Origin of the sequence: Edwardsiella sp. EA181011 (assembly GCF_000800725.1) — a bacterium.
Classification (GTDB): Bacteria; Pseudomonadota; Gammaproteobacteria; order Enterobacterales; family Enterobacteriaceae; genus Edwardsiella; species Edwardsiella anguillarum.
In genome coordinates, this window is record NZ_CP011364.1 from 2,354,028 (window position 1) to 2,469,370 (window position 115,343).

The 115,343-nt window shown below is 60.0% G+C and carries 96 protein-coding genes, 1 tRNA gene and 7 pseudogenes (1 of these 104 only partly in view); 49 read left to right on the forward strand and 55 right to left on the reverse strand.

Annotated features, from left to right (window positions below):
- The 11 genes from QY76_RS10380 to QY76_RS10425 all read right to left on the reverse strand — a co-directional run.
- Positions 1-1,431 carry the 5' portion of a TonB-dependent siderophore receptor gene (locus tag QY76_RS10380; RefSeq protein WP_034164907.1) on the reverse strand. It extends 651 nt beyond the left edge of the window, so the window shows 1,431 of its 2,082 coding nt (coding positions 1-1,431); the start codon lies at positions 1,429-1,431; the stop codon falls past the left edge of the window.
- Between the two features lie 93 nt (positions 1,432-1,524).
- The gene (locus tag QY76_RS10385; RefSeq protein ID WP_049648806.1) at positions 1,525-2,652 is read right to left on the reverse strand and encodes an ABC transporter substrate-binding protein; all 1,128 of its coding nucleotides are present in this window, start codon (positions 2,650-2,652) and stop codon (positions 1,525-1,527) included.
- 50 nt (positions 2,653-2,702) lie between these two features.
- Positions 2,703-3,875, reverse strand: coding sequence for a type III PLP-dependent enzyme (locus QY76_RS10390; protein WP_045427367.1), 1,173 nt, complete (start codon positions 3,873-3,875; stop codon positions 2,703-2,705).
- Positions 3,872-4,546, reverse strand: a complete 675-nt coding sequence (locus QY76_RS19295; RefSeq protein WP_235439483.1) for a ferric iron reductase — start codon at positions 4,544-4,546, stop codon at positions 3,872-3,874. The genes QY76_RS10390 and QY76_RS19295 overlap by 4 nt, the downstream gene beginning before the upstream one ends.
- Entirely contained in the window at positions 4,435-5,613 is a 1,179-nt protein-coding gene (locus QY76_RS10395; RefSeq protein ID WP_235439378.1) for an IucA/IucC family protein, read from the reverse strand. Before QY76_RS10395 ends, QY76_RS19295 begins: the two co-directional genes overlap by 112 nt.
- A complete protein-coding gene (locus QY76_RS10400) occupies positions 5,588-6,766 on the reverse strand; it encodes an MFS transporter (protein ID WP_045427369.1) in 1,179 nt (392 codons plus the stop codon). The genes QY76_RS10395 and QY76_RS10400 overlap by 26 nt, the downstream gene beginning before the upstream one ends.
- A gap of 1 nt (position 6,767) precedes the next feature.
- Positions 6,768-8,480 carry an IucA/IucC family protein gene (locus QY76_RS10405; protein WP_045427373.1) on the reverse strand — a complete coding sequence of 571 codons (1,713 nt, stop codon included), beginning with the start codon at positions 8,478-8,480 and terminating at the stop codon, positions 6,768-6,770.
- Entirely contained in the window at positions 8,477-9,646 is a 1,170-nt protein-coding gene (locus QY76_RS10410) for an acetyl-CoA carboxylase biotin carboxylase subunit family protein (protein ID WP_045427386.1), read from the reverse strand. Before QY76_RS10410 ends, QY76_RS10405 begins: the two co-directional genes overlap by 4 nt.
- A 14-nt stretch (positions 9,647-9,660) precedes the next feature.
- The gene (locus QY76_RS10415) at positions 9,661-10,458 is read right to left on the reverse strand and encodes an HpcH/HpaI aldolase/citrate lyase family protein (protein ID WP_045427389.1); all 798 of its coding nucleotides are present in this window, start codon (positions 10,456-10,458) and stop codon (positions 9,661-9,663) included.
- Between the two features lie 227 nt (positions 10,459-10,685).
- A complete protein-coding gene (locus QY76_RS10420) occupies positions 10,686-11,465 on the reverse strand; it encodes an ABC transporter ATP-binding protein (RefSeq protein ID WP_045427392.1) in 780 nt (259 codons plus the stop codon).
- Entirely contained in the window at positions 11,465-12,574 is a 1,110-nt protein-coding gene (locus tag QY76_RS10425; RefSeq protein WP_034164917.1) for an iron ABC transporter permease, read from the reverse strand. The genes QY76_RS10420 and QY76_RS10425 overlap by 1 nt, the downstream gene beginning before the upstream one ends.
- 459 nt (positions 12,575-13,033) lie before the next feature.
- On the opposite strand from QY76_RS10425, the gene ykgO reads away from it, so the two are divergent.
- Positions 13,034-13,159 (forward strand): type B 50S ribosomal protein L36, encoded by a 126-nt coding sequence (gene ykgO, locus QY76_RS10430; protein ID WP_034164918.1) that lies wholly within the window; start codon positions 13,034-13,036, stop codon positions 13,157-13,159.
- 95 nt (positions 13,160-13,254) lie between these two features.
- On the opposite strand, the gene QY76_RS10435 is transcribed toward ykgO, so the two are convergent.
- The 15 genes and pseudogenes from QY76_RS10435 to QY76_RS10505 all read right to left on the reverse strand — a co-directional run bounded on the left by QY76_RS10435 (position 13,255) and on the right by QY76_RS10505 (position 29,388).
- Positions 13,255-13,677, reverse strand: coding sequence for an Exc2 family lipoprotein (locus tag QY76_RS10435; RefSeq protein ID WP_045427396.1), 423 nt, complete (start codon positions 13,675-13,677; stop codon positions 13,255-13,257).
- Between the two features lie 206 nt (positions 13,678-13,883).
- Entirely contained in the window at positions 13,884-14,768 is an 885-nt protein-coding gene (locus tag QY76_RS10440) for a GNAT family N-acetyltransferase (RefSeq protein ID WP_034172557.1), read from the reverse strand.
- A gap of 169 nt (positions 14,769-14,937) precedes the next feature.
- Positions 14,938-15,510 carry a serine O-acetyltransferase gene (locus QY76_RS10445; protein ID WP_045427399.1) on the reverse strand — a complete coding sequence of 191 codons (573 nt, stop codon included), beginning with the start codon at positions 15,508-15,510 and terminating at the stop codon, positions 14,938-14,940.
- Positions 15,511-15,539: 29 nt separating this feature from the next.
- On the reverse strand, positions 15,540-16,949 hold the full coding sequence (locus tag QY76_RS10450; RefSeq protein ID WP_045427401.1) for a DUF4832 domain-containing protein: 1,410 nt from the start codon (positions 16,947-16,949) through the stop codon (positions 15,540-15,542).
- A gap of 10 nt (positions 16,950-16,959) precedes the next feature.
- Positions 16,960-17,379 carry a hypothetical protein gene (locus QY76_RS10455; RefSeq protein WP_045427404.1) on the reverse strand — a complete coding sequence of 140 codons (420 nt, stop codon included), beginning with the start codon at positions 17,377-17,379 and terminating at the stop codon, positions 16,960-16,962.
- 2 nt (positions 17,380-17,381) lie between these two features.
- Complete coding sequence (locus QY76_RS10460; protein WP_045427407.1) at positions 17,382-18,494, reverse strand: glycosyltransferase family 4 protein; 1,113 nt, start codon at positions 18,492-18,494, stop codon at positions 17,382-17,384.
- Entirely contained in the window at positions 18,484-19,707 is a 1,224-nt protein-coding gene (locus QY76_RS10465; RefSeq protein ID WP_045427410.1) for a glycosyltransferase family 4 protein, read from the reverse strand. Before QY76_RS10465 ends, QY76_RS10460 begins: the two co-directional genes overlap by 11 nt.
- Complete coding sequence (locus QY76_RS10470; RefSeq protein WP_045427413.1) at positions 19,704-20,711, reverse strand: glycosyltransferase; 1,008 nt, start codon at positions 20,709-20,711, stop codon at positions 19,704-19,706. Before QY76_RS10470 ends, QY76_RS10465 begins: the two co-directional genes overlap by 4 nt.
- Positions 20,704-22,085, reverse strand: a pseudogene (locus QY76_RS10475) (capsular biosynthesis protein). The gene QY76_RS10470 and the pseudogene QY76_RS10475 overlap by 8 nt, the downstream one beginning before the upstream one ends.
- Entirely contained in the window at positions 22,076-23,293 is a 1,218-nt protein-coding gene (locus tag QY76_RS10480) for a lipopolysaccharide biosynthesis protein (protein ID WP_034172565.1), read from the reverse strand. Before QY76_RS10480 ends, QY76_RS10475 begins: the two are co-directional and overlap by 10 nt.
- Positions 23,290-25,392 carry an exopolysaccharide transport family protein gene (locus QY76_RS10485; RefSeq protein ID WP_049648807.1) on the reverse strand — a complete coding sequence of 701 codons (2,103 nt, stop codon included), beginning with the start codon at positions 25,390-25,392 and terminating at the stop codon, positions 23,290-23,292. Before QY76_RS10485 ends, QY76_RS10480 begins: the two co-directional genes overlap by 4 nt.
- A 15-nt stretch (positions 25,393-25,407) precedes the next feature.
- The gene (locus QY76_RS10490; RefSeq protein WP_034172567.1) at positions 25,408-25,959 is read right to left on the reverse strand and encodes a polysaccharide biosynthesis/export family protein; all 552 of its coding nucleotides are present in this window, start codon (positions 25,957-25,959) and stop codon (positions 25,408-25,410) included.
- Position 25,960: 1 nt separating this feature from the next.
- On the reverse strand, positions 25,961-27,250 hold the full coding sequence (locus QY76_RS10495) for an outer membrane beta-barrel protein (protein WP_034172568.1): 1,290 nt from the start codon (positions 27,248-27,250) through the stop codon (positions 25,961-25,963).
- Positions 27,234-28,640, reverse strand: coding sequence for an undecaprenyl-phosphate glucose phosphotransferase (locus tag QY76_RS10500; protein ID WP_034172569.1), 1,407 nt, complete (start codon positions 28,638-28,640; stop codon positions 27,234-27,236). The genes QY76_RS10495 and QY76_RS10500 overlap by 17 nt, the downstream gene beginning before the upstream one ends.
- A 304-nt stretch (positions 28,641-28,944) precedes the next feature.
- On the reverse strand, positions 28,945-29,388 hold the full coding sequence (locus QY76_RS10505; protein ID WP_034172570.1) for a GNAT family N-acetyltransferase: 444 nt from the start codon (positions 29,386-29,388) through the stop codon (positions 28,945-28,947).
- 406 nt (positions 29,389-29,794) lie between these two features.
- Between QY76_RS10505 and QY76_RS10510 the strand changes: the two genes are divergently transcribed.
- Entirely contained in the window at positions 29,795-30,058 is a 264-nt protein-coding gene (locus QY76_RS10510; RefSeq protein WP_034165681.1) for a hypothetical protein, read from the forward strand.
- A gap of 135 nt (positions 30,059-30,193) precedes the next feature.
- Here QY76_RS10510 and QY76_RS10515 read toward each other — a convergent pair whose 3' ends face one another.
- From QY76_RS10515 to QY76_RS10525, 3 genes are read right to left on the reverse strand one after another with little or no spacing between them, the layout of a single operon-like run.
- The gene (locus tag QY76_RS10515; RefSeq protein ID WP_034165678.1) at positions 30,194-31,702 is read right to left on the reverse strand and encodes a glucosyltransferase domain-containing protein; all 1,509 of its coding nucleotides are present in this window, start codon (positions 31,700-31,702) and stop codon (positions 30,194-30,196) included.
- On the reverse strand, positions 31,699-32,625 hold the full coding sequence (locus tag QY76_RS10520) for a glycosyltransferase family 2 protein (RefSeq protein WP_034165677.1): 927 nt from the start codon (positions 32,623-32,625) through the stop codon (positions 31,699-31,701). The genes QY76_RS10515 and QY76_RS10520 overlap by 4 nt, the downstream gene beginning before the upstream one ends.
- Positions 32,625-32,978, reverse strand: coding sequence for a GtrA family protein (locus QY76_RS10525; RefSeq protein WP_034165676.1), 354 nt, complete (start codon positions 32,976-32,978; stop codon positions 32,625-32,627). Before QY76_RS10525 ends, QY76_RS10520 begins: the two co-directional genes overlap by 1 nt.
- 240 nt (positions 32,979-33,218) lie before the next feature.
- Between QY76_RS10525 and QY76_RS10530 the strand changes: the two genes are divergently transcribed.
- The gene (locus tag QY76_RS10530) at positions 33,219-34,109 is read left to right on the forward strand and encodes a hypothetical protein (protein WP_034165675.1); all 891 of its coding nucleotides are present in this window, start codon (positions 33,219-33,221) and stop codon (positions 34,107-34,109) included.
- 13 nt (positions 34,110-34,122) lie between these two features.
- Here the strand turns inward: QY76_RS10530 and QY76_RS10535 are convergent, their stop codons facing one another.
- Genes QY76_RS10535 through QY76_RS10555 form a run of 6 tightly spaced genes read right to left on the reverse strand, consistent with a single transcriptional unit; the run spans position 34,123 to position 42,427 of the window.
- Positions 34,123-36,156: a glycoside hydrolase family 2 TIM barrel-domain containing protein gene (locus QY76_RS10535; RefSeq protein WP_235439484.1), complete on the reverse strand. Its 2,034-nt coding sequence runs from the start codon at positions 36,154-36,156 to the stop codon at positions 34,123-34,125.
- Complete coding sequence (locus tag QY76_RS19300; protein WP_235439379.1) at positions 36,045-36,317, reverse strand: hypothetical protein; 273 nt, start codon at positions 36,315-36,317, stop codon at positions 36,045-36,047. The genes QY76_RS10535 and QY76_RS19300 overlap by 112 nt, the downstream gene beginning before the upstream one ends.
- Positions 36,318-36,340: 23 nt before the next feature.
- A complete protein-coding gene (locus QY76_RS10540) occupies positions 36,341-37,720 on the reverse strand; it encodes a DUF3131 domain-containing protein (protein ID WP_045427422.1) in 1,380 nt (459 codons plus the stop codon).
- Complete coding sequence (locus QY76_RS10545) at positions 37,705-39,270, reverse strand: DUF3131 domain-containing protein (RefSeq protein WP_045427425.1); 1,566 nt, start codon at positions 39,268-39,270, stop codon at positions 37,705-37,707. The genes QY76_RS10540 and QY76_RS10545 overlap by 16 nt, the downstream gene beginning before the upstream one ends.
- Before the next feature lie 9 nt (positions 39,271-39,279).
- Positions 39,280-40,602, reverse strand: a complete 1,323-nt coding sequence (locus tag QY76_RS10550; protein WP_034165671.1) for a DUF3131 domain-containing protein — start codon at positions 40,600-40,602, stop codon at positions 39,280-39,282.
- A gap of 1 nt (position 40,603) precedes the next feature.
- Positions 40,604-42,427: a glycosyltransferase gene (locus QY76_RS10555; protein WP_045427428.1), complete on the reverse strand. Its 1,824-nt coding sequence runs from the start codon at positions 42,425-42,427 to the stop codon at positions 40,604-40,606.
- A gap of 689 nt (positions 42,428-43,116) precedes the next feature.
- Here QY76_RS10555 and opgC point away from each other — a divergent pair.
- Together opgC and QY76_RS10565 are read left to right on the forward strand one after the other, a co-directional pair.
- Positions 43,117-44,337: an OpgC domain-containing protein gene (opgC, locus tag QY76_RS10560; protein ID WP_045427506.1), complete on the forward strand. Its 1,221-nt coding sequence runs from the start codon at positions 43,117-43,119 to the stop codon at positions 44,335-44,337.
- 413 nt (positions 44,338-44,750) lie between these two features.
- Complete coding sequence (locus QY76_RS10565) at positions 44,751-46,397, forward strand: alpha-keto acid decarboxylase family protein (protein ID WP_045427431.1); 1,647 nt, start codon at positions 44,751-44,753, stop codon at positions 46,395-46,397.
- 58 nt (positions 46,398-46,455) lie between these two features.
- Here the strand turns inward: QY76_RS10565 and QY76_RS10570 are convergent, their stop codons facing one another.
- Positions 46,456-47,598: a PLP-dependent aspartate aminotransferase family protein gene (locus QY76_RS10570; RefSeq protein WP_045427434.1), complete on the reverse strand. Its 1,143-nt coding sequence runs from the start codon at positions 47,596-47,598 to the stop codon at positions 46,456-46,458.
- Positions 47,599-47,624: 26 nt separating this feature from the next.
- Positions 47,625-48,590: pseudogene (locus QY76_RS10575) on the reverse strand (PLP-dependent cysteine synthase family protein); the annotation flags it as partial.
- Positions 48,591-48,809: 219 nt separating this feature from the next.
- Between QY76_RS10575 and QY76_RS10580 the strand changes: the two are divergent.
- Complete coding sequence (locus QY76_RS10580) at positions 48,810-49,193, forward strand: DUF305 domain-containing protein (protein ID WP_034165664.1); 384 nt, start codon at positions 48,810-48,812, stop codon at positions 49,191-49,193.
- A gap of 100 nt (positions 49,194-49,293) precedes the next feature.
- On the opposite strand, the gene rcnR is transcribed toward QY76_RS10580, so the two are convergent.
- Complete coding sequence (gene rcnR, locus QY76_RS10585; protein ID WP_034165663.1) at positions 49,294-49,566, reverse strand: Ni(II)/Co(II)-binding transcriptional repressor RcnR; 273 nt, start codon at positions 49,564-49,566, stop codon at positions 49,294-49,296.
- A 118-nt stretch (positions 49,567-49,684) separates the two neighbouring features.
- Here rcnR and QY76_RS10590 point away from each other — a divergent pair, with 118 nt between their 5' ends.
- Complete coding sequence (locus QY76_RS10590) at positions 49,685-50,776, forward strand: nickel/cobalt efflux transporter (RefSeq protein WP_034165662.1); 1,092 nt, start codon at positions 49,685-49,687, stop codon at positions 50,774-50,776.
- Positions 50,777-51,264: 488 nt separating this feature from the next.
- On the opposite strand, the gene QY76_RS10595 is transcribed toward QY76_RS10590, so the two are convergent.
- From QY76_RS10595 to melR, 3 genes are all read right to left on the reverse strand, one after another.
- The gene (locus QY76_RS10595) at positions 51,265-52,206 is read right to left on the reverse strand and encodes a membrane protein (RefSeq protein WP_045427438.1); all 942 of its coding nucleotides are present in this window, start codon (positions 52,204-52,206) and stop codon (positions 51,265-51,267) included.
- Positions 52,207-52,220: 14 nt separating this feature from the next.
- The gene (locus QY76_RS10600; RefSeq protein ID WP_045427441.1) at positions 52,221-53,591 is read right to left on the reverse strand and encodes a surface lipoprotein assembly modifier; all 1,371 of its coding nucleotides are present in this window, start codon (positions 53,589-53,591) and stop codon (positions 52,221-52,223) included.
- Positions 53,592-53,842: 251 nt separating this feature from the next.
- Positions 53,843-54,784: a transcriptional regulator MelR gene (melR, locus tag QY76_RS10605; RefSeq protein WP_034165659.1), complete on the reverse strand. Its 942-nt coding sequence runs from the start codon at positions 54,782-54,784 to the stop codon at positions 53,843-53,845.
- 269 nt (positions 54,785-55,053) lie between these two features.
- On the opposite strand from melR, the pseudogene QY76_RS10610 reads away from it, so the two are divergent.
- Positions 55,054-56,405, forward strand: a pseudogene (locus QY76_RS10610) (alpha-glucosidase/alpha-galactosidase).
- 162 nt (positions 56,406-56,567) lie between these two features.
- Positions 56,568-57,113 carry a beta/gamma crystallin-related protein gene (locus QY76_RS10615; RefSeq protein ID WP_235439381.1) on the forward strand — a complete coding sequence of 182 codons (546 nt, stop codon included), beginning with the start codon at positions 56,568-56,570 and terminating at the stop codon, positions 57,111-57,113.
- 50 nt (positions 57,114-57,163) lie between these two features.
- Here the strand turns inward: QY76_RS10615 and QY76_RS10620 are convergent, their stop codons facing one another.
- The 6 genes from QY76_RS10620 to QY76_RS10640 form a co-directional block, all read right to left on the reverse strand.
- A complete protein-coding gene (locus QY76_RS10620) occupies positions 57,164-58,453 on the reverse strand; it encodes an MFS transporter (protein WP_045427444.1) in 1,290 nt (429 codons plus the stop codon).
- Positions 58,454-58,797: 344 nt separating this feature from the next.
- Positions 58,798-58,929, reverse strand: a complete 132-nt coding sequence (locus tag QY76_RS19590) for a hypothetical protein (protein ID WP_255640274.1) — start codon at positions 58,927-58,929, stop codon at positions 58,798-58,800.
- A 114-nt stretch (positions 58,930-59,043) separates the two neighbouring features.
- The gene (locus QY76_RS10625; protein WP_034165655.1) at positions 59,044-60,003 is read right to left on the reverse strand and encodes a diguanylate cyclase domain-containing protein; all 960 of its coding nucleotides are present in this window, start codon (positions 60,001-60,003) and stop codon (positions 59,044-59,046) included.
- Position 60,004: 1 nt separating this feature from the next.
- Positions 60,005-64,567 carry a CHASE domain-containing protein gene (locus QY76_RS10630; RefSeq protein WP_045427447.1) on the reverse strand — a complete coding sequence of 1,521 codons (4,563 nt, stop codon included), beginning with the start codon at positions 64,565-64,567 and terminating at the stop codon, positions 60,005-60,007.
- 488 nt (positions 64,568-65,055) lie between these two features.
- Entirely contained in the window at positions 65,056-65,283 is a 228-nt protein-coding gene (locus QY76_RS18970; RefSeq protein WP_049648808.1) for a hypothetical protein, read from the reverse strand.
- A 385-nt stretch (positions 65,284-65,668) separates the two neighbouring features.
- Positions 65,669-65,869: a hypothetical protein gene (locus tag QY76_RS10640; RefSeq protein ID WP_034165651.1), complete on the reverse strand. Its 201-nt coding sequence runs from the start codon at positions 65,867-65,869 to the stop codon at positions 65,669-65,671.
- Positions 65,870-66,174: 305 nt separating this feature from the next.
- On the opposite strand from QY76_RS10640, the gene QY76_RS10645 reads away from it, so the two are divergent.
- Both QY76_RS10645 and QY76_RS10650 read left to right on the forward strand, forming a co-directional pair.
- Positions 66,175-66,570: an acyl-CoA thioesterase gene (locus tag QY76_RS10645; protein WP_015461580.1), complete on the forward strand. Its 396-nt coding sequence runs from the start codon at positions 66,175-66,177 to the stop codon at positions 66,568-66,570.
- A gap of 126 nt (positions 66,571-66,696) precedes the next feature.
- Positions 66,697-67,128 carry a universal stress protein gene (locus QY76_RS10650; RefSeq protein ID WP_045427450.1) on the forward strand — a complete coding sequence of 144 codons (432 nt, stop codon included), beginning with the start codon at positions 66,697-66,699 and terminating at the stop codon, positions 67,126-67,128.
- Positions 67,129-67,156: 28 nt separating this feature from the next.
- On the opposite strand, the gene QY76_RS10655 is transcribed toward QY76_RS10650, so the two are convergent.
- The gene (locus QY76_RS10655; protein ID WP_034165649.1) at positions 67,157-67,507 is read right to left on the reverse strand and encodes a nitrous oxide-stimulated promoter family protein; all 351 of its coding nucleotides are present in this window, start codon (positions 67,505-67,507) and stop codon (positions 67,157-67,159) included.
- 465 nt (positions 67,508-67,972) lie between these two features.
- Between QY76_RS10655 and QY76_RS10660 the strand changes: the two genes are divergently transcribed.
- The 5 genes from QY76_RS10660 to QY76_RS10675 all read left to right on the forward strand — a co-directional run bounded on the left by QY76_RS10660 (position 67,973) and on the right by QY76_RS10675 (position 70,712).
- On the forward strand, positions 67,973-68,524 hold the full coding sequence (locus tag QY76_RS10660) for a YfiR family protein (RefSeq protein WP_045427453.1): 552 nt from the start codon (positions 67,973-67,975) through the stop codon (positions 68,522-68,524).
- Between the two features lie 4 nt (positions 68,525-68,528).
- Complete coding sequence (locus QY76_RS10665) at positions 68,529-69,755, forward strand: diguanylate cyclase domain-containing protein (RefSeq protein ID WP_225865069.1); 1,227 nt, start codon at positions 68,529-68,531, stop codon at positions 69,753-69,755.
- A 21-nt stretch (positions 69,756-69,776) separates the two neighbouring features.
- Complete coding sequence (locus QY76_RS10670) at positions 69,777-70,265, forward strand: OmpA family protein (RefSeq protein WP_045427457.1); 489 nt, start codon at positions 69,777-69,779, stop codon at positions 70,263-70,265.
- 125 nt (positions 70,266-70,390) lie between these two features.
- Positions 70,391-70,531, forward strand: coding sequence for a hypothetical protein (locus tag QY76_RS19065; RefSeq protein ID WP_167549812.1), 141 nt, complete (start codon positions 70,391-70,393; stop codon positions 70,529-70,531).
- 93 nt (positions 70,532-70,624) lie between these two features.
- Positions 70,625-70,712, forward strand: a tRNA-Ser gene (locus tag QY76_RS10675).
- A 100-nt stretch (positions 70,713-70,812) separates the two neighbouring features.
- Here QY76_RS10675 and QY76_RS19305 read toward each other — a convergent pair.
- Both QY76_RS19305 and QY76_RS19310 read right to left on the reverse strand, forming a co-directional pair.
- Positions 70,813-71,343 (reverse strand): annotated as a pseudogene (locus QY76_RS19305) (DUF4942 domain-containing protein).
- Positions 71,301-71,474 carry a hypothetical protein gene (locus tag QY76_RS19310; RefSeq protein ID WP_225865068.1) on the reverse strand — a complete coding sequence of 58 codons (174 nt, stop codon included), beginning with the start codon at positions 71,472-71,474 and terminating at the stop codon, positions 71,301-71,303. Before QY76_RS19310 ends, QY76_RS19305 begins: the two are co-directional and overlap by 43 nt.
- A gap of 1,142 nt (positions 71,475-72,616) precedes the next feature.
- Between QY76_RS19310 and tssB the strand changes: the two genes are divergently transcribed.
- The 25 genes and pseudogenes from tssB to QY76_RS10795 all read left to right on the forward strand — a co-directional run bounded on the left by tssB (position 72,617) and on the right by QY76_RS10795 (position 102,186).
- Positions 72,617-73,114 carry a type VI secretion system contractile sheath small subunit gene (gene tssB / locus QY76_RS10690; RefSeq protein WP_049648811.1) on the forward strand — a complete coding sequence of 166 codons (498 nt, stop codon included), beginning with the start codon at positions 72,617-72,619 and terminating at the stop codon, positions 73,112-73,114.
- 33 nt (positions 73,115-73,147) lie between these two features.
- Positions 73,148-74,695, forward strand: coding sequence for a type VI secretion system contractile sheath large subunit (gene tssC, locus QY76_RS10695; protein WP_045428377.1), 1,548 nt, complete (start codon positions 73,148-73,150; stop codon positions 74,693-74,695).
- 17 nt (positions 74,696-74,712) lie between these two features.
- Positions 74,713-76,053: a type VI secretion system baseplate subunit TssK gene (gene tssK / locus QY76_RS10700; RefSeq protein ID WP_045428376.1), complete on the forward strand. Its 1,341-nt coding sequence runs from the start codon at positions 74,713-74,715 to the stop codon at positions 76,051-76,053.
- The gene (gene tssL, locus QY76_RS10705) at positions 76,050-76,739 is read left to right on the forward strand and encodes a type VI secretion system protein TssL, short form (protein ID WP_049648812.1); all 690 of its coding nucleotides are present in this window, start codon (positions 76,050-76,052) and stop codon (positions 76,737-76,739) included. Before tssK ends, tssL begins: the two co-directional genes overlap by 4 nt.
- Positions 76,736-78,466 (forward strand): OmpA family protein, encoded by a 1,731-nt coding sequence (locus tag QY76_RS10710; protein ID WP_045428374.1) that lies wholly within the window; start codon positions 76,736-76,738, stop codon positions 78,464-78,466. Before tssL ends, QY76_RS10710 begins: the two co-directional genes overlap by 4 nt.
- Positions 78,467-78,471: 5 nt before the next feature.
- The gene (gene hcp / locus QY76_RS10715; protein WP_045428371.1) at positions 78,472-78,963 is read left to right on the forward strand and encodes a type VI secretion system effector Hcp; all 492 of its coding nucleotides are present in this window, start codon (positions 78,472-78,474) and stop codon (positions 78,961-78,963) included.
- 177 nt (positions 78,964-79,140) lie between these two features.
- Positions 79,141-81,804, forward strand: coding sequence for a type VI secretion system ATPase TssH (gene tssH, locus QY76_RS10720; protein ID WP_049648813.1), 2,664 nt, complete (start codon positions 79,141-79,143; stop codon positions 81,802-81,804).
- On the forward strand, positions 81,801-84,173 hold the full coding sequence (locus QY76_RS10725; RefSeq protein WP_045428156.1) for a type VI secretion system Vgr family protein: 2,373 nt from the start codon (positions 81,801-81,803) through the stop codon (positions 84,171-84,173). Before tssH ends, QY76_RS10725 begins: the two co-directional genes overlap by 4 nt.
- Positions 84,174-84,182: 9 nt before the next feature.
- A complete protein-coding gene (locus QY76_RS10730; RefSeq protein WP_045428153.1) occupies positions 84,183-85,019 on the forward strand; it encodes a DUF4123 domain-containing protein in 837 nt (278 codons plus the stop codon).
- Positions 85,020-85,043: 24 nt separating this feature from the next.
- Positions 85,044-87,635: a T6SS effector BTH_I2691 family protein gene (locus tag QY76_RS10735; protein ID WP_045428150.1), complete on the forward strand. Its 2,592-nt coding sequence runs from the start codon at positions 85,044-85,046 to the stop codon at positions 87,633-87,635.
- Positions 87,636-87,995, forward strand: coding sequence for a hypothetical protein (locus tag QY76_RS10740; protein ID WP_049648814.1), 360 nt, complete (start codon positions 87,636-87,638; stop codon positions 87,993-87,995). It abuts the gene before it with no gap.
- The gene (locus QY76_RS10745; protein ID WP_049648815.1) at positions 87,992-88,678 is read left to right on the forward strand and encodes a DUF6708 domain-containing protein; all 687 of its coding nucleotides are present in this window, start codon (positions 87,992-87,994) and stop codon (positions 88,676-88,678) included. Before QY76_RS10740 ends, QY76_RS10745 begins: the two co-directional genes overlap by 4 nt.
- Before the next feature lie 26 nt (positions 88,679-88,704).
- The gene (locus tag QY76_RS18750) at positions 88,705-89,157 is read left to right on the forward strand and encodes a hypothetical protein (RefSeq protein ID WP_144418106.1); all 453 of its coding nucleotides are present in this window, start codon (positions 88,705-88,707) and stop codon (positions 89,155-89,157) included.
- Positions 89,132-89,743 (forward strand): DUF6708 domain-containing protein, encoded by a 612-nt coding sequence (locus QY76_RS18755; RefSeq protein WP_144418107.1) that lies wholly within the window; start codon positions 89,132-89,134, stop codon positions 89,741-89,743. Before QY76_RS18750 ends, QY76_RS18755 begins: the two co-directional genes overlap by 26 nt.
- Positions 89,744-89,746: 3 nt before the next feature.
- Positions 89,747-90,013 (forward strand): PAAR domain-containing protein, encoded by a 267-nt coding sequence (locus QY76_RS17970; RefSeq protein ID WP_071844160.1) that lies wholly within the window; start codon positions 89,747-89,749, stop codon positions 90,011-90,013.
- A complete protein-coding gene (locus tag QY76_RS17975; protein WP_144418108.1) occupies positions 90,010-90,513 on the forward strand; it encodes a hypothetical protein in 504 nt (167 codons plus the stop codon). The genes QY76_RS17970 and QY76_RS17975 overlap by 4 nt, the downstream gene beginning before the upstream one ends.
- 68 nt (positions 90,514-90,581) lie before the next feature.
- Positions 90,582-91,238 (forward strand): hypothetical protein, encoded by a 657-nt coding sequence (locus QY76_RS10755; RefSeq protein ID WP_144418109.1) that lies wholly within the window; start codon positions 90,582-90,584, stop codon positions 91,236-91,238.
- Between the two features lie 76 nt (positions 91,239-91,314).
- Positions 91,315-94,794, forward strand: a complete 3,480-nt coding sequence (locus QY76_RS10760; protein WP_235439382.1) for an ImcF-related family protein — start codon at positions 91,315-91,317, stop codon at positions 94,792-94,794.
- Positions 94,794-96,395, forward strand: coding sequence for a type VI secretion system protein TssA (tssA, locus tag QY76_RS10765; protein ID WP_045428128.1), 1,602 nt, complete (start codon positions 94,794-94,796; stop codon positions 96,393-96,395). Before QY76_RS10760 ends, tssA begins: the two co-directional genes overlap by 1 nt.
- 43 nt (positions 96,396-96,438) lie before the next feature.
- The gene (gene tssF, locus QY76_RS10770; RefSeq protein ID WP_045428125.1) at positions 96,439-98,193 is read left to right on the forward strand and encodes a type VI secretion system baseplate subunit TssF; all 1,755 of its coding nucleotides are present in this window, start codon (positions 96,439-96,441) and stop codon (positions 98,191-98,193) included.
- Positions 98,157-99,241: pseudogene (gene tssG / locus QY76_RS10775) on the forward strand (type VI secretion system baseplate subunit TssG). Before tssF ends, tssG begins: the two are co-directional and overlap by 37 nt.
- A complete protein-coding gene (gene tssJ / locus QY76_RS10780) occupies positions 99,219-99,764 on the forward strand; it encodes a type VI secretion system lipoprotein TssJ (RefSeq protein WP_045428119.1) in 546 nt (181 codons plus the stop codon). Before tssG ends, tssJ begins: the two are co-directional and overlap by 23 nt.
- Positions 99,764-100,219 (forward strand): type VI secretion system baseplate subunit TssE, encoded by a 456-nt coding sequence (gene tssE, locus QY76_RS10785; protein WP_045428116.1) that lies wholly within the window; start codon positions 99,764-99,766, stop codon positions 100,217-100,219. Before tssJ ends, tssE begins: the two co-directional genes overlap by 1 nt.
- A gap of 14 nt (positions 100,220-100,233) precedes the next feature.
- Positions 100,234-100,704: a hypothetical protein gene (locus QY76_RS10790; RefSeq protein ID WP_045428114.1), complete on the forward strand. Its 471-nt coding sequence runs from the start codon at positions 100,234-100,236 to the stop codon at positions 100,702-100,704.
- A 102-nt stretch (positions 100,705-100,806) separates the two neighbouring features.
- Complete coding sequence (locus tag QY76_RS10795) at positions 100,807-102,186, forward strand: VasL domain-containing protein (RefSeq protein ID WP_045428111.1); 1,380 nt, start codon at positions 100,807-100,809, stop codon at positions 102,184-102,186.
- A gap of 825 nt (positions 102,187-103,011) precedes the next feature.
- Here QY76_RS10795 and QY76_RS10805 read toward each other — a convergent pair.
- From QY76_RS10805 to kduI, 4 genes and pseudogenes are all read right to left on the reverse strand, one after another.
- Positions 103,012-104,214 (reverse strand): YadA C-terminal domain-containing protein, encoded by a 1,203-nt coding sequence (locus tag QY76_RS10805; RefSeq protein WP_045428108.1) that lies wholly within the window; start codon positions 104,212-104,214, stop codon positions 103,012-103,014.
- A 699-nt stretch (positions 104,215-104,913) separates the two neighbouring features.
- A complete protein-coding gene (locus QY76_RS10810) occupies positions 104,914-105,165 on the reverse strand; it encodes a hypothetical protein (protein ID WP_034163301.1) in 252 nt (83 codons plus the stop codon).
- Positions 105,166-105,490: 325 nt separating this feature from the next.
- A pseudogene (kduD, locus tag QY76_RS10815) lies at positions 105,491-106,251 on the reverse strand (2-dehydro-3-deoxy-D-gluconate 5-dehydrogenase KduD).
- Positions 106,252-106,316: 65 nt separating this feature from the next.
- Positions 106,317-107,153: a 5-dehydro-4-deoxy-D-glucuronate isomerase gene (gene kduI / locus QY76_RS10820; RefSeq protein ID WP_034163303.1), complete on the reverse strand. Its 837-nt coding sequence runs from the start codon at positions 107,151-107,153 to the stop codon at positions 106,317-106,319.
- 408 nt (positions 107,154-107,561) lie between these two features.
- Between kduI and QY76_RS10825 the strand changes: the two genes are divergently transcribed.
- From QY76_RS10825 to ycfP, 8 genes and pseudogenes are all read left to right on the forward strand, one after another.
- On the forward strand, positions 107,562-108,077 hold the full coding sequence (locus QY76_RS10825) for a Spy/CpxP family protein refolding chaperone (protein WP_045428105.1): 516 nt from the start codon (positions 107,562-107,564) through the stop codon (positions 108,075-108,077).
- A gap of 389 nt (positions 108,078-108,466) precedes the next feature.
- Positions 108,467-109,021, forward strand: a complete 555-nt coding sequence (locus QY76_RS10830; protein ID WP_034163305.1) for a Spy/CpxP family protein refolding chaperone — start codon at positions 108,467-108,469, stop codon at positions 109,019-109,021.
- Between the two features lie 1,176 nt (positions 109,022-110,197).
- Positions 110,198-110,548, forward strand: a complete 351-nt coding sequence (gene hinT / locus QY76_RS10835; RefSeq protein WP_034163307.1) for a purine nucleoside phosphoramidase — start codon at positions 110,198-110,200, stop codon at positions 110,546-110,548.
- A gap of 29 nt (positions 110,549-110,577) precedes the next feature.
- A complete protein-coding gene (locus QY76_RS10840; RefSeq protein WP_034163308.1) occupies positions 110,578-110,970 on the forward strand; it encodes a YcfL family protein in 393 nt (130 codons plus the stop codon).
- Between the two features lie 25 nt (positions 110,971-110,995).
- Positions 110,996-111,592 carry a penicillin-binding protein activator LpoB gene (lpoB, locus tag QY76_RS10845; protein WP_034163456.1) on the forward strand — a complete coding sequence of 199 codons (597 nt, stop codon included), beginning with the start codon at positions 110,996-110,998 and terminating at the stop codon, positions 111,590-111,592.
- Positions 111,582-112,424 (forward strand): phosphotransferase, encoded by an 843-nt coding sequence (locus QY76_RS10850; RefSeq protein ID WP_034163309.1) that lies wholly within the window; start codon positions 111,582-111,584, stop codon positions 112,422-112,424. Before lpoB ends, QY76_RS10850 begins: the two co-directional genes overlap by 11 nt.
- A gap of 39 nt (positions 112,425-112,463) precedes the next feature.
- Positions 112,464-113,485, forward strand: a pseudogene (gene nagZ / locus QY76_RS10855) (beta-N-acetylhexosaminidase).
- Between the two features lie 98 nt (positions 113,486-113,583).
- Positions 113,584-114,126, forward strand: a complete 543-nt coding sequence (ycfP, locus tag QY76_RS10860; RefSeq protein WP_034163311.1) for an alpha/beta hydrolase YcfP — start codon at positions 113,584-113,586, stop codon at positions 114,124-114,126.
- A gap of 43 nt (positions 114,127-114,169) precedes the next feature.
- Here the strand turns inward: ycfP and potD are convergent, their stop codons facing one another.
- Positions 114,170-115,228 carry a spermidine/putrescine ABC transporter substrate-binding protein PotD gene (potD, locus tag QY76_RS10865; RefSeq protein WP_034163312.1) on the reverse strand — a complete coding sequence of 353 codons (1,059 nt, stop codon included), beginning with the start codon at positions 115,226-115,228 and terminating at the stop codon, positions 114,170-114,172.
- Positions 115,229-115,343 lie beyond the last annotated feature (115 nt).

Genomic DNA, 115,343 nt, shown 5'->3' on the forward strand with positions numbered 1-115,343 from the left:
CACCTGCGGGGCACGCAGGCTCTTTTGCGCGTTGGCATACAGGAACCAGGCGGGGGTCGCCTGATAGCCCAGGGTCAGCCCCGGCAGCCACTGCTGATCCCGGTTCTCTACTGTCTGGCCGCTGCGGTTATCGCGATAGCGCTCGTCAACTCGCTCAAAGCGTATCCCGGGGGTGATGGTCAGGCTGTCGTCAAACAGCATCACGGCGTCGCTGAGGTAGCCGGCCCAGCCCTGGTTGTGGAACTTCCAGTCGCGCGTCACCTCGTCCGGGCGAGACTGGGTCACATAGCGGCGTTTGACCAGATAGTCGATGTTTTCATCGATCAGCCGGGCGCCCAGGGTGAACTTCTGATTGAGGTACTCCCCGGCGTGATACAGCGTCAGGCGCGGTTCGGTGCCCCACACCTTAAAGTCACGCGGCGAGCTCTGCTTGATATCCGCCGGGCGATCCGGCGCCCAGGTCATCCCCGGGGCTTGGCTCAGGCCGACGTCGAAGCTGCGGTGCGACAGGTGGCCGAACAGCGTCCAGTTGAGCTCGCCGGAGTCGAAGGGGCCGACCCTGTCCAGCAGGGTGTTGTAGACCGCGCTTAGGCGCTGGGTGCGCCCCTGATAGCCGTCCTGCAGCCGGGTGCTCTGGGTGCGATCCTGCTGATAGTCGGCGGCGGAGAGCGCGCCGGGGAGCTGGGCGTCGGCATCATAGTACTGATAGGTCAGGTTCAGGCTGCTGTCGTCGTTGATATTCCACAGCCCTTTGATCCGGTAGTTTTGCACCCGTTGCCGGCTGTGCTCACGAAACGCGCTGCCGTTGACCAGATTGCCCTCAAGCTGCAGGCCGAACTGCGCATTCAGCATGCCGCCGCTGCTGATATAAGTGTCAGACAGATTACGCCCATGACCGGCCAGCGTGGTGCGCTGCGATATCCGGTTTTGCCAGCGATAGGGAATCGGTTTGCTGATGAGGTTGATCACCCCGCCCACGTTGTTGGGGCCATACTGCACCGCCGCGCCGCCGCGCACCACGTCGATCCTGTCGAGGGTCTGGAAGGTGACCGGAAAGAGGGAGAGGCCGGTCTGGCCGTAGGGCGCCAGCGCCAGCGGTATGCCGTCGAGCAGCATCTGTACGTAGCCGCTGCGGCTATCCTGCAGACCGCGCACGGCGACCTGCGCCAGTATCCCGGTGCCGGTTTCATCCTGTACTTTCACGTTGGGAACGCGCTGCAGGGCGTCATCGATAGAGCGGTTGGCATCCTGGGTCAGCTGCTGGTTGCTGATGACGCTGCGGCTGCCGGGGTAGGTTTTTACCGCGTCGGCCCGGGCGTCGCCCAGCAGGTTGCCGCTGACGACGACGCGTTCTTCCGCATGGGCGAAACCGGCTCCGGAGAGCAGCAGGGCCGCGGCGATGGGGCTGAGAGAGAGGCAGGCTGTTTTCATTAAGATCCCTTATTGAGTCTGGTGATAAAAATGGCGGTGCTATGGCGTGTCATGCCGTCCGGGCGCACAGGCTGCGCGGCGCCCGGACGGCGGTTACGGCGTCGTGTCGGCCCGCAGGAAAAACAGGCCATGCTCCTCCATGCCGGCGAACTGCCGGTACAGGGTTTGCAGGTCAGCGTGCGGATCGACATCGCCAAAGCGCGCCGGGTGCAGAAACGCGGCGATGGCCTCCAGCGCGATGACGTTGAACGGGCTGTCGTAGAACTGGTGATAGATAGCCATGACCTGTCCGTCGCGGATAGCCGGTAGGGTCGCGAAGCCGCGGCGCGTCAGCAGGCGCCGCAGGCGCGGCCGGGCGCTGGCCTCGGTCGCCTGATAGCCCAGGGGCACCGCCAGGGAGAGGCCGCCGCGCTGGCTCCAGTCGGCGCCGCTGAGCAGATAGCGCGCGGGGCGGGCGGCGATCAGCTGCTCCAGATTGACGTCGCCGCCGCCGTCGGGAACGCGGTCGGCCAGCAGATTGCGCCCGCCGGCGGCCTCGATAAACTGGCCGAAGCCGCTGCGGCCAAAGACGGTGCAGCAGGTATCGCCGGTCATGCCGGCGTGGTTTTCGAATACCACACCGGGGCGTTCGGCGTCCGGGATGGCGGCCACTCGCCGCTGCACGCGCTGCAGCAGCTGTTGATAGCGGGCGATAAAGCGCTCGGCGTTGGCGGGTTCGCCCAGCGCCTGCCCCAGCAGACGCAGGGAGGGCACGGTGTTGTGCAGCGGCCGGCGGCGGAAGTCGATAAACAGCGCCGCGACGCCGCTTTTTTCCAACAGCGCCAGGGTGCCGCTCTCCCGCAGGCGCGGCAGCAGGCCGAGATCGAAGATCGCTAAATCGGGGCGCAGCGGCAGCAAAAACTCCACGCTGAGGTCGCTGCGGTAGGGGTTGGCGAAGACGGGGATCCGCGTCAGGCGCGGGTAGGCCTGGGCGTAGCGGCGCGCCATGTCCGGCGCGCGCCGCCGCAGGGAGTCATCCCAGGCGACGATGCCGCGCAGTGGATCATCGGGGTGCAGGAGGCTGAGCGCCAGCAGCAGACGGCTATCGCCCAGCACGATCCGCTGCGCAGGGGCGTTGAGGGTGACCTGACGCCCCGCCAGATCGGTCAGCGTCAGGGGGGCGGCGCGCAGCGGCGCGGCGACGCACAGCATCAACGCGAGGGAGAGGAACATAAGCTTCATAATGGATCTCATTCAAGGGGTGAATGGGGCTCGACGCCGGGCCGTTCGCATCACTCGAGCCAGACGGTGTGCGGCTCGGCGTGCATCAGAAAGTGGCGATGAGAGATGTTCCAGGCGTAGGCCCCCGCCAGCGGAAAGACCAGCCAGTCGCCCGTCGCCAGCGCGGCGATAGGCTGGCGGCGCGCCAGGACATCCTTGGGGGTACACAGCTGGCCGACCAGCGTGACGCGTCGATCGCGGATCTCCGGCGGCGTGTCGCGGCGCACCACCTGGAACGGATGGTCATGGCCCTGCGCCGCCGGGGTGCGAAAGTGATGGGTGCCGCCGTGGCCGACGGCGAACCACTCGCCCAGATTGCGCTTGATGTCCAGCACCTCCATGACGTAATAGCCGCAGGGGGCGCTGATGTAGCGCCCGCACTCAAAGCGCAGCAGCCAGGGGTCGGCCCGACAGGCGCGGCGAACGGCGGGCAGCCGCTGGCAAAAGTCGGCCCAGTCGAAGTGGCGGGCGGGATCGCGGTAGTTAATGCCGAAGCCGCCGCCGAGATTGACCATCTCTATCTGCAGGTGAAACTGCTGGCACCAGCGCTGGACCTGGGTCAGGCAGTGCTGGATCAGCGCCAGGTGGCTGTCCACGCTGAGCTGGTGGGAGAGCAGGTGAAAGTGAAAGCCGCGCAGCCGCAGCCAGCGGGCGTCGCCGATGAGCCGCAGCGCCGGCGCCAGATCGGCGGGGTCCAGGCCGAAGGGGGTCGGTTTGCCGCCCATCATCAGCGGCGTCTCCGCGCCGCCGGGCAGCGGAATGTTCATGCGCAGCAGCAGGGGCAGCGTCTGGCGCCGGCGCTCGGCCAGCGCCGCCAGGCGTCGCAGCTCGCCCAGGCTTTCGACGTGCAGGGCATCGACGCGCAGATCGCAGGCCTGTTCCAGTTCGTCCGGCAGCTTGCCGGGACCGCCGAACAGGAGCCGGCTGTCCAGCGACTGCTGCGCCAGCCAGGCCAGCTCGCCGCCGGAGGCCGCCTCAAAGCCATCGACCCACGGCGCCAGGGTGTGCAGGATCGGCGCTTCGGCGTTGGCCTTCGCGGCGTAAAACAGCTCACAGTGCTCGGGCAGGAGGCGCTTCATCGTCGCGATGCGTTCGCGCAGGGCGGAGAGATCGTAAAGGTAGCCGCAAAACGGGGTATGGCGCTGCTGCAGCCGCTGTATTTCACGTGTTACCAAGGGCGTCATGGGCGGCTCCTCATCGGGTGGGGCAAGGGGGTGTAGTCGGCGTGGCGATCGCGGCGCTGCAGCAGGCGCGTCCGCAGGTTGTTTTTGCTGGGCAGCGGTGCGCCCTCCAGCAGGGCGGCGATCTCCGGCTGGTGACGCCAGCGCTGCAGGTGGTGCGCCAGCCGATCCCATAGCCGCTGCTCCAGCGTGCGATCGCCGTCGGCCAGGCGGAACAGGGCCTCGGCGAGATGGTTGACGAACAGGCAGTAGGCGGTGCGCTGCCAGCCCTGGTGGCGGGTGTAGCTGACCGAGCGCCGCGCCGCGTCGGAGAGGGTGGCCAGGCGGGCGGCGTCCCAGCGGGCGCTGTCGAGCTTGGTTCCCTCCAGATCGCGCAGCCACAGGCGGCAGGGCAGATGATCCTGTAGCCCGATAAGCACATTCTGCAGATGGGGTTCAAAGACGATCCCGCGATCGAAGAAGGCCGTGAGGACGCTGGGCAGCAGCAGCGTCAGGTAGTGATCCAGCCACAGCAGCGCGGTCTCTCGGTAGTCGAGCGCGCGGGTGGCCGCCAGCTCGCGAATCAGGCGCTGCAGCGGGCTGGCGCCGTCGCGATCGAGGCCGAACAGCGTCCCCGCCAGCGCGGTCTGTCCCTCCTCGCGGACGCTGAGCGGCAGGGCCTGGCGATACAGTATGCCAAAGCACTCCTGCAGATGGCGCACCGCCTCCTGCTCATCCGCCCGGGCGAGGGGCTAAAGTCCAGCGTGGTGGCGTTGGGCTCGCGCAGAATGGTCAGGCCGGGAACGGCGTGCTCCAGCTGACGAAAGTCCTCATTGAGCAGGGCGCTCAGGGTGACCGCGCTCTCTAGCTCATACCAGGCGTTTTTGCGGATGCAGTTGGTCAGCCGCACGTGGATAGAGCACTTGAGGAACCACGGCAGCGCGGGGTGATACAGCGTGCGCACCGAGGAGGTCGGCGCCAGCGCCGCCCCGCGCGGCCCCAGCGGGGTAATCAGCCCCTGACGCGCGGCGCGCAGATAAAGCGGGGAGCGCATGATGTGCGCCGTCTCCCAGGGATGACAGGGGTACAGGTGGGGCTCGCCGCCCAGCTCGCTCAGTACGCCGCCGATATCATCGATGCCCCGCTGGCTGAGCAGACGCGGATCGATGCGAAACCAGAACAGCGGAAAGCGGGCGCCGACCTCTGGCGAGCAGGCCAGCAGCGCCTTAGGGTCGACCCCGCTGCGGCTTTTCGGGCTGGGGTGGAGCGGATGTCCCCAGATCAGCCCCTGCTCGCTGCCGATAAAGTCCGCGCCGGGGCGAAAGTCATGGGAGAGAAACGCCGCCGTCACGGCGCTGCTGTTGGCGATTTGCGCCGCTAGCGCCTCGTTGTGCGCCACGTCCAGGCGCGCGGCCATCTCCGACAGCAGCAGGTCGATGGCCTGCGCCGACGAGAGCGGACGCCAAGGGCGGCCAAAGGATTTGACAAAGGGGACCGTGTCGAAGTCGCCGCGCCCTAAGAGGCTCCAGCGCCGCGCCGTGATGGCCAGCAGACAGTCGCTGGCGGGCAGGGTCAGGCGCAGGGGCTCGCCCGCCACCTGCGCGCTGGTCAGCGCCTGAGGAATATCGCCGTGGGGGCAGAGACGCACGCCGTCATCCGCCAGAGCAAACTCGCGAATATAGCAATTCAGCAGCGCGGTAAAGGTCGCGTGACAGGCGACGGCGGTGACCTCGGGATTAGGCGTCAGGGCATCGGTGGTCATGGCAGGGCTCCTTAAAGGGAAAAACGAGACAGAGTGCCAGTGCGGCAAGCGCCGCGACGGCAGACGCGATAAAGGGGGCCGACGGCGAAGCCTGTGCGCTCAGCAGCGCGGCGCACAGGCCGGCGCCGACGCCGGCCCATTTGCCGGCGGCATCCAGCTGCGCCAGGCGGTAGGCGGCGTCATGGGCGCGAAGGCGTTCGGCGATGCGTCGGTTAAGCCCGGCGTAGGCCAGCAGAATGCCCACGCCGAACAGGGTTCTGGCGGCCAGCAGCGCCGCCGCGCCCGAGAGGGCGTATTGCCACAGGGCGGCGATCGCCAGCAGCGCCAGCCCCAGCGGGAGATGATGACGGGACGCGGCCGTGCGGTGCAGCGGCGGCAGCAGCAGCAAATAGAGCAGGTGGGGCCAGCTGTAGAGCGCCCCGACCATCGCCGAACCGGCGACCCACGGCTGGGCGTAGGGCAAAAAGTAGGGAAAGGTGACGACCATGGCGAAGCTGAACAGGATCTGCTGCACCCTGAGCAGCGTATAGCCCGCCGGCGCCGCCGTTGACGCCGCCGCGCCGCGCCGGGGGCGCTCATCGCCGCTTTCCCACGCCGGGCCGCGATCGTCCGGCAGCCAGCGGGTGATCAGCAGCGCGAGCAGCGGCAGCAGGGCCAGCCCGAGCCACAGACGCTGCGCCTGCAGCGGCGCGTACTCCAGCGCCGCGCCGATCAGCGGCGGGGCCGTCAGCAGCGCCAGTCGGGCGGAGAACTGGGTCCAGTTGAGCGCGTTGGCCAGCCTCTCTCTCGGGCAGGCGCGGTAAAGATAGCCGTTGGCGGCCGCCAGCGTGCCGCCGGCCAGCCCCTGCAGCGCCAGGGCTGCGATCAGCCAGGGCAGCGAGGGGGCGGCACCGGCCCAGGCAAAGGCCAGCGTCAGTCCCAGCAGCGCCCGCTGCAGCGAGCGGCGGCGGCCGTAGCGGTCGGCGAAGCGCCCCCAGTAGGGGGTGCTCAGGGCCATCAGGACCGTCGGCAGCGTCGCGATCAGGCCGATCCAGGGGCTGTCCGGCGCCACCGAAAACCCGCGCAGCAGCGTCGGTAGAAACAGCGGCACGCCAAGGACGGTAAAGGCGGCCAAAAAGTGACAGGCCAGCACGATGGGCAGCAGCGGCGCCATATCAGGTCGTCTCGGCGCGCAGGAAGTTAGGGCCGCTGTGGCCGTAAAACTTGTTGATGTCCGCCGCGCCGGAGGCCCGCTTGCTGAGCAGGCTGCCGCTTTGCAGCAGGTATTTCACCGGCTGATGGGGATCCTCGAACAGGCAGCGCCGGGCGAAGGCGGTATCGACGCCGCGCTGCGCCAGGGTGGTGAGGGTGTTCGCCAGCGCCTGGCGCAGTATGTGGTAGGCCGCGGCGCGGTTAAGCTCGCCGGCGGCGGCCAGGCTCTCCAGCACCGCGGCCAGATCCAGCTGCAGGGTGATGGTGATGAACATCTGCGCCAGCGCCCGTTCGTCATCTACGCAGATGCGCGGATCGCGCAGCTGCGCCAGCCGTGGGGCCAGGTCGGGGCAGGCGGCGCAGAAGCGCGCGGGCCAGAGGCGGGCGGCGTCGTTGTCCTTCAGCACCAGCGTCAGCGGTTGGCCGGGAGCCAGGCTGAGCATGGCGTTCTGCTGGTTAGACTCCAGCGCGATGCCGTAGCGCAGCCACAGGGTCAGGTGCACCTCGGCCATCAGCGTGCAGTATGACTGCCACCATTGGTAGAGCGTGGGCATGTTGGGCTGGCGCAGGATAAAGGCGAGATAGCTACCGCCGCCGGGCATCGGGCTGCCGAGTGCGGCCACCGGCGCCAGGGTCTCGTCGGCGCGGGGGGCCGGATAGCGGCGCAGCAGGAAGGCCAGCAGCATCTCATCGCCTACGTGGCCGCCGTCGCTTTCATCGACGTGGCGCAGGCGCCCGCGCAGCAGCGGATCGCGCTGCGCCAGCCGCGGCAGAACGTCGGCGAACCACTGCCCGTCATACAGCGTGGAGGGCTTGATTAAGCGCAGATTTTTTTGTCCCAGGGTGCGCATCGCCAGGGGGACCTTAAGGTGGCAATCGGGGTGCTCGGCCAGCTGCAGGGTGCGGACCGACAGCGTGGGGTAGACCTCCAGATACGGGGTGGGCGCGGGCAGAAAATCGGGCGGCAGCGCGTTGAGCTGGGGCCTGGTCAGCGGGTGCACCGGCAGCAGAAAGTGGCCGTCGGCGATCTGCGGCGGCAGTCCGACCTGCGCGGGGTGGGGCCACCAGGCCGGCCGCGGCTGCTCGCTGCACAGGGTGACGGCGTCGCGCGGCACGGCGAGCCAGCGCAGCGCGAAGGGCTGGGCGAACTCCGGGGCGTAGCGGCGCAGCTGTGCGGCGTCGAAGCCAAATTTGGCGCGCGCCGTGGGGTAGTAGGGATGGTCGAGGAAGCTGGCCATGCGATCGGCGTGGCGCAGGCGTTCGCCCCAGCTGCAGCGCGCCAGATCGGGGGTCAGCGCGGCGGCCTGCTCGGTGAAAATGGCGCGGCAGAGCTCGCCCTGCGCGCAGGCGGCGTCGGCTTCGGCGCGGTAGGCGAGGTACAGCCGCTGCGCCTCGGGATCGTCCGGCGGCGTCAGGCGTGCCAGCCAGGCATCGTAGCCCTCGCAGTCGTGCCATCCGTCGTCGTGATGCTCCTGCCAGCGCGGCGCGGCGGCGCGCCAGGACTGCATGTAGTCGTGGGGGCATACCGCCAGGCGCAGCGGAACGGCGAAGTGCGAGGCGTACAGCCAGTAGGCGTCGCCCTCCCTGCGCAGCGTCGAGCGGCTCAGCACCCCGGCGACATCCTCGCGAAGGCAGGCATCGATAATGCGCTGCGTAATGTAGCGGCGTTGATTCATGGCGCGATCTCCCAGGTCAGTGATGGCAGGACGCGCTCCTCCAGGGCCTGCAGCCGCATCGGGTCCGCCGCCTGCAGGTAAAGCACGCCCAGGTAGTCTTTGTTGGAGTGGGTTTGCGTAATGCGGTCGCCGCGTTGGTGCAGCGCCCGGTAGCTGACGCCGGGCGGGCAGTGGGGCTGCGGCGGACGGTGCAGGGTGCCGCTGTTTTCCGCGATCAGATAGTGGATCAGCGCGGCGGCGTCGGGCAGGGTGACGTCGGGCAGCGGCTGTCCCAGATGCAGGCGCAGAATCGGAGAAAACCAGCCGCCGGGCAGCAGTCTGTCCAGCAGGAACTCGCGCCCATCGCCGATGCTGCGGTAGTTGATCTCGACCAGCCGCGGTCCCTGCGCGTCGGCGATAAACTCGCTGTGGCACACACCCAGGCCGACACCGAAGCGTTGCAGCTGCGCCAGCGCCTGAGCCTGCCAGCGCTGGCTCAGGGCCCCCGGCCAGCGCGCCTGGGCTTCGATGAAGTGAGGCGCGGCGCCGAGTGTGACGTCGAAGCCGCCGATCGCGATCAGCCGCTCGCCGTCGCCCAGGGTCTCCAGGGTGAACAGCGCCCCGTCGAGGTATTGCTCCAGCAGCAGCGTGCAGCCGGGAGGGAAGGCGGCGCGCGCCCGGGCCAGCTGCGCGGGATCCTCTACCCGCGTGACATTCATCGATGCCACCCCCTGGCTGGGCTTGAGTACCAGCGGCCAGGGCCAGTCGGGATCGATGGGGGTCTTCGGCAGCAGCAGGCGCGACCAGAGGGAGGGCAGTCCCAGCTGGGCCAGGCGCTGGCGCATACGCCACTTCTCCTTGGCCGCATAGCAGATGGGCCAGGGTTTTCCCGGCAGATTCAGCGCGGCGGCGGCGATGGCGCAGGCGCTCTGCAGGTGGTCGCTGTTGGTGAAGAGGGCGCGGGGCGTGACGCCCAGCGCCGTCAGCGTCTCCAGGATGGCGAGCGGATTAAAGACATCGCATTCGACCACCGTCACCGGCCCGGCGAGGCAGGCGCGGTGTTCGGCGGCGCGATCGGTCAGCAGCAGCACGGGGAGATCCAGGCGCTGGGCGGCGGGGATAAAGCCCTGGGTGGTGGCGGCATTGACCACGTGACTGACGATGACCAGCGGTGCGGAGCGAGACATAGGCGGTATCCGTTTTACAGGGAAAGATCGGTGGCGCGCGGGCCACGGGAGGCCGCGGTGCGAAGGTCGTCGCGCCGCTGGCGTAATGCGCGGAACAGCAGGCCGCGATCTTCGCCGCACAGCCAGGCGTCGATCCCGCTGCGCAGCCAGTAGTCCCGCTGCCGTTCGCTGCGGGGGTTGGCGCAGAAGGGGACGCCGGCGGCGCGGCAGCGGCGGGCGATGCGGCGCAGCTGACGGGTCACCTGTGGGTGCGTAGGCTGTGCGCCGAGCCCCAGGCTGAGTGCCATGTCCAGCGCCCCCTCCAGGATCATGGCGACCCCGTCGAGCGCCAGCAGGTCGTCGAGGATGGCCAGCCCGGCGGCCGATTCGATCATCGGGATCAGCATCAGCCCCTGATTGGCCTGTCGGCAGTAGGCGTCCAGCGGCCGGGTACCGAAGCCGGTGACGCCGCCGCCGGTGATACCGCGTCGCCCGAGGGGCGGGAAGCGCATGGCGTCGCGCGCCGCGGTGACCTCTGCGATGGACTCGACCTGCGGCAGGACGATGCCGTGGGCGCCGAGATCCAGCACGCGGCCAATGCGCTTGGCCGCGGCGTCGGGAACGCGCACCAGCGGTGCACAGCCGTGGCTCTGGGCCAGATGAATACAGTGCTGCAGGCGCTCCTCATCGTGGGGCAGATGCTCCATATCCAGGATGATAAAGTCATACCCGGCGCAGGCGATCATCTCCACCAGCAGGGGGTGGAGCAGCGAATTGAGGATGCCGAAAACCGGCTGTTTACCCAGCTTGGTGGGGAGCGATAATTCCAACATAATTATTAATGATAATAGTAATGATTTTCATTCAAATTAATCTAACGGGGATGATCGTGGCGAGATAGTGAATAATTGTTGCAAATTATTTCTGAATGCGTCAGTGCGGGAGGGCGGTCGGCAACGGTGGCCGTGTTTTATAACACTATGTTTATTATGGTTATTGTGACTATCCCGCGCCCTGTCGCCGCGGCGGGGCGCGACGGCGACGAGGAGGGGCGCCCGGGTCAGGGGGCCGGCGGGGCGCTGAGCCCATCCACCATCAGCTGGGGCCATCCGCGGGAGCAGGACTCCACTCGGCCGCGGACGCCGTAGACGCCGGCCAGGTGGGCTGGGGTGATCACCGCCTGCGGAGGGCCATCGGCGATACATCGCCCCTGCGCGAGCAGCAGGGTATGATCGGCGTGGCGCAGGGCGATATTCAGATCGTGCAGCACCACAATGGTGACAATGTCACGTTTTTGCGTCTCCTCACGCAGTAGCGTCATGACGTGAAACTGGTAGTTGAGATCCAGCGCGCTGAGGGGCTCATCCAGCAGCAGCAGCGCGGGACGGCGGATCAGGGATTGCGCCAGCCCAACCAGCTGCTTTTGTCCGCCGGAAAGGGTTGTCAGGCTGTGCAGCGCCAGGTGGGCGATCCCTAGCCGCGCCAGCAGCGCCAGCGCCTCGCGCGGGTCGGCGTCGCCTTCCGCGGTGGCGTGACGGGCGACCATGACCGACTCCAGTACGCTCAGTCGCACTCCTTCCGGCAGCGTTTGCGGCAGATAGACCACCTGACGGCTGCGGCGGGCCGGAGGGCATCCCACCAGCTGATATCCGTTGAGCAGCAGGCTGCCGCGTGCCGGGTGTAGGCCGGCCATCGCCCGCAGCAGGGTCGACTTCCCGCAGCCGTTGGGGCCCAGCAGCGCGCAGACCTGACCGCGCGCCAGCAGCTCGACGCTGAGGCCGTCAATAACGCGGCGTGCGCCGTAGCCTGTGCTCAGCGCGTTTATCTGTAGACCCGACATTATAGGAGCCCCCGCTGGCGGAAGAGGATGCTGAGGAAAAACGGCACGCCGACCAGCGCGGTGACGATGCCGACGGGAATGACGACGCCGGAAAAGAGGTTCTTGGCGGCGACGGAGGCAAGCGACAGCACCAGCGCGCCGCTAAGGGCGCTGCCGGGCAGGTAAAAGCGGTGATCTTCGCCAAACAGCAGACGGGCGATATGGGGCGCGACCAGGCCGATAAACCCGATCGGCCCGACGAACGCGACCGCCAGCGCGGACAGGATACTGATGCGCAGCAGGGTGCCCAGGCGCAGCCGACGGACGTCGATACCGAAGCTGCTCGCCCGATCCTCGCCCAGGCGTAGGGCGGTGAGCTGCCAGGCGCTGCGCAGGGAGAGGGGCAGCAGCACGATCAGGGCGGCGCCCAGGATCCCCAGCGTCGTCCAGGAGGCGCGGGCCAGGCTGCCCATGGTCCAGAACACCAGCCCCTGCAGGGTATCCTCGCTGGCGATAAATTGCATCAGGGCGACCAGCGCGTTGAAGGTGAACACCAGCGCGATCCCAAACAGCACGACGCCGGCGGCGGCGACGCGGCTCCAGCGGGTGAGGCCATACAGCAGCAGGGTGGCGAGCAGGGCGAACAGCAGCGCATTGGCGGAGATCGCCCACTGCGCCGGGAGTCCCGGAACGCTGAGCCCCAGCACGATGGCCAGGGCGGCGCCGAAGGCGGCGGCGGAGGAGACGCCCAGGGTGAAGGGGCTGGCCAGCGGATTATTGAGGATGGTCTGCATTTCAGCGCCGGCCAGCCCTAGGATCATGCCGACGATGACGGCCATAAGGGCATAGGGCAGGCGGATATCCCAGACGATGACCTGCGCCGATGCCTCGGCGGCGGCGGGGTGCCACAGCGTCTGCCACAGGCGGGAAGGCGGCAGATCCGACGGCCCCAGGGTGAAGTCGAGCAGCAGCGAGGCGGCGATGGCGGTCAGCATCGCGGCGATGAGCCATAGGCGCCGTCGCAGGATATGGCGATAGGCGCGCTGGACGGCGGCGGTATCGACGCCCGGCCTGAGCGGTGCGTCGGCTGCGCGGGGGGCTGCGCCCCGGATGGCGTTGGGTGTTTTCATGGCTGGAATACCGTGGAAAGAGTAAAGTGATAACGCTAATCAATATCAATATTGATGTAAATGAAAATTATTAGCATGTACTACCCGATGCCCGATGCCCGATGCCCGATGCCCGATGCCTAATGCCTAATGCCTAATGCCTAATGCCTAATGCCTAATGCCCGATGCCCGCTGTCTGATGACCGCAGCCTGATGCCCGATGCCTGGTGCGGGGGGCTGAGGGGCGTTGTGGAGGATGGGGCGCCATTCGTATCCGGTCGGTAAGGGGGCGGCGGCGATGGCGACATGGGGCTTGCGAATGCGATCCGATCTCAACTACAATGATGCTGTTATAACATAACATATTCCAGGAGCCGAAATGAAAACACCTATTTACCTGGCGTGTCGCCGGATGACGGCGGCGGATGTACGCCCTCTGCGGGGCATTTGCGCTGTCGCGTTGGACGGGGGAGCGAGCCGATGAAGATCCTCTCTTCCCTAAAAACGGCCAAGCGCCGCCACCCCGACTGCCGTATCGTACGCCGCCGCGGCAAGCTGTATGTCATCTGCAAAAGCGATCCCCGCTTTAAGGCGCGCCAGCGCTGACGGGGCGCGTTGGCGCGATCTTACGCGGTGATCCGCCCCCGGGAACGCGCGATGCCCCGCTCCGGCGGGGCATTATTTATTGCAGAGGAGACGGCTTACTTAATACCGTGATAACCGTCGAGATAGGTTTGTATGATGGCGTCGGACATCGCCTGACGCCATTTCTGTTCCCGGTGGCTATAGCTGTTATACGATTTTCCCGCGAAATGTTCTTTGCCATTTATTCTGGTGAGAAACGCCTGGCTTTTAAATTCGTCGATGCGCTGCTGCTGCTGAGCCTGAGTGATCGCGGCGGCGCGATCTTTTTTCCCCAGCTCCCAGAACTGCTGCAAAAAGGGGATGGAGGATTGGTATGAGTCATAGAGTTTAGTGCGGTAGTGAGGGTCGAAATTATCATCGGAGGCGTAGCTGAGGTGTTTAGCATGGCGCGCGGCGCTGCTCTCTGGCTGGGCGCAGGCGGAGAGCAATAGGGGGGCGCTAGATAGAATGCAGAGGAAAAATAAATGTTGTCTATTCACGGTATTATCTCGCTGAGTAATACTATTTTAATGGTATTACAAATGCTATCATAATTATTCCGGTGAACGTGAGTCGATATTATTGTCGGCCGTTGATGGCACCGTCGGGGGGCCAGCCGGGGCGTATGCCCACGGTATGCTGGCACAGTGGGCATGGGCGCCGCCGCCCGGGGCCGGGCGGCGTGAGTGATGCCACCGTCGGGCGGCTATATCAGGGTTCTGCCGACGCCGACCGGGTTGCACCACCGCTGCTTGTATTTTCCTGACATAAAGCCGAAGGAGAAATGCAGCGGTAGCGCGAGGGCGTGGGCTCTCTCGGTCGCTTTTTCCAGGTTGTTCCACATCAGGATCGTGCCTATCGAGTGCGCCTTTATCTCCATATCATAGCCGATATTGATAAAGTCGACGAAGAAGCCCAGCGTCGACGTTGAGGTAATTAGCAGCTGGATCCCGACTGGTTTATCATTTAGGTAGAGTACCTCACCGAGAAAGTCATTTTTAAACTTAACAAAGAATTTGATATTCATTTCTCTGTCGTGAATGCTGGCGCCTCTACGCATAAAAAATAGATTTTCATATATTGAAAATAATTCTTCCCCGCTAAACTGGCTGACGTCGACAAAGCGTCCGCCGGCGGCGATAAATTTTTTAATTTCACGTCGGCGGGTGGCGATGGTCTTTTTGGAAAAGTCCTCCTCCACGCTTTTCGCAAAGGCGGCGGTCCGCTTGGTAAAAAGATTAAATGAGGAGTTGATGATATTTTTCTTGAGTGGGCTCAGGCACTTTGTCTTAAATGGCGCAATGCATTTGACGTCCGATGAGAACGGCAGAACGATAGAGGAGTTGGGGATTGGCAGACTGCCCATCGACTTATTCGGATTTTTAAAGTCATTCACCAGCCATTTTCCATCAAGACAGGCGGCGCCCAGCAATTTCTTTTTTCGGTAGGCGACAAACCGCAGATCCGCGCCATGGTGTAACATAAATTTAATATAGTGAGGCGATGACTCTGAGTTGTAGCCATATTTTGCGCAGCACTCAATATACTCATCGATACCACACTCATCCCAGCCTGAAAATTTGAATAACATAGCAATGCCTTTATATTTCGTTTTTTCTTATAATACATTACAAAATGTTACAATTCTATATTTATAGGGTGAGCGTTGAGATTTTATTAAGTTTGTTTAATATCAATACGATGAGGTCTATTTTTTCAGCGGCGCGCCGGCGGGCTGTGTTCCCCGTCACGGTCAGGTTTCAGCGATCTTCCGTCGGTGCAGGCTCTTCGCAGGGCCAGGGCCACTGGATATAGTCATTGCCTGCGCAGGCGCCGATCGGGCGGGCGGGAACCCCGGCGGCGACGCTGTGCGCCGGAATGTCGTGGGTGACGACGGCGCCGGCGCCGATTTTGACATCGTGGCCAATGGTAACGGCGCCGACGATACAGGCGCTGGGGCCTACGTAGACCCGGTCGCCGATGACGGCCGCCGGTGTGTGTACGGCGCCGACGGTGGAGAAGTGGGACAGGTTGACGTTATTGCCGATGATCGCCGTTGGGCTGACCACGATACAGCCCGCGTGCCCCAGATAAAGCCCGTAGCCGATGCGGGTCTGGTAGGGGATCTCCAGAAAGTACTTTCGTTTAAAGCGGAAATGCTGCAGCCGCGCCAGCGCCCGCAGCGGTCGGCAGCGGCTATGGCACAGGCGTAGCCATACGCTGAACTTGAACCCGGGATTTTTCACGTATTCGACAATAAATGTCCTGACGCCGAGCCGTTCAGGGCCGACGTAGCGGTGCAGATCGCTGTGGATGTAGCGGAGGATGGTCACGGTGCGTTCTCCTCTGCGGCTGACCGGCGTCAGCGCAGCGTTAGGGTGGTCAGGCGATACCAGCCGTCGGGCTGACGGCCGTCGTTGGCCAGGCTGATCTGTGCTTTGCCCCGGTTGTCGAGCAGGGCGGTCTCCAGTGCATAGCGTCCGGCGGGCAGGTCGGCGGGCAGCGGCAGGGCATAGTCGCTGACGCGCTCGCCCGGCTGCCAGCGGCGGATATCGTCCGGCGCGCTGCCCTGGGCAACAGTGCGCTGCTGCATGTCACGCAGGCGGTAGGCCAGGGTATAGCGCAGGTAGATGGGCGCGACGCCGTCGTTGCGCCAGCGCGCCTCCAGCCGCAGCGGCTGCCCGATCTGCGGGGCCTTTGGATAGCGCAGCTGCGCCAGGCGGAAGCGGTAGCCCAGGCGGAGCAGCGCCCTGTCGACGATGTCGCGGTACGCCGGCGGAACCGGACGCGACTTCAGATTAATGGTGCTGGCATGGTGGGCCAGCGCCCAGTCGAAGGTCGCCTGTACCTGTGCGCGGGTGTAGTTAAGCGGCGTCTGCCACTGGGTCATATAGCCGCAGATCTCCAGGCTGACCGGGGCATGGCGCCAGGCCTCGCTGAAGCGGGGGTCACGCCGGCTCGCGGCCTGCAGCGCCGCGGGGTAGGCGTCCCTCATATGGCTCCAGGTGGCGGAGAAGTTATGCCAGTCGCCCCAGCAGTCGGCCCGCCATCCGGCACCGCGCCGTACGGCGTAGGGCAGCGAGGCACCGCCGGTTATCTGCATCACTTTCGGGGTCTTGGGAAAGGCGGAGAAGTGCATGTCGACATAGCGGTTCAGCTGGGCGGTAGTGTAGCGCTGCAGCAGGGGGGGCTGGCTTTGAAAGTTGCTGTTATGCCACTCGCCCCAGGAGCCGACCAGGCCAATATCGATAAAGGCGAGCGCCGGGTTGCCGTCGTAGCGCTGGCCCAGGGCGTTCATCAGACGCTGGGCATAGCGGATAAAGCGCGGATCGCTGAGATCGGGGATAAAGGTCTGACCATTGGCGCTCCAGCTGCCGTTAATGCCCTTTTGGATCAGCCAGTCCGGTACCATGGAACCGCTTTCCGGCGCATCCAGCGCCATGATGCGCAGCGCCACGTTCATGGCCGGCCGGTGGGCGGCAGCCAGGGCAAAGACCCGGTCGATCGGTGCAAAGTTGAACTGCCCCTCCTGCGGCTCCAGCTGGCGCCAGTAAAAGCGAAAGTACTCATAGCCGGCGTCGGGGTACTGCGCCAGGCCCAGATGTTCGCCGTAGCCGTCGTGGAAACTGGCGACGCCGATGCCGGGGTTGGTCAGGATATCGTCGGTGGCCCCGGGGGTGACCGTGACCCACCCAGAGGTCCCGGCGGCGCAGAGCGGCAGGCTCAGGAGCAGGGTGAGGCCGCTCAGTAAACTGAGTACGCGGTGCGTCATGCTGTTGCCCTCAGCGCTGCGGCGGATTGCCGTACAGCGACATAAACCAGTCCCATACGCCCAAGTGATAGTCTTTGAAGATATCGATATGCAGGGCGGACTTAATCATATACAGCGTCAGCAGCACCGATGCGGTGCAGAACAGCAGGCCGATGACGATCAGCAGGGTGACCAGCGCGTCGTACCAGCGTGGGTGCGCCCGGGGCCGCCGGCGCAGATCGCGGCCAAACAGGAACACGAAATAGAAGCGGGCGCGGAAGAAAGGAAAGCTGTGGCGGATGTCGATGCGGTGCCGCGAGGAGAGGGTCATGGCGATCACCGCGTCCTCCAGCGCCCGCTTTTGCGCCGCGCTCAGGCCCGCCGCTACCGCCGGATCCAGGGATTGATAAAAGTAGGTGACAGCTCGCGGCTGTTTGGTCTGGGTATCCACAGTTAACCTATTGAGTGATTGGCTTGATGATAGACTCGCCGCGTTTGGTCAGCGATCTGCTGCCAGTCGTAGCGGGTAAGCAGCGAGCGGTAGTCCTCGTGCGGCAGCGCGGCGCGCTCCCGCAGCGCGGTCGCCAGCGCGGCGACGTTGCCCCGCGGGAAGTAGGCATCGGGCGACAGCCCTACTTCTTGGTTGGCCGGAATATCGCTGACCAGCACCGGCAGGGAGTAGGACATCGCCTCCAGCAGGGCGATCGGCAGCCCCTCATGGTAGGAGGGCATCACGAACAGCGCCGCCTGGGAGAAGACCGCCTGCAGCGCCTCGCCGCGCAGAAAGCCGGTCAGGATCACGTTGGGGGTCTGGTGCGCCTGCTGTTTCAGCCGGCGGCTATAGGCATCCGGATGGTCGGCATCGCCCACCAGCACCAGCGGTAGCGTGACGCTGCTGCGGCGGTAGGCGTCGATCAGGTCGTGCAGTCCTTTCTCTTCGACAAAGCGTCCGACGGCCACCAGGTATTTCCCGGCCTGCAGTCCGTATGTCGCCAGCGTATCCCGGGCTATCTGGGGCGAGAGCGGCGCCGGGGCGCAGACCCCGTTGGGGATCAGGTGGGCATCGCGGCGACCGTAGCGTTGGCGAACCAGCGCCTCGATGCCCGCGGAGATGACGATCACCTGATCGGCGTAGCGGACGGCCAGGCGTTCACCCAGCATCAGCATCCGCCGGGCCAGCCAGCCCCATTTTTGTCGCTGGTAGTCGGCCCCGTGGTGGGTAAAGACCACCTTGAGCCCCATCAGACGCAGCAGCGGCACCACCAGGCCGGGGCCGATGGCGTGCACATGGACCAGCTCCGCGCCGTGCAGGCGACAGTAGCCGGCCGCCAGCAGCGAATGGACAAGGGCTTCCAGGGCGCGCCGGCGGGGGGCCCATAGGGTGCGGATCTGCACGCCACGGTAGGCGCCGCGGCGGAAGCGGACGTAGGGGGAGCGCGCCAGCACGCAGATATTCAGGGCGGCCTGCTGCAGGATCGCCGGGTACAGCCGCTGGCAGTGGGTCTCTACGCCGCCCTGCACGTTGGGGATCCCGCGGGTTCCCAGTACCATTATCTTATTCTTCATGATGTTGTCCGCTCAGTAATCGTTGATAGCGCGCCAGCAGGGCCTGGATGTGCTGATGCAGCGAGAAATGGCGGCAGAGGCGGCGGCGGCCATGCTCTCCCAGGCGGCGCGCCAGCGCCGGATCGTCCGCCAGGCGGGTCAGCGCCGCGCTCAGCGCCCGGGCATCGCCCGGGGGAAACAGCAGCCCCTCGGCGCCGTCGCGGATTTGTTCCGGAATGCCGCCGATATGCGCCCCGATCACCGGTTTGCCCTGGGCCATGGCCTCCAGCACCGCCATGGAGCAGTTCTCATAGCCTTCGGAGGGGACGACGATCGCCCGGGCGCCGCGGATCAGGGTATCCAGCGGTGCCCCCTGCTGGCGGTAGCCCAGGAAGTGCGCCGTCGGAAAGCGGGAGGCGAGCGTGTCGAACAGCGGGCCGTCCCCGACGATCTTCAGCGGCAGCGGGCGCGCCATCGTCGCGTGGGCCTGCGCCAGCGTCGCGACCCCCTTGCCGGAGCTGAGCCGGCCGACGAACAGGAAATAGCCCTGATCCTGACCCGCCGCAAAGGGCGGGCTGTCATCGATGCCGTTGGGGATCACCGCGATGGGGATCTGCGGCAGACGGCGCTGGATCAGATCGCGAAGAAAGCGGCTGGGCGAGACGATCATGTCCAGCTTGTGGTAGTCCCGCGCCAGAGTTTGCCACAGCGCCTCCAGCGTCAGCAGCAGGCTCTTTGCCGCAGATCCCTGCTGGCAGCGGTAGCGAAAGGCGTTCCATACCGTGCCGGTCAGGCAGGCCTCGCAGGGGCGGCCGTCGCGCAGGCAGGAGTAAGCCGGGCAGACGATTTTATAGTCGTGGGCTGTGAGCACCGTCTTGCAGCCGCAGCGCTGCGCCACGCCGATCAGCGCCGGGGTCAGCTGGTGGTAAATATTGTGAAAGTGGACGATATCCGGCCGCTCCCGCAGCAGGAGCGCCTGCAGCCGACGGCAGGCCTCGCCGTTGTGGATAAAGCGCCAGGCGGTTTTTAGCGCCTGGGCGGCGCCTGCGCGCCGGTGGTAGTCGACGTGGGAGACAAAGTCCGCCGCATAGGCGGAGGGCGCGTTGCGCGGGTGTTGCATGGCGAAGTCGATCACCTGAATCCCGGCCCGACGCAGTCCATCGCGCTGCTGAAAGTAGACGGTTTCCGCTCCACCTTTGATAAAGAAGAATTTATTGACCAGAACGACCTTCATGGGCGCGCCTCCGCGATGCGTTCCCGGCACGCCGGCGGCTGGCGCGGATCGCGCTGTGGGCGCAGCAGGCCGCGCAGCAGGCCGGCGGCAAACAGCGTCAGGGTGACAACGCTGAGGGCGCCGTCGGCGAGCGAGCGGCTTTGCCAGCTTTTGCCGAGGATAAAGGCGGCCAGCGGCAGCAGCATCAGCAGCAGGGGCCACGGGCTGAACCACAGGGCGGGCAGGGTCAGCAGCAGGGTCAGCAGGTAGAGTGTGAACAGCAGCTCGTTTCTGACGCAGCGCAGCGCGGCGCCGAAGTAGGGTTTGCCCCATGCGCTGCGCAGCAGCTCGCCGGGGCCCCATAGAAAGCCGCTGCGCCAGCGGTATTTCAGCATCGCCGCGGTCGGCAGCGGATGGGAGCGATGGTGAAAGTAGGGGATGGCCAGCCGCCGCAGGCGGTAGCCCGCCGCCCCCAGTCGCATGCCCAGCTCGGCCTCCTCCAGGCCGTGCAGGTTGCGGTTGGTCAGGTAGCCGAGCGGCGCGATGGCGCTGCGTCGATACAGGCTGCCGCCGCCCAGGTGATCGCAGTCGCCCAGCGGATAGATGCGCGCCAGACGCTGTCGGCGCGAGCGAAAGTCATGGTTGGCGGCGTCATCCATCTCGACCTGGCCCGCCACGCCGGCGTAGTCGGGATGGCGGGATAAAAAATCAACTGCGGCGTCGATAAAGCCGGGGGCGAGGGTCATGTCGCCGTCCAGTAGCAGCAGATATTCGCCCTGGCTGAACAGGTAGCCCATCTGGTGGCCGACGCCGCAGCTGCGATCTGCCGCGTGGCATAGGGTGACCACGCGGGCCCCCTGCGCCAGCGCCAGCGCGACGGTATTGTCCGTCGATAGGCCGTCGGCGACGATGATCCGGTGCGGGTAGTCGGCCAGCTGGCGCCGTACGCTGTCGATCGTGGCCGCGATGCCCTGCGCCTCGTTAAAGGTCTTAATGCTGACGGTGATAAACGGGCGCTCAGTCATTGGTCGCCTCCCGGTAGTGGCGTACGCCGCGCCGGATCACCAGCAGGGCGCCCAGCGCCAGATAAAACAGACATTGCAGCATGGGGATGATCATCAGTATTTGACTGTAGGGCAGGCTGAGCAGGCAGCCAATGACAAAGATCGTCAGCGCCGGGGCGCTGCTCAGCAGATAGCGATCCGCGTCGCTTAGGGCCGCCGGCGAGAGCAGCGGACGGGGCCAGGTCGCCGCCAGGATAGCGACGATCAGACCGATAAACAGCAGGGTGCCGACGATACCGACCTCCCACAGCAGCATGCTGAGGGAGGTGGAGTCGAGGATCAGGTTAAACAGGGTATGCAGGTAACCGGCGGCGACGCTGCTGCCGCTGTTGGTCGCGTTGAGGCCGTAGCCGAACAGCTGGCTGGAGATGCCCCACAGGTCGTTGTTTTGTAGCCAGAAGAACAGTGTGGTCAGGCGCCCCAGCTCGCCGGATGGCATGATGAAATGGGGATCGACGATGTAGCCCATGGAGTCAAAAAAGATGGCCAGCGCGCTGCGTCCCTGCTCGCCGCCGAAGGCGGCGGTGTAGCCGGAGGCGAGGATCAGGATCGCCAGCGCCACCAGCAGCAGCGCGCCCAGCAGGATCAGCAGCAGGGATTTTAGATTGATCCGCCCCATGCCGCGCAGGTAGCTGGGCATCACCCAGACCAGCAGCAGCAGCAGCGGCGCCAGCAGAATGACGAACTTGACCTCGCCGACCACGCACAGGGCAAAGGCCAGCACCACGTGCAGCAGCGCCGAGCGCAGGGAGAGGACGCCGTGACGGTACGCCGATACCTTCAGCAGCATGATCAGCAGGCAAAATAGCCCCAGGGCCGCGGTGTTACCGCCCCCCATCGGATCGCCGCCGAAGGTGCCGACCACCGCGTCCCACATCTCGCTCTCGCCGCGCAGGGCGATGCGTTTGGGCAGAATAAACAGGATCTGGATGATCACCAGCGGAAACTGGGCGTAGAACACCCAGTCCAGGCTGCGCAGCAGGCGGTAGATCTGCGACTCACGGCAAAAGCCGAGCAGCAGGCTCATCGCGATCAGGGAGAGGGCCAGCTCATTTTTGAACCCGACCAGGGTCACCGTCAGCCCCCCTGCAGCAGGGTAGAGAGAGTGCTCAGCGCGATAAACGCCAGGTACAGCAGCAGGATCAGCCGCTCCGGCAGCGTCAGATCCAGCCGCTCGGTGTGGCTTTGCAGCAGCATCAGCACGGGGAGCGCCAAGGTCATAAAGAAGGGGATCCACAGGATGGCGCCGATGCCGCTGAAGTATTGCGCCGTACCGCAGAGGATCAGGGTGATATAGAGGTACGCCTGCAAATAGGTGCCGGTATTCAGGCGCATGGCGTCACCCCTCGCTGGCGCAGCCGCTGCGCCCGTCGGTTCATGCGCCGGAAGATAAAGCCATAGCGCAGTAGCGTCAGGCTGGAGAACAGCAGCAGGCTGACGCCGTAGCCTGGCCCCAGGGCCGGCAGCGCCAGCAGCGTCAGCAGAATAATCGCCAGCCGATCGAGCTGGATCCGCAGGAAATAGGCGTGGGAGCCAAAGATCAGCTCAATGACCGTCAGGGGGCTGATGGCCAACGCGGCGAACAGATAGGGCAGCATATAGCGGGAGGTGGGGATCGAGTCGGCCCAGCCGTGGCCCAGTCCCAGGTGCATCACCGGCGGGTAGAGCGTGGCCACCCCCAGTACGGCGGCGACCCCCAGCCCCAGCAGCAGCAGGCGAATTCGCCGGTATTCTGCGGCGTTGAAGCGCCGCTGGCGGAAGTCGGCCGACCAGCGGGAGAAGATGGCGCTGCGCACCGCGTTGCCGGCGATCATCACCGGCGCCAGGCAAAAACGGCTGACGATGGCGAAATAGCCCGCCGTCAGCGACGAGAACCAAAAGTTGATCAGGATGATGGGCAGGTTGTTGTTGGCCATGGCCAGCACCTCTGCGCTGCCGACCCGGCTCAGGTGGCGCCAGTGGGCGCGGGCGAAGGCCAGATTGGCCGCGGGGGCCAGCTGGCGGCGGGTGAGGCGTTGGTGGCGCAGGCTGCGCAGCAGGCAGAGCAGCATCAGCAGCAGCATGGCCAGCGTCCAGCCCCAGTAGAACTGGGCGGGGCTGCGCGTTAGCAGCAGGGCGGCCACGACGACGCCGGACATCGCCAGGCGCTGCAGCGCCAGGGCGCGGTAGCGTTCATCGCGCAGACACAGGTTTTCGGCGATCAGCACCAGGGCATAGCTCCAGGTCAGCAGGTAGAGCTGGAGCGGGCTGCGCTGAAATAGCCAGGCGCACAGCAGGGCATAGGGCAGCGCCAGCAGCAGGCTCTGCAACAGGCAGAACGCGACGTTCTGCCCCAGCGTCTCCGCCGTCTGGCGCGGGATCAGCAGCTGCGAGGCGAAGGTGCTGACCTGGGCGCCGATCAGCACCATGCTGTAGATCAGGCCATAGGTGCCGACCTCGCCCATCCCATAGCGGTGGGAGACCAGCCACAGGGAGAGGGCGCCGATGAGCTGGGAGATCACCGACGATCCGGCCAGAGTGGAGATACCGCGCAGCAGATTCATGGCTTTTCTGCCGGCAGCGTCAGGGCCATGCCCACGCTGAGCGCCCGCAGCGCCTCGCGACTCTCCAGATTGGCGCGGGCGACCCGGTTAAGGATGACGCCGGCCTGCGCTAGACCGTCCAGCGCCGCCAGCGCCTGGATCAGCTGCGGCGCCGGGAGGCGACCCGCCTGGACCACCGCCACGCAGGCGTCGGCCAACGCGGCGCCCAGGCGGCTGTCCTGAGCCTGACTCAGGGCAGGCAGGTCGATGACGATCTGCGCATAGCGGCGGCGCAGATCGGTCAACCGCTGCGCCAGCGGCGGTGAGGAGAGCAGCAGCAGCGCCGAACCGTCCAGCGTACCGCGCGGCAGGAAATCCAGCTGCCCGCTCAGCGGGACGCACGGCGGCGCCTCGGCGTCGCTCATCACCCACTGGGCCAGGCCGGCGGCGTCCGCCGGCGCCAGCGTGGCCGACAGGCCGTCGTCACTGAGATAGTCCATGTCGATCAGCAGGGTACGGCGATCCGCGCTGAAGGCGCGGGCCAGCAGCGAGGCGCACAGCGAGCGGCCCTCGCGGGCTTCCGCGGAGACCAGCGCCAGAACCTGTGCGGGCGGCGACGCCAGCAGCAGACGGGTGCGCATGGCATACGCGGCCTCGGCCTCGCCCGGATTGCTCATGATGGCCTGCGCCAGCCGCGCGCCATCGCCCGCGCCGTCAAAGACGCGCAGCTCGCCCAGGGGCGTCAGGCGCAGGCGTCGGGCCAGCTGGCTCAGGGTATAGATCCGGCTGTCCAGCGCGGCACGCACCACGCTAAACAGCAGGGCGATCGCCAGTGCCAGCGTGATGACCATGGCCAGCAGCAGCGTCCGGTTGGGCTTGGCGGAGTGCACCGGCGCGATCGCGGGATCGACGACCTCGGCATCGGCCTGCTCCAGCGAGTCGGAAAGGGTCAGCTCCTGGGCCCGCTGATAGAGGGATTTATACAGCTCTTCGGTTTTGTTCAGCGTCGTCTGCATGGAGTTGTAGCGGTCGCGCTTGGCCGTCAGCCCCTGAAAATCGACCTTTTGCTGCGTCAGCATCTGGCGATAGCGGCGCTCGTCATCCTGGGCCGCCAGGTATTGGCGATGGATCCCCTCGACCAGCTCCGTCAGCACCTGGTGCAGTTGGCTCTGCACCGCGGCGACCTGGGCCTGGGCCTGGCGGATCTGCAGGTGGTCCGGCCCATAGCGTTTGCGCAGCTCGTACAGGCTGCGCTCGGTCTGGATCAGCGCAATCCGCAGATCCTGGATCTGGGCGTGGCCGGCAATGGCCGGAACGGAGAGGGCGTTTTCCAGCGCGCCGGCGACGGCTTGGCGCACCTCATCATACTGCGCCTGGGCGGCGATCCGTCGCTGGGTGGCGTCGGCCAGGCGGTTGGTGACGATGCCCAGCTCTTCGGTCTGAAAGCCGTCCACGCCGCGAAAGGTCAGGATCCCCTGCTGCTTGAGGTAGGCCTCTATCTGCGCTTTCTGGGCGTCCACCTGCGCGCGGACTTCGCGCATTTGCCGCTGGTTCCAGTCGCGCGCCGCCAGGGTTTTTCGCTGCTTTTGGGCGACGTTTTCCGCCAGATAGGCCTGCGTTACCGCATTGGCTATCTGCGCCGCCCGGCTGGGCGAGGTGGACTCATAGGCGATGCTCACCAGCTGGGTGCCGCGCACGCCGCTGACGGTCAGGTTCTGCCGCAGGTGCTCCAGCGCATTGGCCTGGCGCAGGCGGAGGGTCTCTGGGCCGTCGTCGCGCAGGCCGCCGTTAAAGGCGGGATCCTGCAGCAGCCCCTGCGTGTTGATCACCCGCATCAGTACGCTGCGGGACTGTATCAGCGCATACTGAGTCTGGTAGTAGTCGCTGCGCGAGGCATCGTAGCCGGAGACCTGCGGCAGCGGCGTGATGTTATCCGGCTGGGCCTTGAGCAGCAGCGTGGCGTGCGCCGTATAGTGCTGCGGCAGCATCCGGATCAGCGGGTAGGCGATCAGCCCCGCGACCAGCGCGACCAGGGCACACTTCCAGCCCTGGTGGCGCAGGGCGCGCACCAGTGGGGCAAAATCGATGCTGCTTTCGCGCAGGCTTCCGCGCGCTACCATGGATTGTTTCATAGGCTAAAAGAAACTCATGCCGACGATGACGGTGTCGCCGGGCTGCACCCTGTGGGTCATGGCCACATTTTTCAATAGACGGTCGCTGCCGGCCTGCCGGATGCTCAGGTCGCCGTGATCGGCGCGATCGGTGAATCCGCCGGCCAGCGCCAGCGCTTTCTCTACCGTGAGCCCCGGCTGGTAGGCGTAGCCGTCGGGGCGCTTCACCTGGCCCAGAATGAAGAAGTCGCGGAACTGGGCGACGCTGACGGTCACCATCGGCTGGCGCAGGTAGTCGCCGCGCAGGCGCTCGGTGAGCTCAAGGGCCACCTGCTGCGGGCTTTTTCCGCTGAGCGTCAGGGTGCCGATATAGGGAAAGTTTAGGGTGCCGCTGCTGTCTATGGTCAGGCGCATGCTCATCTCCGGCTCACCGGCGACCAGAATATTGACCGTGTCCCCGGCGCCCAGCAGGTAGCGGGGCTGCGGATCGGGCGGATCCTGCAGGGGGGGCGTTGAGCTGCAGGCTGCCAGCAGGCAGCCGACCAGCAGCAGGGCGTTCCGTTTTATCCATTTCACGTTAAATCTGCACCTTTGCCGTAAACATAATCAGATCGTTGTCATAGCCGAGGGTCCTCTCCACCGGCTGCTCCTCATCGGGGCCGATATAGAAGAGGTCGCTGCGCTTAGAGGAGCGCAGCGTGTCGCGCATGTATTTGAGTTGAAAGCAGATGGATGGGCGAAAGTCATAGTTCAACGCCAGCGATAGGATCGCGTTGCGATCGCGGCGGCTATCCGCCTGCTTTTTGTAATCCTCCGTGCGATAGCTGTAGTCCAGCGTGGATGACAGCCGGTTACGCCACAGATCCTGAGTATAGGAGAGTCCGTATTCGGACACCAAAATATAGCCGCCGACCTGGGACGGATCCTTGATGCGCTGGGCGCTGTGCAGCACGATGCTGCGCTGCGGATGGGGCTGCCAGCGCGTCGAAACGTCCCAGTTCAGGCCGCTGAAGGGGCGGGCATGGTCGGCGCTGAAGGTCTTATACAGCCAGGAGACGTTGGCATCGATGGCGCTGTTGCCGCTCAGCTGGCTTTTGACGCCGTACAGCAGAGAGTATTCGTTGCTGTTTTTCTGGCCATTGCTCCGGTAGTAGCGCTGGTGGGTCACCAGGCTGTAGCGGAAGCGCGTCTGAGGGCTGTACTGATCGAACAGCTCAACGACTTGCCCGTTCTCGTGCCACTCCTGCTCGCGGATATAGTGATAAAACGCGTCGTCGGCCTGCTGTGCCTGGGTGGTATTGCCGTAGCGCAGGCGTCGGTAGGAGAGCATCACCTCGGCCTTGCCGCGCCCTTCATCGGCGCCGTAGCTGTAGCGTAGCTGACCATCCTGCAGGGTGGTGCGCAGCGGGGTGGTGATCCCGTAGCGGGTAAACTGCTGCGGCAGAAAGCCCTCGCTGATGCCGCGTCCGCGCAGCTCGTGGCCCAGGGTATCCTGCAGGGTCAGCGTGAGCCCCTGCATGGCGCCATAGCGCCAGCGGGCGAGCAGGCCGAGATCGTGATCGCGGTAGTCGTCCGCGCCCGCCTGGCGGTAGCGGCGATAGTCGCCGCGGTACTGGAGCTGATAGCGGTCCTGCCCGCGTTCGGCGAGCGCCTGGAGCCGTGGCCGCAGCCCCCAAAAGGCCGCGTTGCTGGCCGGTGCGACCGCGGGCAGATAGGTCACGTTGCCCATGTAGCCCTGGTCGATGGCCAGCTGGCTCTGAAAATCGACGCCGGCGATCCCGATGTGGGACTTCGGCGTCAGATCGGCCCAGCTGACCGGGGTTAGCCCCATGCCGGTCAGCAGTAACAGGCTAATAGGCGTTTTCATGCCTAAAACCGTTAAAGAGGGTAACTAAAATGATTTTCAGATCCAGCCACAGCGACCACCGCTGGATGTAGTCGATGTCGTACTGAACCCGCCCCTCCATTTTGTCCAGCGTGTCGGTCTCCCCGCGGTAGCCGTTAATCTGCGCCAGTCCGGTAATACCCGGTTTAACCTTGTGGCGGATCATGTAGTTATCGACCAGCCGCCGGTACTGCTCATTGTGTGCGACGGCGTGCGGGCGCGGGCCGACGATCGACATACTGCCCTGTAATACGTTGATAAACTGGGGCAGCTCATCCAGCGAGGTGCGCCGCAGAAAGGCGCCGAAGGGGGTTACCCGCGGATCGTCCTTAGTTGCCTGCGTGACGTTGTCACTATTCTCCTGTACCCGCATAGTGCGAAACTTCCAGACGCTGATATGCTGGCCATTCAGCCCATAGCGCGCCTGCTTGAACAGCACCGGGCCGGGGGAGGTCAGCCGGATCACCAGCGCGATCGGCAGCATCAGCGGCGCGATGAGCAGCATGATCAGGGTGCCGAGGATTAGATCTTCAATGCGCTTGGTCAGCGCGCCCGGGCCGTCAAAGGGGGAGGCAAAGATGCTGATGGCCTGAATGTTACCGATCATCCGCAGCTGGGAGACATGGGTACTGTAGGAGTAGAGATCGGGCACGATATAGGTATTGGCCGTGGTGTCCGACAGCAGAGAGAGAAAGTGGCGGATACGCTCCAGCGCGACCATGGGCAGGGCGATGTAGACCTCGTCGATGCGGCCCGCCTTGGCCTCGGCGATCAGGCGGCTGACGGCGCCCCGGTAGGGGCTCTTGGTCAGATAGCTAAAGCGTCCCGCGCTGCGATCGTCATAGAAGGCCAGATCGAGACGCATGTTGGCATACTCTCTAAATAGCGCTTTTTCTACCGCGAGTCCGCCGGGCGTCAGGCCGAGAATGGCCACCCGTACCCGGGTGCGGCGCATGTGTACAAAGGTCAGCAGGCGCAGCAGCAGCAGGCCGGAGAGCGGGGCCAGATACCAGAACAGCGAAGTCATGACGTCCGGGCCCAGAAAGGGGTGCAGATAGTGCCTGAGCAGCAGGTAGTGGAATACCAGGTAGATGGCCTCGATAAAGGCGATGGTCAGCAGCAGGCTCGCGGCCAGGCGGGATATTTCGGCGCAGTTGATCTTTTTGATCCGGTGAAGATAGATGCCGGTATATTCACCGATAAGTAAAAAAGAAAGTGAAAACAGCAGGCTAATAGTAATGGCGACGTTGAGCTGGTCGCTGAGCCAGATCCAGGCGCTACCGATGAGGCAGAGATTAATCACCAGAAAGTCGGTCACCCTGACCAAGGGCGTGGCGATACCATAGCTGACTTTCAATCGTTTGTTTTGCATTGAATTATCGCCTAACGGGGATGATTAATTCTGTCGCTGTATTAAATATAATCAAGAGTCGAAGGATGGCAACCGTTCTGCGATCCAGAGAGGGAAGCGCGGGGAAAGCGTAGCTTACACCGTACAGGAGGGCGCGCTAATCTTGCGGACTGTGACGGGCCTATCCTTGATAAAATGCCATACAGAGATAGTAACATGATAAATTATATCGTTGATAAAGTTAATATCAGACTTTTCTCTTGATGTCGTGGGCGGGGCCTTGATTGGCGCGGGGCCAGCGGGGGACGCCCGCCGGCCCGGGGGATTACAGGGTCAGCTGATAGTGGTAGAAGGCGCGGTCGCGGACGTAGCCCTGCTCTTCATACAGCGCCTGGGCGCGGGTATTGTCCGTGCCGGTATCCAGGCCGATAAACGCCGCGCCGCCGTCGCGGGCAAAGGCCTCCGCCCGCTGCATCAGCGCGCGCGCGACGCCGTGACGACGCGCCTGCGGCGCGACAAACAGGTCGTACAGCAGCCAGGTCGGCTTCATCTCCAGCGAGCAAAACAGCGGGTAGAGCTGGGTAAAGCCGACGCATTCTCCTTGCGCATCGACGGCGTAGAAGATCACCGATTCGGCGTTAGCCAGGCGCTGCTGCAGGTAGCGCAGGGTCTGCGCCGGCTCGGAGGGAACGTCATAGAACTGGCGATAGGCGATAAACAGCGGGTTGATGCGCTCGGCATCGGCGGGGGTCGCCGGGTAAATGGTCATGGGATATCTCCTTCGGATCAGCGGCAGCGGCGCCGCCGTGACGTGCTGTGTGAGTAAAGCGTCGCCTGCGCGGCGCGCGGGCGACGAATAGGCGATCGCCCTTGCCTGCGCAACCGGGCTACCGCGTTGTCGAGTGTGCCGGGGCTGCGTGCGCTAAACTGTGTCTTTGTGTAACCGGGCGCGAATTTAATTCCAGGCACTGCCCGGCTTCTATTTCAGGCGCCGTAACGTAATGGCGCGGAGTTAATCAAAGGCCGCCCATAGCAGAATTTTATACTTATTGTAGAGCCTCTCCAGGCTATTTTTATTTCGTGATCTCTTTTTTCTAAAATTAACTTTGTCTCTTGAATGATGACTGCGTTGTACTAGGTTTTTAATGCAGGACTTATTTCACAAGGAGATTATCATGTTTAAAAAGGCATTCGCAGTTGCTGCATTGGCCGCCGGTGTGGTTTCCTTTTCAGCGCTGGCCGCAGACACTGCGGTAGTCAAGCATGAGGATGCAGCACAGCACCATGAGGCGGTGGTTAAGCATCATCAGAAAGCCGCCAAGCTGCATGCGGAAGGTAAGCACGAAGAGGCGAAGAAAGAGTCTCATATGGCAACGGAAAAATCGAAAGCCGCGCATGAAAAAACGATGATGAGCAACGAAGCGACCCAGAAAAAATAAGGGGTTAAGCATGTTCGGTGGGCGGCCAAAGGGTCGCCCATTTTTTATTTATAGTAAAATGGCCGCCGGGATGGCGGCGCGCGTAATCTCAGTGCTCCCGGCGGAAATCATGCGCTGTGCGCCGGGAGCATTGTCTCAGTGCGCCGGACCGCAGACGGTGAAGTACTTGTTCTTCAGCCAGACGATGGTATCGCCATTCAGGGCGTAGATGGCGTAAAACTTATTGTCGCGCAGCGGCGCCGTTTGCGCTGCGCAGAGGATATTCAGCCGATCGCGGTAGTCCGGCCCCCAGCCGGCGTCGATATTGCTGATGCCGTAGGAGGCGATGATGCGCCGGGCAGTCCAGTTATAGGCCGGGCTGAACATCATGTCGATCAGCGCCTGGTGCTCGACGATCTTCTGGGTTACCGGCGCGGTATCGGGGTAGTTATTGAGCAGGATCTTACCGTGGCCGGTGGCGTTGAGAGAGAGCAGATCATAGCTCAGCCAGCCAAAGATGCGGGCCTCGTAGTCGCGCTGATTGCGCACCGCATTGCCGTACTGAAAGCTGAAGGCCAAGAAATAGAACAGCGGCAGGGTGCACAGCGGCAGCCAGGCGGGTCGCCAGCGCGCCAGTACCTGGTAGACGGCGTGGGCAAACACGAACAGGGTGGCGGAGAACCCACACAGGACGCGGACGTCGGTCACCCCCTCTTTCAACAGGAACAGCGGGCCCAGCAGGGCGATAAACAGCACCAGCGGCGAGCAGAGGATCAGCAGCAGCGACAGCAGCATACTGAGCCTCAGGGGCTGGGCGCGCCAGAACTGCGCCAGGCGCAGGGCAAAGATCCAGATGACGCAGAGCAGGGCCGGGTAGAACAGGAACTTCAGCTCCTTGCTGAGGACAAAGGTGAGCAGTTTTTTCAGCATCAGCCAGTCCTGGGTCAGCCAGAACAGCGCGTCCTGGGCGCCGATCATGTTGCCGCGGTTACCGCCGCCCAGCGCCAAGAGGTGATCGATGATCAGGATGTACAGCGAGTTGGTGAGCAGCATGACCACCGCCGCCCAAACGGTCTCCTGCAGGGGGCTCCGCTCGACCTTGAAAAAGTTGATCATCAGGTTGGCGCCGTACAGGCCGATGAAGATATTGGCGCACGGCTGGTAGAGCGTCAGGGCGCAAAACAGCAGCAGGGTCGGCAGCAGATAGCTGAGCAGACCGCGATTGCGCGGGCAGAAAAAGGCCAGGATCGAGAGCGCCAGCGCGACCACCATGGGAAAACTGTCGTATTTATAGGAGAGGTTTTGTAGGAAAAACGGGTTAAAAAATAACAGGATATAGGGTGATAGCGCGGCGATGCTGAGGGTGCCTTCGGCGCGCCGCGCCACATACACCAGCGTCCAGGCGAAGAACAACACCCCGAGGAGCAGGGTCAGCGGCGCGGTGTCGGTCAGCTCGTACAGGTTGAAGGTAAACAGGCGCATCAGCAGATCGGCGCCCGGGCGTCCCAAGGTATACCACGGCGCGGCCGGGTTCAGGATGCGCTCGGTGTCGTCCCGGTAATAGACGTTGGCCAGAATGAGCGGCACCACGTAGAGCAGCAGCAGCGTGAGGATAAACAGAAAGGCATCTCGGTTCGAGAGCGGCCGCTTCAGCAGATGGTTCATTTTCTTCCCTTAAGCTCTTTGACAATGAAACGGGGCCGTTGCTTGGTCTCCACGTAAATTCGCCCGATATACTCGCCCAGCACCCCGATGCCGATCAGCTGGATACCGCCGAGGAACAGAATAACGGCCATAATCGAGGGATAGCCGGGGACCGGGTTGTCAAAGATCAGCGTTTTGATTATCACGTACAGCGCGTAGCACAGGGAGAACGCCGCGATCGAGGTGCCGATATAGGTCCACAGCCGCAGAGGGATGGTGCTGAATGAGGTGATCCCCTCCAGCGCCAGGTTCCAGAGCTTCCAAAAGTTAAACTTGCTGCTGCCGGCCACCCGCTCATGGCGGGCGTAGGTGACGACGGCGGTTTTAAAGCCGACCCAGCTGAGCAGCCCCTTCATAAACAGGTTGCGCTCGTGCAGCATCAGCACCGCATCGACTACCTGGCGGCTCATGAGGCGGTAGTCCCCCACGTTCATCTCGATCTTGGGGTTGGCTATCTGGTTGTGTACCCGGTAGAACAGGCTGGCGGTCAGGCGCTTCATCAGCGTGTCCGAGGTGCGATCGATGCGCTTGGCCAGCACCACGTCCGCGCCGTTGCGCCAGCGGGCGATCAGCTGTGGAATGAGCTCGATCGGATCCTGCAGATCGACGTCGATAGGGATCATCGCCTCGCCGGTGGCGTACTTCAGCCCGGCGAACAGCGCGGCCTCTTTGCCGAAGTTGCGTGAAAAGTTGACCATAATGACCAGCGGATCGTCATCGATTATTCCGGAGATGACCTCTTCCGTCCGGTCGCTGCTGCCATCGTTGACGAAGACGATTTCGATGCGGTAGGGCGCCAGATCGTCACACTGTCTTACCGCGTCGTGAAACAGGGGAATGGCGCTCTCTTCGTTGAATACCGGGACTACCAGGGATATTTTCATTACGCCGCGCTCCGGAAGACGATGTATTTGGAATAGAAGAAACCCATGATCAGGCTGATCAGCGAAAAGGCCATGACGGTGAGCAGCGGCACAATGTGCAGCCGATCGCCGATATGACCGGTCAGCCAGCTGAGAAATCCCATAAAACTGGTGAACAGCAGATAGCGCTTCAGGGTGGGGCGATCCTGAAAGGTGAAGCGGGCATTACAGAAAAACGAAAAGGTGACGGCGACGATAAAGGCGTACAGGTTGCTGAATGACTGCGACAGGGCCGCCTGGCTGTGCAGGGTAAAAAACACCGCCCAGTGCAAGGCGGTATTTAAAATACCGATCATGACATATTTGATAAACATCGTCGGGACGTCCTGCCTTAGGCTGAGGAGTGCTTATTTGAGTATAGAGAAGATTGACGACTCTGCCTCTTCGCGGCGCTCGGCGGCACGGTCGTTCCCCCTAATGGCGCGGCGCCGCGGGCTCGACAGTTAACTAAATGATGGCGCTCTATTTTTTATTGGGTGAACTGGTAGGGGGGGCAAATGTTATCTATCCTTTATGACAGGGAGCGCCGCGGCGAATAATGGGCGGATAACATAATGGATAAGCAGGTTGGTATTAGCGTAGGTTTGGCATTGTTATTCGGTATCGCGTCGCTGACGGCGCAGGCCGATCAGGGCGGCGGAACGCCGCCGCCGGTAAAGGTGTTTACCACCCCATGGGCGCGTCTGTTCTCCGGCAGCGAGGCGACGTTTTCCACGGCGTTGACCTACAGCACGCCGCTGTCTCATCAGTGGATAAATGTGCCGCTCAACGATACCCAGAGCGAGATGCGTAATATCGTCAATCAGCGCATGCTGGCCAGCTTTCAGTATTCACCGCTGAGCTATTTTTTTGCCAATATGACGGTGCGGGTCCCGCTGCAGGATCTCAACCGCTATCAGACTGACTTTGTCTACAGCTTTGGCTATGACGACTGGCATCCCGGCACCTTTAGCCTGGTATACAGTAACTATGGCGATAACAACCATTTTTACCCCCAGCAGGGGCAGCGGCGTACCTATATCGAGCAGGGAACTATCACCGCCGCCTACAAGTTCGCCCTGCCGGCGAGCTGGAATAAGCATCTGCTGCTGTTCCCCCAGGACAGCCTGACCTGCCAGGTGGGCTATAGCTATGGCCCGCGCTACTACTCCCTGCAGGATAATCAGATGAAGCGGGGCAAAAATACGCTGCTGGGCAGCTGTGGCTATACCCTGAAGCAGCACTACTTTCTGCGGGTCTCCGCGTTTTACTATCCAGACCGCGGGCAGCAGCAGCCCTGGGACTCCGACTACAGCTACAGCGTGGGCTATGTCTCTGGCTATGAGCCCGGATCGCTGTCGATTCACTATGATAACTACAGCGGCACGCGCTATGCCTGGCGCGGCGATCGCAACGCCAACTTCCGTCAGGGCACCCTCAACCTGAGCTGGACGCTGCCGTTTTGAGCCCCGCGCGTCGCTAGCGCGGGGTCGGTGCCTGCACCTCGATACGGTAGCTGTTTTTCCCCAGCGGTTCCCCCTGCGCATCATACAGCGTGGCGTAGAGCCACATGTCCTGCCGGTCGCGGGGGGTTACCGTCAGCTGGCGCAGCCGTTGCCCGCTGTCGGCGGGCAGGGTGAAGGTCAGCGCCCCCTGATGTAACACGATACCGCCCTGACGCAGCTGCCAGACCAGGCGGCTGTCGGGGTGGGCGCGCCAGGTATCGTTAATGGCCCACAGCGCGATCTGCCCGGGCTGGCCGGGGTACCACTGCAGGGTGATCGGCTCAATGGAGGGCAGAATCGGCTGAAAGGCGCGCTGCAGGGCGAAGTAGCCCGGCTTCGGCTGGCGGGTGTAGTCCACCACCGCCCAGTTGATCGAGGGCCAGCTCTCGCTGAACATAAACTGCATCAGGGTGGTGACCGGCTGAAAGCGTTGGCGGCGATAGCTTTCGGCGGCCAGCTGGATGATGCGCGCCTGATTCTGCTGGGTGCGGGTGATAAAGTCGGCCAGATCGCGGCCCCGGTGCAGCCCGGCTAGCCCAAAGGTATTGCCGGGCTGGAAGTCATGGTACATCCAGACGCGCCAGGCGGGATCGCGGCCATCCTCGCTGGCCGGCCAGCGATCCGCCGGGGGAATGATGGTCTGCAGCGTCGGCAGGGAGGGCAGGGCCTGGGCGCCAAATTCGGTGATGATGGCGCTGTAGGCGGGCTTCAGCACATCGGTGACCTTACCGAAGTACCACCCCTGCCAAAAGTGCTCATCGACCTTCGACCAAGGGTGCAGGCCGCGGGAGCTATCCTGTCCCAGCGCCTCGGCGACCCGCTGAGCCAGATTCCGGTTCAGATCAGGGCGCCAGTCGGCGAACATCTCCTTCATCCACGGGGCGTTGAACGGCGGCTCGTTCTGTCCGGCCCAGATAATGATGGCGGGATGAGAGCCAAACTGACGCACCAGCGCGGTGGCCTGCCGGGCGGCTTCGGCGGCGAAGGCGGCGGAGTCGTCATAGCCCCACTGCAGCGGCATATCCTGCCACAGCATCATGCCCAGCTCGTCGGCCTGCCGGTACAGCGCCTGCCCGGCGACGTGGGCGTGGACGCGCACGGTGTTGACGTTGGCTCGCTTCATCATCAGCAGATCGCGGCGATAGTCCGCGGCGCTGACCTGGCCGAGCCAGGGCGAGGCGATGTAGTTGGTGCCGCGCAGGAAAATTCGCTTGCCATTGATATACCAGGCTTTGGTCTGCGGATTCTGGCTGAATTGGCGGATGCCGGTGATCTGCGATGCGCTGTCCATCACGCCCTGCGCATCGCGCAGCGTGACACGGACGTGATACAGCGCGGGATAGCCGTAGCCGTCGGGCCACCAGCGGACGACCCGCGGCAGCGCCAGCTGGGCCTCGGCCTCGCCGTCGTGCCGCAGGGTCAGCGGTAGCGTTAGGCGGTAGGTGCGCCCGACGAAATTGTAGGGCGTCATCTGCAGCGTCAGCGTGGCCGGCAGCGTCTCCTGGGCGCGATAGTCTAGACGCAGCGCCAGCGAGGCCTGCTGGCCATCGGCGGAGAAACGCGGGGTCAGCAGCAGGTTATCGATGGCGGCCCGGCGGCTGATTTTCAAGCTGACGGACTGCCAGATGCCGCCGGAGTTGGCATCCTGCCCCTGCGCCGACCAGGCGCCGCCGGGGCGCGTGTCGTGCTGGGTCAGGATGCCCTTGATGCTCTGCTTGTGCAGCGGCCAGATGCGCCCCGGCGTTTCGAAGGGGCTGTCGACGCGCACCAGCAGGCGGTTGTGGCGCCGCAGCGCCGGCGCTGCGTCCAGTGCGAAGCGCTGGAAATAGCCCTGATGGGCGCCCAGGTAGCGCCGGTTGAGCCAGACGTCGGCCCGATAGTCGACGCCGTTAAAGATCAGCGTGGCCATGCGGTCTGGCGCCAGGGGCGGCAGGGTAAACTCACGCTGATACCAGAGGGCGCCCTGGTGGTCGACTCCCTGGCTGTACCAGTTGGCGGGAACCCGCAGCGTCCGCCAGGCTTCGCCCTGCCGGCGCAGGGTCTCGGGCGTGCTAAAGGGGGATTGGCGTCGTGGGTCTGCCAGACGCCGTCTAGGCTCAGCGTCTGGCCGGCGCCGGGGCGCGGCAGCAGGCTCAGCAGTATCAGCACGGTGATCGGCGTTCTGGACATGTGCGCTCCTTGGCGTGGTAACGTTAACGTCCTTCCTGGGGCAGACAGCGCCGCGGCCAGTTCAGGGGCTCGCGCAGCTGGCTTTCCAGATAGCCGGGCGGCGGCAGGCGGTCGATCAGCGGGCCGTTGTTCTGCTTATACAGCAGAGACTCCAGCACCATGGCGTTGGTGCTGAGCGTCATCACCGGATTGTATTCGCCGCTGCGCTCAAAGCGCCCTTCGTACCAGCCGCGCCGATCGTCCCGCGGCCAGCGCCCCAGCTGCATCAGGGCATCGGTATAGGGGCTGTCCCATAGCACCCACAGGCCGAACAGCGCCCGGGTCGCGGTCAATGCCAGCTCGGGGCGGTACTCTCCCCCCTCCGTCAGGACGTTCCAGGGATAGCCGTTGGCGAAGACGGCGTTATCGACCCGCCAGGGCGCGCGGTTGAGCGCATAGTCTGCGCGCGCCGTCAGGATACCGTCGTGCTGCCAGCGCCAGGCCTGCGCCTGGTATACCGACTGGGCCCGCGATCTGAGATCCTGCAGGGTGAGCGAAGCCTTGCCCGGTGGCGACCAGTTGAACTCCAGACCGGCCAGCAGATAGGGGGGCGAGTCGACGCTGAGGTTGCCGCCGCCCAGGCGGGGATCCCGGTCTGCCGTCGCGATGGGATTGGGGCCGATGATGGCGCGCTTATAGGGCGGCGCTGCGCTGAGCGGGGCATCAAAGCCCCACAGCCCCATCGCGGCGGCGGCGTATTGGCTTTGGGCCAGATTGGCGATAGGGCGGGTTTGCCAGCGATTCTGCCGCCACTCGCCGTCCTGCAGCGCCCCCTGCGGGGTCAGCATAGGGCAGAAGTTCCACCCCATGACGATGCGATCGATAAAGCCGCCGTACTGCGGCGCCGCCAGCGTGACCAGCCGCAGCCCCAGCAGCAGGCGGGCGATGTCGCCGGCCGACCAGCCGTCGTCGGCGGGCTGGCGCGCCCCGTTCACCATGGTCAGCCGCTGGCTGTCGTAGTAGCGGTTGGGCAATCCGGCGCCGTTTAAAGGCAGGCGGGAGAGGGTGGCCAGCAGCGCGGAGAGGCGCCGGTCAAACTCCGCGGCCTCCAGCAGCCCTAGCCGCTGCGCCGCGACCAGCGCCACCAGGGTATCGCCCATCTGCGCTGGGGTGGTCAGCGGATAGTTGTCCTGGCCGTTGACCAGCCCGGTGTCGGGCTGGGTGTTGTTCTGGAAATAGCGCCAGGCGATAGTCGCCCACTGGCGCTCTTCGGGGGTAAGCTGCCCCAGCCGGCCCGCGTGGTGCCAGCCTCCCTGGCTGAGGTAGCGCCAGCCCGTCTCCAGCGCCGTCGGCGGCGCCGACAGCGACCAGGCCGTCAGCGCCAGGATAGCGATCGCGGCCGCGCCGATCAGGGTTTTAAGCATGATGCGCTGACCGGCGGCAGTTGGATGGGGGCGTCCAGGGTGCAGGCAGCACACTGGCAGCTCGGGCAGGCCGGCGCGGCGCGCAGGGCGATCCCCTGCTGTTTACACCAGCTGTTCTGGTGGGGTGTCGCCGACAGGTAGGGTCGATTATGGGTCCGGTTGCTTTCATCAAAGGCGTTCAGCAGGGTTTTATCCCACAGCGACGGGGCGACGCCATCGCCGCCGGCGGGCGCGGGGGCGCTGAACAGGCTGCCCTGTTTTTTAAACAGTAGGGCCTCCAGCATGATGCCGTTGTTGTTGGCGGTGAATTCACGGATCGGACCGCTGCCGTTTTCGTACAGCCCCTCGTAAAAGCCTTTGGCGGCGTCGTTGGCATTCTCAATGGTGCTGAACAGCAGATCGGTATAGGGCGACTGCCACAGCGCCCACATGCCCAGCGCCGCCTTCAGGGAGACGGCTGCATCCTCCGGCGTGTATACCCCTTTGTCGGTGATGGTGTTCCAGTCGTAGCCGTCGGAGAAGACCGTGTCATAGACGAAGTAGGGCGCGCGATCCAGCTGGTGCTCGGAGCGGGCGGTCACGATGCCGGCTATCTGGTAGCGGTTCTCCTGCGCCTGATAGACGCGGTTGGCGAAGTCATGCATCCACGGGTGGTTCTCCTTGCCATCGGCCGGGCGCGCGGCGCCGGCCTTATTCCAGCCCAACTCCATGCCATACAGCACATAGGGCTCGGTGGTGACATAGTTGTGCTGCTGGCTCGGTCGGGGATCGCGCGCATCGTAGGGGACCAGGACGCAGTAAATATCGGCCAGTTGGTAGGGCTCTGCGCGGGAGGCCTGACAGGTGTTAAACCCCCACAGCTGGAAGCCGGCGGCGGCGTACTCCTCGTAGCCCAGGCGCCCCTCCTGCACGTAGAGCGGCTGATTTTTGCCGTCCAGCACGGCGCCATACAGGGTACCGCAGGGATCGATGATATGGCTAAAGTCCCAGCGCAGCACCAGATTGTCGATATCGTTGGCATATTCGGGATAGCGATCTTTGATGATTTTCAGCCAGATTAGCATGCGCCCGAGATCCAGCGCGGAGTAGCCGATTTCGCCCGGCTGGTTGATATAGTTCACCTTCTGGGCGGTCAGGGTGTTATAGGCCTTATTCGGCGCCTGTCCCTGAAACAGGTCCAGGTTATTCAGGGTGGCCAGCAGCTTAATCATGCGCTGATCGAAGGTGGCTTTATCCACCAGCCCCAGCTCGCGCGCCGCCGTCAGCGCCGCCATGTACGACGCCGTATCCCACATGGTGGTCGAGGGGTAGGCGTTGGCCGCGTTGACCAGCCCGGTAGCCGGCTGATAGTTGGTGACAAAGTAGGACCAGGCCTTCTGGGCGACCGCCATCTCCTGCGGCGTCAGATCGCCGTGGCGCGGCGGGTAGCCGGCCGCCGGCAGAATGGTTTCAGCTCGCGCGGCGGCGCCGCCCAGGATCAGCAGCAGCGCCAGCCACAGCAAGCCGATCAGGCGCAGGAGGGAACGTGGGTGCGGCATGGGCAGTGACATAGGCATTCCTTATTGCATCTGTATTCCCGCAGGGGGGGCGGAGAGCGGCGGATCGTCGGGCTGGCAGTAGGCGCAGCGCAGCGGTCCCTGTATTTGGTATAGCAGACTTTCCAGGATTAGGGCGTTGGTGGCGGCGCTCAGGGTTGGACTGACGCTGCCGTCCAGGCGAAGGCCGTCATGCCACCCGCGGCCAGGCTGCAGCAGCGGCAGAACCTGCTGTCGCTGCCGTTCGCTCCACGGGGTGCCCAGCAGGGCGTACCAGCCGAAGGCGGCCTTGGCCGAAAACAGCAGCGGGGGCGGCGTGGTCGTGGGGCGGACGCTCAGCGCGGCGAGCGTGGGCGACTCGCGATCGTCAAAGATAAAGTTTTTGCCCGTCTGCGGGTTATAGCGGCTCTCCTGCGCCAGCACCGTGCGCCAGGTGACCGCCGCATTGTCGAGGCTGAATCCATACTCCAGTGCCGCTAGGATGTAGGGCTGAACGAGGATCAGCGGGTGGTCGGTCTGGCGCAGGGTGATCAGCGCATCGTAGGGCAGCACCATGCCGTCGATATTGACGGTGGGCTGATCGCTCAGCGGCTGCTGCAGCGTAATGGCGGCGTCGGGGGTGATACCGCCCAGCGTCGCCTGGGCGTACAGACGGTAGCCGAGCCCAGGGCGGTCATTCAGCGAGAGCAGGCGCCAGCGCGGGGTATCACGCAGGGCGAAGGGGGCATAGGGGCGCTGGCGAAACATCTGCGCCAGCGGCCAGTCGGCGAGCAGACGGTTGATCGCCGCGCCGTGTTCGGGATAGCGGGCGGCGCAGATCTGCAGCGCGCCGAGCAGTCGCCCGATGTCGCTGGCGGACCAGGTGACCCCGTCATCTGCCTGCGGCGCCAGGGGCTGCAGGGTGGCGCTGTGGTAGAACTGCCAGGGCATGCGTTGCGCCGAGCGCGGCAGGGCGGCAAGCGCCTGCAGCGTCGCGTTCAGGCGCCGATCCAGCTCGGCCCGTCCGATGATCCCCAGCCGCTGGGCGGCCATCAGCGCCATCAGCTGATCGCCGCTGCTCCACAGGCTGGCGTAGGGCTGGCGATCGACGGCGTTGACCAGGCCGCTGGGCTGGGTGTTATTGATGAAGTATTGCCAGGCGATGCGCGCCCAGATGGCCTCCTGAAAGCTCAGGCCGCGCGGCGCGGGCAGCTGGGGAAAGTCGCTGCCAAGGGTCTGCAGGGTCAGCGGAATGGGCGGCGGCGGCTGGTGGCGCTCGATATGGATCACGATAGCGAGGGCCAGCAGAAAGCCGCACAGCGTGGCGATATAGCTTCTGGCGCGCTGCAGGTGGGTCGATAACGTCATATCAGCGCTCCCCGCCGGCGGCGTCTTCCGCCGGCGGTTGCCAGAGGGCGGCGCTGATCATCGGCAGCATGGCCAGGATATTCATGCCGCCCCAGAAAATATTGATGATATAGCCGGAGGGATCGCGGATGTTCCCCAGCGTCAGCTGGAGCGCGCCCCAGGCCAGACCCAGTAGGGTCAGGGCGACGATGGCCAACTGTGGCTTGATCAGGCTGAGAAAGTTGCCCTGCTGACGCTCCTTGGGCGTGACGCGAAAGCGGATCTTCTCCCCGCGCAGCACGGTATCCAGCGCCCGGAGATTCATGGAGAACAGGGCCAGGTAGCTGGCTTTGCCGTTCCAGGAGGAGATCCCCCAGGTGCCGAACATAAACGCCAGCTCACACAGCACCAGGTATGGCACGAAGTGCAGGTAGAACGGAGTGGAGTAGGTGGAGAGCGGCGGGATCCCGCTGAACAGATAAATCAGCGGCGCGATCAGGAAAATCAGGTTCCAGAGGCAGGCCAGATAGGACCAGAAGGTGGCGCCATACAGCAGCTTCTGCGCCAGCGACAGGCGGATTTGCCGGCTGTGCAGCACGCCGTCGTGCAGCAGAATATCCAGCGAACCGGCGGCATATTTAAAGCGCTGGATCATCCAGGTCTGCAGATCCTGCGGAGAGAGCATTTTGGACTCGACCTGCGGGTGCAGCACGGAGCGCCAGGGGTGCTCAAGGTCGCCGTGCAGCATGATCGAGGTATAGATATCCTCCGAGACGTGAAAACGGTAGGGCATCAGCTCCATATCATAGGCGACGTGGGGTAGCATGGCCTGCTGCAGATCCCGGCGTAGCTGCGGATCTGTCACCGTGTGGGTATGGCGATCGATCTCGTATTCGATATCCATCGCGTATTGGCGCAGGGCGGTCTGCATGATGGCCTCACGCCGGTGCAGCGAGGCCGCGCCGCAGCAGAACGAGGCATAGGCCCAGTTGCGGCGACGCTGGATCACGTCGTAAAACATCTGCGGATCGTTCATGAAGGGATCTTCGCCGACGCGCAGGGGACCGACCAGCCGCTCGATCAGTCGCCCGGTCAGCGCGCCGACGCGCCCGGCTCGGTGCTCCAGCCAGCGCGGCAGCGGCGTGCCCTGCGCCAGATCGTAAAACCACTGCGGGGTTTGCACCCAGGCGACGTTCGGATCGCAGAAATAGCCCAGGGTGTGTGTCAGCAGGGTGGGAAAGACCCGGGTGTCGGCGTCGCAAATGACGATAAAGTCGCCGTCGGTCTGCTCAATGCCGTTACGCAGGTTGCCGGCCTTGAAGCCCGCGTTATTGTCGCGGGTCAGGTAGTTGACGCCCTCCTGCTCGGCCACCTGGCGCATGGCGTCGCGGCGTCCATCGTCCAGCACGTGGATTTTATACTCCAGGGGGTGCGGGTAGTCGATCCGCTTGGCATCCTGAATGGAGATACGCACCAGCTCGGGGTCTTCAGAGTAGGTGGCGATAAACAGGTCGACCTTCAGCGGGCGCGGTGCGATCTCCCCAGGGTCGGCCAGACACTGGCGGATATCGCTGGGGGCCGGGTGCGGCAGGGGATCCCGCACCTGCCAGAGGTTGATGGTAAACAGACAGGTGCCGATATAGGCCAGGGTTTCGGCCAGCGCCAGCGGCACGGAGTACCAGAGCGCATCGTAATTGAGGGAGTCCATCCAGCGCCAGCGAATATAGTTGGCCCCCAGCAGCAGGGCCGCCACGATCAGCATTTGCCAGAGAAAGTTTATCCAGGGATGGTTGATCAGAGGGGGCGGGGGACGCCGCGCTTCAAACGGTGAAAAATAAAAGTGCATGGCAGTCTCCCCGGATCCATCGCATGATGACAGCGCTTTACCGTATCAGTGTAGCGTAGGCTTAAGCGGCGACAAGGCGACGGGCGGGATAAATCGTTCGCACCGATGACGATGCCCTATACCGATCGGGCGCGACTACGGCAGGCAGGCGCGCCCCGTCAGGCGGGGCGCGGCGGAAAGGGCGCTCCCCGCCCCGGCGCCGGGCGCCCACAGGATTACGCCACGGCGCTGATGAAAGGGAATATTTTATAAAATAGCGTGGCGCAGAGGAGGCTTTTAAGGCGCCGCCGCAGGAGCGTGCGCGCCGGCTTCGATAGGCGGCGCGGATTTCTGATCGCCTGGGAGGCGGGATGCCTGCCGCGCTCGGCAACCATGGGGTTGCTTGATGGCGGTCGGGATGTGTGACGGTGTATGAGGGGCGGCATGTCCAGAAGGGCGAACCGATAGGGATGCTCCTCGTCAGCGGCGCGACCCACGGCCTGTTCTTCGGGCTGCCGGCCGGTATCGAGCCCGATCTCGCGGGCCAGACGCCGGGCCTTGGCCGCCCCCATCTTCCAGTCGAGCGTCGCCTGGCGCCGATCGCCGGCGCGTCTCCGGTGCCACTTCGCGCAGCCCGCGTGAGTTGGCTTTTTTTCACGCTGTTTCTACACTGCAAAGAGGGCGGCGGAGCTGAGTGGGTGAAGAGTGCCATGCTGATGACGGGGATACGCAGAGAAGGGGGAAAGGGGCTTGGGTATCTGCGCCGCTGGCGCTATGTGCCGGACGGCCCGCGCGATCTGCGCATCGACTTTATGCGCGGCATGGCGCTGATGCTGATGATCGTCACGCACGTTGAGATTATCTCTGTCTTTAACCTGTTTACCTCGGAGCGCTTTGGCTTTACCACCGGCGCCGAAATCTTTGTCATTCTGTCCGGCTTTGTGCTGGGGCAGACCAAGCGCCGCCAGCTGCAGCACAGTGATATGGCGACCGTCTCCTACTCCCTGCTGCGCCGGGCGGCGACGCTGTATGCGGTGAATATCGTGATCATTGTGTCGGTGCTGGCCCTCAGCCAGCTGCCGTGGCTCAATAGCTTTGAAGTAACCCATTTTACCCAGCGTCACGATGAGCTGATCTACTCCCTTTATCCGATTGCCGCGCAGTCGCGCGAAGCCTGGTTTAACCAGATCCTCTTTTTACAGATAGGGCCGCAGCAGACGCAGATCCTGGGGCTCTATTTTTATCTGCTGCTGGGAACCCCGCTGGTGGTGTGGATGCTGCAGCGGGGATACGGCGGTGCGCTGTTTATTATTTCGCTGGAGCTGTATATCGCCTACCAGCTGTATCCCGTAGATATTATCGATGCGCAGTTCGAGTATGCCTTTCCCCCGCTGGCCTGGCAGTTTATCTATACGTTGGGGGTGATGTGCGGCTGGTATAAGGGCGAGCTGCAGTCGCTGGCGAAAACGCTGCCCGGGAAACGGGTTATCGGTCTGATGATAGCCGTATTTCTGGTGCTGTTCTTCGTCATTCAGAATAATACCAACCCCTTTATCCCCGCCCGCTTTTTTCTGCATGTGCTGCCTGACTACCGCTTTGACTATATCAACAACGTGCTGGCGGGAAAGAATGAGCTGGGGCTGCTGCGAGTGGTGAATGACGCCTGCCTGCTGCTGGCCCTGTATTTGCTGCTGAGCTATCTGTGGCTGCCCATCAGCCGCGCCGTCGGCTGGTTTTTTATTCTGATGGGGCAGAACTCGCTGTATGTCTTTATCCTGCATCTGTATGTCGTGATGGCGATTAGCCAGTGGGTGCGCTTCGGCCTCTGGCAGCATGCCTGGCTGGAGAATACGCTGACCCATGGCCTAGCGCTGGCGGTGCTGTGGCTGATGGCCCGCTTCGGCATTCTGCGGCGGATTGTCCCCAACTGATAGGGGCGTTTACGCCGGCGCCGCCACGCGATTTAGCATTTCGGGCGGCGGTCATCTTTTGCTCTATCTAAAATAGCGATAAGGCATAGCGCAATGTCCGATATTTGCGGTGCGTTCAGGGCGGCCCGGCACCGTACGTCAGCAGGCGGGGCGCAGGCCGCGTCACGCGGGGATTTCCTGTGATCGTCGTCACTGTTTTTGGCGGACTGCGCGTCGTGTGGGTGCGCTGGATAAAGGATGGCGAAACGTGATTTTATTTTTCTCCGTATCAGCAAAGGTTAATTAATAATACAAATATATTTTTTCCTATAGCCTTAACGGAAATAACTGGTTGTTATTCTTTTTCCTCCGGCCAAATATTATCAGTAAAGCGTGAACGTCTATTGAGTCATCTGCTAAAACAGGAATTTATTATGTCTACAACGGTTATCGAATATGTACTGTCACGGCTATATGAGTTGGGGATTCATGACATTTTCGGCGTTCCGGGGGATTATGCCTTCCCGATTGAGGACGCCATCTGTGCGGACAAACGTCTGCGCTGGATAGGCAACTGCAATGAGCTGAACGCCGCCTATGCGGCCGATGCCTACGCCCGCACCCGTGGCCTGGCCGCGCTGAGTACCACCTTTGGCGTGGGTGAGCTAAGCGCGATAAACGGCATCGCCGGCGCCTGCGCCGAGTCGGTCACGCTGTTCCATCTGGTCGGCATGCCGGCAAGTCATGTCCAGGCGCGGGGAGAGTGCGTGCACCATACGCTGGGCAACGGCTATTTTACGCCGTTCTATGAGGCCACGGCCTCCTTCGTCTGCGCCCGCGCCATTATGACGCCGGAAAACTGCATCGCAGAGACCGAGCGCCTGATCGCGGCGGCGCTGCGCTACCGTAAGCCGGTGTATATGGCTTTCCCCAGCGATTACGCCACGATGCCGGTCGTGGAGAGCCGCGTACCGGCGGCGCCCGCACCCGTCAGCGATCCACGGGTCCTGAATGAGGTGATCGATGTTATCGCCGCGCGCCTGAATAACAGCGATAGTGTCTGCGTGCTGCCGGGGATTTATCTGGCCCGCCACGGCGCACAGAGGGCGGCGACGGCGTTGATCGACGCCGCTAACCTGCCGTTTGCCACCATGATGATGGATAAGTGCGTGATCGATGAGTCCCATCCGAACTACGTTGGAATGTATGTCGGCCAACTGATGGACCAACGGGTGCGCCAGTTTGTGGAGAGCAGCGATTGCGTACTGAAAATCGGCACCATCATGAGCGACTTTAACACCGGGGCGTTTACCTCGCGCCTGGACGAGGCGCAGTGCATCAGCGTGGAGCCGGCCTCGGTTGGTATCGGTCAGTCGGTCTATGAGAACGTGCTGATGAAGGATGTGCTGAGCGGACTGATGGGGCGGGTGACCCGCCGGGCCCGCCGCCACGATATGCCGGCGGCTCAGGGGATCCCCGCGGTGAGCGGCAGCGGCAGGCTGACCGCGGAGTACCTCTACGCACGCTGGCAGCAGATGCTGAAGCCGAACGATCGGCTGGTGGCGGAGACCGGCACCACCTCCATGGGGCTGGCCTTCGCCCGGATGCCGCAGGGCGCCGTGTTTTATCAGCAGACCCTGTGGGGCTCTATCGGCTGGGCGACGCCGGCGGCATTCGGCGTCGCGATGGCGGAGCCAGAGAAACGCACCATCCTGATCACCGGCGAAGGCTCGCACCAGATGACGGCGCAGGAGATCGGCCAGTTCTATCGCTTTGGCCTGAAGCCGCTGATCTTTGTGGTGAACAACGGCGGTTATCTGGTCGAGCGTATGCTGTGCAAGGACGGCGACATCTACTACAACGATCTGGCGCAGTGGGACTACAGCCAACTGCCGGCGGGGCTGGGCTGCCGCGATTGGTTTACCGCCCGGGTGACCACCTGCGAGGCGCTGGATGAGGCGATCCGCCATGCCGAAGCCGGTGACTGCGGCGCCTACATCGAGGTGGTCACCGATAAGTATGTCACCTCCGAGCTGCTGGAGAAGATGCACGGCGCGCTGACGTCGCTCTACTCCGCCTGAGGTGCGGGGCGGCCATCGGGGGGATGGCCGCTTTCATCGCGGCGCAGGGCCCAGGCACTCAGTCGAGCGCCTGGGCGAGATCTGCCTGCAGATCGGCGACATCCTCGATGCCGACCGACAGGCGGATGAGCTGGGGAACGATGCCGCGCGTCAGCCGCTGCGCCAGGGGGATCGAGGCGTGGGTCATGCTGAAGGGCTGGCATACCAGGCTCTCCACGCCGCCCAGGCTCTCGGCCAGGGTAAACAGACGCAGCCGCCCGATGCGCTGAGCGACCTGCTCGGCATCGCCGCGCAGCACGCAGGAGATGATGCCGCCGGCGTGGCGCATCTGTCGCTGTGCCAGCGCGTACTGCGGGTGGCTGGGCAGGCCGGGATAGTAGACGCGCTCGACGCTCGGGTGCTGCGCCAGCCACTGCGCCAGCGTGCCCGCATTGGCGCTGTGGCGCTCCATGCGCAGGGCCAGGGTGCGGATCCCGCGCAGCGTCAGGAAGCTACTGAACGGATCAAGTACGGCGCCGAGGGCATTGTGCAGATAAGCCAGGCGCTCGGCCAGCGGCGGGTTGTCGCCCACCACGACCAGCCCGGCCAGCACGTCGGAGTGACCGTTGAGGTACTTGGTGGCCGAGTGCACGACGATATCAAACCCGCTCTCCAGCGGTCGCTGCAGCGCCGGAGAGGCAAAGGTATTATCGGCGACGCAGAGCAGATCGTGGCGCCGCGCCAGCGCGGCGATAGCGTGCAGATCCGCCAGCTTCAGCAGGGGATTGGTCGGCGTCTCCACCCAGATCATCTTGGTCTGTGGCCGAATGGCGGCCTCGATTCCCGCCAGATCGTCGGGGCTGACCCAGCTGACCTGCAGCCCGGCGCTACGACTGCGCACGCTCTCCAGCAGGCGCCAGGTGCCGCCGTAGACGTCGTCCAGCGCGATGATGTGGCTGCCGCTGTCCAGCAGCTCTAGCACCGTGGCGATGGCCGCTAGCCCAGAGGCAAAGGCATAGCCCTGTCGTCCCCCCTCCAGCTCGGCGATGGCCTGCTCCAGCGCGTGGCGCGTGGGGTTGCCGCTGCGGGCGTATTCAAAGCCGCGGTGTTCGCCCGGCGCGCGCTGGGCAAAGGTTGAGGTGGCATAAATCGGCGGCATCACCGCGCCATAGGCGTCGTCATGGCTGCCGCTGTGTACGCTTTGGGTCGCAAACTGACGCATGGCGTCTCCTTAACAACGGTGGGCTAAATCAGCTGGTTCTGGCTGAGCCACTGGGGGTTAAACATCTTGGACAGATACTTGTTGCCGCTGTCGCAGGCAAAGGTCACCACGCGCTGAGCTCGGGGCTGCGCCTGACAGTAGCGCAGCGCCGCGGCGAGCAGGGTGCCGGTGGAGGAGCCGGCCAGTACCCCTTCGCGGCTCAGCAGGGCTCGGGCGGTGGTAATCGCCTCCCGATCCGGGATGCGGTAGACCTGGCTGATCGCCTCCGTCTTCATCAGCGGAGGGATAAAGTCTTCGCCGATCCCTTCGACCAGCCAGCTGCCCGCCTCCCGGTGGCGGCCGTGCTGCACCGCGTCGGCCAGGATCGATCCACAGGGATCGGCGAGGATGAAGCGGGTGTGCGGCGAATAGCGAGAAAAGAAGCGGTGCAGGCCGTGGAGCGTGCCGCCGGAGCCAACGCCAACCACGATGGCGTCGATCCGGCCGCCGGTCTGGCGCCAGAGCTCGCGGGCGGTGGTCTCCTCGTGGGCCGCGGGGTTGGCCGGATTGGCGAACTGGTCGATATACAGGCTGCCCGGCGTCTGCTCGGCGAGGCGGCGGGCATAGTCCTGATAGTAGTCAGGATGACCTTTGCCCACGTCGGAGCGGGTCAGTCGAACGTCGACGTCCAGCGCCCGCAGATGGGCGATCTTCTCTGTGCTCATCTTGTCCGGCACGACCAGGATCAGGCGGTAGCCCCGGTGGGCGGCAATCAGCGCCAGCCCCAGTCCGGTGTTGCCCGCGCTGGCCTCGATCAGGGTTCCGCCGGGGCGCAGGGCGCCGCTGCGCTCCGCCGCGGCGATCATCGACAGGGCGACGCGATCCTTAATCGAACCGCCGGGATTGTGATTCTCCAGCTTCAGCAGCAGCTCGCAGGGGCCGCTATCGAAGCGCGATAGGCGCAGCAGCGGCGTATTGCCAATTAAATCCAGTAGGGAGTCCGTGATCATAATGGGCCCGGGTGAGTGAGCGGTAGTCCGGACTATAGCGTGGCGCATTTAGTCCGCTAAAGAATATAAAGTAAACAGTTAGAACAGAAATGAATATGTCACGCGCGCCGCGCCGCGGCGGGTGAGTGGGAGGGCGGCGTGTGCGGCGAAAGTCCCTCTTGACTCTCCCCTTAGGGGAAGGTCTAGGATTATCGACGGTATCCCACTGAACAGGAGCGTTGTATGAAAACGATAACGTTAGCGAGCGCATTATTACTGGCCGTTGCTGCGGCCCCCGCGCTGGCGGCCGAGCTGCCAGCAGAGCAGGCGACGGCCATGCACCATGAGCTGCGCGGCGCCATGGGCACCATGCATGAGGATATGATGAAGGGCATGATGAGCAACGATCCCGATGTGGCCTTCGCCGCCGGGATGCTGCCGCACCACATCGGCGCCGTTGAGATGGCCAAGGTCGAGCTGAAGTACGGTAAAGATCCGCAGATGCGCCAGCTGGCGAAAAACATCATTGCCTCTCAGGATAAAGAGATCAAGGAGATGAAGGCGTGGCTGGCCGCACACCCGGATCAGGGCGCGCAGGCTGGCGAGAGCGCACACAGCATGCATTGATGCGCTGCGTGCCGGCCGTGTCGCAGGCGTATCCACGGATACGCCTGCTCGCTTTAGCGGGGCGGCTTTTGCCAGCGGCAGAGGCCAGGCCGGGGCCGGTTCACTTGATATACGAATCCAGCACGTTGAGTACCACGGTCAGATCCTGTTCCCGCTTCTCCTCATCGCACTGATGCACGATATGCTCGGTAAGATGCCCCTTGATCACCTCACGCATCAGCCCATTGACCGCCCCGCGGATCGCGGCGATCTGCTGTAACACCGCTGCGCACTCATGTGGCTGATCCAGCATGTTTTTCAATCCATTGAGCTGCCCTTGGATCTTATTGACGCGTGTCTGTAGGCGCTTTTTATCGCGGGTGGTGTGTGGCATAGGCATCCTCCGATAACCCCGGTGAGCCTGGACTATAACACCCCTACATACTGGGGGTAGTATTCTATACTGGGGGGAGTAGAATGCGGCCACCGCTTGATAAGTAAGACGTCTTAGCATGGACACCTTCACCTCGCTGTTGCACCAGGGTAATGCCTGGTGGTTTATCCCCAGTGCGATCCTGTTGGGGATCCTCCATGGCCTGGAGCCGGGCCACTCCAAGACGATGATGGCGGCCTTTATCATCGCGATTAAGGGCACGGTGCGTCAGGCCGTGATGCTGGGGCTGGCGGCGACGCTGTCGCATACCGCCGTGGTCTGGCTGATCGCTTTGGGCGGCATCTTACTGAGTCAACGCGTTACGGCGCAGTCGGTAGCGCCCTGGCTGCAGCTGATCTCGGCCGGGGTGATTCTGGCGACGGCCTGTTGGATGTTCTTACGCACCTGGCAGGGGGAGCGTGGCCGGCTCGAACAGCACCATCACCACCCGCATGATCCCCATCAGTATCACACGCTCGTCAGTGATGCTGGTCGTTTACGCCTGGCCATCCAGGATGAGGCGCAGGGAGCCTATTTCCAGCTTCGCGCCGAGACGGGGGCGTTACGGCCCGTCGGTGAGATCCGGCTGCTGGTCACGCGCGGGGCGGGGAGGGTCGAGCCGTATACCTTTCGCGCCTGTGCGGACGGCTACCAATCCGTAGAGGCGATCCCAGATCCGCACAGCTTTACTGTGCGTTTGCTGCTTGGGCCCTGCGGGGCGCAGCAGAGCCTGCGCTGTGCCTTTCATGAAGCGGAGGATCATCATCATGACGAGGGCGATGAGGCCGGCGGGGATGCGCACGCCAAGGCGCATGCGGATGCGATCCAGCGGCGCTTCGCCGGCCAGCGCTCGGTGAGCAATGGGCAAATCATCCTGTTCGGTCTGACCGGCGGCGTGATCCCCTGTCCGGCGGCGATCACCATTTTGTTGATCTGCATCCAGCTTAAGGCGATTGCCCTGGGGGCGACGATGGTGCTCTGTTTCAGTCTCGGGCTGGCCATCACCCTGGTCGCGGTCGGCGTCGCCGCCGCCGTGAGTGTCCGCCAGGCGAGCCGACGTTGGCCGGGCTTCGGGAGGCTGGCGGCGAAAGCGCCTTACGCCTCTTGCGTGCTGATCGGCGCGGTGGGGATCGTCATGGGGCTACATGGCTATTGGGGCCTGGTGGGCTAAGCGCCGATTCACCAGGCCGCTGATGCTCCCAGTGGCTTAGCGGGCGTGCGCCGCTCGGTTGGCGTGCAGCGACTGCCAGCCGCACAGGCTGACGCGCTTTTACACCCGATGGCTCTCATCGCAGGCTCGAGCCTGTCGCCAGCGTGGCACTTCCGGCTCATCAGGGGGTTACGTCTGCGGCGGCGTCAGGGGGAGCCCCTGCGGTCAGGCGCGGAAACGCGGCTCCTGCAGGCTGAACTGTGCCATCTGTCGGCATTGACTGGGATCGGCCTGCCGATGGGGATATCGGCCCAGAATAGGGCCATGTGGCTCTGCGGGATGGTGGGTTGGCGATCGTCGGTGCGATAATGGGGATCGCCATCGAAAGGCGGGTTGATCTTCCGCTGGCTGTACACCCTGACGCCAGCGCGGGCCAGCCACACGCCTCTCCCCCTCTGACGCCGATGGGGAGGCATAGGGCATGGCGCTGCCGCTATGCCCTGGCCGGATCAGTCGTGCTGCACCCGCTGTGCGCCGAAGACGCCGCCGCGCTCTACGCTATAGTTATCGATAAATTTGACCTCGCCGGCGGCGACTTCGCCCTCTTTGCCATAGAACCCACCGACCAGGTGGCCGTTAACCGCGTTACGCTGCGCGCCGACGCGGTGCAGTCTGGCGCCGAAGGTTCCCTCCTCGCTGACGGTATTGTCACCATCCTCCCGGATAACGTAGTCGATATCGCTGGCCAGACCGCTACCCTTGATATTGCCGGTGATCTTGTTGTCCTGATAGTGCAGACGGATGGCGGCCTCGCGCGGGATATCGAAGTGGTTATAAAACAGGGTGCCCACATAGTCTGCCTGGGTCTCTGGACGGCGCCCTTCATTGACGTTGACCGCGTATACCAGGCTGGTGGTTGTTTGGTCCTGATCGTCTTCATTCTGCGCCGTCTCGCGGTGGGTATAGGTGTGCACATGGCCATAGTAACCCGCCAGCTTGCCATCGGCATCGCGCAGCGTCAGGACTTTCTGACCGTTAATGACGCGGCTGTCCTTTTCATGGCGCTTTATGAGGGGGGCGACGTCGATGGCGATATCGGTTCCCTCCACCTTAACGGTGAACTCGCGGTTGGGATTGAGAGTGTTAAAACCGGATATACTGAGGGTGTCACGGTGGCCGATCTCCCGCACCAGCCCGCGGTATTGTGCCTCCGGTTCATCGATGGCGGCGGCAGGGGGCGCAACGTCGGGCGCAACGGGGGGAACGTCGGGCGCCGCCGGTACGACCGCGAGCGGCTGGGAGGCGGGCGCCGCCGGTGCGATGGCCTGTGCCGGCGCGGCATCGCTAGCGCCACCACCGCCACCGCCGCCACCACCACCGCCACCGCCACCGCAGGCGGTTAACAGCGCAGAGGATAAGAGTAAGAAGAGTGTGCTATAGCGTGGTTTCATAGTTATCGCTATCGTTAAAAAAGCTTACTAAAGGTCAGGAAGATCATTTTCTTATCGTATTCGTAAAATGGATGATTGCTGTCACTTTTAAAATATGACAGGTTGATTTTTGGCGTGATACCAAAGTAATAAATATCACGATGCCAGAGGGTTATCAGTGCGCCGTACTCTTTATTCCGTTGCTGAATCCCGAAGAAGTCGCTGCTATCGTAAAACTTGTTGGCGTAATTTATCTGAATGATGCTGGATACGCCGCCCGGCCACTCATTCCCCCAGCCCGCCCGCCATTTTATTTTCTGAAAGGCTAAGCTCTTACGTTCAACGTTTTCACGGTGGTAGTCACTGCCCCAAAACCAAAATTGCTCGGGGCTGGAAAAATAATAGAGCGTTGCTGACAGCAGATGATTTTTACTGTCACGCTGTGCGTGGTGTTTATTTTTAGTGTGGCTTTTCTCACCGTCAACGTCGATTTTCCAGCGTGGGTTCAGACGGTATTCTGTCTCAATACGCAGCCCCGGCGATGTTCCCTCGCTAGAAAGGGAGGGCGCCTGATTATCCGATGCCCATTCGCGCTCGATAAAGGGCAATAGCAGCAGGGAGGCATCGATGTTGCGTAGGCCCAGGCCTGCGCTCAGACGGGCCGTCGCCTGATCGTAGCGATGATTGTTGGTGAAGTATTTCCCGTAGGCCAGCGTGCGGATCTCGCTAAACAGTCCCTCTGGCAATGACCAGGTTTTGCTGCCGCTAAGGTAGTAGGAGAAGCCCTGTCCACTTTGCCGTTTTTCAGCCTGCCACTGACCAATTTTCACGTTATCGCCTGGCGCATTATTAATATTGCTCTCATTAATATAGTTAACGCCTACATTGAATGACCAGCTGTCTTTCCCCTGTATTGCTCTGATATAGCTGTCCAATATCTCATTGATTCTTTCGCCGTTGCTATTGGCCCGCAGCTTATTGAACTGCAGTAGCGCAGAGGCGCGGTCTTTATTCTGAAACAGCGCGATAGCCAGCTGCAGTCGGGCAATATTTAGCTGTGGTTCCTCGGCGATAACGCGGCGATAATAGCGAATCGCCTGGCGATAGTTACCGTCCTCTTTTGCTAAAATAGCCTTTCCCCATGCGACCAGATTTGGATCGTGTCCTAGCTGCTCCTGATAAAGCGGCAGCAAGATCTTGACAGCGGCGACGTCTGATTTGATTACCGCCTGGATCATTCCCTGAAAAATAATCCGGGGGTGTGTTTTTAATTCATCTTGAGAGAGGATAAAAGTGTCTTTTACCGATTGAGGTGCACCGGCAGCATCCGCTGCGGTCAGCGTTAATATGCTTAACAGAATAGCAGAGCCTATCTGTAAAAGTGGCGGTTCTATTTTAATCAACATCTAATGAATTGCTTATAATACACGCTGGTCAAGCGATGTTTTTGTTGGTAATAAATTATTACATACGTATTTATTTTGAAATTAAACCAAAGCTAAACGGCTAGGGGAGTGTCCGCAGTTTGGCTGATTATGTGTGATGAATGCCTCTGATTAGACAATGAAACTTGATGAGGATGTTTTTCTGGACTTTATGGCTATTAAGAAATTTAAGTTTGGTGTTTATTGCTAATAAATGACGCTGTGGTGATAAATCAATCTGTGGGTGTGCGGTGCACCGCGCCCGTGCGCGCCAGCCGGCGGTACTGCTGTGGCGACATACCGGTGTATTTACTGAAGGTGCTGTAAAAGCGGCTGCTGGAGCTGAATCCCGCCGTGAGCGCGATATCGAGGACCGTTCTGTCGGTGTCGCTCAGCAGCGCTCGGACATGGTTGATGCGCATGGCGGTAATATACTGCTTCAGGGTCATCTGCATCACCCGCTGGAATAGCCCCATCGCATAGTGGGCGTTGAGGCCGACGTGTCGGGCGACCTGATCTATCGTCAGTGCGCGATCGTAGTGGGCGGCGGTAAAGGTCAGCATCTGGCCGACGTAGAACAGGGCATGGCGGGAGAGCCCCTGGCCGTTGCCCGCGCGCGGATCGTCGCCGCCGGGCTGCAGGGCGTGCCAGCCGGAGAGGCTAAAGCGCTTTAACATCAGCAGGATCTCATCGCTGGCCAGCTGCCGCATCTGCGGACATGGGCTCTGCAGATCCTGCTGCCAACGCCCAATCTCAACGGGCGTTAGCCGCGCCGGGTGCGCAGAGGTCAATACTCTGCCATGGGTGATGTGGCTGAGCAGCTGCGGATCCAACGGCCAGGAGAGAAACAGATGCATGGGCAGGCTGAGCAGGGCCATGTGGCGGCAGCGCCCCGGATCGACGAGACGGTGGGGGGTACAGGCCCAGAACAGGGCGATATGCCCCTGCGGGATGCGTAGCTGCCGATCGTGAATGCGGTAGCCTATCTCGCCGTCGAAGGGAATATTGAGTTCGACCTGGGCGTGCCAGTGGCTGGCAGCCATCGCCTGCGGTGAACAGAGCGCGATCGCCAGGCGCTGCTGCTCCGAATAGAGCATCAGTGGGCTGTGCGGCTGTGGGTCGGTGCTGTTGCACATCAGTCCCGCGGGCGCCTCTTGGCGGCGGCGCTCTTCCATGGTTTTCCTCCTGGTCATCCCCGGCGCACCAGGGGACGCCGTGCTCCCCGGTGAAGGTCTCGCCGGAGCAGCGCCGCGCTGTTGGTAGTCTCACCGCTATTCTGTCGCTTTTCCTCATCTTTTCGCCTATTACTCTCCCGGAAAGTTATTTTTTTGAATCTAGATCGATAAATCCGAGGAAATGGGAATGCTTTGGGAAGAAGGCGGACGCGCGCGTCTGCCCGGCGTGTCACGATGCCTCCAGCGATGAGTGCTATGGGAGAGAGACGATGAACGCACCTAAAATTGCCTTTATTGGCGCCGGTTCAACTATTTTTGTGAAGAATATCCTGGGGGATGTATTCCAGCGCCCCGCGCTGCGGGGGCCGATATCGCGCTGATGGATATCGATGCACAGCGTCTGGCCGAGTCGCGGATCGTCGTAGGCCGGCTGATGGCGGCGGCCGGGGCCAGTGGGCGCATTCAGTGCCATACGACGCTGCGTCCGGCGCTGCAGGGGGCCGATTTTGTGGTGGTGGCGTTTCAGATCGGGGGCTATACGCCCTGTACGGTCACCGATTTCGAGGTCTGCGCGCGTCATGGCCTGCGCCAGACCATCGGCGACACCCTGGGGCCGGCCGGGATTATGCGCGCGCTGCGTACTTTTCCACACCTGTGGCAGATAGGCGAGATGATGATGGCGGAGTGCCCGCAGGCGACGCTGCTGAACTATGTCAACCCGATGGCGATGAATAGCTGGGCCATGTATGCGCGCTATCCACAGCTGCGGCAGGTCGGTCTATGCCACTCGGTACAGGGCACGGCGGAGGAGCTGGCGCGGGATCTCGATATCGATCCGGCGCAGCTGCGCTACCGCTGCGCCGGGATTAACCATATGGCCTTCTATCTTTCGCTGGAGCTGCGCGGCGAGGACGGTCAGTATCGCGATCTCTATCCGCAGCTGCTGCAGGCCTATCGCCAGGGGCGGGCGCCGAAGCCGAATATCCATGGCAACCTGCGCTGCGAGAATATCGTACGCTATGAGCTGCTGCAAAAGTTGGGTTACTTTGTCACGGAGTCCTCGGAGCATATGGCCGAATACACGCCGTGGTTTATCAAGCCCGGGCGCGACGATCTGATCGCGCGTTACCGCATTCCGCTGGATGAGTATCCTAAGCGCTGCGTGGAGCAGATGGCGAACTGGCAGCGTGAGCTAGCGGAGTATCAGACGGCGCAGCATATCGCGATTACGCCGTCGCGGGAGTACGCCAGCCGGATCATGAATGCGCTGTGGAGCGGGGAGCCGGAGGTGATCTATGGCAACGTGCGCAACGCGGGTCTAATCGATAATCTGCCGCAGGGCTGCTGCGTGGAGGTGCCGTGCCTGGTGGATGCCAACGGGATCCAGCCGACCCGGATCGGGGCGCTGCCCTCGCACCTGGCGGCGCTGATGCAGACCAATGTCAATGTGCAGACGCTGGTGACGGAGGCGGCGCTGACGGAAAATCGCGAGCGGGTATACCATGCCGCGCTGCTCGATCCGCATACGGCCGCGGCGCTGAGCATCGATGAGATTTATGCCCTGATCGACGATCTCATCGCGGCGCACGGCGACTGGTTGCCGGAGTGGGTGCGCGGCTGAGTCGACGGCGGGTGGCTCTTTCTCATGCTGGGTGGCGCGCTGGAAAATCAGACGATCCCTTAATTCCCTGCGCCGGGCGATTGGGTACTATGGACCTCCGCCGCCGCCTGACGTGCGGCGGGCTGTTGTGACAGCATACTTATTAGACAGATAGGGCTACTTATGTTCAGAACGCTTTTGGTGGCATCGCTGCTGACCCTGGGGGGTTGCGCCGACGCGTCCATCATTATCAATAATATCGACAATACTTCTGGGTACCGCGGCGGACAGGGCGGCGGGCGGATCTATATTTGCATGCTCACGCCGTTCAGCAGCGTCTATGCCGACGCCGCGCGCAGCGAGCAGATTGCCCGCTACAAGGTGGGGCAACGCTGTGAGCGGGGACAGGGCGAGGGCAGCCTGTTCTGTCGGCCTAAGGATGCCACCTGTAGCACCACGACGCTGGATGAGGGCTACAGCCAGGGTGCCGATCGCCTGATGGTGTATGAGGATTCGCGTCAGCGCGGGGCTTCGCTGAGCATCGATCGCGATATCCCCGATCTTTCCCGCTACCGTTTCGCCGATCGTATCTCCTCGTTCTCGGTGCCGCAGGGGTGGACGGTGCGTTTTTACGAAGGGACCGACTACAGCGGGGGTACTATACTCGCAGCGGCGGGGAGCAGGAGGCGACCGGGTTTAACGACCGCGTCCGCTCCATCCGGATCCTGAGTCGCTAATCCCGGATGCGCAGGGCGGCAACGCGGCCGCCCTGTCGGGCTTCAGCGGGGTTCAGCCAGCGTCGCGTCGCCGCCGTGAGCGGCGGGCTGGCGGTCGACGATCAGCAGCCATAGCGCCAGGGCGCCGATCAGATCGAACACCGCCAGGGCGATAAAGAAAGGGCCAAAGCCGATGATGCCGACGAAGGCGCCGATAAACAGGTTGAAGATGAGCTGACCGGACCAGGCGCAGGCGCCGGCCATCCCGACCGCCGTCGCCACCTCGTTCTTTTTAAACAAATCCGCCCCCAGCGTCGCGGCGACCGTCGACAGCAGCTGGTGGGCGAAGCCGCCGATGCTGATCAGCAGCACCGCGATATAGGGATTCTCCACGATACTGACCAGGCCGATGGTGGTCATCAGCAGCGCGCCCAGCGTAAAGGTGATGCGGCGCGAGTTGATCAGGGTGACGCCGCGGTCGTTGAAAAACTTGGCCACAAAGCCGCTGGCCAGACAGCCGAGATCCGCCATCAGAAAGGGCAGCCAGACAAACATGGCGATCTCTTTCAGGCTGAAGTGCAGGGTCTCCACGAAGAAGATCGGCACCCAGAAGTTAATGGTCCCCCAGGCCGGATCGGCCAGGAAGCGGGCGATGCCGATCCCCCAGAAGTTGCGCTGGGTGATGATATGGCGAACCGAGGTTTTCTCCTGGGTCGCGGACTGTAGAAACGCCTCTTGCCCCGCCTCAATATAGCGGCGCTCCTCATCGGAGAGGCGCTTGGCCTCCTTGGGATCCTTATAGCAAAAATACCAGACGAAGGCGGCGACGATAGCCAGGCTCCCGGAGACGATAAACGCGAATTGCCAGCTGTGGAACAGGATACACCAGGCAATCAGCGGCGGCGCCAGCATGGCGCCGAATGAGGTGCCCATATTGAAGACGCCGGTGGCGATGCCGCGCTCTTTGGCCGGAAACCAGGTCGACACCGTTTTGACGCCGGAGGGAATGGCGGAGGCTTCGCTGAATCCCATGAGGCCGCGCATAAAGGCCAGCCCCTGCCAGGTGCCCGTCAGCGCATGTCCCATGGTGGCCAGCCCCCAGACGATGGCGCAGATGAAGAAGCCGAGCTTCAGGCCGATGGTATCGATGAAGAATCCCATGATTGGTTGACCAATTGTATAGGCCAGCTGAAAGGCGCTGACCACCCAGGAGTACTGCTCTTTGGTGATCCCGGTGCTCTCCATGATCGTGGGCGCCGCGATGCCGAGCGCGGTTCTGTCGAGGTAGTTAATGATGGTAATGAAGCAGACCAGCAAGATCATATACCACCGAAAATTCTTGATCTTTTTCATAGTAATCTCTTGGTTATTCGGTTGTTGGTTTTGTTATGTCAGGGGTAGTGCCACGGCCTTGCCAGTGCGTAAATCAGCGGGTCTCCGCATCGTGAACGATGAGGCGATAGTGCATAAAAAATAAACATTAATATGTGATATTAATCATGAATGTAATATTGGTATGCCAAATTGATCATTTTAGGGTTATTTGGTTAACCAATATTGGGGTGCCGTCGATGATGGGCTGCGGAGGTCGGGGCGCGGGCGCCGCGGCGGCCATAGGGGGAGGCCGCCGCGCGACGCTGCGGGGCCGGCGGCGTAGGAAAAAGAGGGGGTGCGGCGGGGCAGAGGCTCCCGCCGGGTTAAAGCAGGTGCAGCAGCGCGAAGAAGCGCGCCTTGTCCAGATAGATCACCGCCAGGAAAAGTAGGATGCCCAGCAGGCTGACTCCGGCGGAGAGGCCGCCCAGCAGCAGCAGCGTACCCATTTTCTTCATGTTGATCTCTCCGTTTTCCGCCGATTGAGCCCGGCAGCGGGAAGGCCCGCCGCCGGGCTCAATGTAGCACAAAGCGTGACGAAGAATGAATCCCCCGCGGTTCTCGGGCGCGGGCTAGGCCTCCGGATTGAACTGGGCCGCGCAGCAGCGGTTGCGCCCCTGTGACTTGGCCTGATAGAGCAGCGAGTCGGCCTGCTGCAGGAAGTCGACGCCCCGGGCGTCGCCGGTCAGCGTGACGCTGCAGACGCCGGCGCTGACGGTCAGGTAGGATGAGGCCGGCGAGCGGGCGTGTTCGATGCTCAGCGCCAGAATGCTCTTGCGCATCCGCTCCGCGCAGGCGAGGGCATCGGTTAGCGGGGTGGCCGGCAGCAGACAGATAAACTCCTCGCCGCCGTAGCGGGCCACCAGATCGCCCGGATGGTTCAGGGTTTCACGCAGGGTGGCCGCCACCTGGCGCAGCGCGTCATCGCCGCACAGATGGCCATACAGGTCGTTGTAATCCTTGAACAGATCGACGTCGAACAGGATCAGACTCAGCGGGACCTGATGCTGCTGGACGTTGTGCCACTCATGGGCGAAGCGGACGTCAAAATAGCGGCGGTTGTACACCCCGCACAGTCCATCCAGATAGGCCAGCTGACGCAGCAGGTCTGACTGCATCTTCAGCAGCAGATGGGTATTCACCCGGGCCCGTACAATGTTGTGATTAATCGGCTTACTGATAAAGTCTACCGCCCCGGCCCGCAGCCCGGTGGTCTCCGTGGCCTCATCGATATGGGCGGTAATGAAGATCACCGGAATATCCTGCGTCTGCGGCGACGACTTGAGGCGCTGGCAGACCTCCAGCCCGTTCATTTCCGGCATCTCAATATCCAACAGGACCAGGTCGGGGTGCTGGTTCATGCAGATATTGAGGGCCTGCTGCCCATTGGTGGCCATAAAGACGGTGTGATCGTCGGCGAACAGCTGGTACAGGATCTGAATATTGATCGGTTCATCGTCGACGATAAGCAGGCGCGGCCGCTCGCGACCGGGCAGGTTAAAGGCGCTGTAGGGGGTCAGTTGGTCTAACATATCAATCCATTTCCTTATCGGTTGACGATGCTTGGGCAAGCCACTGGCGGCAAATCGCCTGAGCCCGATTAAAGTCGAGCCGATTGACGGCGGCATCCAGCGTTTTCAGCGCGTCGCCCAGCGATTGTCCCTGTGGGCTGGCGGCCAGACGGCGCATCTGCTCCAGCGCCGCCATGTCGCTGCGCTCCAGCAGGGCGATCAGATCGCACAGCTGGGTCTGCAGCGGCGGCGCGGGCGGCTGGGTCTGCGTCGCCGGCGTCTCCGCCGACGGCAGATCGTCGGCGAGCCGCTGACAAAATGCGATCAGCGCGGGCTCTCGCCGGCGGCACAGCGTCGCGACGGCCAGCGCCGCCTCGCGCAGCTCGGCGCTCAGTTGTCCCCCCGGCGCCTGACGCAGACGGGCCTCGCCGTCGCGCGCCGCGGTGAACAGGGCATCCTGCCCCAGCTGGGCGGCCAGCCCTTTCAGGGTATGCAGCGAGCGCGTCGCGGCGGCCAGATCCTGATCGTCCAGCTGGCGGGTTAAGCTCTCTGGAAAATCGTGCAGCTCGCCGAGGAACAGGCTCAGCAGATGCTGGTAGAGCGCCAGGTCGCCCTCCAGCCGCTCCAGCGCACCGCTCAGCGAAATCCCCGCCTGTCCCGCCGCCTGCGCCAGCCCCTCTGGCAGGGCTGACGGCGGCGGGGGCGCCTCGGTTTCCGCCACGGGCGCCGGGAGGGTGGGCAGGTGTTTTTGAATCGTATGGATGAGCTCGCGCAGGTTAAAGGGTTTGCCGATGTGGTCATTCATCCCGGCGGCCAGGCACTCCTGGCGATCGGAGGCCATGGCATTGGCGGTCATGGCGATGATCGGTAGGCTGCGCAGGCCCAGGTGGCTGCGGATATACTGGGTGGCGTTGATGCCGTCCATGACCGGCATCTGGAGATCCATCAGCACCAGATCAAACCCCTGCGGGCTGGCTCGCAGGCGGTCGACGGCCTCCTGCCCCTGGGCGGCCAGGGTGATGCTGGCGCCCTCATCCTCTAGCAGCTCCCGGGCGATTTGCTGGTTATTCAGATTGTCCTCCACCACCAGGATACGGACGCCGCTGAGCTGTTTGCCCGTCGTACGCACGCGCGGGGGCGGCAGGGCGATCGCCTGCTGGGTCGACTCCTGCCGCGCCTGCAGTGCGGCGAGCATCGTCTCCAGCAGGATCTGCGGCGTGACCGGCTTCACCAGGAAGCCATCCAGCACCCCCTGTTCTTCGCTGCTGCGCTGGAGCAGGCAGTCGCGATCGTTGGCGGTCACCATGACCAGCAGCGGCATCGAGGTATCCGGTATCTGTTGGTGCAGGCGTTGAATGGTCTGCCAACCGTCCAGGCCCGGCATCAGCCAATCGACAAACAGCACATCGTAGTGGGCACCCGCGCGCTGCTGCTCGGCGATGCGCGCCAGCGCCTGCTCGCCGGAGTCCGCGGTGTCGACCGCCCAGCCCAGGGTGGTGCCCATGCGCTGGAGCAGGGCGCGGGCGGTTGGGTTGTCATCCACCATCAGGACATGCAGCCCGGCCAGGCTCAGATGCTGCTGCTGATCGTCGGGGTGCGCGTCGGCCGCGGCCAGCGGAAGGGTCAGGGTGAAGTGGAACAGGCTGCCCTTGCCGGGCTCGCTCTCAACCTGCAGGGTGCCACCCATCATGGTGACAAAGCGTTGGCTGATGGAGAGCCCGAGGCCGGTGCCGCCGAAGCGACGGGTGATGGAGGCCTCGGCCTGGGAGAAACCGCTGAAGATGGCGCGCTGTTTTTCCGGCGCGATGCCGATGCCGGTGTCGCGGACGCCGAAGTGCAGCGTGACCCTCTGCTGATCCTGTGCCAGTAGCCTGATGAAGAGGGTCACCTCGCCCCGTTCGGTAAACTTGAGCGCATTGCCGCCCAGATTAATCAGCACCTGCTGCAGTCGTAGGCTGTCGCCGACCAGCCAGTGCGGCAGGCTGGGATCGATATCGAAGAGCACCTCGACCGGCTTTTGGCGCGAGCTGCTGGAGAGGATGACGGCCAGATCCTGCAGCAGGTTGCACAGGCTGAAGGGCTCGGCCTCCAGCTCCATTTTACCGGCCTCGATCTTGGAATAGTCGAGAATGTCGTTGAGCAGGCGCAGCAGCGCGCGCGCCGCCGCCTCGCTCTTGGTGGCGTAGTCGGCCTGACGGTGGGTCAGGCCGGATTTAAGCAGCAGGGTCAGCATGCCCAGAATGGCGTTGAGCGGGGTGCGTAGCTCATGGCTCATATTGGCCAAAAAGGCGGACTTGGCCTGGTTGGCGTTTTCCGCCGCCAGCTTGGCGGCCTGCAGGGTGGCCTCGGCCTGGCGCTGGCGGGTAATGTCGCGGTTGATGCCGACCAACATCAGGGTATCGCCGATGCCCTGCTGTTCGACGACGGCGGCGGATTCGATGATGCGCTCCTGATCGCGGACGCGGACGCGGAAGCGCTGGCGACACACGTGCCCCTGCCCGGCGCGCAGGGTCTCCTGCAGCGTGGCATCGACCTCTGCCACGTCGTCCGGGTGAATCAGCGTGTGCCAGTAGGCGTACAGACGATGGGGGTCCTGCATCTCCGGCGGAATGGCGTAGATGGCGTTCATGGTCTCGTCAAAGATCAGCGTACCGTCGGCCATGCTCCAGCTCCACACCCCGAGCTCGGCGACCTCGGTGGCGCGCAGCAGCTGGTTGCGCGCGATGCTCAGGTTGGTCTGCAGCGTTTTGGCCTGGGTAATATCAAACTGAATGGAGATATATTTATCGATCTGTCCGTCGGCGTCCTTGAACGGCGCGATGGTGGTATCGACCCAGTAGACCCGGCCATCTCTGGCGCGATTGCACACCTCGCCGCGCCAGGGTTGCCCCGCCAGCAGCAGCGCCCAGGCCTGGCGCCAGAAGGCCGGGGGGTGGGTGCCGGAGTTGACGATGGAGGGGGGCTGCCCCAGCAGCGCCTCGCGCGGGTAGCCGGTGATTTGGCAGTAGGCGTCGTTTACCTCGATCAGCCGACGGTGGCGATCGGTGATGGCGATGATGCCGTGCACGTTAAGCGTCGCCAGCAGCGCATCGTTGTCGCGCAGCGCTGCCTCCAGCCGGTGCTGGGTATTCTTGCGCTCGGTAATATCGGACTCGACGGCCATAAAGCCGATGAGTCTGTGCTCCGCGTCGTAGCGCGGCTGGATCTCCATCTCGATCCAGTACTCCTCGCCGGAGCGGCTGCGGTTGAGCAGCTCCCCCTTGAAGGCCTGGCCGCGATCCAGCGCCTGGTGCACCGCCTGTATCACCTGCGGATCGGTTTTTTCACACTGCAGCAGCGCGCCGGGCGCCTTGCCGAGGACGTCGTCGTGGCGATAGCCGGTGATGCGCTCGAAGCCATCGTTTACCCAGGTGATCCGTCGCTGGGTGTCGGTGAGGATCACCGCGTTGGAGGTGTTGCGCGCCACCAGCGCCAGACGCTCCAGATCGGCGGTCATGCCCAGCGCCAGCCGTTCGGCGCGGAAGCGGCCAAGGATTTGCTGGCGCAGCAGGCTGGTGAACAGCACGCTCAGCAGCACGCCGAAGGCAAACAGTAGCCAGGGCGAGTAGTAGTTTATCGAGGCCTCAAAATGGGAGGTGCTGCTGATGCGCAGCGTCATGGCGCGCCCCGGCAGGGGCAGCGGCAGATTGCGGGTAAAGACGCGGGCACGTATCTCCTGGGGAGAATGATCATCGATGATGCCGTGCTGCAGGCGCTTGCTGCCGTCAGCGTCAAAGATCAGGTTATCGCTGTTCATCTCGCCCTGGGTGTCATACAGCTCGATATCTACCCGCCCGGAGGCGTACTCTGGAATGTTGCTGAGCAGATCGGCGATCACCAGCGGGGAGTAGATCACGCCGAGCAGGGCGGCGCGGCGCTGCTCTGGGGTCTGCAGCAGCGCCGCATCGACGGTGTAGACCGGCAGGTAGAGCAGTGCTCCGGGCTGTTGCCTGCTGTCCTGAACCAGGTGGATATGGCCGGTTAGGGTGGGGAGACCGCTGTCGATGGCCTGCTGCAGGCCGGCCCAGCGTACCGCTTCGGAGCGCAGATCCAGCCCCAGCGCGGCCCGGTTGGGCGTCAGCGGCTGGATGTATTTAATCAGGTACAGCTCGGGATCGTTCTGCGGCTGGATCTGATGGGGGGAGAAGTCGATCCTGTCGTCGATGCGCGCCTGCTGCACAAAGCGCGGCAGATCGTCGCGCGCCACGCGCTGAATAAAGCCGATACCGCGCACTCCGGGGTACTCTCTGGGCAGATCCAGCGCGCGGACGTAGTCGCTAAACTGGGTGTAGCTGACCTGGTGATAGGTGGTGTAGAGCCCGCTGACGGCGCTCAGCCCGTAGAGGGGCTGAGTAAAGCGTCGGCTGATCTCGCCGGAGACCCGTTCAACGTTGCGGGCAAAGTCGGCTTCCGTATTGGTTTTGATTTGATTATACAGCCAGCGGGCGCTGGCGGCGGATAACAGGATGCCCAGCACCAGCACCGCCAGCGAGAGGCGATAGGCGGCGGTTGGGGGCGTGACTGTCTGCGTCGTATGGAGTGCCATCGAGGATCCTGGTTAGATTCATTGCGCTCTCTCAATAGGCTAGTTCAATTTTTCTGAGGCGGTAAAAAAGCGCCGTCGGTATTTGTTGCCGTGGTGTTCGGTTTCTGTTTACTCATTCCTCCGCGCTCACTCACCTATCGTCAACACTGGCTCATATTGCATAACATTTACCATCGGCGTGAAACGATGTGATGCCAGGCGGGGCGCGGCCTGGCGAGAAATTTTGTGCAAAAATATTTTGAATGATTAAAAAAAAGTTTGGATTGTGTGTTGATTAATGCCGGGAATGCGCTAATATCTCTCTCGAAATAGAGATGTAGCTCACACTTTTAAGGAGTTTAAAATGAAACAAGTTAAATCCTTTATGCATGATCTGAACTCGGTTCTGCTGCAGCTGACCTCACAGAACTACTACTAAGCATAGCGGCACGCACGCGGCCTCTCGGGCTGCGTGCCCGCCTCCCAGCGGTGCATTCGGACCGCCCAGATCAGTCAGACCGTTCAATCCGTTCAATCCGTTCAATCCGTTCAATCCGTTCAATCCGTTCAATCCGTTCAATCCGTTCAATCTGTTCAATCCGTTCAATCCGTTCAATCTGTTCAATCCGTTCAAACTCTCTGCCTCTGCTGTCTCTCTCTTTAGCGATGACGCTAGCGATCTTGCCGCCGCGCCGGCGAATGCGGTTGGGTAGGGGGAGCGACGTATCCGATGTCAAAGAACCCTCAGCCCTATGTCTGTGTCAGGCGTTCAGCGGGCGTATATGGTGTATATAAAGAAAGATGGCAGGAGTGTGAGCCCCATCATGCGGCGGGCTGGCGCTTTATGGGCGAACGGGTAGAGTAAGACTGGGCATCCCTCCAAAGGAGTCACACATGAAGCTGTTCAGGCAAATCCTGCGTAGCTGCCATGTCAGTTATCTGGTTAGTCTCTTGGCGCTTATTGCATTCGGTCCCACTGAACCCACGGTGCGTGAGGAGCGCTAGGCGCGGCGCGCGTGACGCAGGCGGTGCGGCGTCGTCCGCGGCGGGGGGCCTCTATCGTCCCCGACGGGCGGAGGGCGGCGGCGCGCCCCGCTTCAGCGCTATCCCATCGCCGCGCTGTCAGCGCGGCTTTTCACTTTCATCGCGATAGACCTCACCGCAGAATAACACCACGTTGGGACGGCGCTGGTGCAGGCGATCTATCATCTGCTGGCACTCGACGCGGGTTGGGTAAATATCCTCTGTGACCGGCAGGGCGTCACAGGCATCGTGGCCGCAGGGGCTGACCAGCAGAACAAATCCGATTAACGCATCTGCCATCTATCTATCCCATTCCTCAGGGGTTATGTGGGGGATCCCGCGCCGCGGGCGTCCGGGGCACCGCCGGTGCGCCGGCGTTTGCTCAGCGCGTCCCGGCGCGGGCCTGGCTGAGCGTCGATGCCAGCGCGCGCCGTTTGCGCCGTTTGCCGAGGGACATCGACTATTCATATAGTGTATATGGTGCGTATTATGCAGAATTTCAATCTGCTATAGCCAGGAATGGTAAAATATGTGGCCTGGGTGGCACCTGGCGTGTGTTAATATCACCGGCTCTATAAGATCCATATCAGCTGTATACCATCGCAATGAACTCACCTGCTATCGAACAAAAAATAACGCAATCGGCGACCCGGGTTGCTAAGGTCGTGTTTCCTACCACCATCAACCACCACGCTACGCTGTTTGGCGGCACCGCCCTGGCCTGGATGGACGAGGTTTCCTTTATTACCGCAACTCGCTTTTGCCGTAAGCGCCTGGTGACGGTCTCTACCGAGCGGATTAACTTTCAGCATCCTATTCCATCGGGCTCTATCGTTGAGCTGGATGGGCGAGTGACGCGCGTCGGGCGCACCAGCCTTACGGTAAGCGTGACCATCTTCCTGGAAGACATGTACCGCGAGGGACGGGAAGAGGTGATCAACGGCCAGTTTAACTTTGTCGCGGTGGATGATGATGGCCGTCCCGTGCCATTGTTTGATTAATTATTCTCCTAATACGCCTGCCAGTAGGGAAAAATGTTAACTGGCTCCATAAACCGGACTCCCGTGCCCCTTTTTGGGTATGGCGGTGATAACATCCCACAAGGCAAGCGTAACAGGAGGTTAACGATGTATAAGACGATTTTGGTTCCTGTCGATCTGGACGAGATGGCGCTGACTCAGGCCGCGCTGCAGGAGGTCAACGCGCTGGCGGCCCAGGAGGCCGTACAGATCTGTTTGCTTTATGTCATGCAGGTGCCCGACTGTTCACTCAGCCGTCTGAATAAAGAGACCCTGCGCTTTGAGGATATTCTGGCGGAAGAGTGCATGAATAAGATGCAGGCGCTGGCGGAGACGATCGCCCTGAGCGATCCCAGCAGCGTGGGCTGCCAGATCCGTAAGGGGTCTATCTATGACGAGGTATTGAAGGAGGCCGCGGAGATCGGCGCCGATCTGATCGTCATTGGCTCCCGCCGTCCCAGTATGTCCACCTACCTGCTGGGCTCCAACGCCACCAAGATCGTGCGCTACGCGACCACCAGCGTCTTGGTGGTGCGCTAAACGCGTCCGGGGCGGGCGCCGCCGGTCTTTAGCGGCGCTCCCGGCGGCGGTATTTTTCCGGCAGCGGCGGCACCGGTCTCCGATCGTCCAACAGATGGCGCAGGGCCAGAAGAGGGTGATGCCACAGCATGCGCGGCCCGGCCCAGCGCATCACCGCTTTCATCTCCTCTCGCTTGGCCGGCTGATAGCAGTGGATTGGACACCGTTTGCACGCGGGCTTGTCCTCGCCGAACGGGCAGCGCGCCAGGCGCTGGCAGGCATACTGATACAGCTGCTCGAAATGGGCCGCCTCGGCGTGCCGCGCATCGGGCGCCGCAGACTGATATAGCCGTATCATGCACTGGATCGTTAACTGTTCGCGTAGGGTCCGCTTTCCCATCGTATTCTCTCCCGGTAACTGTACGGCCTATTTTAGCAAAAATTGCGCTGAATTATGGCATAACCTGCCGCGTCGCTCGGGCCATCGCGACTATGCTTTTATCTTGCGTAATATTGGCTTTATCTTGCGCAATATTTAGTTGGCTTTTAATCCTATACCATTATCGTGCCGCGCTCTCTGAGCGCCGCTGATTAAAGAAAACGGCAAATGTTCCGATAGAGAGTAAGGGGATTTAACCGTCCTCTATAAATAATGGCACGGTGAGATGGCCATCTCCTTCTCGCGGAGAGCGGCGCGGCTTTCACCCCAAATTCACTCGGGCGCAAGAAAAATCCTATTGTTTACTTGTGTACTTTTTTTACACTTAATGGTTTCATCCTCGGGGCGGATAGTTGCAGGGAGGCGCGTCCCTGAGTATCAGAGAAAATACCGGGGAGTCGCTGAGCCTGCTGCATGAGTGTCACAATGTTTCATCCGCTTAAAAAATGGCTAGTGGGTATGATGGCCGTCAGTTTGCTGGCAGGAGGTGCGCTTCTACCGGCCAGTATGGCTGTCGCCGCATTACCGGCAGACAGCCTGCAGAGTATGCGGGAGCGTGATGTCGCGCGTATCGTAACCGGGATGATTAGCTTTACCCGTTGGCCGACGCCGCACGTACCCGTTCGTCTATGTATTATTCCACCGACGCATTTTGCCCGGCAGCTGCTATCCATGCCGCCGACGCCGCAGCTTACCGTACAGAAGCTTGCCTTTGCACCGCAGGATATTTTACAGCGGTGCGACGTGGCTTATTACGGCGATATCAGTCCGGCGCTCCAGCAGTCTGTTATGGCACAGCTGCAGGGGAAAAGTCTGCTGACTATCGCGGAGGGTAACCGTGAATGCGTTAACGGCAGCGCCTTTTGTCTGCAGGTGGGGGAGCATAACGTCACTTTTGAGCTGAATCTGGATACGCTGGCACGCAGCAACATACAGGTAAACCCTAATGTGCTGCTCTTGGCAAAGAAAAAAGGGTAACAGGGTGAAACGCTTATTTTCCAAGAGAGCCAGGTCACGCACGGATCGCCCGACGCTGCGCCGCATGTTTCAGCGTATTCACATCATGATCATTGCGGTGACGCTGCTGCTGGCCGGTATCCCGCTGTCGCTGCTGTCGCTGTTTACGCTGCGCACCTACGCGGAGCACAACCTGCATCTGGTGGCTATGACCATCAGCTATACCAGCGAGGCGGCGGTGGTCTTTAACGATAAGCCGGCGGCATTGGATGCCCTGAATATGATAGCCAGGCGAGAGCAGATCGCAGAGGCGACGATCACCGATGTGCAGCATCAGGTATGGGTGCGCTGGAACTCCTCTACGCCATCCCATGAGTCGCTAAACCGCCTGCTGCGCGGCTGGCTGCTGCCCAGCTCGGTCAGCGGCCCCATTGAGCACAATGGCCAGCTGATCGGCTTTGTGACCCTGAAGGCGGACGGCTCGATGCTGATGCGTTTCCTGGGCTATCTGCTGCTGGGGCTGTTGTGCTGCCTGATCCTGATCGCGCTGCTGTCGCTGTATCTGGTACGGCGCATGCATGCCGGCATTGTGGACGAGCTGTACGCGATCGCCAAAGTGGCCCGGCAGGTACGCGAGCAGCGCACCTATTCATTACGGGTACCCCATTCACAGATCGCCGAGATCGAAGAGCTGAGCCGGGGTTTTAACAGCCTGCTTACGGAGGTCGAATCGCAGCATACGCTGCTGATCAATGAAAATGGGGTGCTGACCTATAAGGCACTGCACGATCCGCTGACCGGCCTGCCCAACCGCACCTGCTTTATGAATATGTTGGAGAGCCTTAATCCGCGCCAGGAGCGGGTCTGCGTCATGTTTCTTGACGGAGACGGCTTTAAGGCGGTTAACGATACCTGGGGCCATGCGGCGGGGGATCGGGTGCTGGTGGAGGTGGCCAGCCGCCTGAGCCAACAGATCCGTAAGACGGATATGGTGGCGCGCCTTGGCGGGGATGAGTTTGCCATCCTGCTGCGCAATATTGAGGCGCCCCGAGAGGCGGAGCGGGTCGCCCGCGGCATCCTGCAGGCGGTTCCGCAGCCGATTGTGTTGAGCAACGGCGTACGGGTCAGTATGACCTTCAGTATCGGTTTTACGCTGTCGTCTCCTCATAGCCAACCGGCCGTGCTGCTGGATAAGGCGGATGCCGCCATGTACCGCAGTAAGCAGCGCGGCGGCGGCTGGAGTGTACTTTAATAGGCAAGGGAATCACACACGATGCAAATACAACAACGAAAGGGCTGGGCTCTGGGGATGGCGCTGGGCTGTGCGCTCTTAAGCGGCTGTCAGCATAAGGCAACGTTTTCACCCCAGCAGATTGCCGTACTGCAGCAGCAGGGCTTTACCCCGACGCCGGAGGGGTGGAGCTTTGGCATGTCGGAGAAGGTACTGTTCGGGAATAACCAGGCGACGCTGCGTCCGGAGAGCCAGGCGCATGTGGCCGAGCTCGGGCGTACGCTGTCGCAGGTGGCTATCCTGCACGCGCGCCTTGATGGCTATACCGACAACTACGGAACGGATCAGTACAATCAGCAGCTGTCGCTGAAGCGGGCCGATAAGGTGGCGGATGCCATGGCCAGCGGAGGGATGCCGCGGGCGAACCTGACGACGCGCGGCATGGGGAAAAGCAATCCGATCGCCGACAACGCGACCCGTCAGGGCCGGGCGGAGAACCGGCGCGTCGCGATCGTGATTCAGGCGCCGTAGCCGAACGCCGCCGCGGCCGCGTTACCGCTGTCGTTACATCCTCCGTCAACTTTACATTTCTCATACAAATATTGAATCCGTTGGGTATAGGCTTTATCTGAAATACGTTGACGGAGGAGGAGCCTATGAATAGCAGAAGGTTACAGGTCGCACGCTGCGTGGCCAAGTATGCGTTGGTCTGCCATAGCGCCAGTCGCTGGAATACGGCGATGAAGATGCTGAAAGCGTCTCTGGGCGGCGTCAAAACCCAGCGGCTACACGGCTGAGCAAATGGGCTGCTCATTTGCTAGCCGGTTGAGTAAAAAGATGATTTTAGAACTGGACAAGGGGCTCGGAGCCGATTAATATCCTCAGCCATTGGAAGGATGGCCGAGTGGTTTAAGGCAACGGTCTTGAAAACCGTCGAGTGTAACAGCTCCCAGAGTTCGAATCTCTGTCCTTCCGCCAAATTCAAACCCCGCGCGTCGCGCGGGGTTTTTCGTTTCTGCCTTCCGTCACCGACGTGTATGAGAGACTATCGTTTCTCTCTGGACCGTATTTCTTAGCACTATCTTGCTGCCAACATCCCCAGGTAGCATCTAACGATGATGTCATTCATCTTTTCCACCAGCTTAGGCCACCTAAAGGTGATGTGGGCTGACCCTTTCTGGAAGTCGCGAATCAATAGATAATCGTCTCTGTAGTCCTCTGCACTTTTTCTATGACGACTCACGTGGTCATCGAACCGTGATGTAATATTGGCTCGATTATCCGGTACAGGTTCGTCGTCCAGCTGATGTCGCATGCGTTCCAGATCTACCAATTGATGACTGCGAGCGCCTCGGCTGAAGTGAAATCCTCACCGGTCATATCTGAACAGTGCATTCACGATAATCTTTTTCCTGAAGTAATACGGGCAGTTGGTGCGATAGCCCCAACTCAGGGAGTTGAATACGTTAGTGACACGGGGTTCAAACGTTTCTCCTCTGCTATCATGCAATAGCTTGAAGGCAGCGAGGATGTTCGCTGCGCTGATTTCCGGAAAACCGTTGCTTTTCAGATCGCGATGCCATTCATCGCGGTCTGTGCATCCATTAATGCCAGCATGGCTGTGGTTGAACGTGTCATCAGATCGTTCCAGATCTCTCGGTCGATATTGTGGATCATGATGGACATGGCCTTTTTCTGTGGCTGGAGTCGCCAGTATTCATAGCGATTATCCAGTGCCATTCCCCAGCGCTCAGTGGTGTCACCGTCAATACGCTGCGTGGGGTGGAAGACTTTTGCGATTTATTGAATAACCGGCGCTAGTCGCTGAAGCGCGTTCTGGTGGAGGGTGATAATACATTCAATGCTGGTGGAGAGAATTACGTCAGTGCGATCGATTAAAACGTCGGATGTGGTGAAGGAGAGTTCAGGTATGGTGTTTGTCCTTATGTCAAAGCAAAGCAAAGCGCCATCGCTGAGGGCTAGCGCTGATATACATGGTGTGTGGAACATAGTCTTATTACTGGTTTTGGGTATATACAGAAGACAAAGATCGAAGATAGTGAAGATCACACACATCGTTCTGTGGCTGCTCAATCCAGGGCAGCAGTACCACTGAATCCGTATTATCTTCGTCGTTGTCGAAAATAGTGTCGGTATTGCAACTGCTCATATCTTGCAGCCCGTAAAATTAGAATGTTGAGAGCCGCATTGGTGGCTAATACCAGTATGGGAAGCGCTCGTTATGGAGAGTAGCAAATAGTGCCATTTCTCTCAGGATGGGGCACCGCAGTATTTCAGGTAATCGGTGGCTATAGCGTTGTTGAGGATGGACTGCATTGTCACTTGTCTGACTCCTCCGCCCCAGGAATATATGTTATGTTGATGCCTGAGCTGGAGAGCAAGTAAAAATTCGATAAAATATCGAGGTATTTATTTAAGTGGCGTAAGGCCTTCTTTCTATCAATGGTGGGTAGCTCATCGCCCCAGCGTTCAAGCCATGGTGAAAATAAGATTGCTTAACGTTGTCGCTGTCGTCGGTAAAGCGCTTGGCCTCCTTCGTCATTAGCAACTTTACCTTAAAGTACGTGCATTCTTCGTCAACATCCGTCAAGAAATAGATATAAGGCAAATAGTGGTGGATATATAATAAATAGATGATGGATATGATATTGATAATTAATTTATTCTCTTTATGTTATGTGTTTTTTGAATAAGTTATAGCATCACTTATAAACAGATTAAGAATAAATCTAGACAACGTCCTAAAAATATAGCTAATGCTTGCTTTTGTCGTTGAAATACTGATCAATGCCTGTACCTTGGTCTAGTCGGCGTTAGGTTTGTTTTTTTTCGCTGACATTTATGTAAATAGGATGGGTCGTATGGCAGGAAGTTTCCAGAACGAAGTGCCAAAGGCACGCATTAATCTCAAGCTTGACCTGCATACCGGTGGCGCAGGCAAAAAGACTGAGCTCCCCTTGAAGTTGCTGATCGCGGGTGACTTCAGTAATGGTCAGGCGTCTGCACCATTGTTTGAGCGCGAAAAGGTTAATTTAGATAAAAACAATTTTGACGCAGTGCTTTCCGAATATTCCCCAAAGGTTAATCTTACCGTTAAAAATCCCCTTGCTGATGACGCTGGCGAAGATAATATCAGCCTGAGATTCCAGAGCATGAAGGATTTCTCTCCAGAGCAGGTTTCACGGCAAATTCCCCAGCTGAAGGCCATGCTTTCCATGCGTAATTTACTTCGTGATTTAAAGGCGAACCTGCTGGATAACCAGACTTTCCGAAAAGAGCTGGAAAAAATTCTGCGGGATCCGGCGTTAAGCGCAGAGCTCAGGAGCGAGCTATCCGCTCTGGCTCCAAAACAGCCTTAACCCCTCACGATGTTATAACGGATTAATCAAGGAATGCTCATGTCTGTACAAAATGAAAATATCGCGGGTAGTAAGAGCGAGGTGCTCGAACACCCTGTCGCTGGCGGGGTTTATGCGTCGCTGTTTGAAAAAATCAATTTGAGCCCGGTCTCCGCGCTGAGCGCGCTGGATATCTGGCAGGACGCGCAGGCGATGTCCGATGCGACGGCAGATGAGCGGTTAACGGCCGGGATGCAAGTATTTCTGGAATGCCTGAAAAAATCGGGTTCAAAAGTTGAGAAACTCGACAAAAACCTGATTGACCATCATATCGCTGAGCTGGACTACCAGATTAGCCGTCAGCTGGATGCGATAATGCACAGCGGAGAATTCCAGGCGGTAGAAAGCCTGTGGCGCGGCGTTAAATCTCTGGTCGATAAAACCGATTTTCGCCAGAATGTGAAAGTTGAACTGCTGGATATGTCTAAAGACGACCTGCGTCAGGATTTTGAAGACAGTCCGGAGATTATCCAGAGCGGGCTGTATAAACACACCTATATCGATGAATACGATACGCCGGGTGGCGAGCCGATTGCGGCCTTGATTTCTGCTTACGAGTTTGATGCCTCTGCGCAGGACGTTGCCCTGCTGCGCAATATTTCGAAAGTCTCTGCCGCTGCCCATATGCCCTTTATCGGCGCGGCCGGCCCGAAATTTTTCCTCAAGGATTCGATGGAGGAGGTGGCGGCCATTAAAGATATCGGTAACCACTTTGACCGCGCCGAATATATCAAGTGGAAATCCTTTCGCGAGACGGACGATGCCCGCTATATCGGCCTGGTAATGCCGCGCGTGCTGGGGCGTCTGCCGTATGGCCCGGACACCGTGCCGGTGCGCAGCTTTAACTATGTGGAAGAGGTCAAAGGCCCGGACCATAACAAATATCTGTGGACCAACGCCTCGTTTGCCTTCGCGGCCAACATGGTGCGCAGCTTTATCAACAACGGATGGTGTGTACAGATCCGTGGCCCGCAGGCTGGTGGTGCCGTTCAGGACCTGCCAATCCATCTTTACGATCTGGGCACCGGCAGCCAGGTGAAAATCCCGTCCGAAGTGATGATCCCGGAAACCCGTGAATTTGAGTTCGCCAATTTGGGTTTCATTCCTCTCTCTTACTACAAGAACCGCGACTACAGCTGCTTCTTCTCGGCCAATTCCACCCAGAAACCGGCGCTGTATGATACCGCCGATGCGACGGCCAACAGCCGCATTAATGCGCGTCTCCCATACATCTTCCTGCTGTCACGTATTGCCCACTACCTGAAGCTGATTCAGCGTGAAAATATTGGCACCACCAAAGACCGTCGTCTGCTGGAGCTGGAACTCAACACCTGGGTGAAAGGTCTGGTCACCGAAATGACCGATCCGGGCGACGAGCTGCAGGCGTCCCACCCGCTGCGCGATGCCAAAGTGGTGGTCGAGGACATTGAAGATAACCCGGGCTTCTTCCGTGTGAAGCTGTACGCCGTCCCGCACTTCCAGGTGGAAGGGATGGACGTCAACCTGTCACTGGTCTCTCAGATGCCGAAGGCGAAATCATAAGCTAAGGCAGGAAGCCGATGAAAACGGAACAACCGTTATGGGGCAGGGGCGTTATGGTCTCTCCTCAGCACTTCCAGCAACAGGCCGCATACACGGCCTGGTCTGCGGAATGTATTGCCCGGCTGGGTCTTGCACAGCCCTGGGGCGTGATAAATGCCGTTTTTGAACCGGATGCACTGAAACTGGGCCGCCTGCAGGCCCGCCACCTGCATATCCGGTTTCCGGACGGTACGCTTATCGATACGGATAATGCTGACGACCTGCCGCCGGCGCTGGCGCTTGAGGGTGAATCACAGGAAGTGGTGGTGGTTCTGGCCCTTCCGCTGCTGCGGGCGAATGGTGGCAACTGTCTTAAACCCGATGAGGTGGCCGGGCGCCCTGTTCGCTATCGCCAGCGCTGGCGGGATGTCCGCAATACCTTCGGGGAGGATACTCGCCAGATTGCGGTGATGCAGCCGGAGCTGACGCTGCGTTTCATCCATCAGAACAACAGCGATTACCTGATCTGCCCGGTCGCTCGTCTGCGGCAGGATTCACAGGGGCGCTGGGCGCTTAGTGAGGCGTATCTCCCCCCGCTCCTTACCATCCAGGGCAGTCGCTGGCTGGTGACCCAACTGGAGCAACTGATGACGCAGCTGCGCGCCCGCCGCCGTCGCCTGATGGCCATGCGCAGGGAAAGTAACGAGCGCATGGCGGATTTTGCCGTGGCGGACGTCTCCCTGTTCTGGCTGCTCAATGCCCTAAACAGCGCGGAGCCGGTGCTGGGGCAGTTTCAGTGTCACCCGCAAAGCCCGCCCGAGCGTCTGTATCCGGAGCTGGCGCGCCTTGCGGGCAGCCTGTTGACCTTCTCACTGGAGCACCAGGTGAGTGCTATTCCTGTCTGGCAGCATGAGCAGCTGAATAACGTTTTTCCGCCGCTGTTTGATTTGCTGGGCGATCTGTTGGAAGCCAGCCTGCCGTCGCGGGTGGTGTCGATTGAGCTTGAGCACGATGCCCGGCTTCACGTCTGGCATGCCCGTCTGCATGACCCGCGCCTGCGCGAAGGGGCTGATTACTATCTCTCCGTACGTTCATCGATGCCGGCGGCTCAGCTACAGGAACAGTTCCCGCGTCAGTGCAAGGTCGGTAGTCCCGATCATGTCAGGAGTATCGTCAATTCTTCACGGGTGGGTGTGCCTCTGGCGCCGCTACGTCATGTGCCGGCCGCCATTCCGCTGCGCCTGGAAAATCAGTATTTCAGCCTCGATGTGACACACCCACTGGCCACCGAGATGCTGCAAAGCGGCAGCTGTATGTTTTATGTCCCGGGGATGCTCGGCGAGCCTGAGCTTGAACTCTTTGCGGTATTGAGAACATGAGTGAGCGTAAACGCGGCGCGGCCGCGTCCATCGATATTGACGCCCTGCTGCAGGATACCTGGCTGCAGGTCATCAGCCTGCGTCACGGCCCGACATTCCAGGATGGCGAAGGGCGCACCTTGTGGGAGCGCTGTATTGCTGATGTGGAGCGGGTCCAGCAAGAGCTGAAAGCGCGTGAGCTGGATGAGGCGGGTTGTCAGCACATTCTTGCCGCGCAATGTGCGCTGCTTGATGAGACGGTCAAGGGGCGCGGCGTGGAGGATGACGCCTGTGTGCAGTGGTATGACATTCCCCTGCAGGGACATTTTCTCGGCACCATGGATGCCGGCGATACGCTGTGCGATCGGATGCGTGATGTGCTGCGTGAGCTGGCGCCTGATCATGCCGTTGTGACCTGCTTCCAGCGTGTGATGATGCTGGGTTTCCTGGGCAGTTTCCATTCTCAGAATGACCCGGAACGTCAGAAACTCGTCAATGCACTCAATGAACATGTCACGCCGTTCCGCTATCCAGCGTCCCATCCGGTGCTGGCGGAAAGCCGTGCTGGATGGGGCGTGGGGGGCTGGCTGGCGTCATGGCCCGTGAGTATTGCTTTGAGCATGTTGGCGGTCGCCGCACTCTGGTGGGGCCTGGATCACTGGCTGGATCAGATGCTGTTGAGCCTGCTGCCGGGAGTCGTGAAATGAGTCCGGCACAACAGCGCGGACTTGCGCTGTGGGCCGCCCTGCTGAGTACGGTGATCTGTCTGGGTTTTCTGCCGGGATCCCGAGGGGGTTCCATGCTGCTTCTGCTGGCGCTGCTGGGGGTTATCCTGGCGTGCTGGATTGTGGCCAGCCGGCGTGCAGAGCATGAATCGACGTTGCGCCCCGACGACCTGCCTGACGCCACGTATCGCCAGCCAGTGGTGCTGGTCTGTGGGGATCTCCCCCAGGCCTGGCCCGGGCAATCTCAGGTCCTGACCGTCACCCAGGGGTGCTGGATCCGGGTGGAGAGCCCTCAGGATCTGGAGCAGACAGCCCGTCAGCTGTTATGGCTTCGCCCTGGCTGGGGAGATCAGCTGTCGGTGATGGTCAGCGTCTGTCCGCAGAAATACGCCGACAGCGGGCATCTAACCCGTTGCCTGCTGGCCCTGCGCTGGCAAATCAGCCGGCTGCGTAAAGAGACGGGTCATTCTGTGCCGCTGGTCCTGCATGGTCAGATTGGCAGCGCGATGACGAATGATCTGCTCTGGCAGGCGGCTATCCCAGGGGAAGGCGTGAGAGTCTGGCGTGCGTCTTCGGCGCCGGGTTCCATCGCTGCATGGGTCACCGCCGGTGGGTCGCCTGCGATGCAGCAACAGGTGTTGATGAACAGCCTGATGAGCTGGTTCCATCAACACGTCAAAGCTGTCTTTATGGATGAGAACTCCGATGTTCCTGCCATTATACCTGTTGCGGAGCTGTGGGGTATGGGGCCGATCCTTGCCGGAAGTCTGGCCACATCGGCCTGGACCGCGTGGCTGTCCCGCCACACCGCCATGCAGCAGGTGGCGGGCTGGCAGCCGCTGGGAACGAACGGTACGGTTATCTCCCCGTTGCCAGATTTTATCCTGCCGCTGCTGCCGGAGGGGCGAGGCCTGACGCCGCGTGGGCGAACATGGCGCGGTGTGCTCGGGATCTTTACGCTGGCGGCGATTGCAGCGCTGCTCAGTAGTGGCTGGAACAATCGCCAGCTGCTGCAGCGTGTGAGCGTTGATATTGCCCGCTACGACCGTATCCCGATGCATGATTTCGGCCCCAAAGCCGACGCCGTTGCTGTCCTGCGTGACGATGCGGCAGCGCTGGATAATCTGGCGCGCAACGGGATACCGCCCCGTCTGAGCCTCGGTTTATATCAGGGTGAGCGTCTGCGAATGCCGCTACTGGATGCGATCCATGCTTATGTGCCCCCGCCGTTTGAATCTGAAGCGCAGCCGACGCCCAAACGGGTATCGAAACCTAAACCGGTACCGAAAATTGTCCGCCTCGACAGCATGTCATTGTTCGATTCCGGCAAATCGGTACTGAAAACCGGCTCCACCAAATGGCTTGTGAACTCACTGGTCGGCATCAAGGCGAAGCCGGGCTGGCTGATTGTCGTCAGTGGTCACACCGATAACACCGGCAGCCCTCAACTGAATCAGATGCTGTCCCTGAAGCGTGCCGAAGCGGTACGCGACTGGATGCGTGACACTGGCGATGTGCCGGAAAGCTGTTTTGCGGTGCAGGGCTATGGCGCAAGCCGCCCGGTCGCAACCAATGACACCCCGGAAGGGCGCGCACTTAACCGTCGTGTCGAAATCAGTCTGGTACCGCAGGCTAATGCCTGTCAGATACCCGGCGAAACCCCAGCGTCATCGCAGGATGATGACGTATCACAATCAAATGGAGAGTAACTCTCATGGCAATTCCTGTTTATCTTTGGCTGAAGGACGACGGCGGTGCGGACATTAAAGGGTCTGTGGACGTGCAGGATCGCGAAGGCAGCATCGAAGTGGTGGCCCAGGAGCATAACCTGTATATCCCGACCGATAACAACACCGGCAAGCTGACCGGCACCCGTATCCACACCCCATTCCTGTTCACCAAGGAAATCGACTCGTCCAGCCCGTACCTGTACAAGGCGGTGACCACCGGGCAGACCCTGAAGTCTGCGGAATTCAAGTGGTACAAAATCAACGATGCGGGCCAGGAAGTGGAGTACTTCAACACCAAACTGAAAAACGTGAAGGTGGTGAAAGTGGCTCCGAAGATGCACGACATCAAGGATCCTGCCTTCGAGAAACACAACCACCTTGAGCAGATCGAACTGCGTTACGAAAAAATCACCTGGACCTACAAAGACGGCAACATCATTCACTCCGACTCCTGGAGCGAACGCGCTACCGCGTAAGTCACCAGCGGGCAGCGTTTCTCTGTCCGCTTTCCCATTTTTGCTCAACGTCTGTCTGCGCGGGCGTTGAGCAAAGAAAACCACAAACTGCCAGCCCGACCGTGTGCGCTTTGGTCCCCTGAACGGGAAATAGTGAGGGGCGGTAGCGTGTCCAGGAACCGACAAAGAGATCAATTCATGGAAAATCCAGCCGTTCTGTTACGTCGCCTAAACCCTTACTGCGCCCGTGCGATGGAGGGGGCGGCCTCGCTCTGCCAGATCCGCACCCATGCGGAAATCCTGCCTGAGCACTGGCTGCTGAAGCTGCTGGAGCAGGGGGAGGGTGACCTGACGGTGCTGGCCCGCCGTTATGAGTGGGATATGGATGCGCTGTGGCAGGATTTGCTCGGCTGGCTGGATTCACTTCCCCGCTCTGTTTGCAGTCGCCCGCAGCTTTCAAACAGCATTCAGACACTGATGCAGGAAGCCTGGCTGATTGCCTCCCTTAATGGCGAAGAGCATATCCGCAGTGTGCATCTGCTGATGGCGCTGGCCGATAGGCCAAAACTGGTGCGCTGCGATGGCCTGTGGCCGCTGCTGACCCTCGGCCAGAGTCAGCTGGAGCGTCTGCGTCCGCTGCTTGATGCGCAGTCAGACGAACGCCCGGATGTGCAGCTGGATGAAGAATTAGCCAAAAGCGATACGGTTGAGTTCGTGGGCCGCCCGGTCGGCGTTTCTGAAGGCAAAGAAGGCGAGTTGTCGCCTGCGCTGCAGAACGCGCTGGATAAATTCACCCTCGATGTCACCGCCAAGGCCAGAGAGGGCAAAATCGACCCGGTGTTTGGTCGCGACACCGAAATCCGTCAGATGGTGGATATTCTCTCGCGCCGTCGCAAGAACAACCCGATCCTGGTCGGCGAGCCGGGTGTCGGCAAAACGGCCCTGGTGGAAGGGCTGGCGCTGCGCATTGCCGAAGGCAACGTACCGGAAAGCCTGAAAACAGTCGTTCTGCGTACCCTGGACCTCGGTCTACTGCAGGCGGGCGCTGGCGTAAAGGGCGAATTTGAGCAGCGTCTGAAAAATGTCATCGATGCGGTGCAGCAGTCGCCGGTGCCGATTCTGCTGTTTATCGACGAAGCCCACACCATTATCGGGGCGGGGAATTCAGCCGGGGGCGCAGATGCGGCTAACCTGCTGAAACCGGCGCTGGCCCGCGGCGAACTGCGCACCATTGCCGCCACTACCTGGAGCGAGTACAAGCAGTACTTCGAGCGTGATGCCGCGCTGGAGCGCCGCTTCCAGATGGTGAAAGTGGACGAACCGGATGACGAGACCGCCTGCCTGATGCTGCGTGGCCTGAAATCCCGCTATGCCGAACACCACGGCGTACATATCGCTGACGACGCGGTACGCGCGGCGGTCACATTGTCGCGCCGCTATTTGACTGGACGCCAGCTGCCGGACAAAGCCGTTGACCTGCTGGATACCGCCGCGGCGCGTGTGCGTATGAGTCTCGACACGGTGCCTGAACAAATTGTGCGTCTGAAAGCGCAGCTGAATGCACTGGCGCTGGAAGAGCAGGCGCTGCTGGAAGATATTGCCGCAGGCAGCAACCGTCATGGTGACCGCCTGGGCGTCATTGAGCAGCAGCGGACTGCACTGGAAGCGCGTATCGAGGAGCAGGAAGCACGTTTCAGCAACGAAAAGGCGCTAGCACAGCAGTTGATGGCCAGCCGTCAGGACATCAGTCAGCAGGCTGAAATTACTGGCCTGCAACAGCAATTGGAGCAGGCACAGCAGGGTGATGTGCTGGTCCAGGTGGACGTAGACACCCGCACCGTGGCTAACGTGATTGCCGACTGGACCGGCGTTCCGTTGTCTTCCCTGATGAAAGATGAACAGACCGAACTGCTGATCCTGGAAGCTGAAATCGGTAGGCGCGTAGTGGGGCAGGACGTGGCGCTGATCGCCATTGCCCAGCGCCTGCGCGCGGCGAAAACCGGCCTGACGTCTGAGAACGGCCCTCAGGGCGTGTTCCTGCTGGTCGGCCCGAGCGGGGTCGGTAAAACCGAGACCGCGCTGGCGTTGGCCGATGTGCTGTACGGCGGTGAAAAATCGCTGATTACCATCAACCTGTCTGAATACCAGGAACCGCACACCGTTTCCCAGCTGAAGGGGTCACCTCCGGGCTATGTGGGATACGGACAGGGCGGCATTCTCACCGAAGCGGTGCGCAAGCGTCCGTACAGCGTGGTGCTGCTGGATGAGGTGGAAAAAGCCCACCGGGATGTGATGAACCTGTTCTATCAGGTGTTCGACCGCGGCTTTATGCGCGACGGCGAAGGGCGTGAAATCGACTTCCGTAATACCGTTATTCTGATGACCTCTAACCTCGGCAGTGACCACTTGATGCAGCTGCTGGATGAACAGCCAGGCGCCAGCGAAAGCGACCTGCACGAACTGCTGCGCCCGATTTTACGTGACCACTTCCAGCCCACGCTGCTGGCCCGTTTCCAGCCGGTGATTTATCGCCCACTGGCAGAATTGGCCATGCGCACCATCGTGGAGATGAAACTCAGCCAGGTGAGTCAACGCCTGAAGCGTCACTACGGCCTGACCACCCATATCAACGAGAGCTTGTATGACGCGCTGACCGCCGCCTGCCTGCTGCCGGACACCGGTGCGCGTAACGTTGACAGCCTTCTCAACCAGCAAATCCTGCCGGTGCTGAGTCAGCAACTGCTGACCCATATGGCTGCGAAGCAGAAGCCCAAATTACTGACTCTGGCGTGGACCGATGATGAGGGCATTGTGCTGGCGTTTGATACCCCAGCCACTGAACCAGAAGGAACTGACGCATGAGCACGAATCTTAAAATCCTCTTCAGCCACAATCACCACGGGCTTTCGATAAAAGGCTGTGAGTCCGGGCTGGACGCCCTAGCCTTTGAGGGGCACGAAGCCCTGAGCAAACCGTTCAGCTACCGTATTGAGTTCACCAGTGGCGATCATGCCATCAGCAAGGAAATGATGCTGATGAAAGCCGCTTCCCTGACGCTGCAGGCACCGGTGGATCAGGGCTACGGCATTAAGGTGCAACAGGCCGTTCGCGTGATTCAGGGGGTAGTCAGCGGTTTTGAACGCCTCGGTACCTCAAAAGACGAAACCCATTACGCCCTGACGCTGACCCCGCGTCTGGCGTTGCTCAGCCGTTCACACCAGAACGCCATTTATCAGGACATGTCGGTTCCGCAGATTGTTGAAAAAATCCTGCGCGAGCGTCACAGCATGCGCGGCCAAGATTTTCTGTTCTCGCTGACAGAAGAGTACCCGCGTCGTGAACAGGTGATGCAGTACGGTGAGGACGACCTGCGCTTTATTACCCGACTGCTGGGTGAGGTGGGCATCTGGTTCCGCTTTACCACCGATACGCGCCTCAATATCGATGTGGTGGAGTTTTACGACGGCCCGCAGGGCTATGAGAAAGGGCTGACCCTGCCATCTGTGCCGCCGTCTGGCCAGCACTCAAAAGGGGTGGACTCGGTGTGGGGCATGGAATGCCACCACGCTGTGGTGCAAAAGCAGGTCAGCACCCGCGATTACAACTACCGTGCGGCAAACGAGGACATGAACACCCAGGTCGATGTGACCCGGGGGGACGCCACTACCTACGGTGATGCCTATCACTATGCCGACAATTACCTGACGCCGGGCAGTAAATACGACCGATATCCGGCACCGGAGTCCGGGGCGTTCTATGCCCGTATTCGCCACGAACGTTACCTGAACGGTCAGACACAAACCCACGCCATCACCAGTTGCCCGACGCTGTTCCCGGGTATGCTGTTAAAGGTCACCGGCGGCTATGAGGTGGCAGACGTGTTTGCGCAGGGCGTGGCCATCACGACGATGCACACCCATGCCCGTCGTGACGAAGATTTTGGTGTGAATTTTGAGGGTATCCCGGACAGCTCGGATTTTGGCTTCCGCCCGGCCCCCGGCGCCCGTCCGGTGATGGCCGGCACGCTGCCGGCCCGCGTTACCAGCACCACCGAAAATGACGCCTACGGCCATATCGACCGCGATGGCCGCTACCGCGTCAACATGCTGTTCGACCGCGATAACTGGGAGACCGGTTTTGAAAGCCTGTGGGTGCGCCAGTCGCGCCCCTATGCCGGTGACACCTATGGCCTGCACCTGCCGCTGCTGGCGGGCACCGAAGTGGCGATTGGCTTTGAGGACGGTAACCCGGACCGGCCGTATATCTCCGGCGTGCTGCACGATTCGGCGCACGGCGACCACGTCACCATTCAGAACTACAAACGTAACGTCCTGCGTACCCCCAAAAACAACAAACTCCGCCTGGATGACTCGGAAAATCAGGAGCATATCAAGCTGTCGACCGAGTACGGCGGCAAGAGCCAGCTCAATCTCGGGCATCTGGTGGACAGTGAGAGAAAGAAGCGTGGTGAAGGTGCCGAGTTGCGAACTGATGAGTGGGTGGCTGTTCGTGGTGGAAAAGGGTTACTGCTGACAACGCAGGCTCAGCCTGGAGCTATCGATCAACAGTTGAGTATGGATGAAATTAAGCGGCAGCTGTCTGACGCATTGTCACTGGCGAATTCCCTGTCAGATTTGTTGCAGACTGCGCAGATCGAAGGGTTGGATAACAGCACGCAGCAGCAATTCCTGCAGCAGAATGTAGATCAGCTGCAACAGCCCGCCATTGTCGCGGGTGCTCCTGGTGGGATTGCTCTGTCCACTCCGCAACATATTCAGCTTAGCGCCAATCATAATCAGATGCTGACTTCCGGTGGAAGTACAGAAATCAGTTCGTTAAAGCGAATGGTGCTCGCTGCCAAATCGGGATTTGTTGCGTTTGTCCAGGAGCTTGGAATGAAACTGGTTGCAGCCAGAGGAAAGATGGAGCTCCAGGCGCAAAGCGATGGCATGGATATTCTGGCCAACAAAGCACTAACAGTGATGAGCACCGATGACGAAATCATTATCAGTGCGAAGAAAAAGATAACGCTTAAGTGTGGTGGTTCGTACATCACAATTGATCCGGCGAAAATAGAAAATGGCACGGGTGGCAATTTTTATATCAAGAGCGCAGATTTTGATTATGACGGCCCGGCAAAACAGGATACACCTTTCCCTAAATTTACCGCTTGTGAAAATGCCGCTTCCGAAGCCCTGGCTAAGGGTGATGCTGCATTGCCGCTGAGCTGAGGACAGTTGATGGATAATTATTATCTGGAACAACCGCTGGCTCCGGGTGAGCATGATTTTGCCATTATCGACAGAATGCAACATCCTGAGATAAGCGAAACATGGCCTGTACTTGAACTGGTCTCACCGATGCTAAAACCGCAGGCTCATCTGTATCCCTGGCTTTTGCCCTTAAAAGAGATGAAAGCGGGGGAGTGGAAAACGTTAATAAGCGAGCTTGAACAAGCTGATTCTTCCCAAACTATGCCGGTCTCCTGCCTGCTGTTTCGTAGTGAGCAGCCATTGTCGGAAGTCCGGAATCAGCTTATCAGGTCGCTCTGTTTTACTGATGAAAATCACCGGGGGCATATTCTTCGCTATTACGATCCCCGGGTGTTCTTTCACCTGGGCTGGATGTTATCCCCCTGGTTGCTGGCTCAAACATTTCCTTCTTACATGTTTAGCTATTGGACGTTCTGGCTTGAAGGTCACTGGCATACGGTGACTTTCCCCTCCTCTGAGATGGTGCAGTTCGATGAGGTACGAACTTTCCCACGACAGCAACTTCAACGTTGTGGACTGATAAATCAGGTGATTGGCAGATCTCCAGCCTTTAGTGATATTGCTGAGCGGGAGCGGGCCAGTCGGCGAATTGATGTACTTCTGGCGCAGGCAGCAGAACTGGGGCTACCAACAGCGGAAGACCAGGCTGCGTTTGCATTTCATGGCCTCAATCTTCGGGATTCATTCTGGACATCCCCCAAATTTTTGCCTCTGCTGCAGCAGGCCAGGAGCGCGCCTGATTTTTTCCATGATGAAACCCGCTTATGGGATGAAGAACGCTGGAATACCATGACGCAGCGCTAATCCGTATCAGTAAATGGAATGAAAATGAATACAGAACAAGATTGTAAATTTTGCCGCCGTTATGGGCTGCCGATACTGCTTGCTCGTCCAGCCGTGATGGCAGCGGATGACAGCTTACCGCTACTGCCTGCTGATATTACTGTTTCTGTCCCTGCACAGGGACAGACTGCTTATACAGCCAGACTGCTGCGGGCCGGTTTTTTGAATATCTGGTCCGAATCTGGTGCCCGATGGATTAATTACTATGTCACCAGCGAGGGCTATTACTACCCGTTGCCTGAGAGTGGTGATGTGCCTGCTGATATTGTGGCCGGTACCCGAAAGCCCTGTGTCAACAAACCGGAAGAGTTGGCAACCGCATCGCTGATCACTTTGCCGGTAAAACCAGCAGGAATGAAAAATGGTGTATTCTGGTTCGGCTGGTCCGAAGTGGAATGGACGGATGCAACGCGTAAAAAGCATGAGGATGCGGCATATCGTAGCCAGTATATGCAGCGTTTTGATATGGATGCCTGGGTGAATGGTGGGAGTGAAAAACAAACCTTATCCATTTCAGGGCTTGCAAATACGCTCGCGGAATACAGCCCTAAAGCAGCCTCCTGCTCCCATAAAACCTGGTCTCCGGCTCCTTTCAGGAATAGCAGGCCCCAGGAAGGGCAAAATCTGATTCAGGCAGCTGAAACACTGTATGCCGGGAAGGGCGCAATTCTGGTTCTGGCCGATCCGGTTGCGGTTGCTCAGGATATTTCCGCTCTGTCCAATCATCGAATAGAAAAACAATTTTCGCAAAACCCGAAATACTCCCGAGGATTAGCTTTATCCTCAGCGCTCAGTTCGCTGAAAGAGGTGCTTTGCACGCAATTTGAACGTGACCAGCTAACCCTTGATGGCATTGTGGAGCAACAGGCCCGTAGTGGGATTGCTGTGCAGGCCGGTGTGATGCTGCCTGGCATGGCCAGTGCACAACAAAGTGCGCTTTACAGCCATAACAACCAGTCACTCCCGCAGCAGGTTAATATGTACTGGGCGCAGTATGAAAAATATATTGATCGAACAAAAGAGCAGGCTTTTCTGAAGGAGTACGATGCTGCACTTTCAGCCTATGACCAGCAGGTTATTTCACCGATGGTGAATATGTATCTGGCCTGGCTGCAAGGCCAGACGTTGCTCAACTACCTGGACAGTAATTTTGACCCGGAAGATATCGGCAGCGGTGCCTTATTCACCCAAACGGTCATGTATTGTGTTCAGCATATGCAGGATAAATCAGATGTGACGACCTGGTTTATGGAGCAACTGTCTCAGCCATCGATCAGTGAAACAAATATTCTTCTTCGCGCCACGGTGCTGAATAACAGGCAATGGGCCCTCAAGGTTCGCGACACAGTGAACGCGTATAAAGATTACAGCGATGTTCCCTGGAAAGATAAGTTAGTCGACGTTTATACAAAGATAACGGATAAATCGGTGAAGAATGTCCAGTTTGCAGTGGAAGGCTATCTGAATGCCGTCAGTAGTGCGCTGGCGGGAATGCTGGATAAAGCCGCGGACAGATTACTGCCTTCTCTGGTGGCACTGGCTGCGTCATATGGCATGGGACTGAAGGTGATAAGCAGTACCGGTGAGCGAAAATATTTTATCAGTGCCATCGTAAGACAGCTGGGCGAAATGACCGACCTTGAAGGCCGTATCTCAGCGTCACGTCTGAGACACTATGTCGACATTGAAGTTCGCCGAATGGAAATTGCTGGCGTATCGATGGTGGGGATTCATCAACAGAAATCCCTGGTACTGATTGATGTTGCAGAAGCCACGCAGACGCGGGCCCTGCCAGAAGCTGCGCGTGCCAGTGCGGCAGCAAAAACAATGCGTTCAGCCGATGAAGTTAGCAGTACATTGTTTCCTCGTCAGTGGAGAGAAAAACTGGCGCAGGCGAAGGGCAGTACGGTGAATAATCTGGCACATGATGGTGCGCAAAGCCTGCCCTTTGCAGGATGCGTTTTTGCCATGATCATGCAGGTGGGAGCCGTCAGCAAATCCGCAAGCAGCCTGGTGCAGGGGCAGCTTACGGGGGCAGAAAAGGTCACTAAATTCATCGCTGATACTATTGGGGCTGGCGGAACATTGCTGGACGCTGCGGAACGGGTGATCTTTAAGTTTAAAAGTCTGCGGCTTAAATCGCTGGTTCGTTTACGTTATGGCAAAGTCGGAATGATAAAATTAGCTGACAGAATTCAGCTTGCAGGAAAGGTGTGTGCTGCATTTGGGTATGTGGCTGTAACGTGGGATGCTTATAATGGATATGAAGAATATCTGAAAGGTAATACAGGACTTGCTATCGCGCACGCTATATCAGCATTGGCTGGTGGTGCATTGGTAACTTCAGCTGTATTTACCTCACTGGCTCTTGGTCCTGCCGGCTTGGCCATAGCGATTGCTTTGGTTCTTGGTTCAGCGATTTATATTGCGATGCGAAGTCGTGATGACATTCAGAAGTGGCTGGCGGCAATCTGGTGGCGTCAAATACCCGAGGGTGAAAGTGAGGTACCTGCAATCTGGCCGACCATGCAGATGGAAATGTCGCAGCTTCAGCAGTTAGTTGGGGGAGGGGAATAAATGGCTATTTCACATGATATTGGTCTTTTTTTTCCGTTTAAGCTTAACCGGCCACTGACCAAAGAAGAAAAACAGAGTCGTTTTGTTCAGGGAAAAAGAAGAAAGGTTTTTGGCGAGGCTGCTGTACTCGATCTGGATACTGTTATACGAATGAATTCATCATACCTGGAAGTGGTGGATAAGTTCTATCCCACAAAAGGGTATGTGGCATCATTTATGATGGCCTTTTGTCTGTTGTTCACAGTCTTTATTTTGGCAATTGCAAAGGTTGCTATTTTCAATAATGGAAACGTTCCTGCCTTTCTTTTTATTCTCTTAATTTGTAGCGCAGGGATCTGTTTTTTTTGCGATTTCTTTTGAAAGACTGGTTTCGAAAAACACACTACCCGGTGCGCTTTAATCGGAAAAAAAAGCTAGTGCATATATATCAGGTTAGTGGTGGCGTTATAACAGTTCCGTGGGGTGATGTTTTCTTTACCACCAGTAAACAGAGAATTAGTTATTGCATTGTTGGCCATCTTCTCTCCGATGATAAAGAAACAGTCCTAAACACATTCAGCTTTGGTTATGTCGGGCAACGGGAAGAGTTATCACTCTACTGGGAGTTCATCCGGTGCTACATGGAAGAGGATTGTCTTGAAGAGCTGGCGGAAACTGTGTTGTTTTGCCCTCCGGTAGAGAAACAAAAAGAAGGTTACATTGCTGGGTTGCAGAGGTTGATGCAAATAGATTCGCGCGGTGATTGGTTGCTGCTTGTCCTGAATTTACCTTTTGCGCTGGTTGAAAGCATCGCCCGTTATATCGCCATGCAAACCAGTAAAATACCTCAGTGGTCACAGGAGGTTCTTGATGCGTGCGCTGTCGAACCGAATGATCCCATTAATATTGGTGCTGAAAATAATCCAGTTCATCGCTGGCGCACTGTTCTGGCTAATGAAACGTGGGAAGCGTACGATACAAAAAATCAGCGTCTGAAATTAGCAAATCAAGAGATCAAAGCAAAGCTGGATGCGAAATACAAAACAGTTCCTGAACTGGAATAAAAATAACAAGGAGAGGCTAGCGCATAGTGGCAATTTCACATGATATCGGCTTTTTCTTTCCCTTTAAGGTTAATCGACCTTTAACTAAAGAAGAGAAACAGAGTCGCTTTGTTCAGGGTAAAAGAAGAAAGGTTTTTGGCGAGGCTGCTGTACTCGATCTGGATACTGTTATACGAATAAGTTCATCTTTCTTGGAGGTTACGGATAAATTTTACCCAGTCAAAGAGGTTATTGCTGGGCCGATGATGTGTATGCTTTTATTTATTATAGGTCTCAGCAGTTGGTTTTATTGGGAGGCGATGTATTCGCCGGACTATAAAGGCGGTGTTTTGGGGTGTTTCATGATTTTGATTGCATTGTCTTTTTTTTGTTTTCTATGCGGAAAGCCACTTTTAAAAGATTGGTTTCAGAAAACTCACTACCCTGTTCGCTTTAATAGAAAAAAAACAACTGGTGCATATTTACCAAGTGAGTGGTGAGATAATTACGCTGCCGTGGAACGATATTTACTTCACTACCAGTAAACAGAGAGTGAGTTATTGCATTGTTGGTCATATACTTGCTGACGATAATGAAACTGTCTTAAATACCTTCAGTTTTGGGCATGTAGGCCAAAAGGCAGAGTTATCTCTTTATTGGGAGTTTATTCGCTGCTATATGGAAGAGGATTGCCTGGAAGAACTGGCAGAAGCCGTTTTGTATTGCCATCCGGTTGAAAAGCAAAAAGAAGGATATATCACTGGGTTACAAACATTGATAAAAATGGATTCCAGGCTGGAGTGGATACCCAACGTATTGCTATTTCCTCTTTCACTGATAGAGAGTATTGCACGCTATATCGGTATGCAGACCAGTAAAATACCGCAGTGGCCGCAGGAAGTTCTTGATGCGTGCGCTGTCGAACCGAATGATCCCATTAATAATGGTGCTGAAAATAATCCAATCCATCGCTGGCGCACCGTTCTGGCTAATGAAACGCGAGAAGTGTATGAGGCCAAAAATCAACGGCTGGGATCTGCAAATAAAAAGATCAAAGCAAAACTTGATGCCCGGCATGGAGGGTAAAATATGAAAGGTGTGATTCGTATTGGTGATAAAACAACGGGGGGCGGCCAAGTTCTGTCAGGTTCGTCAAAAATGAAATTTAAAGGTATAGGGGCTGCGCGACTAAACGACCCGGTCAGCTGCCCTATAGAAGGCCATAGCCCGTCATATATTTCACAAGGTCACCCGACAATGAAAGATAGAGGCACCCCGGTTGCCTTTCATGATTATGAGTGTTCCTGTGGCTGTAAGCTCATCTCATCTTTGACCAATGCAACAACGAGTAAATGATGCCTGTCGATCTTTCTGCTATACCTGATGTCGCCAGAGGAACCCGCCAGCCATCGATAAAAAGGTGGCTGGTTATTTTGCTTATTTTCATGGTAATTGGCGGTTTTATTACATCCTGGTTATGGCCTTCGAACAGCCCTTCTCGTGGCGCATTTTTCTGGCACTGCTTCATTACCGCACCATTGGTGGTATGGATATTATTGCTGGGAGCTCGCTGGTTGTGTTATCTCGCTACTGAATGGCCTGCTGAAGGTTGGGACGACGAACGCGAGCAGGATATATCTAATGAGATTCATCGGGGGCAACGTTTCCTGGTACTCGAAGCGCAGAGTGTCCATCTTCCGCACGCTGTAACATCAGCGGGGTTGACTCAGCAGTTTATGTTGCCACAGGGTATTGTGTTGCCATCAGTTGTCGATGAGAAAACACAGTCAGTGAGTTTTCAGGCCAGCTTCAGTGCCGGGGGCAGTACGTACCGGATAAAATACATCAGCAACTGAGCGCGCTTCTGCGTGAGCGCACATTGCAGGCCGCGATAACACGGCAGTCTGGTCGTCAATTTACTACTGTGGTTCAGATCGATGGTGGCGATGCCCTGAGCGAGGATGATAGCGCTGTTATTGAGCAGTGGGTGAAGGCGCTATTGCCAGCCTCGTCACGAGTGTTGATCTCACCAACGTTTGGATTAACAGATATCGACAACTGGCTTGATGCTCCTGAGAGATTTGGAACTTTGCTTATCGTGTCCATGTGTATTCATCCAATAATCGCTGATGGTGAAGGAGAAGCTATCGTTGGACTGCTCCTCCATTTTGGCGATAACGAGTCTGATGTTGATATGTTATCCGCTCGTCTGCATCGTCCGGAACATGCCTGTGATGTCGATTTTAAAACATCGGCGATGCAGGCCCTGCAATGGGGATGTACTCATGCGGATAACGTTGCCTGGCTATGGCTGGCGGGGTTGGGGACTGAAAACAGAGCTCAGATGCTGCTGGCGAACAATAATATTAAATTCCCTTGTGTCGAGTCTTCTCAGCTCACGGATATTGATATGAAGACCGGGCACAGTGGAAAAGCATCTCCTTGGCTTGCTATCGCACTGGCGGCGGGGAATATCGGACAGAGCCCAAATCCTCAATTGATTCTGAGTATGCCTGATAAAGAGGCTCTTCCATGGTGGCTGGTTGTTCACCCCGCATCAGAATCACAACCACATCATTGATAATTCGCGCAGCATTCCGTTCACCGATAGCCATGAACACCATTGTGCTCGGCACGTTTCGTGCCAGGAGAAAAAAGTGAAACGCTTATTACAGGGACTAAAAAGTACAACCTTTCAGTTGTGGTTCATTTTGTTTGTTTTTTTGTGTCTGGGGATCGCTGCATGTCTGATACTTAAAAATGATCCGTCACAATTGGGGATTTCCCCCGGTTCAGTCTGGCAGGAGAGATTGTTTTTTGTGGCGATGATGCTGACCGGCGGACTACTTCTTTTCATCATTGTGTTTTTTATATCAACATACATTTTTGGACGATCGGCTTATCATAAAGCAAAGGCGCTTACGGGGGGGGGAAGTTCTGCATCTTCAAAAGATAAAAACATAAATGATTCTCCCGTTATTAGTAGTTTGCACGAGTTAAAGTCGCATATGCGCCGTCGTTACAATCTTTTCTGGCGTCGTAAGGTCCGCCTGTTACTGGTCACGGGTAACGAAGAAGCCATTGAGCAACTGGCCCCCGGCCTGCAGAAAAATCAGTGGCTGGAAGGCAACCGCACCGTTCTGATTTACGGTGGTAGCCTGACCGCTGAACCGGACAAGGAAAAATACACCGCGCTGCGCAAACTGCGCCGGGGCCGCCCTCTGGACGGTATTGTCCGGGTGCTGCCACAGACGCTGAATCTCACGCCACAAATCAGCGATAACGACCTGCGCGGGCTGGAAAAAATCAGCGAGCTGTTGCGCTACTCGGCTCCCGTCTGGATATGGAAGCTGTGTGACAGTGACTGGTCGCAAACGAATCGCACCGAACAGGCCGTGGGGGCCTCGTTCCCGCTGCGTGCCAGGACTGACGATGTGACCCATCAGCTGGAGTCGATTCTCTCTGGGCTACGAGAACAGGGCGTGAGTCAGATTGCTCAACACCGGCAAAACGACTTTCTGCTGCGTCTTGGCCGGACCCTGAAAGCAGGCGGTATCCGCCGCTGGGCAGATCAACTGGCCCCCTGGATATATACCACTCAGCAACGCATCCCCTTACGTGGCCTGATGTTCAGCCTGCCACAGAGCCAGCCAGCAGAAGAGCCGGAGGGAACCACACCGGTGACGGCCGGTGAAGAGAAATTTATTCCGGCTTCGCAGCGCCATGCCCTGACGTTACCTGTCATCTGGCAGGGGATTGTGGACGATTGCACCCGGGTACGCGGTCGCCGGGTCGGGATGCCCTGGGAGCGGATGCTGGCCTGGTCGCTGATGGCCATTATAGGCCTCTGGGGTATGGGGACGCTGCTGTCGTTTGCGGTTAACCGTCAGCAGATAGTGTCTGTTGCCGAACAGGCCCACGCCCTGGTGGAGCTTCCTTCCGTTTCCGATTACCAGCTGACCGCACTGCATACCCTGCGTAACCATGCGGGCCGCCTGAAGCATAACATCAGCGAGGGTTCGCCGTGGTACCAACGTTTTGGCCTCGACCATAACCAGTCATTACTCAATGCCATGTTGCCGTGGTACGGCGTGGCGAATAGCCGCCTTATTCGTGACCCGGCCAACCTGGCTCTGCAGCAGAAGCTCAGTGTGCTGGCAAACTCGGCCCCCAACAGTGACCAGCGTGCACAACTGGCGAAATCGGGGTATGACCAGCTTAAAGCCTGGCTGATGATGTCACGCCCGGATAAGGTTGACGGCGTGTTCTATGCCGAAACGATGAAATCCGTGCAGCCGACCCGTACCGGGATTTCCACTGGACTGTGGCAAAGCCTGTCACCGGATTTATGGGCCTTCTACATTGCCGAACTGCCAGAGCAGCCACAGTGGAAAATCGCATCGGATGCACAGTTGGTGAGCCAGAGTCGTCAGGTGCTGCTCCAGCAGATTGGTCGCCGTAACGCCGAAAGCACCCTGTATGAGAATATGCTCAAATCCGTTCGCCGCAATTTTGCGGATGTCTCCCTGGAAGATATGACCAACGGTACCGATGCCCGCCGCCTGTTCACCACCGAAGAAGTGGTGCCGGGCATGTTCACCCGCCAGGCGTGGGAAGGGGGCATTCAGCAGGCTATCGAAAAGGCTGCAAACTCCCGCCGGGATGAAATCGACTGGGTGCTTAGCGATTCCCATAAAGCAGTATCAGCTGACCTGTCGCCAGAAGCCCTGAAAGCACGTCTGACGCAACGTTACTTCACCGACTTTGCCGGCAGCTGGCTGAACTTCCTTAATAGTCTGCGACTTAACCCGGCAAACAACATTGCTGACGTTACCGACCAGCTGACGCTGATGAGTGACGTCCGCCAGTCGCCGCTGATTGCCCTGATGAATACCCTCGCCTGGCAGGGACAGGCCGGCCAGCAAAGCGAAGGTCTTTCGGACTCCATCATCAAATCGGCTAAAGATCTCGTAGGTGGAAAGGATAAACCTGCCATTGACCAGTCTGCATCAGGTCCGCAGGGGCCGCTGGATGAAACCTTTGGTCCGCTGCTTCAGCTTCTGGGTAAAAACACAGGCAGTAACGTCATGTCGGCTGACAACTCCCTGAGCCTGCAGACGTATCTGACCCGCATCACCCGCGTGCGCCTGCGTCTGCAACAGGTGGCCAGTGCCTCTGATCCGCAGGCGATGATGCAGACCCTAGCGCAGACCGTATTCCAGGGTAAAAGCGTGGACCTCACCGACACCCAGCAATATGGCAGTCTGATTTCGGCAAGTCTTGGCGAGGAGTGGAGCAGATTTGGCAGCACAATGTTTGTGCAGCCACTGACCCAGGCCTGGGAGACCGTGCTTCAGCCGTCGGCAGCCAGTCTGAATGATAAATGGAGCCGCGCCGTGGTGGCGAACTGGCACACGGCATTCGACGGCCGTTTCCCGTTTGCCGCCAGCAAAAGTGATGCTTCTTTACCGATGCTGGCTGAATTTGTGCGTAAGGACAGCGGACGTATAGAGCGCTTCCTGACCACGGAGCTCAGTGGTGTTCTGCACAAAGAGGGCAGCCAGTGGGTACCGGATAAAGTTAACAGCCAGGGGCTGAACTTTAACCCGGCCTTCCTGCGGGCCATTAACCAACTGAGCCAGCTGTCAGACATTCTATTCACCGATGGCAGCCAGGGTATCAGCTTTGAACTGCAGGCCCGGCCGGTACCGCAGGTGGTGGAAACACAGTTGACCATTGATGGACAAAAGCTGCGCTACTTCAACCAGATGACCGACTGGCAAAGCTTCCGCTGGCCGGGCGAGACCTATAAACCGGGGACGATGCTGACCTGGACCTCAACCAGCGCCGGTGCGCGTCTGTTCGGAGATTACAGCGGGACCTGGGGCTTCATCCGCTGGCTGGAGCAGGGTAAACGTCAGCAACTTGATCGCAGCCAGTGGATGATGAGTTTCACCGCTCCGGATGGTCGTACACTGCAGTGGGTGCTGCGTTCCCAGCTGGGTAAAGGTCCGCTGGCGCTGCTGGAACTACGTGGTTTCACGCTGCCGGAGCAAATATTCAGTGTCGACAGCGCGGCCACCGCTCAGGTGCTTATGGCTAATACGGGAAGCGATGACATGGATGGAGTCGAATAATGAGCACATTGCATAATCTGGTTGCCGCCTGTCAGGCGGACGAAACTCAGCAGCGGCAACAGGCGCAGACACGCACGGAAAACTGGCAGCCCTGGCTTGCTCCGGTGAGTGTTGCCAGTCCGACAGGTGAAGACCCGGGATATGACGATGATTTTCAGCGTATCCGCGAAGAGATCAATAAGCTCTCCGGCATTGATACCGGACTGATATGCACGCTTGCCGAAAAGTTACTGACCACCGGAGCCAAAGATATCCGGGTTGCGACTTATTACTGCTGGGCGCGTCTGCATCAGGATGGCGAAGCTGGCTTTGCCGAAGGTCTTGAACTGCTGGCGGGATTACTGCAGCGCTACGGAATGCAGCTTCACCCGCAGCGGGATCGCAGTCGCAAGGTCGCGCTGGAATGGCTCGCCGGTACCCGAGTCCTGGACAGTCTGTCACTGTACCCGGAGGTCATACGCGAGGATGCACAGCGTACCGCCGGGGCGCTACTGCTCATCACTGACAGTCTGGAGACAGAGCCGAAAGCGTCACGACCAGAATTGAATGCCTTGTACAGAGGACTGGAGTCTCGCCTGATGAAGGCCGGTGGTGTGGATGCCGTGGTACCGCAGAACGCAGGTAATAAGGCGCAATCACATACCTCCACGCATACGACCGAGTCAGATGTGCCGGTTCTGAGCCACATTACCTCCGGTCAGGATTTGTTGGCCCAGGCCCGGACACTGACCGGGTATCTGCGTGAGCAACCCGATGGCTGGCTCGCCGCACACCGGCTGATGAAAAGCCTGCGTCATGACACGCTGAGCGCTATCCCGGCGCTGGATGCTGAAGGGAAAACGCGCATCGAACCGCCGCGCGCTGACCAGCGGGCCATGCTCAAACGCCTGTACCTGCAGCAGAGCTGGCTGGAGATACTTGAGCAGGCGGACAGCACCTTCTCGCGCGGCGCCAATCACCTCTGGCTGGATTTGCAGTGGTATACCCACCAGGCCCTGGTGAAGTCGGGGCAGGAGGTGCTGGCCGAGATTATCACCGCCGATCTGAAAGGGCTGCTGCGCCGGCTCTCCGGGCTTGAAACCCTGGCCTTTAATGACGGGACGCCGTTTGCAGATGAAGTCACGCTGAACTGGATAAACCAGAGCGTGCTGGACGGTATGCCCGGCTGGCGAGAGGCGCCGGTCAGCGCCGTCAGTGAGACGGATAACGACATCCTGGCCCTTGAGCCGGAAGCGCTGGAGAAAGCCGACAATGAAGGCCTTGATGCCACTCTGCAGTGGCTCCAGACCCGTCCGGGCACAGACAACACCCGTGATAAATGGCTGCTGCGCCTGCTGATGGCCCGCGTGGCCGAGCAGAAGGGAAAGAATGAGCTAGCCCTGCATCTGCTGGGTGAACTCGATGGGGCTGCGCAGATCATCACCCTGACACAGTGGACGCCAGAGCTGCTGTTTGAAGTCAAATCCCGCCGCCTCCGGCTGCTGCGTATGAAAGCCACCCGCAGTGAAGCCGACAAATCGCGCTTCCAGCCCGAGATGGATCTGCTTCTGGCGGGTCTTATCTCGCTCGACCCGGCAAGCAGCGCGGTGCTGTGCGGATAACGCTTCCCCACGTTTTACTTAAAATCAGAACACTCAGGTTTCTATGGACGACTTAACCCTGCGTTATTACGACGCCGAAATGCGCTACCTGCTCGAAGCGGGTGAAGAATTTGCTCAGGCCCACCCTGAACAGGCGGCAATGCTCAATCTTGATAAAGCGGGCGCACGCGACCCGTATGTCGAACGCCTGTTCGAAGGTTTTGCTTTCCTGATGGGCCGGCTTCGCGAGAAGCTCGACGATGATTTACCAGAGCTGACTGAAGGGCTGGTCAGCCTGCTGTGGCCGCATTATCTGCGCACCATCCCGTCCTTGTCGGTGGTCGAATTCTCCCCGGACTGGCTCCAGATGAAAGAGCCGATGCGGGTAGCCAAAGGCTTCGAGGTCCATTCCCGGCCGATTGGTGAGAAGGGTACGCGCTGTTGCTATACCACCACAAAGGAAATTAATCTCCAGCCGCTGTCGCTTGCACGGGCGAGTCTGGCAACCGATCCGGATGGCCGCTCAGTCGTGACGCTGCGCTTCAGTTGCAGCAGTCTTGCGGACTGGAGTCGTCTTGACCTTAGCCATATTTCGCTCTATCTCAATGCTGACGCCCCGCTGGCCTGTGCCATGCACGAAGCGTTTACCATGAACGTGGCACGGATGTGGCTGCGCCTCCCCGGCGATGTGGACAGAAGACCGTTTGACGGCCACTTTACTGCGCTTGGGTTTGGTGATGACGATGCGCTGTGGCCGACGGGAAACAGCAGTTTCAGCGGCTACCAGCTGCTGCTGGAGTACTTTACGTTCCGCGAGAAATTCATGTTCACCGGCCTGCGTGGTCTGGAGACCGTGGCCTTCCCGGTTGAGCTCCCCTGGTTTGAAATCGACGTGGTGCTGGCGGAGCGCTGGGAGCATGACTTCAGCTTTACGGAAAAACATCTGCGCATGAACTGCGTGCCGGTGATTAACCTGTTCCCGCTGGAATCAGATCCGCTGACGCTGAACTCGTTGCAGACAGAGTACATGCTGCGTCCGATGCGCGTACAGGATGGCCATACCGAGATTTACGCTGTGGATTCGGTGATGTCTTCAGGCCAGCATACCTACGTGCCGTTCTCAAGCTTCCGCCACAAAGGCGGCATGATGCGTCACGAAGCCCCCGAGTATTACTATCACACTCGCGTGCGGCGGGGTCCGTCGGGATTGCACAATACCTGGCTTATCCTGGGTGGAGAAGCCTTTGATAACCACACTGTCCCGGAAGATGAGCACCTGTCTCTGACGCTGACCGGCACCAACGGGCAGCTGCCGCGCCGCGCTCTGCAAAGCACGGTGCTGGATACGGTGATGAAAACCACCTCCGCCAGTATTACCGTGCGTAATCTTTGCGCCCCGACGTTGCCCTGTTATCCGCCAGCCCAGGACCGCTTCCACTGGCGTGTGCTGAGCCATCTCGGCAGCAGTTTCCTCTCGATGATGGATAACGCCGAAGTGCTGCGTGGTACCCTGGCGCTGTATGAATGGACCAGCAGCGAGATGAACCGCCGTCGTCTGGAAGCCATCATCGAGGTGAAACACAGCGAAACCGAGCGCTTTGAGCAGGGCTACCTGGTGCGTGGCGTGCAGATTGAAGTGACGCTCGACGGCCATGGCTTTTCCGGGCGGGGCGATATCTGCCTGTTTGGCGAGATGCTGAGCCGCTTCTTTGCGCTCTATACCGATATCTATCTGTTTAATCGCCTGATTATCATCCTACAACCAACCGGAGAGCGCCTGGAATGGGAAGAGAAGCACAACCGTCGCATTCCCGGCTGACCCCGCGGCTGGAAGCCGACCTGCACCGCATTAACTTTTACCGCTTATGTCAACTGCTGGAGAAACTGAATCCGGACCGGCCGCTGATGGGCTCAACCAGCCATCCCGGTGACGACCCGGTGCGATTTGCACCACACCCTGGGATGGGCTTTCCGGCCAGTGAGCTGAAGGCGGTTGAATACGACGAAGACGATGACAGCAAACCGCCGGTCATTCGCACCACATTTCTAGGCATGTACGGCGTTGATTCGCCATTGCCGACAGCGTATCTCGATGACATCACGCTGCGGGCTGACGGATATGAAGCGCTGCAGAGTTTTCTCGATATATTCAGCCACCGCATCCTGACGCAGTTTTACCGCATCTGGCGTAAATACTCTTACCCGGCAAGCTTCGAGCCCGGCGGAACTGACAGCATATCGCAGTCGTTGCTGGGCCTGGTGGGGCTGGGCATTCCCGGTACGGAAAACCATATTGCCACACCGATATCCCGATTTCTGGCGCTGCTGGGGGGGCTGCGCCAGCCCGGTAAAACTCAGGAGGGTATGCAGGCCCTGGTCAGCCTGCTGGCACCGGATACCACCGTCAGGGTCAGTCCGTACTGTCTGCGTCCGGTGGAGGTCAGCCAGCCGCTGGGTTTTTACGGCGATGATGATTTTCTGCTGGACGGCAACACGCCGTTGGGGACGAAGCAATGGATGCCAACAGTCAGCTGCTGATCGCCCTGTCCACCGAAAGCGAACAGGAGTCGCAGGGCTGGAGGCCGGACGGTCTGTTGTATCAGGACTTTCTGGTGATGCTGCGTGTCTATCTTGGCTGGCGCTTCAAGGCAAAAATCACCCTGACTACCGCTACCCGGTTGCTGGCCACGCCGCCGCTCGGTGAAGGCCCATTCTGGCTGGGGATGAATGGCGTACTGGGCGCGGAAGACGAAGCCCTCCCGGATGATATCCCGCAGACCTTTACGACGGAACTGGGCTATTACACCGGCCTTCAGCCCGCCACACCACGACAAGGAAACCGATGTGTTACGTACAAATTTAACTAAAACAGCTCGCTGGCTGTTACCCCTGCTGGCATTCAGTCTGGCGGGCTGTGGGGTGACGCAGGGCATCACCGATGGCACCAAATCGGCCTTTAACGCCGTGTTCTACAAAAAGATTAAGGTGCTGCACCTGGATTTCACTGCCCGTGAAGCGTTGAACACAGATTCCCGCGAGAGTAACTCGCTGTCTGAGCCGGTGGTTATTCGTGTCTGGCAGCTGAAAGACCGCAAAACCTTCGACAAAGTGGTCTACCAGCAGTTGCTGAAAGATGGGGAGGCCATTCTGAAAGTTGACCTGCTGGCGAGTCGTGATGTGGTGGTGAAGCCGGGCGGTGATGCGAACCTGAATATGCCGATGGAAGAAGACGCTCAGTTTGTGGCGGTGGTGGGGCTGTTCCGTCATCCGGATATGGTCAACAACACCTGGAAGCAGGTTATCGAACGAGACGACCTGGATCCGGATAAGCCGCGCATTTTGGAAGCGGGCAATAACCACCTGACGCTACAACCCCTTAAGGATGATTGATGCCCCAGGGACACAACACGCCGTCGCTGTATGAAATGCTCACTGGCCATTTTACCGGTGGTCTTCCGCTGTCGCAGGTCAGTGAGCAGAACCAGGTGATTTTATCGGTGCTCGATAACATGCAGCGTATCCTTAACTGTCGCACCGGCACGCTGGCGCATCTGCCGGACTATGGCCTACCCGATATGACCAGAGTTCTCCAGGGCATGCCGGGTACCGCCCATGAGATGCTGGGCACCCTGTCGACTGTTCTGCTCAAATATGAGCCTCGCCTAAAAAAAATCACTGTAGTCCTGCTGGAGCAGAACGTCCCCGGCGAGTTGCGTTATGCCATTGATGCTGAGCTGAAGGGTATTGGCCTCGTGCGTTACGGAACCGAGTTTATGCCCGAGGGACGAGTGATGCTGAGACACCTGAAGCAACGGCAGTATATCGATACCACAATCCGTCTATAAGGCCAGTTAACACTATGTCAGTAAAATCACAGTTTCTCAAAAAACTCCACGCCAGACAGCCCACCCCGGTCTCGTTTACCAGCAGGACTCAGGCCGATATTGCAGAGTTTCGCCTGCGAATGACACAGCTTCAGGAGCAGATGGACGCGTGGCTGGTGGGTACCGGACTGAATGTGGAGACGGTCAGTACATCCGTTACGGACCTGCTGGTTGAGGGGAGAGCATTTGAGATTGCCGCCCTCGCTCTGAGTATCGACGATCGTTCTGTAAAATTCGTGCCGGCATTCCTTTATGGTCAGGGTGTGACCGGGTGTGTGGAGGCGACCTTCCATGATGGAGGCCCCGTGACACCTCTGGGGCGATTATTTATGCGGTCTGGAACGGTGAACAAGTGGGCCTTTACTCCGCCTGGTGCTTTATCCCCCTCCGGACAGGGTTTTGATGAGAGCATATTTTTTAGTCTGATTTTAGCGCTTCTGACATAGCTGCTGGTGTTGTAATACCAGTCCCCTCTGAACATGCAGAAAGCGAAGTTGCATAAACAATAACCTTCAAAAACTCCTGATACGCTCAATGGACAACTGCTCATGAATGACATTACCTCACGTAAAATCCAAACTGGTGGTGACCCCAGGACGCTGTCGGATTACGCTACCCTACGCGATGAACTGAATAAGCTGAGGCATCCGGCGCGCCCGGATGTGAACTGGCATTATGTGGAAAAACTCTGTCTCTCACTGTTTGAGCAGAATGGCGTGGAATTACAAACAGCAGCCTGGTATACGCTTGCGCGTACGCAGCTGGCCGGTTTACTCGGGCTCAATGAAGGTCTGGCGATACTTGAGGCCCTGATAAGCCATCAGTGGGGAGCACTCTGGCCGCAGCCAGTGCATGCTCGCATGGAAATCCTCAGTAGCCTAAGTCAGCGCCTGCAGCAACGGATGCGCGCACTCCCGCTGAATTACAGTGACCTCAGCCAGCTGTATCAGGCTGAGCAATTACTTACCAAACTAGGCGCCGTATTACAACGTCTGGAGCTGAAACATCTCAGCCAGTTAGATACTTTGTGTACCCTGATGCATAACAGTGCCGTTCGGTTAGAAAACAGCGATGACATATCCCATACCGGGTCAATAACTCAGCCAGGTATCGTGGTAATGCATGGACAGGGTCCGTCAGCAAGGGACTTGGCCGATAGTCCGTATGAAGAGCTCTGCGCACCGGACTGTGCCGTGAAGTGGGTGTACGTGGCGCAGCATGAACAGCGGCCGAACGTGGATGTGCTGGCGCCAGCGCCCACATTGGTAAAAAAGTGGAAATCCTTCGCTGTTGGGATGTGTACCATGCTGGTGATCAGCGCCGCAGCGGTATGGAGTTGGCAGTATATTCACCGGCCAGATCCATTGCAGATTCAGTTTGCAGCCTCACTGGCTCCGTTACCAGCACCTCTCACGCCTGAACAACTGGATATGCTGCGTCAGCAAGCACCGATACCACAGGCTGTAATCGCGCAAACACAGCAGCAGCTGACCCGGCTGGATAAATTGCCTCCTGACTGGAATATTGACAACAGTCGTCAGTTGATTGAGCAGGCCAGGGTTCTGTGGCCAGAGCAAGCTAAACCTCTGGCACAGCAATGGCAACAACAGATTAATTCGGCCGCATTACCGGTAGAACAGCTCAATGGCTGGTATCAGGGAATGACAACACTACAAAAACTGAGTGACAGACTGAACGGCCTGGATGAGCAGAGGGGGAAATATATGACGGTCAGTGAGCTAAAATCCGTTGTATTTTCCGCAATACAGTCATTTAACAAATCCATACCGGCTGAAGAGCAACTGCGGGTATTGTCACAAAATGCAGCGGGAGAACCTTTACCTGCTGCTGCCAGGGTCCAAATGGAGATACATTTGAAACAATTGACAGCCCGTTATGCTGAGATAAAACAGAATGCATCAAAATAAAGTGGTACTAAAAGTTATGAGCGATTTTGTTCGTTACCGTAATAATCGTACCAGATGAACTATTGCTATTTAATCCTTTTGGAAAGTAATTATTCATCCCTGTCAGTCGATGAGATGGCTGGCCAACAGTGCTAGCTAATGATTTACCTCCAGCAGTTCGATGACGAATGAAACTTTGGTTTATTGAACCGCGGCTAAATACTTTCATTTCCGGTATCAAGGATTCGGTTGCTGACACCGTGATCGAATACCTTTACCAGCACGGTTCACTGGCAGCGAGGGTGCTGATATTTAAAAGCATTGCTAGAACACCGGGGGTATCAGATCCGAACCATAGGATTTCCGACCAAGACGCTCTGTGAGATAAACGGCCTGCAGTTAGTGGTAGACAAGCGACTCGACCAGTAAGTTAACCACAATATGTAGTTGGTTTAGCATGCTCTTTAACAATATAAGGGATCTTCCCCACATCCATGGGGGATTTCCGGACACGGTGCCGCGAAAGGACCCGCCGGATCGATCTTCCCCACGTCCATGGGGGATTTCCCAGATGATAAGCGGTGCAATGTCCGGTATCGGGGCTTCCCTCCGGATGCTGGTGGTATTTACAGCGCCAGTAGTACGTCGGCGGGGCGATATTCAGCTCATGACATACCGATCCGACCCAGTAACTTCAGTTGAGGGTATCCAGCAGCGGCATCGTTTTTCCACAGATGGTCGAACTCCGCCAAATTCAAACCCCGCGCATCGCGCGGGGTTTTTCGTTTCAGCCTTCCGTCGCACCGTCGCTTTTTCTCCTTTAGCGTCCGCAGAGCGCGGGGCCGCTCAGTTGAATTCGTAGTTGACGCCGACGTTATACTCCAGCGAGCTGTCGTTAACGGCGGCGCCGGCTTTGGCCGCCAGCCGTTGGGTGAAGCGGTAGCCCATGCCGACGGCGATGGCCTGCTGATCCTTATAGCCTCCCAGCGCGGCGCTGGCGTTGAATTTACCGACGCTATAGGGCTGGAATAGCCCGGCCAGCGCGGCATCCTTGGCGGCGATCTGACGCATTTCATGACGGTTGTTGTCGATCTGGTGCTGCAGGGCGCCAAGATGGCGGCTGATGCCGCTTTGCCACTCATTGACCGCCCGCCAGTGACGCTGAATCGTCTGCGCATTGCGATGGATACGCTGGCCATTGTCGCGCACATCCTGTGCGTTGTCGGCGATCTGTTGACCGTTGTCGCTGATTTGCTGACGATTCCCGGCAATATTCTGTCCGTTAGCGTGAATGCTGACGCTATTGCGCTGCAGCAGCCGCTGACGCTGCTGTCCAGCCATGGCCACGCGGTTCAGCTGCCCGAGATTCACGGCGTCGGTAGACTGTGTGCCGGCGGCGACGTGGGTGAGCTGGCGCTGATGGACGGCATTGCCGAATGAGACGGTCTGGCTGCGCTGGTTGGTGCTGTGATCGCCGATGCTGACGGCGTTGGCAGCGCCGCTGGCCACGCCGGCATGATCGCCGATAGCGACGCTGCTGCGGGCGTTGTCGCCGACGCTGGCGTCGCTGCCCAAGGCGACGGCGCCGCTGGCATTGTCGCCGATCTGGCTAAAGAGGCCGATGGCGTTGGCGCCCGCGGCTGCGCTACCGACGCTGGCGGTGTCGCCGATGGCATTGGCGCCGGCGGCGTCGGTGTGGACATGGCTATTGATCCCAATGGCGTTACTGCCGACGTTGTTGCTGTCGATCTGGCTGCCGCTGCCAATGGCGGTGGCGCCGTCGGCCTTGCCCTGGATCGCCGCCCGGCTGCCGATGGCGATGCCATCAAGGGATGAATTTACCGTAGCGCTGACCCCGACGGCGACGGCGCTGTGGGCTCCGGCCGTAACATGGGCGCCGTTGCCCAGGGCGATGGCGTTCTGGCTGTCGGCCTGCGCGCCGCCGGCCTGGTAGCTGCCGCTGAAGGCTCCGCTAGTATTGCTGGCGTAAGCCAGTGGGGGAGTGAGAGGGAGAAGGGAGAGAAGTAAAATGAATTGACGTTTTTTCATCGTTTATGGCCAATTTTCTACGTGAGATGCTTGTCGAAAATAACGGGGTTATTCCGGCCCGATTAACATAACCTTCGCTAACGTTGTCTGTTGAGGTAATTGAACTATGCAGCTAAAGAAGGCAATGGCTCATTTTCTTAGGTTATTAGCGCAAATGCTTTCGGCGCTGAGGAATATACGGTTGCGCTGGATGGTTGGCTATATCAGACGATTCTGTCATTCATTTTTCGCGATTTTTGTAGGCGTCATTTCGCTAGAGTTGAATTTTAACATAAGTGTTACTTTTGGATTTATACTCTGTACCCTTTGCGCAGATCGAGATAAATATCTAAATTTAGCCTAATGCCTATTCCGTTGAAAATAAAAATGTGTCCATGGCGTTATGGTTATCTACCATGTCAATATTTTCGCGTTAATAATTAATAACACTTCCACATGTTTTGTAGATAATGGCTTTTACGCGCTGAAATAATAATTTTCTTCCGTAATGGAAATATCCTAAGTTATTTTTAATACCTCTTAATACTGCGCCAATTAAGGTGCGCAGGATGCTTTTAATCTCCGTCGCTGCGCTGGCGATGGGGTAACGCAGGGCAGGGAAAAGGCGTTGCGCATCGCGGATACGCTACGCTGATCTGTGCTGCCCAGAATCTCCCGGCGTTTGGGGGAGAGCGGCATCGGGAGTGCGTTGACCCGACGCTATGCCGGTAAATAGCGTACGGAGTGCTCTATCGCATCGCCCTGTGCGTCAATAATCAAACTCCATAGGCCGCTGAAGGGGATACTGAGATAGAGCTCACCATGGGGCTGTTGACTGAGGGAGGCCGCCGCTGCGGCCTGCTGAAGGTGGGGATTTTCATCGCTGGCCAGGTGAACGGAGAACCGGTGGGCGCAGCGTACGATCAGCGTATCGCCGCCGAACAGGTTAAGACGGGTGTGAACGACCGACATGACGAACCTCCTGCAGTAAGGAACCGAATAAGTAAGGTATTAGTAATTTATTGTGATAGCACTCACATAAGTGAGTTTTCATAGAAGCAAAAGTTTGGCGATTAAATAATGACCAAAATCAATCTTTGTGCAGGTATCATCGGGGTTACGCTGACGGTGCCAATAATAAGAAATGCTTATCAGGCTGCGCCGCATTGGTCTGGGGGCGTGGTTCGCTGCGGTGGTCTACGGAGAAGGTGCCGCTGAGCGGCCCGCGTTTCGCCATCCAACCGGGCAAGGGGAGCGTGCGGAGGGCCCCGGCGCTTTCGCGGAGCCCTCCCGACGGTTAGCGGGCCAGCCAGCCCCCGTCGACGGCCAGGGTATAGCCGTTGACATAGTCGGATGCCGGAGACGAGAGGAAGACCACCGGGCCCATCAGATCCTGCGGCAGGCCCCAGCGCGCGGCCGGAATACGCTCCAGGATCTCCTTGTTGCGGGATTCGTCGCTGCGCAGCTGCTGGGTGTTATTGGTGGCCATATAGCCCGGTGCAATGGCGTTGACGTTGATGCCGTGCTTGGCCCATTCGTTGGCCAGCAGACGGGTTACGCCCATCACCGCGCTCTTGGATGCGGTATAAGAGGGCACCCGGATCCCCCCTGGAAGGAGAGCATGGAGGCGATGTTGATGATCTTGCCGCCCTGTCCCTGCGCAATAAACTGGCGCGCCACGGCCTGCGACAGGAAGAAGACGCTCTTAATGTTCAGGTTCATCACGTCGTCCCAGTCCTTTTCGCTGAAGTCGATGGCGTCTTGACGGCGAATGATCCCGGCGTTATTTACCAGAATATCGATATGACCGTAGGCGGCGACGGCCTGGGCCACCAGATCCGGGATCACCGCCTGATCGCGCAGGTCGGCAGTCAGGCTGACAAACTGGCGTCCCAGCGCGCGCACCTTTTCTGCGGTCTCCGTCGGCTCGACCACGTTGACGCCGACGATATCGCAGCCGGCCTGCGCCAGACCCAGCGCCATGCCCTGACCCAGACCGGTATCGCACCCGGTCACCATCGCAACTTTACCCTGCAGAGAGAATGTATCCAGAATCATGCGTATTGTCCTTTAACTGGCGCGCCGGCATCCCCGCCGGCGTGCGGATGAATGAAAAATAACGGTTAGCGCAAATCGGTAATGGCGAGGTGGTCCATATCGTCAAAGACCTGGTTTTCTCCCACCATGCCCCAGATAAAGGTGTAGGCCTGGGTGCCGACGCCCGAATGGATAGACCAGCTGGGGGAGATCACGGCCTGTTCGTTGCGCATCACGATATGCCGTGTCTCCTGCGGCTGCCCCATCATGTGGAATACGCAGCTGTCCGGCGCCATATTGAAATAGAAGTACACCTCCATGCGGCGCTCATGGGTGTGGCACGGCATGGTATTCCACAGGTTGCCCTCCTCAAGCTCCGTCAGCCCCATCGACAGCTGACAGGTCGGCAGCACCTCCGGCACCATGTATTTATTGATGGTGCGGCGATTGCTGGTCTTGGCATCGCCCAGGGTCTGCGGAGAAACATCGGCCGGGGTTATTTTGCGGTTTGGGTAGTGGGTATGGGCCGGCGCGCAGTTGTAGTAGAACTTGGCCGGGCAGGTGCTATCCAGGCTGGCGAAATGCAGGACGCGCGCGCCCTGGCCGACATACAGGGCCTCACGTGGGCCGATCTCATAGCGCTCGCCGTCGATGTCGATGACGCCGGGGCCGCCGATATTGATAACGCCCAGCTCGCGGCGCTCAAGAAAATAGCCGACGCCCAGCTGCTTTCCCACCTCGTTGCCGATAGAGACGCTCTGCGTCACGGGCATGATGCCGCCGACGATTATGCGGTCGATATGGCTGTACACCATGGTATAGCGATCGGCGTCGAAGACGGTATCGATGAGAAACTCACGGCGCAGACCGGCGGTGTCGAGCTGCTTCGCGTGATCGCTGTGGATGCTTTGACGGACTTCCATTTTTACCTCGTTATGCTCAGTAACACCCGACGGGCTCAGGCATTGGGCCGATCCCGTGTGCTGATGAGGATCCTAACCCAATCCTGGCGGGGCTTCAACATAAAATGAAATGCTGTTTTAATTTTTTAGAATCACAATTGCATTTTTGTGATGTTCTCCGCGGGCAGCGGATCCGCAGGGCGCCAGACGGTGAATCGCGCAGAGGGGGCGGGGTATTTTTAGCAGTTGTGCCGTGTCTTGCTTTTGGGATAGCGGGGGCGCGTGGTGGTTTACAATAATTTACGTGAATGCGCTGTCATTAGCGCGCTGAGGGGGTAAGCTCACTCCATAGAGAGTTTCCGTGCGCATGAGGGCCGCCACGGGGGGCATTCTGCGCAGTAAGACGCTGGACTCGACAAGGAGCAAAACATGAGAAAATTGACGGTGATGGCGCTGGCGGCGTCGCTAGCGCTGAGCGTGGGGGCGGCCTGGGCACAGCCGCAGCAGGATGACGATACGCCGCCCTGCTGGCAGGACGGCGGTATGATGATGGGCTCGGGCTATCACCATATGATGTGGCGCGACGGCCATCATGGACGCTACCGCGGCGGTATGTTTGATGGGCTGAATCTCAGCGACGCGCAGCGTCAGCAGATGCGAGATATCGCGCGCCAGTATGCCGCCCAGAGCGACAGCGCCGCCTGGCACGATGCCTTTAAACAGCGTCAGCAAATCATTACCGGCGATAAATTTGACGAAAGTGCCGTGCGTGCGCAGCTGGACGCCTCGGGTGCCAAGCGCAATCAGCAGCTGGTTCAGCGTTTGAAGATGGAGCACCAGATGTACAGCGTGCTGACACCGGAGCAAAAAAAGGCCTTTAACGATAACGCCAAGCGCGGCCTGCAGCAGATGCAGCAATATCACGATCGCTGGATGCATCAATAAATTCAGCGGATGGGGGGAGCCTCGCCGCGGCGGGGCTCTGATCGACTCCAGCGAATTATCGGGACAGTGTTGTATTTTTGACTGGATTAATTAACCCTTTTCCTATTTAATTCTATTACCCCGCGCCTCGTTGGCTATTTTATTTACGGCGCGCCGGCTGATCGTGCCGGCATTGCCTTGCGCCGCGGGCGAGCGGTCGCAGGGGATGGCGCAGCGCAATAACCAGTTTTATCCCGACTCTTCATAATTAATCCATAATTAAGCTATTTCGCGTAATTCTGCTTTCAGTTATTTACACTGGATATAATTACTTGAACTCTTTTCCGCTAAATTTATTTCCAGGCACACGGTGAAATCACCGAACATAAATTGATACAGAGGAATTCTCAATGCGTAAAATGACGGCACTCCTTCTTGCTTCGACTCTGGCTCTGGGCGTTGGCGCGGCGAATGCGGCCGATAGCACCGCCGCGCAGGTGCAGAATGGCATGGGCAATGGCATGGGTCATGATATGGGTAATGGCATGGGGCATGGTAATGGCGTGGGGACGATGCACCATCAAAATCAGATGATGCAGAAAAAAGGCGCCCGGCACGACGGCGGCATGCTGGCCGGGATCCAGCTGACGCCGGAGCAGCGCCAGCAGATCCGCGACATTCGTCTGCAGTTCCGCAATACGCACCCGATGCCCCATAGCGTGGACCGCTTTAAGCAGATGCATCAGCTGGTTGCCAGCGATAAGTTCGATGAGGCGGCCGCGCGCGCGCAGATTGAGGCCAACAACAAGACGCGCAATGACGCGGCGCTGGCCAGGATGAAGATGGAAAACCAGATCTACAATCTGCTGACCCCGGAGCAGAAGACGCAGGTTAACCAGAATTTTGAAAAGCGCATGCAGCTGATGCTGGATCGCCAGGGGAAAATGAGTCAGTCCCAGCAGTAACCCTGACGCCGCGCTGAACAACGCCCCGTGCGGGGCGTCATAAACCCACTGAACTGTGTTTTTCAGTGGGTTTTTTCATTGCTGGGGGATGCAAGGCCCCACCCGAGCCACCGTTGCGGATGAGTCTCCCGTAGGGGGAGTGCGTGAAATCGCCACCGGCAAAAAATCCGGCGCGAGATGTGTGTAGGTCCTCTTTGTTGCATGGCGGCATGTTCTATTACGGGGTGCTGAGGGAGAATATTTCCGCCGTTGAGCATAAAATATGCCGTCGCACGTGTATTGCCTGAGCGTTAGGACGATTGGGTTTTACGCTGAGCAATATTTGCCGGTATGCGGCGTCATCGATATTAAATAACAGGGCGGAATGCTGGGTTTTGCTCTCCTGGATAACCTTATCCTCAATCGGAGTGATACGGCTCTCTCCGTTGTTGACCAAGGTTATACGCTGACTCAGCATATTCTTCGTGAGAATAAGACCCAGGGTGCAATCATTTATTTATTCAGGATAATGGCCAGGTAGCCGTGGTCGCTTTAGTTGAATGATCAATCCGAAATGCCCTGTCTCGATGATTCCTGGCCGCGGGGAAAGGTCGTCAGCAAGCACACGCCACTCCTCCTCGTCATTCAATCCCTAATCCTATGACAATATCCAACTGACGGACTCATCAAGGGGGAATCGCAGCGGTGAGCGCTCCACGCCCGAGGGGGGCTCCGTTTCCGTCCCCAAAAGCCAGATATTGCATGTTGCCGTTCCACGTCCATTCGGCGAGGGGCCTGCGGCGGCGAGTCTATCGGGTCGCGGCGGTGCGTCGGTATTACATTTCCCATTAAAACTAGCCGCGTGCCGCGCGCGGGCCATGGCGGCTGTCGCCATCGCCGGTACGCCCCGGCCCCTGCGGCGGCGGAAAAGGCGCCAGTTACGCCGTTCCGCTCGTCTAAGGCTTGAAAGCCGGACGCGCTCTACTCATACTGCTGACTGCGTCCCTTAATTCTCCGTCAATATCTCCGTCGCCTGCGGCCACGTGGGGGCATTAAGGGACTCGACGCGGGGTCGGGCCCCGTTTCGCCGGCGTGCGGGCTAAAGACGCTTCACGCGCCGGCGTGTGAAGCGCGTTCCGGGTGGCGGAGTCGGGCCCTTATCATCATTCTCCCTCTCTCTGTTTAAGGATATCTGTCATGGCTGAAGAGACCATTTTTAGCAAAATTATCCGCGGTGAAATTCCCGCCGATGTGGTGTACCGGGACGATCTGGTCACGGCATTTCGCGATATTTCGCCGCAGGCGCCGAGCCATGTGCTTATCGTGCCGAATAGGCTGATCCCAACGGTGAACGATGTGCAGCCGCAGGATGAGGCGGCGCTGGGGCGGATGATCAGCGCGGCGGCAAAAATCGCGCGCCAGGAGGGGATTGATGAGAACGGCTACCGCCTGGTGATTAACTGCAACCGCGACGCGGGGCAAGAGGTGTTTCATATCCATATGCATCTGCTCGGCGGTCGTCCGCTGGGGCCGCTGCTGGCGCGTTAACCGCGGCCCGACGCCGGGCAGGAGGAGGTATGGCAGGGAATCGCAGTTGGGCTGCGCTGGCGCTGTTGACGCCGCTGTGGCTGGCCGGATGCGCGGCGCCGTCACGGATCCCGATCAACGCGGAGCAGCGTCTGGTGATGGAGCCGGGGCTGCTGGCGGCAGGCGTTACAGCCACCGCGCCGCAGATAACGGTGCAGGGGAGCGGACGCACCGCGCAGGCGCAGGTCAGCTACGGCGACGGAGAGGGCGGCGCGACGCTGCCGCTGCACTACCGCTTCTATTGGTATGACGCCCGGGGACTGGAGATCGCGCCCGCGCCGGCGCCCGCCCGTCTGACGCTGCACAGCGGGGAGCGGGTCAGGCTGACGTCGTTCAGCCGAGATCCGCAGGCGCGCCAGGTGCGGCTATACCTTTATGACTGAGGGGTAAATAGGATTGAGCATAATGATAAAGAGAACGACGGGGATCGCGCTGGCCGCGCTGTTGCTGAGCGGCTGTCAGGGGCTGCTGCCGCGCGGGGAGACACCCTCTCAGCCGCCGGCGCCCACGACGCCGGCGCAGCCCAGCGTGGTGCCGACGCCGCCACCGCCGCCGCCGGCTGTCACCCCGGTACCCCAGCCGCCCAAGATGACCAGCGTGGACTGGCAGGGCAGCTTTGCGCCGCTGATCGATCAGCTGCTGGGCGCGCAGGGGGTCGAGGCCGGTAGCATTCTGCTGGTGGATGGGGTGCAAAATAAAACCAACGGCCAGCTGAGTATGGCCAACGCCAGCGAGGTGCTGCGCAGCGCGCTGGCCGGTAACCCCCGTTTCCAGATGGTGTCGGCGGCGCAGCTAGCGCAGGCCAAGCAGCGCCTAGGGCTGGCGGCCAATGACAGCCTCGGATCGCGCAGCAAGGCGATCGGCTTGGCGCGGCAGGTGAGCGCCCAGTATGTGCTGTATACCACCGTCAGCGGCAATGTGCAGTCGCCGCGTCTGGCGATGCAGCTGATGCTGGTGCAGAGCGGGGAGATCATCTGGTCGGGTAAAGGCCCGGTTGCGCTCTGATCCGCAGGCCATGCGGGCGGTGCTGTGCCGCCGCTTTCCCTCGCTGCCGGGTGCCGACTGGCAGTTTAGCCTGACGCAGGGGCTGAGCGGCGATAACTGGCGTGCGCAAAATGGTGACAGTGTCACAATTCTGCTGCGTCCGATAACGCCGCAGCGGCGCCATCTGGGGATCGATCGGCGCCGCGAGGGGCGGGCGCTGCGGATGGGCGCCGCGGCCGGGCTGGGGCCAACCTGCTATGGCACCGTTGATGGCTGGCTGCTGGCCGGCTGGCTGCCCGGCGAGACGCTGGCGCCGGGGACGCTGTCGACGGTGCAGCTGGCGGCGCTCGTCGCGTGCCTGCACCGCCTGCCGCCGCGTCTGACGTCGCGCTCGCTGCGTCGCTACTGCGCCGCCTACTGGTCGCAGCTGGCGCCCGGGCGCCGCGGGTTCCTGGCGCAGCGGGTGCACCAGCGCTGGCAGCGACGCCGTGAGCCGCGTCCGCTCAAGCTGGCGCTGCTGCATATGGATATTCACGATGGCAACCTGATCGGCGCCGACGGCGCCGTGGGACTGATCGACTGGGAGTATGCCGCCAGCGGCGATATCGCGCTGGATTTGGCGGCGCTGAGCCGTAACTATGCCCTGGACGGGGCCGGGCGGGCCGAGCTGGTCGCGGCCTACTGTCGTCAGGGGGGCTACCGTGACGCCGCGCGTCTGTTGCATCAACTGAATCGCTGGCTGGGCTGGGTGGACTATATGGCCTGGCTGTGGTTTGAGCTGCGCTGGCAGCAGACCCAACAACCTATTTACCGGCGGCAGGCCGATGTCCTGCTGCGCAATTTAACCCAATAATCCATGCGGCGCACGGCGCCGCGAGAGAGGAGACGTCGTGTGGGCCCTGTAATGCTGGATGTCGCCGGCCATGCGCTGGATGCCGAGGAGCGAGAGATCCTGGACCATCCGTTGGTCGGTGGCGTGATCCTGTTTAGCCGTAATTTTGACGATCCGGCACAGCTGCGTGAGCTGGTGCGCCAAATCCGCCAGGCGGCGCGCCACCCTTTGCTGGTGACCGTCGATCAGGAGGGGGACGGGTGCAGCGCTTCCATCAGGGGTTTACCCGCCTGCCGGCGGCGCAGTCCTATGCCGCGCTCAATGCGCCGCAGGAGGCGCAGCGTCTGGCGCTGGAGGGCGGCTGGCTGATGGCCTGCGAGATGATCGCCATGGATATCGATCTGAGCTTTGCTCCGGTGCTGGATTTGGGACACGGCAGCGCTGCCATCGGCGAGCGTGCGTTTCACCGGGAGGCGGAGAGCGCCATTCCGCTGGCGCAGGCGTTTATCGACGGGATGCACCAGGCGGGAATGAAGGCGACCGGCAAGCATTTCCCGGGGCACGGTAAGGTGAGCGCGGACTCCCATAAGGAGACGCCGATCGACGAGCGCCCGCTGGCGCAAATCGTTGAGCATGATATGGTTATTTTCAAGACGCTGAATGCGCGCGCCAGGCTGGACGCGGTCATGCCGGCCCACGTGATCTACTCACAGGCGGACTCCCGCCCGGCCAGCGGCTCACCCTACTGGCTGCAGCAGGTGCTGCGTCAGACCCTGGGCTTCGAGGGGGTGATCTTCTCGGACGATCTGTCGATGAACGGGGCCGCGGTGATGGGCAGCTATGCGCAGCGGGCGCAGGCGTCTCTGGACGCCGGCTGTGATATGGTGCTGGTATGCAATAACCGCCAGGGTGCGATCAGCGTGCTGGACCATCTGTCTGCCGCCGGGTCGCCGCGCATCGAGCGTCTGCGTCACCGCGGCCAGGTCGATCGCGAGGGGCTGATGGGCAGCGCGCGCTGGAAGCAGGCGCATCAGGATTTGCAACGCTTACACCAGCGCTGGGAGGAGGCCAAACAGGCCTGAGATCCGGCGCTGGATAACCTCATTGGGTGCAGGACCGCCGCATATCAAGGTGACCTGCGGCGTGGATGACACGTGCGGGAGACCGCTTAGGGAGACGTATGATTATTTATCTGCATGGCTTCGACTCCACCAGTCCGGGCAATCATGAAAAGGTACTGCAGCTGCAGTTTATCGATACGGACGTGCGGCTGATCAGCTACAGCACGCGTCATCCGCGGCACGACATGCAGTATCTGCTCAACGAGGTGAGCCGGGTCGTCCGTCAGAGCGACGATCCGGGCGCGCTGATCTGCGGCGTCGGGCTCGGGGGATACTGGGCCGAGCGCATCGGTTTTCTCTGCGGTATCCGCCAGGTGATGGTGAACCCGAACCTGTTCCCGCAGGAGACGATGCCGGGGCTCATCGATCGCCCCGAAGAGTATGCGGACATCGCCACCAAGTGCGTGGAGAATTTCCGCAGCCGTAACCGCGGCCGTAGTCTGGTGCTGCTGTCGCGCCACGATGAGGTGCTGGATAGCCAGCGCAGCGCCGGGCTGCTGGCGCCGTACTATGATGTGGTGTGGGATGAGCGGCAGGGGCACAAGTTCCCCAGCCTGTCGCCGCATCTGCAGCGGATTCGCGCGTTCAAGAGCGTGGCCTGAGGGGCGATGGCAGGGGGAGTGGCTCCCCCTGCGCTGAGGGCGCTTAGCGCCCGGCCTTCAGCTTCTGGAAATCGGTTTCGTAGATTTCGCTGGCGCTGCCGACGTCATTCTGCCATTCGCCCTTGGCGATGGTCTCCGCATCCGGGTAGAGCGACTTGTCGCTGACCACCTCTTTAGGCAGCAGCTTTTGAGCCGCCAGGTTCGGGGTCGGATAGCCGATGGTTTCCGCGACCTGCGCGGCGACGTCCGGGCGTAGCAGGAAGTTAATCAGCTTCATCGCGCCTTCGGGATTTTTGGCATTGGCCGGAATGGCCAGGCTGTCCATCCAGAAAATGGCGCCCTCTTTCGGCCAGACGATCTGCACCGGCGTGCCGGCCTGGCGCGCCACATAGGCGGAGCCGTTCCAGATCATGCCCAGATTGACCTCGCCCTCCATAAACGGATTGGCCGGGTTATCGGAATTGAAGGCCAGCACGTTGGGCATCAGCTTCACCAGGGCCTGATAGGCCTCCTGGATCTGCTTGGGATCGGTGGTATTGCCCGAGTAACCCAGCCTGCGCAGGGCGATCTGGAACACTTCGCGCGCATCGTCCGTCAGCAGCAGGCTGCCCTTATACTCTGGCTTCCACAGGTCGGCCCAGCTGGTCACGCTGGCCGGATCGATGGCATCGCTGTTGACCCCGATCGCCGTCGCTCCCCAGATGTAGGGGATGGAGTAGTCATTCTTCGGGTCAAACGACTTGTGCAGCAGATTGGGATCCAGGTTGTGGAAGTTGCTCAGCTTGTCGTGATCGATCTTTTGCAGCATCCCTTCGTTACGCATCTTGGCGACATAGTAGGTGGAGGGCACCACCAGATCGTAGGCGCCTTCCCGGTACGTCTTCAGCTTGGCGTACATGGTTTCGTTAGATTCATAAGTCGAATAGATGACTTTAATTCCGGTTTCCTTGGTGAACTGCTCCAGCAGCCCCGGCGGGACATATTCGGTCCAGTTGTAGAAGTAGACCGTATTATTGTCGGTTTTCGGCGCATCGGCAGCATGTGCGGCATGAGCTCCCATTGCCAGCAAACCTGCGGCTACCAGAGGTGACCACTTTTTCATTCAGCGTATCCCTATAGTGAAGGTCGAAACAGAAGGTGGAACTGTCCGCCGCCGTAACGCCTTGGCGCACCACAACAAACAGGCGGGCTATTATAGGAGCGGCGACGACGGGGGT

Excerpts from the sequence above, each read along its gene's own strand:
- QY76_RS10385 (WP_049648806.1), bottom strand. The coding sequence starts at position 2,652 with ATGAAGCTTATGTTCCTCTCCCTCGCGTTGATGCTGTGCGTCGCCGCG.
- QY76_RS10390 (WP_045427367.1), bottom strand. The coding sequence starts at position 3,875 with ATGACGCCCTTGGTAACACGTGAAATACAGCGGCTGCAGCAGCGCCAT.
- QY76_RS10395 (WP_235439378.1), bottom strand. The coding sequence starts at position 5,613 with ATGACCACCGATGCCCTGACGCCTAATCCCGAGGTCACCGCCGTCGCC.
- QY76_RS10400 (WP_045427369.1), bottom strand. The coding sequence starts at position 6,766 with ATGGCGCCGCTGCTGCCCATCGTGCTGGCCTGTCACTTTTTGGCCGCC.
- QY76_RS10405 (WP_045427373.1), bottom strand. The coding sequence starts at position 8,480 with ATGAATCAACGCCGCTACATTACGCAGCGCATTATCGATGCCTGCCTT.
- QY76_RS10410 (WP_045427386.1), bottom strand. The coding sequence starts at position 9,646 with ATGTCTCGCTCCGCACCGCTGGTCATCGTCAGTCACGTGGTCAATGCC.
- QY76_RS10415 (WP_045427389.1), bottom strand. The coding sequence starts at position 10,458 with ATGTTGGAATTATCGCTCCCCACCAAGCTGGGTAAACAGCCGGTTTTC.
- QY76_RS10420 (WP_045427392.1), bottom strand. The coding sequence starts at position 11,465 with ATGTCGGGTCTACAGATAAACGCGCTGAGCACAGGCTACGGCGCACGC.
- QY76_RS10425 (WP_034164917.1), bottom strand. The coding sequence starts at position 12,574 with ATGAAAACACCCAACGCCATCCGGGGCGCAGCCCCCCGCGCAGCCGAC.
- ykgO (WP_034164918.1), top strand. The coding sequence starts at position 13,034 with ATGAAGATCCTCTCTTCCCTAAAAACGGCCAAGCGCCGCCACCCCGAC.
- QY76_RS10440 (WP_034172557.1), bottom strand. The coding sequence starts at position 14,768 with ATGTTATTCAAATTTTCAGGCTGGGATGAGTGTGGTATCGATGAGTAT.
- QY76_RS10450 (WP_045427401.1), bottom strand. The coding sequence starts at position 16,949 with ATGACGCACCGCGTACTCAGTTTACTGAGCGGCCTCACCCTGCTCCTG.
- QY76_RS10460 (WP_045427407.1), bottom strand. The coding sequence starts at position 18,494 with ATGAAGAATAAGATAATGGTACTGGGAACCCGCGGGATCCCCAACGTG.
- QY76_RS10465 (WP_045427410.1), bottom strand. The coding sequence starts at position 19,707 with ATGAAGGTCGTTCTGGTCAATAAATTCTTCTTTATCAAAGGTGGAGCG.
- QY76_RS10470 (WP_045427413.1), bottom strand. The coding sequence starts at position 20,711 with ATGACTGAGCGCCCGTTTATCACCGTCAGCATTAAGACCTTTAACGAG.
- QY76_RS10480 (WP_034172565.1), bottom strand. The coding sequence starts at position 23,293 with ATGAATCTGCTGCGCGGTATCTCCACTCTGGCCGGATCGTCGGTGATC.
- QY76_RS10485 (WP_049648807.1), bottom strand. The coding sequence starts at position 25,392 with ATGGTAGCGCGCGGAAGCCTGCGCGAAAGCAGCATCGATTTTGCCCCA.
- QY76_RS10495 (WP_034172568.1), bottom strand. The coding sequence starts at position 27,250 with ATGAAAACGCCTATTAGCCTGTTACTGCTGACCGGCATGGGGCTAACC.
- QY76_RS10500 (WP_034172569.1), bottom strand. The coding sequence starts at position 28,640 with ATGCAAAACAAACGATTGAAAGTCAGCTATGGTATCGCCACGCCCTTG.
- QY76_RS10505 (WP_034172570.1), bottom strand. The coding sequence starts at position 29,388 with ATGACCATTTACCCGGCGACCCCCGCCGATGCCGAGCGCATCAACCCG.
- QY76_RS10510 (WP_034165681.1), top strand. The coding sequence starts at position 29,795 with ATGTTTAAAAAGGCATTCGCAGTTGCTGCATTGGCCGCCGGTGTGGTT.
- QY76_RS10515 (WP_034165678.1), bottom strand. The coding sequence starts at position 31,702 with ATGAACCATCTGCTGAAGCGGCCGCTCTCGAACCGAGATGCCTTTCTG.
- QY76_RS10520 (WP_034165677.1), bottom strand. The coding sequence starts at position 32,625 with ATGAAAATATCCCTGGTAGTCCCGGTATTCAACGAAGAGAGCGCCATT.
- QY76_RS10525 (WP_034165676.1), bottom strand. The coding sequence starts at position 32,978 with ATGTTTATCAAATATGTCATGATCGGTATTTTAAATACCGCCTTGCAC.
- QY76_RS10530 (WP_034165675.1), top strand. The coding sequence starts at position 33,219 with ATGGATAAGCAGGTTGGTATTAGCGTAGGTTTGGCATTGTTATTCGGT.
- QY76_RS19300 (WP_235439379.1), bottom strand. The coding sequence starts at position 36,317 with ATGTCCAGAACGCCGATCACCGTGCTGATACTGCTGAGCCTGCTGCCG.
- QY76_RS10540 (WP_045427422.1), bottom strand. The coding sequence starts at position 37,720 with ATGCTTAAAACCCTGATCGGCGCGGCCGCGATCGCTATCCTGGCGCTG.
- QY76_RS10545 (WP_045427425.1), bottom strand. The coding sequence starts at position 39,270 with ATGTCACTGCCCATGCCGCACCCACGTTCCCTCCTGCGCCTGATCGGC.
- QY76_RS10550 (WP_034165671.1), bottom strand. The coding sequence starts at position 40,602 with ATGACGTTATCGACCCACCTGCAGCGCGCCAGAAGCTATATCGCCACG.
- QY76_RS10555 (WP_045427428.1), bottom strand. The coding sequence starts at position 42,427 with ATGCACTTTTATTTTTCACCGTTTGAAGCGCGGCGTCCCCCGCCCCCT.
- opgC (WP_045427506.1), top strand. The coding sequence starts at position 43,117 with ATGCTGATGACGGGGATACGCAGAGAAGGGGGAAAGGGGCTTGGGTAT.
- QY76_RS10565 (WP_045427431.1), top strand. The coding sequence starts at position 44,751 with ATGTCTACAACGGTTATCGAATATGTACTGTCACGGCTATATGAGTTG.
- QY76_RS10570 (WP_045427434.1), bottom strand. The coding sequence starts at position 47,598 with ATGCGTCAGTTTGCGACCCAAAGCGTACACAGCGGCAGCCATGACGAC.
- QY76_RS10580 (WP_034165664.1), top strand. The coding sequence starts at position 48,810 with ATGAAAACGATAACGTTAGCGAGCGCATTATTACTGGCCGTTGCTGCG.
- rcnR (WP_034165663.1), bottom strand. The coding sequence starts at position 49,566 with ATGCCACACACCACCCGCGATAAAAAGCGCCTACAGACACGCGTCAAT.
- QY76_RS10590 (WP_034165662.1), top strand. The coding sequence starts at position 49,685 with ATGGACACCTTCACCTCGCTGTTGCACCAGGGTAATGCCTGGTGGTTT.
- QY76_RS10595 (WP_045427438.1), bottom strand. The coding sequence starts at position 52,206 with ATGAAACCACGCTATAGCACACTCTTCTTACTCTTATCCTCTGCGCTG.
- QY76_RS10600 (WP_045427441.1), bottom strand. The coding sequence starts at position 53,591 with ATGTTGATTAAAATAGAACCGCCACTTTTACAGATAGGCTCTGCTATT.
- melR (WP_034165659.1), bottom strand. The coding sequence starts at position 54,784 with ATGGAAGAGCGCCGCCGCCAAGAGGCGCCCGCGGGACTGATGTGCAAC.
- QY76_RS10615 (WP_235439381.1), top strand. The coding sequence starts at position 56,568 with ATGTTCAGAACGCTTTTGGTGGCATCGCTGCTGACCCTGGGGGGTTGC.
- QY76_RS10620 (WP_045427444.1), bottom strand. The coding sequence starts at position 58,453 with ATGAAAAAGATCAAGAATTTTCGGTGGTATATGATCTTGCTGGTCTGC.
- QY76_RS19590 (WP_255640274.1), bottom strand. The coding sequence starts at position 58,929 with ATGAAGAAAATGGGTACGCTGCTGCTGCTGGGCGGCCTCTCCGCCGGA.
- QY76_RS10625 (WP_034165655.1), bottom strand. The coding sequence starts at position 60,003 with ATGTTAGACCAACTGACCCCCTACAGCGCCTTTAACCTGCCCGGTCGC.
- QY76_RS10630 (WP_045427447.1), bottom strand. The coding sequence starts at position 64,567 with ATGGCACTCCATACGACGCAGACAGTCACGCCCCCAACCGCCGCCTAT.
- QY76_RS10640 (WP_034165651.1), bottom strand. The coding sequence starts at position 65,869 with ATGGCAGATGCGTTAATCGGATTTGTTCTGCTGGTCAGCCCCTGCGGC.
- QY76_RS10645 (WP_015461580.1), top strand. The coding sequence starts at position 66,175 with ATGAACTCACCTGCTATCGAACAAAAAATAACGCAATCGGCGACCCGG.
- QY76_RS10650 (WP_045427450.1), top strand. The coding sequence starts at position 66,697 with ATGTATAAGACGATTTTGGTTCCTGTCGATCTGGACGAGATGGCGCTG.
- QY76_RS10655 (WP_034165649.1), bottom strand. The coding sequence starts at position 67,507 with ATGGGAAAGCGGACCCTACGCGAACAGTTAACGATCCAGTGCATGATA.
- QY76_RS10660 (WP_045427453.1), top strand. The coding sequence starts at position 67,973 with ATGTTTCATCCGCTTAAAAAATGGCTAGTGGGTATGATGGCCGTCAGT.
- QY76_RS10670 (WP_045427457.1), top strand. The coding sequence starts at position 69,777 with ATGCAAATACAACAACGAAAGGGCTGGGCTCTGGGGATGGCGCTGGGC.
- QY76_RS19065 (WP_167549812.1), top strand. The coding sequence starts at position 70,391 with ATGAATAGCAGAAGGTTACAGGTCGCACGCTGCGTGGCCAAGTATGCG.
- QY76_RS19310 (WP_225865068.1), bottom strand. The coding sequence starts at position 71,474 with ATGGCACTGGATAATCGCTATGAATACTGGCGACTCCAGCCACAGAAA.
- tssB (WP_049648811.1), top strand. The coding sequence starts at position 72,617 with ATGGCAGGAAGTTTCCAGAACGAAGTGCCAAAGGCACGCATTAATCTC.
- tssC (WP_045428377.1), top strand. The coding sequence starts at position 73,148 with ATGCTCATGTCTGTACAAAATGAAAATATCGCGGGTAGTAAGAGCGAG.
- tssK (WP_045428376.1), top strand. The coding sequence starts at position 74,713 with ATGAAAACGGAACAACCGTTATGGGGCAGGGGCGTTATGGTCTCTCCT.
- tssL (WP_049648812.1), top strand. The coding sequence starts at position 76,050 with ATGAGTGAGCGTAAACGCGGCGCGGCCGCGTCCATCGATATTGACGCC.
- QY76_RS10710 (WP_045428374.1), top strand. The coding sequence starts at position 76,736 with ATGAGTCCGGCACAACAGCGCGGACTTGCGCTGTGGGCCGCCCTGCTG.
- hcp (WP_045428371.1), top strand. The coding sequence starts at position 78,472 with ATGGCAATTCCTGTTTATCTTTGGCTGAAGGACGACGGCGGTGCGGAC.
- tssH (WP_049648813.1), top strand. The coding sequence starts at position 79,141 with ATGGAAAATCCAGCCGTTCTGTTACGTCGCCTAAACCCTTACTGCGCC.
- QY76_RS10725 (WP_045428156.1), top strand. The coding sequence starts at position 81,801 with ATGAGCACGAATCTTAAAATCCTCTTCAGCCACAATCACCACGGGCTT.
- QY76_RS10730 (WP_045428153.1), top strand. The coding sequence starts at position 84,183 with ATGGATAATTATTATCTGGAACAACCGCTGGCTCCGGGTGAGCATGAT.
- QY76_RS10735 (WP_045428150.1), top strand. The coding sequence starts at position 85,044 with ATGAATACAGAACAAGATTGTAAATTTTGCCGCCGTTATGGGCTGCCG.
- QY76_RS10740 (WP_049648814.1), top strand. The coding sequence starts at position 87,636 with ATGGCTATTTCACATGATATTGGTCTTTTTTTTCCGTTTAAGCTTAAC.
- QY76_RS17970 (WP_071844160.1), top strand. The coding sequence starts at position 89,747 with ATGAAAGGTGTGATTCGTATTGGTGATAAAACAACGGGGGGCGGCCAA.
- QY76_RS17975 (WP_144418108.1), top strand. The coding sequence starts at position 90,010 with ATGATGCCTGTCGATCTTTCTGCTATACCTGATGTCGCCAGAGGAACC.
- tssA (WP_045428128.1), top strand. The coding sequence starts at position 94,794 with ATGAGCACATTGCATAATCTGGTTGCCGCCTGTCAGGCGGACGAAACT.
- tssF (WP_045428125.1), top strand. The coding sequence starts at position 96,439 with ATGGACGACTTAACCCTGCGTTATTACGACGCCGAAATGCGCTACCTG.
- tssE (WP_045428116.1), top strand. The coding sequence starts at position 99,764 with ATGCCCCAGGGACACAACACGCCGTCGCTGTATGAAATGCTCACTGGC.
- QY76_RS10790 (WP_045428114.1), top strand. The coding sequence starts at position 100,234 with ATGTCAGTAAAATCACAGTTTCTCAAAAAACTCCACGCCAGACAGCCC.
- QY76_RS10795 (WP_045428111.1), top strand. The coding sequence starts at position 100,807 with ATGAATGACATTACCTCACGTAAAATCCAAACTGGTGGTGACCCCAGG.
- QY76_RS10805 (WP_045428108.1), bottom strand. The coding sequence starts at position 104,214 with ATGAAAAAACGTCAATTCATTTTACTTCTCTCCCTTCTCCCTCTCACT.
- QY76_RS10810 (WP_034163301.1), bottom strand. The coding sequence starts at position 105,165 with ATGTCGGTCGTTCACACCCGTCTTAACCTGTTCGGCGGCGATACGCTG.
- kduI (WP_034163303.1), bottom strand. The coding sequence starts at position 107,153 with ATGGAAGTCCGTCAAAGCATCCACAGCGATCACGCGAAGCAGCTCGAC.
- QY76_RS10825 (WP_045428105.1), top strand. The coding sequence starts at position 107,562 with ATGAGAAAATTGACGGTGATGGCGCTGGCGGCGTCGCTAGCGCTGAGC.
- QY76_RS10830 (WP_034163305.1), top strand. The coding sequence starts at position 108,467 with ATGCGTAAAATGACGGCACTCCTTCTTGCTTCGACTCTGGCTCTGGGC.
- hinT (WP_034163307.1), top strand. The coding sequence starts at position 110,198 with ATGGCTGAAGAGACCATTTTTAGCAAAATTATCCGCGGTGAAATTCCC.
- QY76_RS10840 (WP_034163308.1), top strand. The coding sequence starts at position 110,578 with ATGGCAGGGAATCGCAGTTGGGCTGCGCTGGCGCTGTTGACGCCGCTG.
- ycfP (WP_034163311.1), top strand. The coding sequence starts at position 113,584 with ATGATTATTTATCTGCATGGCTTCGACTCCACCAGTCCGGGCAATCAT.
- potD (WP_034163312.1), bottom strand. The coding sequence starts at position 115,228 with ATGAAAAAGTGGTCACCTCTGGTAGCCGCAGGTTTGCTGGCAATGGGA.